The organism is Stenotrophomonas sp. As-7 (genome assembly GCF_030291015.1).
GTDB lineage: Bacteria > Pseudomonadota > Gammaproteobacteria > Xanthomonadales > Xanthomonadaceae > Stenotrophomonas > Stenotrophomonas lactitubi.
Map to the genome: position 1 here is coordinate 284071 of NZ_CP127405.1, position 113043 is coordinate 397113.

111 protein-coding genes, 1 tRNA gene and 1 riboswitch (2 of these 113 cut by a window edge) are annotated in these 113043 nt (G+C 66.3%); of the genes, 69 read left to right on the forward strand and 43 right to left on the reverse strand.

Annotation, left to right across the window (positions count from 1 at the left end; all coding sequences use genetic code 11):
- The 3 genes from zapE to QP457_RS01270 form a co-directional block, all read left to right on the forward strand.
- Positions 1-961, forward strand: partial view of a cell division protein ZapE gene (zapE, locus tag QP457_RS01260; protein WP_205405718.1) — the 3' portion only. Its footprint begins 140 nt before the window's first position; 961 of the gene's 1101 nt are visible here — the last part of the coding sequence; its start codon lies off the left edge, out of view; it ends in the stop codon at positions 959-961.
- Between the two features lie 586 nt (positions 962-1547).
- Positions 1548-3959, forward strand: a complete 2412-nt coding sequence (locus tag QP457_RS01265; protein WP_100461879.1) for a ribonucleoside-diphosphate reductase subunit alpha — start codon at positions 1548-1550, stop codon at positions 3957-3959.
- A 128-nt stretch (positions 3960-4087) separates the two neighbouring features.
- A complete protein-coding gene (locus QP457_RS01270) occupies positions 4088-5107 on the forward strand; it encodes a ribonucleotide-diphosphate reductase subunit beta (RefSeq protein ID WP_025875781.1) in 1020 nt (339 codons plus the stop codon).
- Positions 5108-5251: 144 nt separating this feature from the next.
- Here the strand turns inward: QP457_RS01270 and QP457_RS01275 are convergent, their stop codons facing one another.
- Positions 5252-5887 (reverse strand): LysE family translocator, encoded by a 636-nt coding sequence (locus QP457_RS01275; protein WP_205405719.1) that lies wholly within the window; start codon positions 5885-5887, stop codon positions 5252-5254.
- Between the two features lie 91 nt (positions 5888-5978).
- Between QP457_RS01275 and QP457_RS01280 the strand changes: the two genes are divergently transcribed.
- From QP457_RS01280 to QP457_RS01290, 3 genes are all read left to right on the forward strand, one after another.
- A complete protein-coding gene (locus QP457_RS01280) occupies positions 5979-6389 on the forward strand; it encodes an acyl-CoA thioesterase (protein ID WP_089241503.1) in 411 nt (136 codons plus the stop codon).
- A 43-nt stretch (positions 6390-6432) separates the two neighbouring features.
- Positions 6433-7236, forward strand: coding sequence for an NAD-dependent protein deacetylase (locus QP457_RS01285; RefSeq protein ID WP_205405720.1), 804 nt, complete (start codon positions 6433-6435; stop codon positions 7234-7236).
- Between the two features lie 105 nt (positions 7237-7341).
- On the forward strand, positions 7342-8445 hold the full coding sequence (locus QP457_RS01290; protein ID WP_205405722.1) for an NADH:flavin oxidoreductase/NADH oxidase: 1104 nt from the start codon (positions 7342-7344) through the stop codon (positions 8443-8445).
- 3 nt (positions 8446-8448) lie between these two features.
- On the opposite strand, the gene QP457_RS01295 is transcribed toward QP457_RS01290, so the two are convergent.
- Positions 8449-9357 carry a LysR family transcriptional regulator gene (locus tag QP457_RS01295; RefSeq protein WP_205405723.1) on the reverse strand — a complete coding sequence of 303 codons (909 nt, stop codon included), beginning with the start codon at positions 9355-9357 and terminating at the stop codon, positions 8449-8451.
- A 113-nt stretch (positions 9358-9470) separates the two neighbouring features.
- On the opposite strand from QP457_RS01295, the gene purU reads away from it, so the two are divergent.
- Entirely contained in the window at positions 9471-10322 is an 852-nt protein-coding gene (purU, locus tag QP457_RS01300) for a formyltetrahydrofolate deformylase (RefSeq protein WP_180164473.1), read from the forward strand.
- A 28-nt stretch (positions 10323-10350) separates the two neighbouring features.
- Here purU and pncA read toward each other — a convergent pair whose 3' ends face one another.
- From pncA to QP457_RS01320, 4 genes are all read right to left on the reverse strand, one after another.
- The gene (gene pncA, locus QP457_RS01305) at positions 10351-10977 is read right to left on the reverse strand and encodes a bifunctional nicotinamidase/pyrazinamidase (RefSeq protein WP_165376007.1); all 627 of its coding nucleotides are present in this window, start codon (positions 10975-10977) and stop codon (positions 10351-10353) included.
- A 57-nt stretch (positions 10978-11034) separates the two neighbouring features.
- Positions 11035-11706 carry an epoxyqueuosine reductase QueH gene (locus QP457_RS01310; protein WP_205405725.1) on the reverse strand — a complete coding sequence of 224 codons (672 nt, stop codon included), beginning with the start codon at positions 11704-11706 and terminating at the stop codon, positions 11035-11037.
- Positions 11707-11846: 140 nt separating this feature from the next.
- A riboswitch (cobalamin riboswitch) is annotated at positions 11847-12062 on the reverse strand.
- Between the two features lie 114 nt (positions 12063-12176).
- Positions 12177-13586 carry a nicotinate phosphoribosyltransferase gene (locus tag QP457_RS01315; RefSeq protein ID WP_205405726.1) on the reverse strand — a complete coding sequence of 470 codons (1410 nt, stop codon included), beginning with the start codon at positions 13584-13586 and terminating at the stop codon, positions 12177-12179.
- An 80-nt stretch (positions 13587-13666) separates the two neighbouring features.
- Positions 13667-14722, reverse strand: coding sequence for a bifunctional nicotinamide-nucleotide adenylyltransferase/Nudix hydroxylase (locus QP457_RS01320; protein ID WP_180164849.1), 1056 nt, complete (start codon positions 14720-14722; stop codon positions 13667-13669).
- Positions 14723-15052: 330 nt separating this feature from the next.
- Between QP457_RS01320 and QP457_RS01325 the strand changes: the two genes are divergently transcribed.
- Positions 15053-16930, forward strand: coding sequence for a patatin-like phospholipase family protein (locus QP457_RS01325; protein WP_286041077.1), 1878 nt, complete (start codon positions 15053-15055; stop codon positions 16928-16930).
- A gap of 79 nt (positions 16931-17009) precedes the next feature.
- On the opposite strand, the gene QP457_RS01330 is transcribed toward QP457_RS01325, so the two are convergent.
- Both QP457_RS01330 and QP457_RS01335 read right to left on the reverse strand, forming a co-directional pair.
- Entirely contained in the window at positions 17010-17963 is a 954-nt protein-coding gene (locus QP457_RS01330) for a DUF1028 domain-containing protein (protein WP_205407015.1), read from the reverse strand.
- A 254-nt stretch (positions 17964-18217) separates the two neighbouring features.
- Positions 18218-19585, reverse strand: coding sequence for a short-chain fatty acyl-CoA regulator family protein (locus QP457_RS01335; protein WP_286041078.1), 1368 nt, complete (start codon positions 19583-19585; stop codon positions 18218-18220).
- A 114-nt stretch (positions 19586-19699) separates the two neighbouring features.
- Here QP457_RS01335 and QP457_RS01340 point away from each other — a divergent pair, with 114 nt between their 5' ends.
- Genes QP457_RS01340 through mmsB form a run of 5 tightly spaced genes read left to right on the forward strand, consistent with a single transcriptional unit; the run spans position 19700 to position 25243 of the window.
- A complete protein-coding gene (locus QP457_RS01340) occupies positions 19700-21205 on the forward strand; it encodes a CoA-acylating methylmalonate-semialdehyde dehydrogenase (protein ID WP_205405730.1) in 1506 nt (501 codons plus the stop codon).
- A 15-nt stretch (positions 21206-21220) separates the two neighbouring features.
- Positions 21221-22387: an acyl-CoA dehydrogenase family protein gene (locus QP457_RS01345; RefSeq protein ID WP_205405732.1), complete on the forward strand. Its 1167-nt coding sequence runs from the start codon at positions 21221-21223 to the stop codon at positions 22385-22387.
- Positions 22384-23181, forward strand: a complete 798-nt coding sequence (locus QP457_RS01350) for an enoyl-CoA hydratase (RefSeq protein WP_205405734.1) — start codon at positions 22384-22386, stop codon at positions 23179-23181. The genes QP457_RS01345 and QP457_RS01350 overlap by 4 nt, the downstream gene beginning before the upstream one ends.
- Positions 23178-24356: an enoyl-CoA hydratase/isomerase family protein gene (locus tag QP457_RS01355; RefSeq protein WP_100554434.1), complete on the forward strand. Its 1179-nt coding sequence runs from the start codon at positions 23178-23180 to the stop codon at positions 24354-24356. The genes QP457_RS01350 and QP457_RS01355 overlap by 4 nt, the downstream gene beginning before the upstream one ends.
- Complete coding sequence (gene mmsB / locus QP457_RS01360) at positions 24353-25243, forward strand: 3-hydroxyisobutyrate dehydrogenase (RefSeq protein ID WP_089241468.1); 891 nt, start codon at positions 24353-24355, stop codon at positions 25241-25243. The genes QP457_RS01355 and mmsB overlap by 4 nt, the downstream gene beginning before the upstream one ends.
- 148 nt (positions 25244-25391) lie before the next feature.
- Here the strand turns inward: mmsB and QP457_RS01365 are convergent, their stop codons facing one another.
- Positions 25392-25817 carry an organic hydroperoxide resistance protein gene (locus QP457_RS01365; RefSeq protein WP_004153735.1) on the reverse strand — a complete coding sequence of 142 codons (426 nt, stop codon included), beginning with the start codon at positions 25815-25817 and terminating at the stop codon, positions 25392-25394.
- A 111-nt stretch (positions 25818-25928) separates the two neighbouring features.
- The gene (locus QP457_RS01370) at positions 25929-26885 is read right to left on the reverse strand and encodes a cation transporter (RefSeq protein ID WP_205405735.1); all 957 of its coding nucleotides are present in this window, start codon (positions 26883-26885) and stop codon (positions 25929-25931) included.
- Positions 26886-27267: 382 nt separating this feature from the next.
- Between QP457_RS01370 and QP457_RS01375 the strand changes: the two genes are divergently transcribed.
- From QP457_RS01375 to QP457_RS01505, 27 genes are all read left to right on the forward strand, one after another.
- Positions 27268-27780, forward strand: a complete 513-nt coding sequence (locus tag QP457_RS01375; RefSeq protein ID WP_205405737.1) for a head-tail connector protein — start codon at positions 27268-27270, stop codon at positions 27778-27780.
- Positions 27777-28127, forward strand: coding sequence for a head-tail adaptor protein (locus tag QP457_RS01380; protein WP_205405739.1), 351 nt, complete (start codon positions 27777-27779; stop codon positions 28125-28127). Before QP457_RS01375 ends, QP457_RS01380 begins: the two co-directional genes overlap by 4 nt.
- A 23-nt stretch (positions 28128-28150) precedes the next feature.
- Positions 28151-28507 (forward strand): DUF3168 domain-containing protein, encoded by a 357-nt coding sequence (locus QP457_RS01385; protein ID WP_205405740.1) that lies wholly within the window; start codon positions 28151-28153, stop codon positions 28505-28507.
- Positions 28508-28577: 70 nt separating this feature from the next.
- Entirely contained in the window at positions 28578-29237 is a 660-nt protein-coding gene (locus tag QP457_RS01390) for a phage tail protein (protein WP_100554439.1), read from the forward strand.
- Complete coding sequence (locus QP457_RS01395) at positions 29237-29545, forward strand: phage tail assembly chaperone (protein ID WP_100554440.1); 309 nt, start codon at positions 29237-29239, stop codon at positions 29543-29545. Before QP457_RS01390 ends, QP457_RS01395 begins: the two co-directional genes overlap by 1 nt.
- 8 nt (positions 29546-29553) lie before the next feature.
- Positions 29554-29853, forward strand: coding sequence for a DUF1799 domain-containing protein (locus QP457_RS01400; protein WP_286041085.1), 300 nt, complete (start codon positions 29554-29556; stop codon positions 29851-29853).
- A 20-nt stretch (positions 29854-29873) separates the two neighbouring features.
- A complete protein-coding gene (locus QP457_RS01405; protein ID WP_286041086.1) occupies positions 29874-31076 on the forward strand; it encodes a phage tail tape measure protein in 1203 nt (400 codons plus the stop codon).
- Positions 31073-31402, forward strand: coding sequence for a phage tail protein (locus QP457_RS01410; RefSeq protein ID WP_100554442.1), 330 nt, complete (start codon positions 31073-31075; stop codon positions 31400-31402). Before QP457_RS01405 ends, QP457_RS01410 begins: the two co-directional genes overlap by 4 nt.
- 9 nt (positions 31403-31411) lie before the next feature.
- Positions 31412-32566 (forward strand): hypothetical protein, encoded by a 1155-nt coding sequence (locus QP457_RS01415; RefSeq protein WP_205405743.1) that lies wholly within the window; start codon positions 31412-31414, stop codon positions 32564-32566.
- 71 nt (positions 32567-32637) lie between these two features.
- Positions 32638-33768, forward strand: coding sequence for a hypothetical protein (locus QP457_RS01420; protein ID WP_205405745.1), 1131 nt, complete (start codon positions 32638-32640; stop codon positions 33766-33768).
- A gap of 1 nt (position 33769) precedes the next feature.
- A complete protein-coding gene (locus QP457_RS01425) occupies positions 33770-34210 on the forward strand; it encodes a hypothetical protein (protein WP_205405746.1) in 441 nt (146 codons plus the stop codon).
- A 61-nt stretch (positions 34211-34271) separates the two neighbouring features.
- Positions 34272-35510 carry a hypothetical protein gene (locus tag QP457_RS01430; protein WP_180164446.1) on the forward strand — a complete coding sequence of 413 codons (1239 nt, stop codon included), beginning with the start codon at positions 34272-34274 and terminating at the stop codon, positions 35508-35510.
- 78 nt (positions 35511-35588) lie between these two features.
- Positions 35589-36725: a hypothetical protein gene (locus QP457_RS01435; RefSeq protein ID WP_205405747.1), complete on the forward strand. Its 1137-nt coding sequence runs from the start codon at positions 35589-35591 to the stop codon at positions 36723-36725.
- A gap of 149 nt (positions 36726-36874) precedes the next feature.
- Positions 36875-37570, forward strand: a complete 696-nt coding sequence (locus tag QP457_RS01440; RefSeq protein WP_205405749.1) for a phage minor tail protein L — start codon at positions 36875-36877, stop codon at positions 37568-37570.
- A 62-nt stretch (positions 37571-37632) separates the two neighbouring features.
- Complete coding sequence (locus QP457_RS01445) at positions 37633-38373, forward strand: C40 family peptidase (RefSeq protein WP_205405750.1); 741 nt, start codon at positions 37633-37635, stop codon at positions 38371-38373.
- Positions 38366-38968 carry a tail assembly protein gene (locus tag QP457_RS01450; RefSeq protein ID WP_205405751.1) on the forward strand — a complete coding sequence of 201 codons (603 nt, stop codon included), beginning with the start codon at positions 38366-38368 and terminating at the stop codon, positions 38966-38968. The genes QP457_RS01445 and QP457_RS01450 overlap by 8 nt, the downstream gene beginning before the upstream one ends.
- Positions 38965-42453, forward strand: a complete 3489-nt coding sequence (locus QP457_RS01455; RefSeq protein ID WP_205405752.1) for a host specificity protein J — start codon at positions 38965-38967, stop codon at positions 42451-42453. Before QP457_RS01450 ends, QP457_RS01455 begins: the two co-directional genes overlap by 4 nt.
- The gene (locus QP457_RS01460) at positions 42453-42770 is read left to right on the forward strand and encodes a hypothetical protein (protein ID WP_032978211.1); all 318 of its coding nucleotides are present in this window, start codon (positions 42453-42455) and stop codon (positions 42768-42770) included. Before QP457_RS01455 ends, QP457_RS01460 begins: the two co-directional genes overlap by 1 nt.
- Positions 42770-43480, forward strand: coding sequence for a hypothetical protein (locus QP457_RS01465; protein WP_205405754.1), 711 nt, complete (start codon positions 42770-42772; stop codon positions 43478-43480). The genes QP457_RS01460 and QP457_RS01465 overlap by 1 nt, the downstream gene beginning before the upstream one ends.
- A 208-nt stretch (positions 43481-43688) precedes the next feature.
- A complete protein-coding gene (locus QP457_RS01470; protein ID WP_205405755.1) occupies positions 43689-45143 on the forward strand; it encodes a SulP family inorganic anion transporter in 1455 nt (484 codons plus the stop codon).
- Between the two features lie 205 nt (positions 45144-45348).
- Complete coding sequence (locus QP457_RS01475; RefSeq protein ID WP_205405758.1) at positions 45349-46218, forward strand: hypothetical protein; 870 nt, start codon at positions 45349-45351, stop codon at positions 46216-46218.
- Positions 46219-46272: 54 nt separating this feature from the next.
- Positions 46273-46677 (forward strand): lysozyme inhibitor LprI family protein, encoded by a 405-nt coding sequence (locus tag QP457_RS01480; protein ID WP_205405760.1) that lies wholly within the window; start codon positions 46273-46275, stop codon positions 46675-46677.
- 41 nt (positions 46678-46718) lie between these two features.
- Positions 46719-49475, forward strand: a complete 2757-nt coding sequence (locus QP457_RS01485) for a peptidoglycan-binding protein (protein ID WP_205405767.1) — start codon at positions 46719-46721, stop codon at positions 49473-49475.
- Positions 49476-49583: 108 nt separating this feature from the next.
- A complete protein-coding gene (gene dusA, locus QP457_RS01490; protein WP_205405769.1) occupies positions 49584-50615 on the forward strand; it encodes a tRNA dihydrouridine(20/20a) synthase DusA in 1032 nt (343 codons plus the stop codon).
- A 212-nt stretch (positions 50616-50827) separates the two neighbouring features.
- On the forward strand, positions 50828-51196 hold the full coding sequence (locus QP457_RS01495; protein WP_089241452.1) for a hypothetical protein: 369 nt from the start codon (positions 50828-50830) through the stop codon (positions 51194-51196).
- A gap of 72 nt (positions 51197-51268) precedes the next feature.
- Positions 51269-51952 (forward strand): response regulator transcription factor, encoded by a 684-nt coding sequence (locus QP457_RS01500; RefSeq protein ID WP_004136763.1) that lies wholly within the window; start codon positions 51269-51271, stop codon positions 51950-51952.
- A 22-nt stretch (positions 51953-51974) separates the two neighbouring features.
- On the forward strand, positions 51975-53399 hold the full coding sequence (locus QP457_RS01505; RefSeq protein ID WP_089241450.1) for a sensor histidine kinase: 1425 nt from the start codon (positions 51975-51977) through the stop codon (positions 53397-53399).
- A gap of 37 nt (positions 53400-53436) precedes the next feature.
- Here QP457_RS01505 and QP457_RS01510 read toward each other — a convergent pair whose 3' ends face one another.
- Positions 53437-54228, reverse strand: coding sequence for a M90 family metallopeptidase (locus tag QP457_RS01510; protein WP_205405771.1), 792 nt, complete (start codon positions 54226-54228; stop codon positions 53437-53439).
- On the reverse strand, positions 54195-54470 hold the full coding sequence (locus QP457_RS01515) for a hypothetical protein (RefSeq protein ID WP_205405773.1): 276 nt from the start codon (positions 54468-54470) through the stop codon (positions 54195-54197). The genes QP457_RS01510 and QP457_RS01515 overlap by 34 nt, the downstream gene beginning before the upstream one ends.
- Before the next feature lie 143 nt (positions 54471-54613).
- On the opposite strand from QP457_RS01515, the gene birA reads away from it, so the two are divergent.
- The 4 genes from birA (at position 54614) to QP457_RS01535 (ending at position 57267) form a co-directional block, all read left to right on the forward strand.
- Positions 54614-55579, forward strand: coding sequence for a bifunctional biotin--[acetyl-CoA-carboxylase] ligase/biotin operon repressor BirA (gene birA / locus QP457_RS01520; RefSeq protein WP_089242004.1), 966 nt, complete (start codon positions 54614-54616; stop codon positions 55577-55579).
- Complete coding sequence (locus QP457_RS01525; RefSeq protein WP_089241444.1) at positions 55576-56307, forward strand: type III pantothenate kinase; 732 nt, start codon at positions 55576-55578, stop codon at positions 56305-56307. The genes birA and QP457_RS01525 overlap by 4 nt, the downstream gene beginning before the upstream one ends.
- Before the next feature lie 9 nt (positions 56308-56316).
- Positions 56317-57150, forward strand: a complete 834-nt coding sequence (locus QP457_RS01530) for an SPOR domain-containing protein (RefSeq protein ID WP_205405775.1) — start codon at positions 56317-56319, stop codon at positions 57148-57150.
- A gap of 41 nt (positions 57151-57191) precedes the next feature.
- Positions 57192-57267, forward strand: a tRNA-Thr gene (locus tag QP457_RS01535).
- A 58-nt stretch (positions 57268-57325) separates the two neighbouring features.
- Here QP457_RS01535 and QP457_RS01540 read toward each other — a convergent pair.
- Both QP457_RS01540 and QP457_RS01545 read right to left on the reverse strand, forming a co-directional pair.
- Positions 57326-57730: a hypothetical protein gene (locus QP457_RS01540; RefSeq protein WP_205405777.1), complete on the reverse strand. Its 405-nt coding sequence runs from the start codon at positions 57728-57730 to the stop codon at positions 57326-57328.
- 499 nt (positions 57731-58229) lie between these two features.
- Positions 58230-59165 (reverse strand): hypothetical protein, encoded by a 936-nt coding sequence (locus QP457_RS01545; RefSeq protein WP_205405779.1) that lies wholly within the window; start codon positions 59163-59165, stop codon positions 58230-58232.
- 160 nt (positions 59166-59325) lie between these two features.
- Between QP457_RS01545 and QP457_RS01550 the strand changes: the two genes are divergently transcribed.
- The gene (locus QP457_RS01550; RefSeq protein ID WP_205405783.1) at positions 59326-60099 is read left to right on the forward strand and encodes a DUF3011 domain-containing protein; all 774 of its coding nucleotides are present in this window, start codon (positions 59326-59328) and stop codon (positions 60097-60099) included.
- A gap of 59 nt (positions 60100-60158) precedes the next feature.
- On the opposite strand, the gene QP457_RS01555 is transcribed toward QP457_RS01550, so the two are convergent.
- The gene (locus QP457_RS01555) at positions 60159-60608 is read right to left on the reverse strand and encodes a hypothetical protein (protein ID WP_205405785.1); all 450 of its coding nucleotides are present in this window, start codon (positions 60606-60608) and stop codon (positions 60159-60161) included.
- Positions 60609-60894: 286 nt separating this feature from the next.
- Here QP457_RS01555 and rocF point away from each other — a divergent pair, with 286 nt between their 5' ends.
- The 3 genes from rocF to QP457_RS01570 all read left to right on the forward strand — a co-directional run bounded on the left by rocF (position 60895) and on the right by QP457_RS01570 (position 62554).
- On the forward strand, positions 60895-61815 hold the full coding sequence (gene rocF / locus QP457_RS01560; protein ID WP_089241432.1) for an arginase: 921 nt from the start codon (positions 60895-60897) through the stop codon (positions 61813-61815).
- Between the two features lie 167 nt (positions 61816-61982).
- A complete protein-coding gene (locus QP457_RS01565) occupies positions 61983-62120 on the forward strand; it encodes an entericidin A/B family lipoprotein (RefSeq protein WP_019661832.1) in 138 nt (45 codons plus the stop codon).
- Between the two features lie 212 nt (positions 62121-62332).
- Entirely contained in the window at positions 62333-62554 is a 222-nt protein-coding gene (locus QP457_RS01570) for a CsbD family protein (protein WP_025878332.1), read from the forward strand.
- Positions 62555-62632: 78 nt separating this feature from the next.
- On the opposite strand, the gene QP457_RS01575 is transcribed toward QP457_RS01570, so the two are convergent.
- On the reverse strand, positions 62633-63439 hold the full coding sequence (locus QP457_RS01575) for a hypothetical protein (protein ID WP_089241426.1): 807 nt from the start codon (positions 63437-63439) through the stop codon (positions 62633-62635).
- 108 nt (positions 63440-63547) lie between these two features.
- Here QP457_RS01575 and QP457_RS01580 point away from each other — a divergent pair, with 108 nt between their 5' ends.
- The 4 genes from QP457_RS01580 to QP457_RS01595 all read left to right on the forward strand — a co-directional run bounded on the left by QP457_RS01580 (position 63548) and on the right by QP457_RS01595 (position 68133).
- On the forward strand, positions 63548-64840 hold the full coding sequence (locus QP457_RS01580) for a tryptophan--tRNA ligase (RefSeq protein ID WP_205405787.1): 1293 nt from the start codon (positions 63548-63550) through the stop codon (positions 64838-64840).
- A gap of 121 nt (positions 64841-64961) precedes the next feature.
- Positions 64962-65258, forward strand: coding sequence for a hypothetical protein (locus tag QP457_RS01585; protein WP_205405789.1), 297 nt, complete (start codon positions 64962-64964; stop codon positions 65256-65258).
- Between the two features lie 183 nt (positions 65259-65441).
- Entirely contained in the window at positions 65442-66374 is a 933-nt protein-coding gene (locus QP457_RS01590) for an MBL fold metallo-hydrolase (protein WP_205405791.1), read from the forward strand.
- Positions 66375-66480: 106 nt separating this feature from the next.
- The gene (locus tag QP457_RS01595; RefSeq protein WP_205405845.1) at positions 66481-68133 is read left to right on the forward strand and encodes a M28 family metallopeptidase; all 1653 of its coding nucleotides are present in this window, start codon (positions 66481-66483) and stop codon (positions 68131-68133) included.
- A 118-nt stretch (positions 68134-68251) separates the two neighbouring features.
- On the opposite strand, the gene QP457_RS01600 is transcribed toward QP457_RS01595, so the two are convergent.
- On the reverse strand, positions 68252-68587 hold the full coding sequence (locus tag QP457_RS01600) for a hypothetical protein (RefSeq protein ID WP_205405846.1): 336 nt from the start codon (positions 68585-68587) through the stop codon (positions 68252-68254).
- Positions 68588-68618: 31 nt separating this feature from the next.
- Complete coding sequence (locus tag QP457_RS01605; RefSeq protein WP_099819627.1) at positions 68619-69953, reverse strand: MFS transporter; 1335 nt, start codon at positions 69951-69953, stop codon at positions 68619-68621.
- 222 nt (positions 69954-70175) lie between these two features.
- Between QP457_RS01605 and yedA the strand changes: the two genes are divergently transcribed.
- A complete protein-coding gene (gene yedA, locus QP457_RS01610; protein ID WP_180164402.1) occupies positions 70176-71081 on the forward strand; it encodes a drug/metabolite exporter YedA in 906 nt (301 codons plus the stop codon).
- Positions 71078-71977, forward strand: a complete 900-nt coding sequence (gene rarD, locus QP457_RS01615; protein WP_205405792.1) for an EamA family transporter RarD — start codon at positions 71078-71080, stop codon at positions 71975-71977. Before yedA ends, rarD begins: the two co-directional genes overlap by 4 nt.
- A 135-nt stretch (positions 71978-72112) precedes the next feature.
- Here rarD and QP457_RS01620 read toward each other — a convergent pair whose 3' ends face one another.
- The 5 genes from QP457_RS01620 to QP457_RS01640 form a co-directional block, all read right to left on the reverse strand.
- Positions 72113-74971 carry a TonB-dependent receptor gene (locus QP457_RS01620; protein ID WP_205405794.1) on the reverse strand — a complete coding sequence of 953 codons (2859 nt, stop codon included), beginning with the start codon at positions 74969-74971 and terminating at the stop codon, positions 72113-72115.
- A 440-nt stretch (positions 74972-75411) separates the two neighbouring features.
- A complete protein-coding gene (locus QP457_RS01625; protein WP_205405797.1) occupies positions 75412-76728 on the reverse strand; it encodes an ABC transporter permease in 1317 nt (438 codons plus the stop codon).
- 13 nt (positions 76729-76741) lie between these two features.
- On the reverse strand, positions 76742-77899 hold the full coding sequence (locus QP457_RS01630) for an FtsX-like permease family protein (protein ID WP_099819632.1): 1158 nt from the start codon (positions 77897-77899) through the stop codon (positions 76742-76744).
- A gap of 14 nt (positions 77900-77913) precedes the next feature.
- On the reverse strand, positions 77914-78603 hold the full coding sequence (locus tag QP457_RS01635) for an ABC transporter ATP-binding protein (protein WP_025878346.1): 690 nt from the start codon (positions 78601-78603) through the stop codon (positions 77914-77916).
- A gap of 102 nt (positions 78604-78705) precedes the next feature.
- Positions 78706-79953 carry an efflux RND transporter periplasmic adaptor subunit gene (locus tag QP457_RS01640; protein WP_205405799.1) on the reverse strand — a complete coding sequence of 416 codons (1248 nt, stop codon included), beginning with the start codon at positions 79951-79953 and terminating at the stop codon, positions 78706-78708.
- 202 nt (positions 79954-80155) lie between these two features.
- Between QP457_RS01640 and QP457_RS01645 the strand changes: the two genes are divergently transcribed.
- The 4 genes from QP457_RS01645 to QP457_RS01660 are packed head-to-tail and all read left to right on the forward strand — an operon-like array spanning position 80156 to position 83648.
- On the forward strand, positions 80156-81052 hold the full coding sequence (locus tag QP457_RS01645; protein WP_205405807.1) for an ABC transporter ATP-binding protein: 897 nt from the start codon (positions 80156-80158) through the stop codon (positions 81050-81052).
- Positions 81049-81828 (forward strand): ABC transporter permease, encoded by a 780-nt coding sequence (locus QP457_RS01650; protein WP_180164393.1) that lies wholly within the window; start codon positions 81049-81051, stop codon positions 81826-81828. The genes QP457_RS01645 and QP457_RS01650 overlap by 4 nt, the downstream gene beginning before the upstream one ends.
- Positions 81829-81834: 6 nt before the next feature.
- Positions 81835-83049: a sensor histidine kinase gene (locus QP457_RS01655; protein ID WP_180164391.1), complete on the forward strand. Its 1215-nt coding sequence runs from the start codon at positions 81835-81837 to the stop codon at positions 83047-83049.
- Positions 83046-83648, forward strand: a complete 603-nt coding sequence (locus QP457_RS01660; protein ID WP_180164389.1) for a response regulator transcription factor — start codon at positions 83046-83048, stop codon at positions 83646-83648. The genes QP457_RS01655 and QP457_RS01660 overlap by 4 nt, the downstream gene beginning before the upstream one ends.
- 492 nt (positions 83649-84140) lie before the next feature.
- Here QP457_RS01660 and QP457_RS01665 read toward each other — a convergent pair whose 3' ends face one another.
- From QP457_RS01665 to QP457_RS01710, 10 genes are all read right to left on the reverse strand, one after another.
- The gene (locus QP457_RS01665; RefSeq protein WP_205405808.1) at positions 84141-84677 is read right to left on the reverse strand and encodes a cytochrome b; all 537 of its coding nucleotides are present in this window, start codon (positions 84675-84677) and stop codon (positions 84141-84143) included.
- Entirely contained in the window at positions 84674-85780 is a 1107-nt protein-coding gene (locus QP457_RS01670; protein WP_205405810.1) for a catalase family peroxidase, read from the reverse strand. The genes QP457_RS01665 and QP457_RS01670 overlap by 4 nt, the downstream gene beginning before the upstream one ends.
- A 185-nt stretch (positions 85781-85965) precedes the next feature.
- The gene (locus tag QP457_RS01675) at positions 85966-87333 is read right to left on the reverse strand and encodes a M17 family metallopeptidase (protein ID WP_180164383.1); all 1368 of its coding nucleotides are present in this window, start codon (positions 87331-87333) and stop codon (positions 85966-85968) included.
- 3 nt (positions 87334-87336) lie between these two features.
- Positions 87337-88065, reverse strand: coding sequence for an HAD-IA family hydrolase (locus QP457_RS01680; protein ID WP_205405812.1), 729 nt, complete (start codon positions 88063-88065; stop codon positions 87337-87339).
- A 68-nt stretch (positions 88066-88133) separates the two neighbouring features.
- Positions 88134-88601: a hypothetical protein gene (locus QP457_RS01685; RefSeq protein WP_205405814.1), complete on the reverse strand. Its 468-nt coding sequence runs from the start codon at positions 88599-88601 to the stop codon at positions 88134-88136.
- A 93-nt stretch (positions 88602-88694) separates the two neighbouring features.
- Positions 88695-89801: an AI-2E family transporter gene (locus tag QP457_RS01690; RefSeq protein ID WP_100554483.1), complete on the reverse strand. Its 1107-nt coding sequence runs from the start codon at positions 89799-89801 to the stop codon at positions 88695-88697.
- 67 nt (positions 89802-89868) lie between these two features.
- Positions 89869-90312: a protein sip-5 gene (locus tag QP457_RS01695; protein WP_205405816.1), complete on the reverse strand. Its 444-nt coding sequence runs from the start codon at positions 90310-90312 to the stop codon at positions 89869-89871.
- Positions 90309-90779, reverse strand: a complete 471-nt coding sequence (locus QP457_RS01700; RefSeq protein ID WP_025878358.1) for a phage holin family protein — start codon at positions 90777-90779, stop codon at positions 90309-90311. Before QP457_RS01700 ends, QP457_RS01695 begins: the two co-directional genes overlap by 4 nt.
- Positions 90780-90787: 8 nt before the next feature.
- Positions 90788-91150, reverse strand: a complete 363-nt coding sequence (locus tag QP457_RS01705; RefSeq protein WP_025878359.1) for a hypothetical protein — start codon at positions 91148-91150, stop codon at positions 90788-90790.
- A gap of 102 nt (positions 91151-91252) precedes the next feature.
- Positions 91253-92686: a Do family serine endopeptidase gene (locus QP457_RS01710; protein WP_099819644.1), complete on the reverse strand. Its 1434-nt coding sequence runs from the start codon at positions 92684-92686 to the stop codon at positions 91253-91255.
- Between the two features lie 489 nt (positions 92687-93175).
- Between QP457_RS01710 and QP457_RS01715 the strand changes: the two genes are divergently transcribed.
- Both QP457_RS01715 and QP457_RS01720 read left to right on the forward strand, forming a co-directional pair.
- Entirely contained in the window at positions 93176-94057 is an 882-nt protein-coding gene (locus QP457_RS01715) for a histone (RefSeq protein ID WP_205405818.1), read from the forward strand.
- 137 nt (positions 94058-94194) lie between these two features.
- The gene (locus QP457_RS01720) at positions 94195-94887 is read left to right on the forward strand and encodes a hypothetical protein (protein ID WP_180164374.1); all 693 of its coding nucleotides are present in this window, start codon (positions 94195-94197) and stop codon (positions 94885-94887) included.
- A gap of 15 nt (positions 94888-94902) precedes the next feature.
- Here the strand turns inward: QP457_RS01720 and QP457_RS01725 are convergent, their stop codons facing one another.
- Positions 94903-95262: a DUF1428 domain-containing protein gene (locus QP457_RS01725; RefSeq protein WP_180164372.1), complete on the reverse strand. Its 360-nt coding sequence runs from the start codon at positions 95260-95262 to the stop codon at positions 94903-94905.
- Positions 95263-95540: 278 nt separating this feature from the next.
- Between QP457_RS01725 and QP457_RS01730 the strand changes: the two genes are divergently transcribed.
- Both QP457_RS01730 and QP457_RS01735 read left to right on the forward strand, forming a co-directional pair.
- Positions 95541-96113 (forward strand): Ax21 family protein, encoded by a 573-nt coding sequence (locus tag QP457_RS01730; RefSeq protein WP_089241369.1) that lies wholly within the window; start codon positions 95541-95543, stop codon positions 96111-96113.
- Between the two features lie 190 nt (positions 96114-96303).
- Positions 96304-96981, forward strand: a complete 678-nt coding sequence (locus tag QP457_RS01735) for a response regulator transcription factor (protein ID WP_180164368.1) — start codon at positions 96304-96306, stop codon at positions 96979-96981.
- A gap of 9 nt (positions 96982-96990) precedes the next feature.
- Here QP457_RS01735 and QP457_RS01740 read toward each other — a convergent pair whose 3' ends face one another.
- On the reverse strand, positions 96991-97380 hold the full coding sequence (locus QP457_RS01740; RefSeq protein WP_205405820.1) for a DUF6165 family protein: 390 nt from the start codon (positions 97378-97380) through the stop codon (positions 96991-96993).
- 166 nt (positions 97381-97546) lie between these two features.
- Between QP457_RS01740 and QP457_RS01745 the strand changes: the two genes are divergently transcribed.
- Positions 97547-98245: a TorF family putative porin gene (locus QP457_RS01745; protein WP_205405822.1), complete on the forward strand. Its 699-nt coding sequence runs from the start codon at positions 97547-97549 to the stop codon at positions 98243-98245.
- Here the strand turns inward: QP457_RS01745 and QP457_RS01750 are convergent.
- Positions 98242-99435, reverse strand: a complete 1194-nt coding sequence (locus QP457_RS01750) for an MFS transporter (RefSeq protein ID WP_205405824.1) — start codon at positions 99433-99435, stop codon at positions 98242-98244. The genes QP457_RS01745 and QP457_RS01750 overlap by 4 nt on opposite strands.
- 100 nt (positions 99436-99535) lie before the next feature.
- Here QP457_RS01750 and QP457_RS01755 point away from each other — a divergent pair, with 100 nt between their 5' ends.
- Positions 99536-100423, forward strand: coding sequence for a LysR family transcriptional regulator (locus QP457_RS01755; RefSeq protein ID WP_205405826.1), 888 nt, complete (start codon positions 99536-99538; stop codon positions 100421-100423).
- Here QP457_RS01755 and QP457_RS01760 read toward each other — a convergent pair.
- Positions 100392-100859 (reverse strand): DUF1456 family protein, encoded by a 468-nt coding sequence (locus QP457_RS01760; RefSeq protein ID WP_100554490.1) that lies wholly within the window; start codon positions 100857-100859, stop codon positions 100392-100394. The two genes, QP457_RS01755 and QP457_RS01760, sit on opposite strands and share 32 nt — an antisense overlap.
- Before the next feature lie 85 nt (positions 100860-100944).
- Between QP457_RS01760 and QP457_RS01765 the strand changes: the two genes are divergently transcribed.
- Both QP457_RS01765 and QP457_RS01770 read left to right on the forward strand, forming a co-directional pair.
- Entirely contained in the window at positions 100945-101439 is a 495-nt protein-coding gene (locus tag QP457_RS01765; protein ID WP_205405827.1) for a hypothetical protein, read from the forward strand.
- Positions 101440-101527: 88 nt separating this feature from the next.
- Positions 101528-102280, forward strand: a complete 753-nt coding sequence (locus tag QP457_RS01770) for an SDR family NAD(P)-dependent oxidoreductase (RefSeq protein WP_100554492.1) — start codon at positions 101528-101530, stop codon at positions 102278-102280.
- 71 nt (positions 102281-102351) lie between these two features.
- Here QP457_RS01770 and QP457_RS01775 read toward each other — a convergent pair whose 3' ends face one another.
- The 4 genes from QP457_RS01775 to QP457_RS01790 form a co-directional block, all read right to left on the reverse strand.
- Positions 102352-103239, reverse strand: coding sequence for an SPOR domain-containing protein (locus QP457_RS01775; protein WP_100554493.1), 888 nt, complete (start codon positions 103237-103239; stop codon positions 102352-102354).
- A 21-nt stretch (positions 103240-103260) separates the two neighbouring features.
- Positions 103261-104949: an arginine--tRNA ligase gene (gene argS / locus QP457_RS01780; protein WP_100554494.1), complete on the reverse strand. Its 1689-nt coding sequence runs from the start codon at positions 104947-104949 to the stop codon at positions 103261-103263.
- A 114-nt stretch (positions 104950-105063) separates the two neighbouring features.
- Entirely contained in the window at positions 105064-105768 is a 705-nt protein-coding gene (gene radC / locus QP457_RS01785) for a DNA repair protein RadC (RefSeq protein WP_100554525.1), read from the reverse strand.
- Positions 105769-105839: 71 nt separating this feature from the next.
- Entirely contained in the window at positions 105840-106466 is a 627-nt protein-coding gene (locus tag QP457_RS01790; protein WP_205405829.1) for a response regulator transcription factor, read from the reverse strand.
- Positions 106467-106690: 224 nt separating this feature from the next.
- Between QP457_RS01790 and coaBC the strand changes: the two genes are divergently transcribed.
- The 3 genes from coaBC to QP457_RS01805 are packed head-to-tail and all read left to right on the forward strand — an operon-like array spanning position 106691 to position 110799.
- The gene (gene coaBC, locus QP457_RS01795; RefSeq protein ID WP_205405831.1) at positions 106691-107953 is read left to right on the forward strand and encodes a bifunctional phosphopantothenoylcysteine decarboxylase/phosphopantothenate--cysteine ligase CoaBC; all 1263 of its coding nucleotides are present in this window, start codon (positions 106691-106693) and stop codon (positions 107951-107953) included.
- Positions 107950-108438 carry a dUTP diphosphatase gene (gene dut, locus QP457_RS01800; protein WP_089241345.1) on the forward strand — a complete coding sequence of 163 codons (489 nt, stop codon included), beginning with the start codon at positions 107950-107952 and terminating at the stop codon, positions 108436-108438. The genes coaBC and dut overlap by 4 nt, the downstream gene beginning before the upstream one ends.
- A gap of 12 nt (positions 108439-108450) precedes the next feature.
- Positions 108451-110799, forward strand: a complete 2349-nt coding sequence (locus QP457_RS01805; RefSeq protein ID WP_205405833.1) for a phosphomannomutase/phosphoglucomutase — start codon at positions 108451-108453, stop codon at positions 110797-110799.
- 322 nt (positions 110800-111121) lie between these two features.
- Here QP457_RS01805 and QP457_RS01810 read toward each other — a convergent pair whose 3' ends face one another.
- Both QP457_RS01810 and QP457_RS01815 read right to left on the reverse strand, forming a co-directional pair.
- Positions 111122-111835 (reverse strand): response regulator transcription factor, encoded by a 714-nt coding sequence (locus QP457_RS01810; protein WP_025879418.1) that lies wholly within the window; start codon positions 111833-111835, stop codon positions 111122-111124.
- Positions 111816-113043, reverse strand: partial view of a sensor histidine kinase KdpD gene (locus tag QP457_RS01815; RefSeq protein ID WP_205405835.1) — the end only. The gene runs 1433 nt beyond the window's last position; only the last 1228 of its 2661 coding nucleotides appear in the window; its start codon lies beyond the right edge, outside the window — the gene reads right to left on this strand; its stop codon occupies positions 111816-111818. Before QP457_RS01815 ends, QP457_RS01810 begins: the two co-directional genes overlap by 20 nt.

The window sequence follows — 113043 nt, forward strand, 5'->3', positions numbered from 1 at the left end:
TGGCTGGCTGGACCGCCTGTCCTCGTTCTGGAAGAAACCCGAGCCGGTCAAGGGTCTGTACTTCTGGGGCGGCGTTGGCCGCGGCAAGACCTTCCTGGTCGACCTGTTCTACGACGGCCTGCCGATCAAGCAGAAGTACCGCACCCACTTCCATCGCTTCATGCGCAGCGTCCACGAGCGCCTGCGCGAGCACCAGGGCCAGAGCGACCCGCTGGCGAAGATCGCCCAGGAATGGCGCAGCAACCTGCGCGTGCTGGTACTGGACGAATTCTTCGTCACCGACATCGGCGATGCCATGCTGCTGGCGCGCCTGCTGGAGCGGATGTTCGCCGAGGGCGTGACCCTGGTCACCACCTCCAACACGGCGGTGGAAAACCTGTACCTCAACGGCCTGCAGCGCGAGAGCTTCATTCCGGCCATCGGCCTGCTGCAGCGCTATTGCGTGGAACTGTACGCCGAGGGCACCGAGGACTACCGCATGCGCGCGCTGACCCGTTCGCCGGTGTACCGCGCGCCGCTGGCCGCTGACAGCGACAGCTGGCTGGCCACGCGCTGGGGCGAACTGAGTGGTGGCCAACCGGCCAAGGCGGGCAACATCGAGATCGAGAGCCGCAAGATCCCGGTGCGCGCGCGTGGCAAGAGCATTGCCTGGTTCGACTTCGCCGCCCTGTGTGAAGGCCCGCGTGGGCCGTCGGATTACATCGAGATCGCGCACGAGTTCAACACCGTGCTGCTGGGTGGCATTCCGGCCTTCGATCGCCTGAACGAGGATGCCGCGCGCCGCTTCGTCAACCTGATCGACGAACTGTACGACCGCCACGTCAACCTGGTCTGTACCGCCAGTACTTCACCGGTCGAGCTTTACACCGGTACCCGCCTGCAGGGCGCGTTCGAGCGTACGGCCTCGCGCCTGATCGAAATGCAGAGCGCCGAGTACCTGGGTACCCCGCACCGCGCGTGAGGGGTAGTGCCGGCCGCTGGCCGGCATCCGCACGATGCATCCGGGCCCATGGGCTGCCGGCCGGCGGCCGGCACTACCCGGTGCCGCCCGTCCACCGGCTGCCCACTGGCTGCCCACCACCTATCCACAGACTTGTCCCTCGCCTGCATGGCCCTGTCATGTGAAGCTGTCATTGTTCCGCTGGTGGGGTGCTGATTACCGCCACCACGACGCTTTTCGGGCTTGACTGCGCAGCCCGATCCAGCAGGTGCAAAGCGTCCAAAGCGGGCGCCGATGGCACGATCCTTGCGGCGCAAGGGATTGCCGAATTTCACTACATTTGGCGTTGACGGACCCAACTACCCCCACTATCTTGTGGCTGTCGGTTGTGGGGACCCCAAGCCGCCGGGTCCATGGAAGGGATCACCGGAGCCTCCGGTGATACGCCCTCCATGCCCGCAGCGGCACCGGTCAGCACTGCCAGCAGCAGCCACAGGCGCAGGTCTCAATTCCTGCGACACCGGTCTGCCACCCTGGGGTGTCACGTCCCGGGCCGCGTCATCCGATGCACCGAGCCACCATCCATCACGCCAAGAGGACACACGCCGTGACCACCGAGACCAGCGCCACCATCGAGAAGGAAAGCGAGTTCCTGTTGACGTCGCCGCCGACGTCCAACGCGATGAGTGTGACCAAGCGCAATGGCACGACCGAACTGGTGGATCTGAACAAGATCGTCCGCGCGGTGCAGCGTTCCTCTGAAGGCCTGCACGCCGTCGATCCGATGCGCGTGGCCACCCGCACCATTTCCGGCCTGTACAACGGCGCCACCACCCAGGAGCTGGACGAACTGTCCATCCGCACCGCGGCGCTGCTGATCGGCGAAGAACCCGAGTACGGCCGCCTGGCCGCGCGCCTGCTGGCCAACTTCATCGCCAAGGAAGTGTCCAACCAGGAAATCCACGCGTTCTCGCAGTCGGTGGGTCGTGGCCACGAAGTGGGCCTGATCAACGACCGCCTGCTGAACTTCGTGCAGACCAACGCACGCAAGCTCAACGATGCCATCGACATCTCGCTGGACCTGAACTTCGATTACTTCGGCCTGCGTACCCTGTACGACCGCTACCTGCTGCGCCATCCGCACACCCGCAAGGTGATCGAGACCCCGCAGCAGTTCTTCCTGCGCATCGCCAGCGCGCTGAGCGAGGACGTGCCGGAAACCCTGGCGCTGTACAAGCGCATGGGCAACCTGGACTACCTGCCGTCCAGCCCGACCCTGTTCAACTCCGGCACCACCCACGAGCAGCTGTCCTCGTGCTTCCTGCTTGACTCGCCGCAGGATTCGCTGGAATCGATCTACTCCAAGTACGGCGACATCGCCCAGCTGTCCAAGTTCTCCGGCGGCATCGGCGTCAGCTACACCCGCGTGCGTTCGCGTGGCTCGCTGATCAAGTCGACCAACGGCCATTCCAACGGCATCGTGCCGTGGCTGAAGACCATGGATTCGTCGGTGGCTGCGGTGAACCAGGGCGGCAAGCGCAAGGGCGCGGCCTGTGTGTACCTGGAGACCTGGCACGCCGACATCGAGGACTTCCTCGAGCTGCGTGACAACACCGGCGACGAATCGCGCCGTGCGCACAACCTGAACCTGGCCAACTGGATCCCGGACCTGTTCATGAAGCGTGTCGAATCGGACCAGGAATGGTCGCTGTTCGATCCGCGCGTGGTGCCCGAATTCACCGACCTGTTCGGCGAAGCCTTCGAGGCCGCCTACCTGCAGGCCGAAGCACAGGGCAAGGCCAACCGCACCATCTCCGCACGCAAGCTGTACTCGCGGATGATGCGCACCCTGGCCGAGACCGGCAACGGCTGGATGACCTTCAAGGACAAGTGCAACCGCGCCAGCAACCAGACCCTGCGCGCCGGCAACGTGATCCACCTGTCCAACCTGTGCACCGAGATCCTGGAAGTCACCTCGGCCGAAGAGACCGCGGTGTGCAACCTGGGTTCGATCAACCTCGGCAACCACTTCGACGGCAACGGCGAGTTCGATTTCGACAAGCTGGCCGACACCGTGCGCCTGGCCGTGCGCCAGCTGGACCGCGTGATCGACCTGAACTTCTACCCGATCGAATCGGCACGCCGCGGTAACCTGCGCTGGCGTCCGGTCGGCCTGGGCTGCATGGGCCTGCAGGACGTGTTCTTCCGCAAGCGCCTGCCGTTCGATGGCGCCGAAGCCCGCGCGCTGTCGAAGAAGATCGCCGAGACCATCTACTTCCACGCGCTGGAAACCTCGGTGGAACTGGCCCAGGAACGTGGCAAGCACCCGTCCTTCGCCGACACCCGTGCGGCCAGCGGCGAGCTGCAGTTCGATGCCTGGAACGTGGTGCCGGAAGATGCCGCTCGCTGGGACGCCCTGCGTGAGCGCATCAAGGAACACGGCCTGCGCAACTCGCTGATGATCGCGATTGCCCCGACCGCCACCATCGCCTCCATCGCCGGCTGCTACGAGTGCGTGGAACCGCAGGTGTCCAACCTGTTCAAGCGCGAGACCCTGTCCGGTGACTTCCTGCAGGTGAACCGTTACCTGGTGAACGAGCTGAAGAAGCTGGGCCACTGGACCCCGGAAATGCGCGATGCGATCAAGCTGGCCGACGGCTCGATCCAGGCCATCACCCAGATCCCGGAAACGCTGCGCCACGTCTATCGCACCGCGTGGGAGCTGCCGATGCGCTCGCTGATCGACATGGCCGCCGATCGTGGTGCCTTCATCGACCAGTCCGCCTCGCTCAACCTGTTCATGGAAAGCCCGAGCATCGGCGCGATGTCGTCCATGTACATGTACGCCTGGAAGCAGGGCATCAAGACCACCTATTACCTGCGTTCGCGTCCGGCCACCAAGATCGCCAAGACCACCGTCAGCCACGTGGCCACCGCCGGCCCGGAGAAGGTGTTCAGCCCGGAAGAGGCCATCGCCTGCTCGCTGGAGAACCCGGAAGCCTGCGAGGCCTGCCAGTAAGACGCGCCGTGCCGGCGATCACCGGCACCTCATACCTGTAGAGCCGAGCCATGCTCGGCTGCAGAGAGACACCCACGGTAGCGCCGGGCCATGCCCGGCCGCTCACCCAGGAATTCAAGGAAACACCCATGGCCGACAAGCCCAAGCAGATGCTGCTCGATCCCGGTTTTGAACTGACCCTGCGCCCGATGCGCTACCCGCAGTTCTATGACATGTACCGGAATGCGATCAAGAACACCTGGACGGTGGAAGAGATCAACTTCCAGATCGACATCAGCGACCTGCACAGCAAGATGTCGCCGGGCGAGCGTCACCTGATCCACCGTCTGGTCGCGTTCTTCGCCACCGGCGATTCGATCGTGTCCAACAACCTGGTGCTGAACCTGTACCAGCACTTGAACGCGCCCGAAGCGCGCATGTACCTGTCGCGCCAGCTGTATGAAGAAGCGCTGCACGTGCAGTTCTACCTGACCCTGCTGGACAACTACCTGCCGGATCCGGACGAGCGCGTCAAAGCCTTCGCCGCGGTGGAAAACATCGACTCGATCAAGAAGAAGGCCGATTTCTGCTTCAAGTGGATCGACTCGATCCAGGACCTGAAGCGCATCGAGACCCGCGAAGAGCGCCGCCAGTTCCTGCTCAACCAGATCTGCTTCGCTGCGTGCATCGAGGGCCTGTTCTTCTTCGCCGCGTTCGCCTACGTGTACTACTTCCGTTCGCGCGGCCTGCTTAACGGCCTGGCCTCGGGCACCAACTGGGTGTTCCGCGACGAAAGCGCGCACATGGAGTTCGCCTTCGAGTGCGTGGACGTGATCCGCGAGGAAGAGCCGGATCTGTTCGACGACAAGATGAAGCAGGATGTCTACGACATGCTGGCCGAAGCCATCGAGTGTGAAGTGCAGTTCGCCGAGGACGTGCTGTCCGGTGGCGTGGCAGGCATTTCCACCCGTGACATGCGCCAGTACCTGCAGCACTGCGCCGACAACCATTTCCATCGCCTGGGCATGGAGCGCAAGTACAACGTGCGCAACCCGCTGAGCTTCATGGAACTGCAGGACGTGCAGGAACTGACCAACTTCTTCGAACGCCGCGCCTCGGCCTACCAGGTGGGCGTGAAGGGCGAAGTCGCCTTCGACATGAACTTCTGATCGAATCGGTCAGGTCTGTCGCAACGAGAAACCCCGGCCAACGCCGGGGTTTTTCGTTTCCACGGTAGCGTCGGGCCACGCCCGGCGAGCGCGCAGCGCGGAAGGTTTTCAGGGTGTCGTGCGCATTCCGCCGGGCATGGCCCCCTACCGCCGCCCATCCACCACCATGCGCACGGCCAACCCGGCCAGCACCGTGCCCATGAACCACCGTTGCACCGCCTGCCAGGTGGGACGGGCCGCCAGGAAGCCGGCGATGCTGCCGGCCATTATCGCGATCACCGCGTTCACGCTCACACTCACCGCGATCTGGGTGGTGCCCAGCACCAGTGACTGCATCAATACGCTGCCTTCGCTGTCCGGGTGCAGGAACTGCGGCAGCAGCGACAGATACATCACCGCGACCTTGGGGTTCAGCACGTTGGTCAGGAAACCCATCGCGAACAGCTTGCGCGGGCCGTCCACCGGCAGGTCACGTACCGCGAACGGCGAGCGGCCGCCCGGCTTCAGCGCCTGCCAGGCCAGGTGCAGCAGGTACAGCGCGCCACCGATGCGCAGCGCGTCGTAGGCGAACGGCACGGTCATCAGCAGCGCGGTGATGCCCAGCGCCGCGCACAGCATGTAGAACACGAAGCCCAGCGCCACCCCGCCCAGCGAGATCAACCCGGCCACGCGGCCCTGGCAGATCGAGCGCGAGATCACGTAGATCATGTTCGGCCCGGGCGTCAGCACCATGGCCAGCGAGACAAGGGCGAAGGCCAGCAGGTCGGAGGTGGCGGGCATGGCGGTTTCACGCAGTGGGGGTGTCGAAGTGTAGCGCCGCCTGCACGCCGCCTGCCTTAAAATCCGTCTTACCCCACACCGAACCGCCCCCATGACCCCCATCCCCGAGACCGTGCCGCCGACCGAAGTGCGCATGGCCGAAATCGTCTTCCCCAACCACACCAATCATATGGGCACCCTGTTCGGTGGCCAGGCGCTGGCATGGATGGACAAGGCCGCCTTCCTCGCCGCCGCCCGCTACTCGCGCCGCACCGTGGTGACCGCGCGCAGCGACCAGGTCGATTTCAAGCTGCCGATCCGCATCGGCCAGATGGTGGAGACCATCGGCCGCATCGTCGAGGTCGGTCGCAGCTCGATGAAGGTCGAGGTGGAGCTGATCGCCGAGGACCTGCACAGCGGCGAGCGCAAGCTGTGCACCCGCGGCCACTTCGTGATGATCGCGCTGGGCGAGGATGGCCACCCGGTGACCGTGCCGCAGCTTCCCGGCGCGCCGGCGGCCTGAGCCCGTGCTTGCGGGGGCGCCCGCGCGCCCCCATCTGGCTGCCATGACCCTGCCGCTCACCGACTTCATCGACCGCGCCCAACGCCTGTTCGTGCTGACCGGCGCCGGCTGCAGCACCGCTTCGGGCATTCCCGATTACCGCGATGCCGATGGCCAGTGGAAGCGCACGCCGCCGGTGACCTACCAGGCGTTCATGGGCGAGGCCGCCACCCGCCAGCGTTACTGGGCGCGCAGTCTGCTGGGCTGGCCGCGCTTCGGCCAGGCCCGGCCCAACGGCACGCATCAGGCGCTGGCCGCACTGGAGGACAGCGGCAAGCTGCAGGTGCTGCTGACCCAGAACGTGGATGGCCTGCACCAGCGTGCCGGCAGCCGCAACGTGATCGACCTGCACGGCCGCCTGGACCTGGTGCGCTGCATGGGCTGCGAACGTCGCAGCGAGCGTGAGGACTTCCAGCAGCAACTGCTGCACGCCAACCCCGGCTGGGAGTCGCTGGAGGCCGGTATCGCGCCCGACGGCGACGCCGACCTGGAAACCGACTTCTCCGCGTTTGCGGTGCCGGACTGTCCGCACTGCGGCGGCCTGCTGAAGCCGGACGTGGTGTTCTTCGGCGAGAACGTGCCGCGTGAGCGTGTGGATGCCGTGCACGAGCACCTGCAGCAGGCGGATGCGGTACTGGTGGTGGGCTCCTCGCTGATGGTCTATTCCGGCTTCCGCTTCGTGCAGGCCGCGGCCAAGGCTGGCCTGCCGGTGGCCGCGCTGAACCGTGGCCGCACCCGTGCCGACGACCTGCTGCAGTTCAAGGACGAGCGCGATTGCGCCGAGGCGCTGGCCGGCTGGGTGCGCTGACACATCGGCTGGGTCTTGCCCACGAAACAGCGATCCACCCACACGGTTGATCTATCGGCCGTACAGCGGTGCAATACGCACCCCCTTTGATACACCCCCACTGCCGTGAGCCAGCTGTTTTCGCCGATCTCCTTCGGCCCCCTGACCCTGTCCAACCGCATCGTCGTCGCGCCGATGTGCCAGTACTCCGCCGAAGACGGCCGCGCCAGCGACTGGCACGCCATGCATCTGGGCAACCTGGCGCAGTCCGGTGCGGGCCTGCTGATCCTGGAGGCCACCGCGGTCGAAGCGCGCGGCCGCATCAGCTGGGCCGATCTGGGCCTGTGGGACGACGGCACCGAAGCGGCACTGGCACAGGTGCTGGCCAGCGTACGCCGCTGGTCGCCGATCCCATTGGGTGTGCAGTTGGCCCATGCCGGCCGCAAGGCCTCTACGGCGCGTCCGTGGGATGGCGGCGGCCAGTTGCCGGCCGACGATGCGCGCGGTTGGACCACGGTCGCGCCGTCGCCGCTGCCCTTCCATGCAACCGATCCGGCGCCGCAGGAACTGGACGAGGCCGGCATCGCCGAGATCGTTGCCGCCTTCGCCGCCAGCGCGGTGCGCGCCGAGCGCCTGGGCTTCGAGCTGATCGAGATCCATGCCGCGCACGGTTACCTGCTGCACCAGTTCCTGTCGCCGCTGAGCAACCGCCGCACCGATGGCTACGGCGGCTCGCTGCCGAACCGGCTGCGGATGCTGGTGGAAGTGTTCGACGCGGTGCGTGCCGCGGTGTCGGACAAGGTCGCCGTGGGCGTGCGCATCTCCGCCAGCGACTGGGTCGAGGGTGGCTGGGACATCGTGCAGAGCGAGGCGCTGGCACAGGTACTGGACGCACGTGGCTGCAACTTCCTGCACGTTTCCAGTGGCGGCCTGCACGAGCGCCAGAAGATCAGCGTCGGCCCCGGCTACCAGGTGCCGTTCGCGGCGGCGATCAAGGCCAAGAAGGTGCGGATGCCGGTGATTGCGGTGGGCATGATCACCGAGCCGGAGCAGGCCGAATCGATCCTGCGCCACAACCAGGCCGATGCCATCGCGCTGGCCCGCGGCATTCTGTACGACCCGCGTTGGCCGTGGCACGCCGCTGCTGCGCTGGGTGACAGCGTGGTGCCGGCGCCGCAGTACCTCCGCTGCGAGCCGCGCGATGCACGCGGCGTGTTCAATCCACGCTGAGACCTACACCCGCCAGGCCGGTGGCAGGCCGGCCTGCAGGTGCTCGAACAGCGCGCGGATCTTGGCGGTGAAATCGCGGCGGTCACTCACGCAGAAATACACCTCCATCGGCTCCGGCTTCCAGTCGGTGGCGGGCCCGAACACCGGTTGCAGGCGCCCGTCGCGCAGGTACGGTTCGGCCACGAACGCTGCCAGCCGGGTGATACCGGCACCGGCAGCGGCCAGTTCGGCCAGCGCATCGATGTCATCGCAGACCATGCTCGGCGGCAGTGCTGCGTCCACGCGTTGACCGTCTTTCAGCAGGCCCCAGCGTAGCGGTCGGCCATCGGTGGGGAAGCGGTGCAGCAGGCCGCGATGGGTTGCCAGCTGCGCCGGCTCCAGCGGCGTGCCGTGTGCCTGCAGGTACGCAGGCGATGCGCAGAACACGAACGGAATGCGTGCCAAGGGCCGCGCCACCAGGCCATCTTCCAGCTGCGCGCCGATGCGGATGCTGGCATCCACCGCCTCGGCGCCGTGCTGCACGGCGCGATCGGTCAGGCGCAGTTCCAGCTGCAGCTGCGGGTAGCGCTGCTGCAGCGACGGCAGCAGCGGTGCCAGCACGTGTCGGCCGAACGCGCTGCTGCTGGCGATGCGCAGGGGGCCGGCCGGTTCCACGTCGCCGGTGATCATCGCCTGCGCGCGCGCCAGGTCGGCTTCGATATGCCGCACCTGTGCCAGATACACCGTGCCGGCCTCGCTCAGCGCCAGCTGGCGCGTGCTGCGGTTCAGCAGACGCACGCCCAGGTGGGCTTCCAGACGGTTGATGTTCTGGCCCACGGCGGTGGCGCTGATGCCAAGGGTGCGTGCCGCAGCGGCAATGCTGCCGGTCTCTGCGGTGCGGGTGAAGCTGCGGATGAGCTGCAACAGGTTCATGACCGACCAGCTTGCCATGCGGAAGGCCAAGTATCGCTTGGGTCTGTACCAAGCAGTCGGTTGCATCGGTGACCATCGTCCACCACGCCGCAGTGCTGCCCTACACTCGGGCAATGCGCCCCGATTCCATCCTCACCCTCTCCTGTCCCGACCGCACCGGCATCGTCTATCGCGTGTCGGGCCTGTTGTTCGACCACGGCTGCAACATCCTCGACGCCCAGCAGTTCGGCGATGAGGAGAGCGGTCGCTTCTTCCTGCGCGTGCACTTCGACCGCGATGCGGGCCTGCCGCTGGAGACCGTGCACACCGCCATGGCCACGCTCGCTGCCGGCTTCGGCATGGACTGGCAGCTGCATGACGGGCGCCGCCGGCCACGCCTGCTGGTACTGGTCAGCAAGCAGGGTCATTGCCTGAACGACCTGCTGTTCCGTGCACATAGCGGCCAGCTGAAGGTGGATATCGCCGCGGTGGCATCCAACCATGCGGACTTCGCAGCGCTGGCGGCGTCCTACCAGGTGCCGTTCCACCACCTGCCGGTGAACGCGGACACGCGCGCGGCGCAGGAACAGCAGATCATCGACCTGGTCGAACGCGAGCGCATCGACCTGGTGGTGCTGGCGCGCTACATGCAGATTCTTTCGCCCACGCTGTGCCGTGCGCTGGCGGGCAGGGCAATCAACATCCACCACAGCTTCCTGCCCAGCTTCAAAGGCGCACAGCCGTACCACCAGGCGCACGCACGCGGGGTCAAGATCATCGGCGCCACCGCGCACTACGTCACCGAGGATCTGGACGAAGGTCCGATCATCGAGCAGGACGTGGCCCGCGTGGACCACGCGATGACCCCGAGGGAGCTGGTGCGGCTGGGCAGCGATACCGAATCGCAGGTGCTGGCGCGGGCGGTACGCCGCCACGTGGAGCACCGCATCCTGCTCAACGGGCACCGCACGGTGGTGTTCAGGTAACGGCCGGGCCATGCCCGGCGGAAGCGGGTCAGAGGATCGCAATCCTCGCCTTCGCCAGGGCCTCGCGCACCATGCCGTCGTTGGCATCGGTCACCGGGCGGGTCAGCTCCCACAGGAACTTCACCCGGAAGCCGGACTTCACCGCGTCCTGCGCGCTCCACAGCACGCAGTAATCGCGTGCCAACCCGCACACGTGCACCTCGCGGATTCCACGTTCGTGCAGCCAGCCGGCCAGTCCGGTCGCCGGGCGCGTGCCGTCGGGGCCGTGGTTCTCGCGGAAGGCGCTGTACGAATCCACCTGCTGGCGGGTGCCCTTGCGCAGGATCAGGTCGGCCACGGTCCAGTCCACTCCCGGGTGCAGTGCGGCGCCCGCGCTGCCCTGCACGCAGTGGTCCGGCCACAGGGTCTGCGGCTGTGCGTGCAGCAGGATCGCTTCAAAAGGCAGATGCCCCGGATGCTGGCTGGCAAACGAGGCATGGTCGGCTGGGTGCCAGTCCTGGGTTGCGACCACGGTGCGGTAGCGGCGCTCGGCCAGCAGTGCCGTGATCGGCGCCACCAGCGCATCGCCCTGTTCGCAGGCGAGGGCGCCACCGGGCATGAAGTCCGGCTGCAGGTCGATCACCAGCAGGGCGACGTCAGCGGGCAGGGCGGTCATGGCAGGTCCGGCACAACGGAAGAGGGGCGACCAGCGTGGCCGCCCCTCGCGCGCACGTCAATCGCCGCTGGCGGCGTCGTTGTCCTGTCCGTAATACAGCAGGCCGATCTTGATGCGCTCGCGGCCGTTCTCGCGGCGGTGGCGGTTGGCATCGCGCAGCGAATACACGCAGCCACAGTATTCCTGCTGGTAGAACTGCTCGCGTTTGCTGATCTCGACCATGCGGCTGGCACCACCACCCTTGCGCCAGTTGTAGTCCCAGTACTGCAGGCCTTCGTAGTGCGAGGCGGCGCGCACGCCGCAGTCGTTGATCTGCGCCATGTTCTTCCAGCGCGAGATGCCCAGCGACGAACTGATGGTGTCGTAGCCGTGTTCGTGCGCGTACAGCGCGGTGCGCTCGAAACGCATGTCGAAGCACATCGTGCAGCGGATGCCGCGCTCGGGTTCATTCTCCATGCCACGCGCACGGCTGAACCAGTTGTCGGTGTCGTAGTCGCAGTCGATGAAGGGAATGTTGTGCTGCTCGGCGAAGCGGATGTTCTCCTGCTTGCGCAGCTCGTATTCCTTCACCGGGTGGATGTTGGGGTTGTAGAAGAAGATCGCGTAGTCGATCCCGGAGGCGGTGATCGCCTCCATCACTTCGCCCGAGCACGGCGCGCAGCACGAATGCAGCAGCAGGCGCTGGCCGTTGTCGGGAAGAGTCAGGGTGGGGCGTTGGAGCTCGGTCATCGTCGGGTGCGTCTGGGCGTGGGCAACGGGTCTGGCCGGAAACCGTGAACAGGACGCGCGCGGCCACGCAGCCTGCACGCGCAGGACGACGATGGCCCCGGCAACCTCCCCGCGGAGATTCCAGGTCGAGTCAGGGGACGGTCGAGTCCCCCGGCCGGGGCCGGTATTCGGGCTGATGGACACGGGCCGCAGCCCACCTACTACCTGCCGCTTCCCAGGCGCGAGCCCAGTGCTGTTGGCAGGATTCGTTTCCATTCACCGCTGCGGGGCAGCTCCGGAATGGGCGCGCGAGGCGCCTTCACCGGATTCCCGTTTAAATCCCTGTCGTCATCCAGACCACGGCAGGGATACCTTCGGCGCGCCCACGGTGGACGCGTTGGCGGCGCCGGTCAAGGCCCAGGGGCCGGATCCCGTTGCCCCGCAACAGGCTCTGACACCCAGCTGGATCCACGCCATGCGTGGATGGGTCCTCAACGCTGGGCAGCGGCCCGCGCGCGGATGTCATCCAGGCGCTGGTCGTGCAGCAGTCGGCCGTTCTCCCACACGGTCACCATCGCATCCTCCAAGCCGGCCGGAAGGGTGTCATCGCCACCGGCCGGCAGCGGCACCGTATGCAGGCTGCCGTCGTCCAGACGGCGCAGCAGGCGCATACGGCCGCGCTTGCTGGCCTTGCCGGCATCGGTGACCGGATCCTTGTAGACATCGATCCAGTCACCGTCCACCCGCGCGGCCGAGCACTTCAGTGCGAACTTCTGGGTATCACGGTCCAGCCGCTGCAGCAGCGCGCCGCCCATGCCGAAGGCCACGTTGTCGGCCGAGTAGCCATCATCGGTGGTGCGCTGCAGGATCGCGCGGATCGTATCCGGGTTGATGCCATCGCCCTGGATGACGCGGACATGGTTGAGCACCTTGTAGCCCTTGCCGTTGATCGTGTGACCGAACGCGGCATCCAACCGCAGCAGGCTCTCGGCGACCACCTCGACCGGGTCGCCAGAATCCGGGCGGATGACCAGAGTGGCACCGGAAGCGATCACTTCCTCGCGCAGGGTGGTACCCCAGTGTTCGCTGATGGCACGGTAGATGTCATAGCTGTCCGACACCACGGCCACGATCGCACCGGGCGTGCCGAACTGGCGCAGCATGTTGCGGTACGCATCCACTTCGCGCTCGCGGCCCCAGCTGGTGATGGTGCTGTGCTCGGCGGCCGGAATCGAATAGCCCGCCATCGGCGCGTGGTAGTGCGCGCGTGCAAGGCACAGCGCCGACACCGTATCGGTGCCGAGGAAGTTGACCAGGTGCGCAGCACCACCCAGTGCGGCAGATTCCAGGCTGGAGACGCCGCGTGCGCCGAAGTCGTGCAGCTTGAACGGCAGCTGCCCCTGCGGGTCATCGCTGGTCTGCTGCAGGAAGCCGGCGATGGTCTGCCGCACATGCCAGCTGATGGTCGCCACGGTGACCGGGTACCACACGCGCAGCAGCAGGGTTTCCAGGTAGGACGGCACCCAGAAGGCGGCGGGGTCGGTCGACTCGATGGTCATCAGTGCCTGGTGCGTGGGCACCACGCTGCCTTCGGGTACGGCGCGGATGCGTACCGGCAGATGGCCGCCGAGACGGTCAACGATATCGCGCCAGCCGGCTTCGTTGAACGGTTCGCCATGCGCGGCGAACAGCGCTGCGGCGTCGTCGATGTCGGCGTGGGTGACCGGCCGTGCCAGGGCATCCTTGAGGATCGCCTGCAGGCCGAAGAACACCGTGCGATCGTGCAGGCCGCCGCGCGACTCCACGTAGAAGAACGTGGCGTCGGTACCCGGCGGATACTGCAGCCAGTGGCTGGCCTTGTAGCTGTCGGTGTTGAGGAGAAGGTTATCGAGGTAATGCATGACGGAAGCTCCTTCGCGTCGAGTGGCACCGGCGGTCTGTCCGCCGGTGGGGAAAACGGGTTCTGCAGGGCCCGGTGGTATCAGCCGCGGCCCAGGAAGTACTCCAGGATGTGCAGGTGGTCTTCAAACAGCTGCGGGCCCATGTCCAGCGCCTCGCTGACCGGAATCCAGCGCGCCTTGTCGGCGTCGTCGCCACCGCGCACCGCCGGCAGTTCGCCAGCGGGGAATTCGAAGTGGAAGGCATGGGTGATGGTGCGACCGCGCTGGCTGCGCTCGGGGTGGTCGAACACCTGCTGGCCCTTCAGCGAGCCTTTCAGCACCGGCAGTGGAATCTTCAGCCGGGTTTCCTCGCGCAGTTCGCGCAGGCAGCTGTCGAGCAGGCTCTGCTCCTGGCCGACGAAGCCGCCGGGCAGCGCCCACAGGCCCTTGCCCGGTGCCGAACGACGGCGGACCAGCAGTACGTGGCCCGAGTGCACGACCACCGCATCGGTGGTGACGAAGGTCGGTGCGTATGGCGCATCCTTCCAGGCGGCCTTGTACTGCTCGATGAAACGGTACTCGGCCACCAGCTGCGCGTAGGCCGGCGAGCTTCTGCGGAACGCCTCGAGCATGTCGTACACCGGTGCCGGTACATTGCCGCGCAGCATCAGCAGTGCACCGTGGAAATCCACGTCGCCGGCTTCGAACAGGTAACGGCGCAGCTCGGTGGCCGACAAGGTAGCAGTGTGCTGCACGTCGACCAGCGGCCATTGCGGGAACTCCCGCAGGTAGTAGCTGGAAGCATCCTTGTCCATGCCGATCAGGCCGACCTTCGCATCGGATGCGGCGCCATCGTTGCGCAGGGCTTCGGCCACATGACGCTGCACGCTGGCGATCCACTGGGCTTCGTTGTACAGGTGGTCACGCAGTGGCTGGATCAGCAGGCGATCGGCGTTGCCATCGAGGGCGGCCTGGATCATCACGGCGCGTTCGGCCACGGTCCAGGGATTGCGCAGGCTGCGGGGGGTATCGGCAGAGCCGACCAGGAAGATCAGCTTGCGGGCCCTGCTCAGGGCAAGGCGGGCAACGGCGGCATGGCCGTTGTGGAAGGGCTCGAAACGCCCGATGAAGACGAGATAGTCGAATTCCATGAGAATCCCTCATGTCGTTGTGGCAGCGAAGGGTCTGTCCCTTGGCTTGCTGCAGATGCTACGCCTTCGGTGCCGCCGGTCAAGTCTCCGCCAGTGGTGCCAGACAGCTGCCAGCACGGTATGGCGGCTGCCTGCCGGCCACGTGCCTGCACAACTGCGGCGGTGGTCTCAGGCAGTGAGAGGGCTCCACGTCATACTGCATTCCTGGCGTTGGATGGAGCCTTTCACACGTTCCGTGCCCCGTGCCCAAGCGCTATGGCAATGACAGGCAGGTCTCACCGGTCCAGGGATGGCAATACGCGCTGCGGCGCGCCGTTGGCAAGCGGAGGAAGGGTAGTGGCAGACAAGTACTGCGATCTGGTCATGAAAGGCGGCATCACCAGCGGCATCGTGTATCCCAACGCGGTGCTCGCGCTGGCCCGCGAATACCGCTTCAAAAGCATCGGTGGCACTTCGGCCGGTGCGATCGCCGCTGCCGTGGCGGCCGCTGCGGCATACGGCGACCGCCGCCAGCAACTGGGCGAACACCTGCCGGGCGATGCGGGATATGGCGGCCTGTCGGCGGTGTCGGCACAGCTGTCGCGGCGTGGATTCATCTACAGCCTGTTCCAACCCGCTGCTGGCGCGCGCGCAGCGTATCGGCTGCTGGTGGTGCTGACCGGCAACGCCGGTTGGCCGCGCAAGCTGCTGTGCCTGGCCATCGCGGTGTTCCAGATCGCGCCGCTGGAAGTGCTGGTGTCCCTTGCACTGCTGCTCGGCCTGGGCTGGTGGGGCGGTGGCTGGAGCGGCGTGGCGGCGACCCTGCTGCCGTCGCTGTTGTGTGCCTATGGTGCAGGTGTAGCCGGTGCGGCGCTGCGCGTTGCACGGGTGGCGCGGCGCAACCTGCTGGGGCTGTGCAGTGGACTGAGCCGGGACGCAGGCACGCCGGCGCTGACCGAGTGGCTGCATGAAAGCCTGCAGCAGTTGTCAGGCAAACCGATGGATGCACCGCTGACCTTCGCCGATCTGCACGACGCGCCGCGTTATGCGGGCGAGCCGGACAGCCCGCATGCGATCACGCTGCAGATGATCACCACCTGCGTGTCGCACAATGAACCGCGTACCTTGCCGCTGGGCGGCGCGCAGTTCTGGTTCCTGCGCGAGGAATTCGAGCAGCTGTTCCCGGCCAGCGTGGTGCAGTGGATGGTCGACCGCGCCGGCCCACCGCGTGAAGTTGAAGGCCGCAACTACTACCATCTGCCGCAGGGCGCGTCGCTGCCGGTACTGGTGGCCACGCGCATGAGCCTCAGCTTCCCGCTGCTGATCAGCGCGGTGCCGCTGCATGAGCCCTCGCGTCGCGAGCGTCGCTGCGAGCCGACATCGACGGCTGGAGGCGAGGCCGGACACAACGTGGCCGACAGCATGGAAGGCCTGACCAGCGCAGGCCAGGCCTGTGGTCCGGTGATCACCGCGTTCCGGGTGTGCTGGTTCTCCGATGGCGGCATCAGCAGCAACTTCCCGATCCACCTGTTCGATGCCGCGCTGCCGCGCTGGCCGACCTTCGCCATCAACCTGGTCTATCCGCAACGGCCCGAGCCGGTGCAGCGCGAGGGTGACAGCCGCCAGGCGCTGGAACGCTCGGTGTTCCTGCCCACCGAGAACCGCCATGGATGGCAGCGGCACTACCAGTCCATTGCCACGCCGTTGGCGGCCGGCGAACTGGGCCGCTTCCTGTTTGCGGTGGTGGCCACCATGCAGAACTGGCGCGACCTGCTGCAGGCGCGCGCGCCCGGCTATCGCGACCGCATCGTGCATGTGAGCCTGCAGGGCGACGAGGGCGGCATGAACCTGGACATGCCACAGGAGGTGCTGACCCGCATCGCCGACAAGGGCAGCCTGGCCGGTGCACGCTTCTGTTCGTTCTCGTTCGAGAACCATTACTGGATCCGGTGGCGCAACCTGGCGTCGGCCTACCAGCGCTACACGCTGGAGATTTCGCGCACCGACGATCCGGCGCAGCAGGTGTTGGCCTATCGCGCGGCCTATGCGATGGTGGCCACGGGCACGCCGCCGCCGCCGTCGTACAAGCTGGGTTCGGAAGACAAGCGGTTGGCGTCGCAGCAGCTGTGGGGGCTGATGGTGGAGCAGGGGCGCAGTTGGGATGACCTCGGTCCCGACCTCACCGACGGCTCGCCACGGCCGTTGCCGCAGATGAAGGTGACGCCGATCTATTGATCGCTGTCCGGTAGCGCCGGGCCATGCCCGGCGGCCTTTCGTACCGCTGCGCTCGCCGGGCATGGCCCGGCGCTACCGCCTATCGCCACGCCTCGACCACCGCATCGCCCCGCAATGGTGCATACAACGGCAATGCCAGCTCCAGCTTCACCCATCCCGGGTTGAGCGCGCGCAATCCCGCCAGGTACTCGCGGGCCAATGCGGCTTCACCGTGCGACATTGCCAATCGCGCGGCACGCGCCCACGTGCGGTCCCAGCCATGCGCGAGCGCAAGCGATGTGGCCAGCGATGCGCGAGCAGTCGCAACATCGCCGCGTTCCCACTGTTGTTCGGCGCGGATGATCGCTTCGTTTGAAAGCCGCATGTCGTACAGCTCGCGCAATCGCGCTACGGCGCGCGGGTCGGCATCCACGCGCAGGTCGGTGTCCTGCCAGTCGCCGCCGGGTGTGCGCACCAGCAGCGCCGCCGACCATTGCCCGCTGCGTTGCCCGCCTGCCGCTTGTCCTGCTTGCAGCGCGGCCAACAGCCGCGCGGCAAGCTCACCGTGGGTGGCCGCAAACGCGCGTTGCATCGCCGCCAGCACCTCCGGCCCGGCCAGTCCGTTGCCTTGCACGCTCACCTTGCCCTCGCCAACGGCACCCGCCCAATCGGCCTGCTGTGCGGTGGCGCCGGTGTACTGCGCGTTGCCGCCACGCGCACTGACCAGCCCGACCTGGCGCTCGGCGATGGTGGTGCCATCGAAGTCACCATCCTCGTCCAGCAGCTGCTTGAGCACCTGCCCCGGCGCACGGCCTTTGGCCAACAGCGCAAGCCCCTTCGAGCCGTAGGTCGGGTTGGTTTCGAACTGGCTGGCGACCGCGCCGACCTTCGCCTGCGCCCACGGCACGCCGACACCGCCAACGGCGAGGTTGTGGGTGGCGACGGCCACCCCACAGTCGCCGGCGTCGTTGCAGGCGGCAATGGAGAACGTGGCCCATGCCGGCGCAGCGACGGCAGCGAGCAGAAAAGCCAGGCAGGAACGCAACAGGCACATGGGGCATCTCCAGGGCAGGCATTGCAATGGGATGCAGCCTACGCGCGGAAGGTTTAGTAGATCCACGCCATGCGTGGATGGGATCTCCATCGAAATCGAATAGTCGACAATTCATCGAAGAACATCCACGCATGGCGTGGATCTACTGTGTCGACCAAGGTCGACACCCACCAATCCCACGGAATGCCCGCTGTTGCTGTTGCTGTTGCCTTGGATTGAAGCAGGTGCAGGGCGCAGCCCTGCCGAACCAACCCCTACCTTCCCGGCAGCTGGGTAAACGCGCGCTGCATGCAGTCCTCGCGCGGGCACACCCGGCAGCCCGGTCCGATCGACACCGAATTGCCCGGGCTCTGCACGTCCAGCCCCAGCGAATACACCAGCCTGTCGGCATGCTGCAGGTCACAGCCCAGTGCCACCGCGAAGGTCTTGCGTGGCTGGCCGTGGCCCACCGGGCCGCTGCTGACCTGCCGTGCCAGCCAGAAATGACGGCGGCCATCAGGCATGCGCGCGGTCTGGGTGAGGATGCGTCCGGGCTGGTTGAACGCCTCGTAGACGATCCACAACGGGCACGAACCACCCACCTGCGAGAAGTGGAAATCGGTGGCCGAGTGGCGCTTGGAGACATTGCCGGCGCGGTCCACGCGGATGAAGAAGAATGGCAGGCCGGGTGCGCTGCGGCGTGCCAGCGTACTCAAGCGATGGCAGACCGCCTCGAATCCCACGCCGAACTGGTGCGCCAGCAGCTCGATGTCATAGCTGCTGGCTTCGGCCGCGCGCAGGAAGCGCATGTACGGCATCACCAGCGCCCCGGCGAAATAGTTGGACAGGCCGATGCGCGCCTGCGCGATGCGCGCATCGTCAGTGAAGCCGGTGCGCGCGATCACCGCATCGATCTGCGGCAGGTAGCCGCGCAGCGCCAGCTCGACCGCCATCTGGAACGCCTGCTGGCCCGGCTCCAGGTAATCGGGCAGCCACAACGTGCGGCTGCCGGCATCGTACTGGCGCTTCTCGCGCCCGGCCTGCAGCGCGGCCACTTCCACCAGCACACCGTGGCGATCGGCCAGCAACTGGCGCAGCCGGGGTGCCACGTGTCCCGGCGCCAGCCCCCATTCGGCGAACAGCTGCTCGGCCAGTTCATCCAGTTCGGGGATGTGGTTGTGCATCCGGTTGAAGAACTCGCGCACCTGGTCACCGGCCGGCAGCGTGCTGCCCGCGCCTGGCTCGCCCAACTGGAATTCCAGCGCGGCGGCATGCTCGCGCAATGCGAGGTGGCGGCGGTGCAGGTCCAGCAGCGCGCGGCTGACCTGCGGCAGGTTGCCGGCCAGCGCGCGCAGCTCGGTGGCGCTGACATCGGCCAGGCCCAGGTCGCGCAGGGTCTCGCCCAGCGACTCCTGCAGCGCGGCGGGCTCATTGTCGTCGAACAGGGCGGAAACATCGCCCAATACCTCGCCCAGCTTCTTTTGCACGGCAGGCGTCAGCGGGCGCTTGTTGCGCTCGATCTGGTTCAGGTAGCTGGCCGACAGCCCCAGTGCGCGGGCAAGGTCGGCCTGGCTGTAGCCGCGCTGCTCGCGCAGGCGCAGCAGACGCAGACCGAGTTGGCGCTGGGGGGCTGAATAATTCACAGAATTAACAGGAATCGTGGCGGGCATTGGCCAGATTAAGCGGATTCAGGCCGGAAATCGAGGTGCGTGCTGTGAATAATGCCAAGCATCTTTCGCACCCCGTGGATTGTCGTCATGACTGTTGCAGCGCCCCGTATCCGCATGCTGATCGATGGCCAGTTCGTTGAATCGGCCACCTCCCACTGGCAGGACGTGATCAATCCGGCCACCCAGGACGTGCTGGCCCAGGTGCCGTTCGCCACCACGGGTGAAGTCGACGCGGCCGTGGCCGCCGCCAAGGAAGCCTTCAAGACCTGGCGCAAGACCCCGATCGGTACCCGCGCGCGCATCTTCCTGAAGTACCAGCAGCTGATCCGCGAAAACATGAGCGAGCTGGCGCACATCCTCACCGCCGAACAGGGCAAGACGCTGCCGGACGCCGAAGGCGATGTGTTCCGCGGCCTGGAAGTGGTCGAGCATGCGGCCGCCATCGGCAACCTGCAGCTGGGCGAGCTGGCCAACAACGTGGCCAATGGCGTGGACACCTACTCGATCATGCAGCCGCTGGGCGTGTGCGCAGGCATCACCCCGTTCAACTTCCCGGCGATGATCCCGCTGTGGATGTTCCCGATGGCCATTGCCACCGGCAACACCTTCATCCTCAAGCCGTCCGAGCAGGACCCGATGGTCACCATGCGCCTGGTCGAGCTTGCCCTGGAAGCGGGCATCCCGAAGGGCGTGCTGAACGTCGTCCACGGTGGCGAGGAAGTGGTCAACGCCATCTGCGACCACCCGGACATCAAGGCCGTTTCGTTCGTCGGTTCCACCCGCGTCGGCACCCACGTGTACAACCGCGCCTCGCTGGCCGGCAAGCGCGTGCAGTGCATGATGGGCGCCAAGAACCACGCCGTGGTGCTGCCGGACGCCAACAAGGAGCAGACCCTCAACGCGATGGTCGGTGCTGCGTTCGGTGCGGCCGGCCAGCGCTGCATGGCCGCCTCGACCCTGGTGCTGGTCGGTGAAGCGCGCGGTTGGGTACAGGACCTGGTCGAGAAGGCCAAGACCCTGAAGGTCAGCGGTGGCACGGTTGCCGGTACTGACGTCGGTCCGGTCATTTCCTGCAGCGCCCGTGAGCGTGTCGAAGGCCTGATCGCGTCGGGTGTGGAGCAGGGCGCCAAGCTGGTGCTCGATGGCCGCAAGCCGCAGGTCGATGGGTTCGAGAAGGGCAACTTCGTCGGCCCGACCATCTTTGCCGGTGTCACCACCGACATGCGCATCTACCAGGAAGAAATCTTCGGGCCGGTGCTGGTCATCCTCGAAGCGGAAACGCTGGATGAGGCCATCGCCATGGTCAACAGCAATCCGAACGGCAACGGCACCGCGCTGTTCACCCAGAGCGGCGCCGCTGCACGTCGCTTCCAGGAAGACATCGACGTCGGCCAGGTCGGCATCAACGTGCCGATCCCGGTGCCGGTGCCGCTGTTCTCGTTCACCGGTTCGCGCGCTTCCAAGCTCGGCGACCTGGGCCCGTACGGCAAGCAGGTGGTGCTGTTCTACACGCAGACCAAGACCGTCACCGCGCGCTGGTTCGACGACGAGACGCTGAGCCACGGCGTCAACACCACGATCAGCCTGAAGTAACAGCAGGGAGCAGCCATGAGCCACTCGATGACGACGGAACAGGAAGAAGCGCAGCAGGCGTACCGCGAAGCGGCGCGCGACTTCGCACAGGCCGAACTGGCGCCGCACGCCGCGCGATGGGATGCGGAGGGCATCTTTCCGCGCGAGGCGATCGCCAAGGCCGGTGAACTGGGCTTCTGCGGTCTGTACATGGACCCGGAAGTGGGCGGCAGCGGCCTGAGCCGACTGGACGCCGCCGTCGTCATCGAGGAGCTCGCCAACGTCGACCCGTCGACCGCGGCCTACATCAGCATCCACAACATGGCGTCGTGGATGGTGTCCACGTGGGGCCAGCCGGCCCTGCGCGATGCCTGGGGCAATGACCTGTCATCGGGCAGCAAGCTGGCCTCGTACTGCCTGACCGAACCGGGTGCCGGTTCCGATGCGGCCTCGCTGAAGACCAGCGCTGTGCGCGATGGCGATTTCTATGTGTTGAATGGCTCCAAGGCCTTCATTTCCGGCGCCGGTGCCACCGAACTGCTGGTGGTGATGGCACGCACCGGCGGTGCTGGTGCAGGCGGGGTCAGCGCGATCGCCGTGCCAGCCGACCTGCAGGGCATCAGCTACGGCCGCAAGGAAGAGAAGATGGGCTGGAACAGTCAGCCCACCCGCGGCATCACCTTCGAAAACGTCCGCGTGCCGGTCAACCATCTTCTGGGAGAGGAAGGCGGCGGCTTCAAGCTGGCGATGAAGGGGCTCGACGGCGGCCGCATCAACATCGCCGCGTGCTCGCTGGGTGCTGCGCAGGGCGCGCTGGATGCCGCGCGCCGCTACATGGGCGAGCGCCGCCAGTTCGGCAAGGCGTTGTCCGAATTCCAGGCACTGCAGTTCAAGCTGGCCGACATGGCCATCGAACTGGTCGCGGCGCGGCAGATGGTGCATACCGCCGCGCGCAAGCTCGATGCCGGTGCCAGCGATGCCAACGTGTGGTGCGCGATGGCCAAGCGTTTTGCCACCGATGCCGGCTTCAACATCTGCAACGAAGCCCTGCAGATTCACGGTGGCTACGGCTACATCCGCGAATATCCGATCGAGCGCCTGCTGCGAGACAGCCGCGTGCACCAGATCCTGGAAGGCACCAACGAGATCATGCGGGTGATCGTTGCCCGTCACCTGCTCAACACCGAAGAGGAACTGCGATGAAGGATTGGCGTACCCAGGAGCACGTGGGCCTGAAGGTCGAGGCCGATGGCCACACCGCCGTGGTCACCCTGAACAACCCGCCGGCGCATACCTGGACCGTGCACAGCCTGTCGGCGCTGCGCGACCTGGTGGGCGCGCTGAACGCAGACCGTGAGATCTACGCGCTGGTGATCACCGGTGACGGCGAGAAGTTCTTCTCCGCCGGTGCCGACCTCAACCAGTTTGCCTCCGGCGACAAGGCGGCCGCACGCGAAGCGGCGCGCCGTTTCGGTGAAGCCTTCGAGGCGCTGTCCGCGTTCCGTGGCGTATCGATTGCCGCGATCAACGGCTACGCCATGGGCGGCGGCCTGGAATGCGCGCTGGCCTGCGATCTGCGCATCATCGAAGACCACGCCCAGGTCGCGCTGCCGGAGGCCACCGTTGGCCTGCTGCCGTGCGCCGGTGGCACCCAGAACCTGCCGCGCCTGGTCGGCGAGGGCTGGGCCAAGCGCATGATCCTTCTCGGCGAGCGCATCAACGCCGAGACCGCGGTGCGGATTGGCCTGGCCGAAGAAAAGGTCGGCAAGGGCGAATCCAAGGCGCTGGCACTGGAATGGGCGAAGAAGGCTGGCAAGCAGAGCCCGACCAGCATCGCCGCCTGCAAGACCCTGGTGCAGTCCACCCGCACCGGCACCCATGCGTCGGCACTGGTGGCCGAGCGCGAGGCCTTCGTCGATCTGTTCGACACCGCCGATCAGGTCGAGGGCGTGAGTGCCTTCCTTGAAAAGCGCGCCGCGCAGTGGAAGAACGCATGACTGCGGTCGACACGAACGTTGCCGAAGCACCGGTACTGTTCGAAGAACGCGCCGCTGGCAACGGCACGCGCATCGGCATCGCCACGCTCAACGCTCCACGCACGCTCAATGGATTCTCGCTGCCTATGGCGCACCTGCTGCTGAAGCAGCTCAACGCCTGGGCCGACGACGACGGCATCGCGCTGGTGGTGCTGCAGGGCGCGGGCGAAAAGGCATTCTGTGCCGGCGGTGATCTGCACAGCCTGTACCAGAGCATGCTCGCCTACCGCGAGGCCGGCCACACGGATATCCGCGAGAACGACTACGCCGCCGAGTTCTTCGACGTCGAGTACCGCGTCGACTACCTGATCCATACCTACGCCAAGCCGATCCTGTGCTGGGGCCATGGCATCGTGATGGGCGGCGGCATCGGTCTGATGTCCGGCGCCAGCCATCGCGTGGTCAGCGAGCGTTCCAAGCTGGCCTTCCCGGAAATCACGGTCGGCCTGTTCCCGGACGTGGGTGGCAGCTGGCTGCTGCCGCGTGTGCCGGGCAACGGCGGCCTGTTCCTGGCCCTGACCGGTGCGCTGCTCAACCCCGGCGATGCGATCTATGCCGGCCTGGCCGACGTGCACGTGGCCGAGGAACGCCGCAGCGCGGTGTTCGATGCGCTTCTGCAGGTCGCGTGGTCGGCCGATGCCGCACGCAACCACGAACGCTTGTCACAGCTGCTGCTGTCGTTCGCCAGCGACGCGGCTACCGGCCCGCTGCTGGCCAATGCCGCGCAGGTCGATGCGCTGTGCGAAGGCGATGATCTCGCCGCCATCGTCGAACGCATCAGCACCCTGCAGACCGATGATGCCTGGTTGCAGGCCGCACAGAAGACGCTGGCTGCCGGTGCGCCGGGTTCGGCACGGCTGGCCTTCGAACTGCAGCGCCGCAGTGCTGGTCAGGACCTGGCGAGCGTGTACCGGCTGGAATACATCACGGCCCTGCATTGTGCTGCGCATGGCAATTTTGCCGAAGGCATCCGCGCGCTGCTGATCGACAAGGACCGCACTCCATCGTGGAACCCGGCCACGTTGGTCGATGCCAGCCGCGCATGGGCCGATACGTTCTTCGCTTCTCCCTGGGCCGATGCCGCGCATCCGCTGGCCGACCTGGGTACCCCTGTCGCTGAAAGGAGCCTGGCATGAGCCGCATTGCATTCATTGGGTTGGGCAACATGGGTGGCCCGATGGCCGCCAATCTGGTCAAGAACGGCCACACCGTGCGCGTGTTTGATCTGGTGCCGGCTGCTGTACAGGCCGCAGTCGACGCGGGCGCCAGTGCTTCTGCATCGGCACGCGAAACCCTAGCTGACGCCGAGGTGGTGATCTCGATGCTGCCGGCCAGTCGCCACGTCGAAGGCGTGTACCTGGGCGACGACGGCATCCTTGCCGCGATTCCCGCCGGTGCGCTGGTCATCGACTGCAGCACGATCGCCCCGGCCAGCGCGCGCAAGGTTTCCGAAGCGGCCGCCGCACGAGGCCTGCAGATGATCGACGCGCCGGTGTCCGGCGGCACTGCTGGCGCGCAGGCTGGCACGCTGACCTTCATCGTCGGTGGTGAGGAGGACGCGCTGGAACGCGCCCGCCCGGTGCTGCAGGCAATGGGCAAGAACATCTTCCATGTGGGCGCCAGTGGCGCCGGCCAGGTTGCCAAGCTGTGCAACAACATGGCGTTGGGTGTGATCATGGCCGTCACCGGCGAAGCCATCGCGCTTGGCGTGGCGCACGGGCTGGACCCCAAGGTGCTGTCGCAGATGATGGCGGTCAGCACTGGCCGCAGCTGGGCTACCGAAGTGTGCAACCCCTGGCCGGGCGTGCTGGAAAACGCACCGGCGTCGCGCGGCTACAGCGGCGGCTTCGGCAGCGACCTGATGCTGAAGGACATGGGCCTGGCGGTGGAAGCGGCGATGAGCGTCGGCGCCTCGATCCCGCTGGGCGAAGTGGCCCGCAATCTGTATTCGATGAATCACCAGGCCGGCCGCGGCAAGCTGGATTTCTCCAGCGTCGTGCAGCTCATTACGAGCGAGAAGTGACCTGGTAGTGCCGGCCGCTGGCCGGCAACCTCATGCCCCCTTGCGGGACAGCGAAGGTGGGATGGGCGGATGCACGGTTTCGACCGGCATCCGCCCATTTTTTTGCCCAGTCGTTTGGTAGTGCCGGCCGCTGGCCGGCATCACCGCATCAGGCAACGATCAGCGTCACGTCGATGTTGCCGCGGGTAGCGTTGGAGTACGGGCAGACGATGTGCGCCTTCTGCACCAGCTCTTCCACCTGCTCGCGCGGCACGCCCGGCACGTTGATGGTCAGCTCGGCTTCGATGCCGAAACCGGTCGGGATCTGGCCGATGCCGACCTTGCCGGTCACGGTGGTGTCGGCCGGCAGTGCGACCTTGGCCTGGCCGGCGACGAACTTCAGTGCGCCGAGGAAGCAGGCCGAATAGCCCGCAGCGAACAGCTGTTCCGGATTGGTGCCCGGGCCGCCAGCGCCGCCCAGCTCGCGCGGGGTCGACAGCTGGATGTCCAGCACGTTGTCGGAGGACACGGAACGGCCTTCGCGGCCGCCGGTGGAGGTGGCCTGGGCGGTGTACAGAACCTTTTCGATGGACATCGGGATGCTCCTGGTCAGTGGGTGGGTGGTGCGTTGGAGCCTACTTTGCCCGGATTCTGCACACGTTGGGTTACAACAAGTCCGAAAAATTTGATTGAACGTCCTGTCAGCCTAGATCGTCCATTCCCGGTCAGTGGTGAACATGATGGTCAGCCAGCGGTCCGGCGATGATTCGCCCAGCGCATCACCGATTTCGTCGCGCAGGTGATCCCACTCCAGCAGGGGCCGCGGCGGGTCGTCCTCGCGCACCACGAAGAACAGCTCGATCTGTTCACCACGGCCGACCTGGGCCACGTAGCTGCGGTGTTCAACGAAGCCGTGCTTTGCAACGATCGCCCGCCCGACCGCATCCACGTGCGCCTGCAGTTCCGGCGGCGTGACCAGCAGGATGCCGGCCAGCGCGCGCCGCACCGTGCCCAGCGGCGCGATCATCACCAGCACGCAGACGAACGCCAGAATGGCCGGATCGATGTACGGTCCGACCCATGCCCACGACGTGCCGTGCACCAGCACACCGCCGAGGAAGGCCGCCAGGTAGCAGGCCGACATGCTCGCGGCGATTACCCAGTTCTTCGCATCCAGCGCGATGAACTCCGAGCCGATGCGCCGGTTCGCACGCAGCACGAACCAGGCCAGTGCGCTCTCGGCCACGATCGACAGCGCCGCGAAAATGATCGCGGGGCCAAGCGCGATCTGCCGCCCACCCGACATCAACGCATCGACCGCATTGACCAGCGCATACAACGCCGCGCCGATCATCAACGTACCGCTCACTCCCAGCACGATCGGTTCCAGGTGCCAGAACCCCATGGTGAAGCGCTGGTTGAGGCGCGACTGCAGGGCGTCGGTCTGGGTGGACAGCGCGATCAGCCGCGCGACCAGCAGCGACAACCAGGTCATCACCACGTCGATCAGGCCGTAGATGCCATCGAAGATGATCAGCGAAGAATTGGCCAGCAGGCCGAACACCACCGCCGCTGCAGCCAACAGCAGCGAGCCGACGATGGACAGGCGCAGCACGCCCTGTTCGGTGCGTGTATCGAAGTAGCGTTCGGTGGTGGAAGGCATGCGGGAATCCAGCGGTGAACGCGCTGCGGAAGCGGCGCTACACCATTCTATCCAGACCACCGCACGCCTCTGTGACCGCACTGACGCAGGCCCCGGAAAAGTCACCAGACTGGTGACGGTTTACGGATTGACGGGTGCACACCTGCAGCGTATCTTTTCAACCACGATGACATACAAGCCTCTGGCGACCGCCGGGGGCTTTTTGCGTTTATGCCGCCCGCGGCGCCTTGTCATCGTGCTTGCGGCCCTGCCATTCATGGTGGGGCCGTTTCTGTTTCCGCCCCGACCCTGCCCCTTTTCGCGCCGTCCTAGATGACAGCGTGCGGCGTAGCCGCGTGCGCAGGGTCGGGGCATCCAACATCCATCAACGAAGGAGGATTCGATGCCCCTGCTGACACTTGAGCAGTGCCGCACGCACTGCCGTATCGACGGCGACTACGACGACGCCATCCTGGGCGACCTGCTGGCGGCCGCAACCGACGCGGCGTCGGCCTACCTGGGACGGACGCTGTTTGCCGACCAGGCGGCACTGGACCTGGCGCTTGACCAATTGCCGCAGGACATGGCGGCGGCGGTGACCGGGCATGAAGCCGCGGTTGCCGCCGCCAATGCCGAGACCAACGCGGCCAAGGCCAAGGCCATGCGCGACGTTGCTGATCGCCGCTTGGCCGTGGCCACCGAGCGCAGCGCGCAGCTGCTGCAGGGCCTGCCGGCCAACGACAGCATCCGCGCTGCGGTGCGCCTGCTGCTGGGCCATCTGTATGCGCATCGGGAAGCGGTGGTGGTTTCCACGTCCGCCTTCGACGTGCCGATTGGCAGTGCCGCCATCGCGATGGCGCTGCCGTTTGGCGTCGCCGCGCTGCTCGATCCCTATCGACTGGCGGCGACCCCATGAACGCCGGACACTTCAACCGTCGCATCCGGATCGAACGGCAGGACGGTCGAATCGATGCGTGGGGACAGCCGCTGGATGCCTGGCAACCGGTGGCGGAACTATGGACCGCGATCACCGCCGATGCCACCGACAGCGTGCAGCGGCTGACGCTTGACAGCCGACTGCCGGCAACGATCCGCCGCCAGCGGTTCCATGTCCGCCTTGCGGCCGCGCGGCAGGCCGGCATCCAGGCCGGCATGCGCATCGTGCACGACGGCAGGGTCTTCGACATTACCGGTGTTGCCCCGGACTTCAGTCGGCGCCAGACCACGGTGCTGTTCACCGAACAGTCTTCAGGCACGGCCTGAGTGACGCCAACCAGGACACTGCGATGAGTTACGAAGCACAGCTGCATGCGTTGCTGGGCCCCCTGCTGCAGGGCCGGCTGCATCCCGATGTTCCGCCGGAACCAGTCATCTACCCGTGTGCTGTCTACCAGCAGGTGGGTGGACAGTCCGTGTGGTTCAACGAAGGTTCCATTCCCGGACAGAAGCACGCTCGCGTGCAGCTGACCGTCTGGGCCGATACCCGTGCCCAGGCCAACACCCTGATCCGCGACATCGAAGACAAGGTCTGCGCGGGACTGCCGACGGCCGAGTCATTCGGCGCTGCAATCGCCGTGCATGAACCCGTGCTGCGCAAGTACGGCGCGCGGCTCGATTTCGGCCTGTGGTACGCCGACCTGTAAACCGCTTCATCCGTGCAACACCCCAACCCGGCAACCGCCGGGTTTTTCTTATCCAACGAGGAAATACACCATGGCACTCAAGCTCCCCAAGGGCACCCAGTTCGGCTTCGCACCGGTCATCTCCACCGCCATCGCTACCACCGCCATCTCCAAGGCCGCGCCGGCACTGGCCAGCGTCGCTGCCAACAGCGTCGACACCGGTGATGTGGTGGTCATTGAACTGCCGGGCTGGCCGGCACTGAACAACCGCGCGACCCGTGCCGGTGCTGAAGCCACCGGCAGCGTTGAACTGCTGGGCATCGACACCACCGACAACGTGCTGTTCCCCGCCACCAGCGGTGCGGGCGTGCTGCGCAAGGCCGGTGTCTTCGTCGACCTGGACCAGCAGGGCGACCCGACCACCGCCGGTGGCGAGCAGCAGTACTGGAGCGGCACGCTGCTGGAGGACCCGACCGGTCGCCAGGTGCAGATGCCGACCTTCAAGAACGCCAAGACCATCACCCTGCCGCTGTTCTACGATCCGAAGAAGCCGTGGTACTCGGCCCTGAAGAACGTCGACGCCAAGGGCGAACCGGTGATCCTGCGTGCCAAGCTGGTCGGCGGCGACGTGCTGTACTGGTACGGCTACCTGAGCTACAACGGCGACCCGACCATGGCCGCCAACACCCCGATGGGTACCACCGCGACCTTCACCGCGCTGGCCGACTCCATCCTGGTCGAGGGCGCCTGATGTTCCAGGTAAAGGCGCCGGAGAGCTTCAGGAGCACCCTGACCATCATCGGTCACGGTCGCGAGCAGAAGCTCAACCTGACCTACCGTCATCTGCCGGTGGCTGACTACGCCAGTCTGCTGGAGCGGTTGGCCGAGGACGAGCTGAGCGTGGCACAGGCGATCCTGGACATCGTGGTGGATTGGGATGCCGATGTGGCGCTGGACACCGCCGGCGTCGAGCTGGCGCTGCAGCAGCAGGCCGGCCTTGATGGCGCGATCATCGGTGGCTACACCCAGGCCCTGCAGGTCGCACGCAAGGGAAACTGATCGAGGCGGTGGGGGCCCTGTACTGGCGGGCCCCCACCGAGGCCGAGCTGCTGCAGCTCGGTCTGAAGGCACGTCATTTCCCGCCACCGCAAGTCACGCTGTGGCCGGAGTGCGTACTTCCCATCGAGGTTTTCTCACGGGTTTCCACCCAGTGGCGCGTCGGCGCAGGTGGCCCGATCGGGCTGGACTACAACGTGGTCTATCAGGAGCTGCAGCGCGAGGCACTCGCGCCGGACAAGCGCGATGAAGTGATGGCGGGAATCCGCATCATCGAACGCGCGGCTCTGGAGCACATGCAACAGCATTAAGCCGCCATCGGCACCTGCCGATGGCTCTATCATGGCCCCGCCACCGCGCGGGGCCTCCTTCATGCCAGGAGAATTTCATGAGCGATACAACGCTCAGTGACTCGGCTGCCGCTGTCAAAGTCAGCGCGATCGTCGCCTCCGCCGCACAAGCGGCAACGCAGAGCGTGAGCCAGCTCGCCACCGCTGCACAGCAGCTTCCGGTCCAGCTCACCCAGGCCACGGTGCTGCACCAGGCACTGAATACTGTCATGAGCAGCAGTGTTTCCATGATGAGCACACTGGTGCAGCAACTGACCGCGACGGCAATGAAAGCGGCTGCCACGCAGGCAGCTATCGAGAGCCGACAGGCCAACCCTCTGAGCACGGGTGCGCTGGGCGTCGCGCCGTTTGCTTCGATCAACGTACCCGACTTCGTTGAAAAACAGCGGAAGTACGGCAGTGGAATGCTCAACGGCGTGCCCCTGCTTCCGCCGGAGAAGAAGGAAGCGACTGAAGAAGCAGACAAGAAGACGGGCTTTGCCGGTGCAGGAAAAGGCGTGGAGGCTGCATTTGACAGCTATCTGAGCAAGGCTGAAGACACTGCGACAACGACGAAGGCGGCCTTCGACAAGGCCTTCGCCGGCGCCGAGACGGCGCTCTACAAGTTCGTGACCACGGGCAAGTCCGGCTTCCGCGACCTCACCAAGGCCATCATTGCCGATCTCGAACGCATCGCCCTGCAGCAGGCGATCGTATGGGGGGTGAAGACCATCGCCAGCTTCTTTGGCGGAGCCAGCGCAGCACCCAGTTCCAGCTTTGCGAGCGGGTTCGGCAACAACACGGGCTGGTTGAGCGGCGGCAACATGACACCCAATGCACTCGGCGGCGTCTATGCATCGCCCAGCCTGTCGGCCTACTCCGGTGGCATCTACAACACCCCGCAGTTGTTCGCCTTCGCCAAAGGCGCCGGCGTATTCGGTGAAGCGGGACCGGAAGCGATCATGCCGCTGCAGCGCGGGCCGGACGGTCGTCTCGGAGTGGCCGCGCACGGCGGTGGCGGTAGCGGTGGCGTGGGTGTAAGCATCCGCATCGACAACAACGGCGGCAAGGAAGTCACCAGCAACGAAAGCATGCTGCAGCAGTTCGGCAACGAGATCGGCCAGTTCGTGGAACGCAAGTACCGCGACCTGCAGATGCGTGACATGAAGGCTGGCGGCGTCCTCAGCAGGAGTGCAGCACGATGACCGACACCTTTACCTGGGCAGCAACCAGCCAGAGCACTGGCACCACCACCGCCACCGTCAAGCGTGCGCGCTTCGGCGATGGATACGCACAGGCCGCGCCGGATGGGCTCAATGCCCGCCTGCGCAGCTACCAGCTGCAGTTCGTCGGCAATCGCAGGACGATCAGCGAGATCGTGGCCTTCCTGGATGGCCATGTGGGCCAGAGCTTCTTCTGGCGAGGCCCGCTGGGAACCGGTCTGTACGGCTGCGACACCTATACCGACAGCCATCTGGGTGGATCGGTGTTCAGCATCACCGCGACGTTCGAACAGACGTACCAGCCGTAGGAGATGGCAATGGCAAGGAAAATCATCGACCTCGATTCCGTTCAGCCGAACGGAAAGCGGGGTGAAACACAGCGCCCGGCATTCACCAAGATCAATGAGAACTTCGCGGAGGTCTACGATGCCTTGGTCGACGTGGCGAAGATCCCGGAGACCGTGGACGATGCCATTACCGAGCGCGTCCCGGGAAGAAATCTCCTCATCAACGGTGGCCTGCAGTTCTGGCAACGCCGGAACTCTGGCCGGGTCGGCAGCGGGGCAGGAACGCTCGGGGCGGAAACATTCTTTGCCGATCGCTTCTCCAACTCTGCGTTGAACTGCAGCCAGGACATCCAGCGCGTGGTGTATGACGGCCAGCAGATCGGCTATCCGGACGACACCCGCTCCATCCTTGTCTGCACGGTCTCCGGGGCCGTCGCCAGCAGTGGTGCCTGGATGGGGCAGAGGATCGAAGGTGTGCGCAGTGCCGGCGGCGCAATCACGATTTCGGTCTGGGCGAACGGCGACGTGGCCGGCCGCAAGGTGGGGGTGCGGGTCATCCAGGACTTCGGAACCGGTGGGTCGCCTGCGGCACAGACGTCCACCGAGGCGGGTGTGCTGACGTTGACCACCGGGGCAACGCGGCAGTCGCTTACCGTTACGTTGCCGAGCACCAAGGGCAAGCAGCTGGGTAGCAACGGTAACGACCACATCTACGTGGTCTTCGATCTCTGCGCCGGTGGCTACGGAGGTGCACTGGCAGGCCAGAACGGCTCATTCGGTTTCACCCAGTTCCAGGTCGAATCCGGGCGTGCCGCGACGCGATTCGATTGGCGACCACCCGGCGTGGAACTGGCCCTGTGTCAGCGCTATTACGAGAAGAGCTACAACCTGGAGATCCAGCCCAATACGCCGCACAACGAGGGCCGTGAGGCATTCTCGCTGAACACCCAGGGGGTGGCCCACTACCAGAGCGTGCGATTCCAGGTCAGCAAGCGCGCCCATCCGTACGTGATGATCATTTCCGCTGATACCACCCAGCAGGATGGACACATCGCCGAAGACAACGTGTCCCGCGTTCCCTGCCTGGTCAACTACGCATCTCCATCCGGCTACGAAGTGAGCTGGACCAACAACCCAGGCCGATGGGGTGGGTGGTGGCACTGGTGGGCCGACGCTGAGCTCTGATCAGGAAAGGCCAGCCCATCAACGGCCACGACGTTGTACCTCGCGGCCATCCAGACTTCAGGAAACCAGCAATGGCAAGAAAGACGATCGACCTTGATTCCATTCAGCCGAATGGAAAGCGAGGTGAAACACAGCGCCCGGCGTTCACCAAGATCAACGAGAACTTTGCGGAGGTTTACGACGGTCTGGATGATGTGCAGAACGCAATCCGAGAGACGTTGGATGGGACCACCGGCCTGCGGATCTCAGCGGGGAACCGCCTGATCAATGGTGCCTTCCGCTTCTGGCAGCGAGGGTTGAGCAGGACGGTTGTTTCCCCTCTTGCGGTGTATGTTCCGGACAGGTTCCAGATCGTGTGCACCGGTGCCGGGCAGATAGCGGCAAGCCGGCAGGAATTTGCAACGCCGGAGTTCGGTGTAGCCAGCTACATGAACTGCGATCTCTCCGGATCGACGGCCTCCACCGAGGCGTTCTTCACCCAGCCGGTAGAAGGTGTACAGACACTGGCAGGTTCGAAGGTGACGTTGAGCATGCAGACCTGGGCGAGCACGCCCGGGAAGAAGATCGGTGTGCGCTTCATCCAGAATTTCGGGACGAATGGATCGACCGACGTCATCGTTCACGCCCAGGCACAGGAGATCGGAACGGCAGCATCCCTGCGCTCCTTCACTGTTGATCTGCCGAGCATCACAGGCAAGAAAGTGGGGCCGAACAGCAAGCTCCATGTGATCGTGGACCTGGCCGCACCGGCGGCCTACGCAGGTGCGCTCACGGCTCAGTCTGGCTCCTTCTCGTTCACCTGCATGCAGCTGCAGAAGGGCGCCGTGGCAACCGAGTACGAGCATCGCAACGATTCGGAGGAGCTGCTTCTGTGCCAGCGTTACTACGAGAAGAGCTACAACGTCGACGTTGCTCCGGGAACTGCCGATGGTGCCGGTCGAGACAACCAGTTCTATGACCGGTCGGTCGGTGCAGGCAGTACATCGCATATCCGATGCCGGGTGCTGAAGCGGGCGACGCCGGCCTACACCGTCTACAGCGATGTCACCGGCGCGGCCGGCAGAATAGCGGGTGCAGATGGTGGCGTTGGCACAGTTACCGCGATCGTCAATCCAGGCCAGTCCGGCGCGCAGGTCAATTACGTTTCGGCTGCGGGAACCTGGGGTTCCTCCTTCCATTGGACGGCGGACGCGGAGATCTGACATGTATCAACTTACCGACCAAGCCGACATCATCAAGTGCACGGAGACCGGCACCTTCATTCCTCGCGGACATTGGATGTGGGGGGGCTACCAGGAGTGGCTGATGGCCGGAAATGTAGCGCAGCCGGCTCCGCCTCCCTACGCAGTCAATTCGCCCGAACATCAGCGGGTGCTGCGTGGGCACGCGTGGGAATGGATGCTGACGCACATTCAAGCGCGCGGCTACGACTCCATCGAGAGTTGCTGCAGCTACATCAACAGCTCCGTTCAGCGCTTTGCCCAGGAGGCTGTCGCCATGGTCGCCTGGCGTGATGCGGTGAGCATTGCCCTGCAACGAATGGCGATCGAGTGCACGGACGGACTGCAGACCTGGGAGCAGCTGAAGGTGTTGTTACCACAGCCCGAGGCATTCGAATGGCCAGCGGCGGACGCTGCCTCGTGACCCACAAACGCCATTGTTGCCATCGTGCCTGAGGCATGTCGTAGGCAACGAGGACCAGAACATGACAAGAAAGATAATCGACCTCGATACCATTCAGGCGAATGGTAAACGGGGTGAAACACAGCGCCCGGCCTTTACCAAGATCAACGAGAATTTCGCCGAGGTGTATGGCGCCTTGGGCAGTGTTGCGACCATCGTGGAAGACGTCGAGCAACTGAAGACGGAGATCCAGGCTGAAGCAGACCAGGCAAAGGCGGAGGTTCAAGCGGCCATAGGAACGCTTCCTGCTGCTGTTGACAATGCCATTCATGGGCGCATTCCCGGCAAGAACCGGCTTATCAATGGCAATTTCGACTTCTGGACAAGAGGAACGCCGGTGACGCAGACCGGCTATGGTCCGGATCGGTGGTTCGTTCAGATTGGATCGATGGTCGACGCTGGGCTTTTTGCAAACAACAATGTGCCAGGGGACGGTGTATTCGGTGATGCGCGTCTCTCGATGGGTGCCAATTCGAACGACAACACCGATGCCTTCGGGCATTACTTTGTGTTCGAACAACGGGTTGAGAATGTCCGCACGTTTGCTGGCGTGCTCAGTACTGTGTCCTTCACCGTCTACAACTCGGGGGCACCTGGGCGAAAGATCGCGGTTGAGTTCCTGCAGAATTTCGGTACCGGTGGCTCAGAGACGATACTCGGGTTGAACGCAGAGGTCTTCAGCCTGGATGTGGGTATCAACCACATCAGCAAGACGACCACGCTGCCGTCGGTCTCCGGCAAGACAGTGGCGAGCACGAATCACTACGTGGCAGTGGCCATATGGCTGTCATCCGGTAGCGGATTCGACGTGCGGAACGCAGGTCTCGGGGCGCAGTCGGGGCAGCTGTTCTTCGGGCAGTTGCAGTGGGAGGAGGGAGGCACGGCGACCGGCTATGACACCCGGCTTCTGTCCCATGAAGCAGCGCTGTGTGGCTGGTATGCGCAGCGCATCGACATCAATGCAGGAGACGCATTTTCAGTGTGTACGGCCCTGGGGCAGTTCGACTGCGTAGGCCAGTTGGCATTCCAGCCGATGCGCAGCAAACCGTCTGCGCGGACCCTTGGCAGCGGTGTGAACATGACCGGATTTGGCATCAACGGGGGTAATGCTCCTGGCTCGTCCTTCAACGTCATCCCGGTTTCGGTATCGGGCGCGGCGATCACAGCTGGCGTTGCAACAGGTGGCATGTCACCAGGTGCCTCGGGCTATGTCGCGCCGAAATCCGGTGGCATCAGCATCATCTTCGAGGCCGAGATCTGAGGCACTCAGCGCTGGTCATAGTGGCCAGAGCACCAGGGCCCGCCGCAGTGCGGATCGCCGAGAATCGGGAACACAGTAATGGCTAGAAAGACAATCGACCTCGATACCATTCAAGCGAATGGTAAGCGAGGGGAAACACAGCGCCCGGCGTTCACCAAGGTCAATGAGAATTTCGCCGACGTCTACGCGGGCCTGGACGAGGTCCAGGCAGCGGTCGACAGCCTGGACAGCCGCATGGCAGGCCGCAACCGCCTGATCAATGGCGACTTCCGGGTATGGCAACGTGGAAGCACCTTCGCGGCTGCGACAGGGGCGCGCTACACCGCAGACCGATGGCGGGTGAATGCGCAGGGCAGCACCATCTCAGCGTCACGCGACGATATCGCCGCAGGTGGCGGTGCGGGTGGAAGGTTGCTTGCGGGCTCCAGGCACATGCTGAAGCTCGCCGTTGAAAGCGCTGCAGGTGCGGACAACATGGCACTGGTCCAGCAGCGCATCGAGGATGTGCGGACGTTCGCCGGGAAACGGGTCACGATCAGCTTCAAGGCGCGGGCCACGGTCGACAATTTCAAGGTCGGTCTTGAGTTCCAGCAATCCTTCGGCACCAATGGATCGACGGCCGCTGACAGTATTGGCGGTGCGATCACGCTCGATACGATGTGGCGTTGGCATCAGTTGACGGTGGACGTCCCTGGCATCGCCGGCAGAACCCTTGGAACCGACGACTACCTGCAGCTCAGCCTGTGGCTTGACGCCGGCGCCACCTTTGCCGGCCGCGCCTTCGGGGCGGGGCAGAAGAGTGGCGTGGTCTATCTGGCTGAAGTACAGATCGAGGAGGGCGATACCGCGACCGACTTCGATCGCCGGCCGGAGGCACTGGAACTGCTGTTGTGCCAACGCTACTACGAAACGGTCGAGGTGAACCGGATCCTGGGCATCACCTACACGGCAAACGGCGATTCACGCGCCTGCATCCCGTTCAAGGTGCGCAAGCGGGTGCCGCCCATTATCGCCTCACCACCTACGGCGCTCAATCTGGTGGGTTTCGGCTCCGAGGGCAGCCTCATCAACTTCAACGGCGGGAATCCCGGCTGGCAGTCCACCGTGGACGCGGCCGTACTGTCGTCGATGTCCAACAACATGCAGCAGTGGGGCGCTGTGGTGGTGTGGTCAACCACATCGCAGATCCTTGTGTACGCCGATGCGGAGCTCTGAACCATGAGCGAGTCCACCACCGAAGCCGGTCGCATCGCCTGCTTCACCACCAATGCCTCACTGCGCCCCGGGCACCACCTCATCGTGCCATGCGGCCCGTCCGCCCAACCCTTACCACCTCTTCCCGTCGCGACACAGGAGACCCACTCATGATCACCGCCGATGCCCAGCAACTTGAGCCGGGTGGCCGCATTACCGTCTTCGAACTGGACGCCAGCAGTTTCGGTGCCGACCAGCTGTTCTTCCACGCACACCTGCAGAGCGGTGTGATCACCTGGCAGGGTCAGGAATACGGCCCATGGCCGATCGAAGCCAGTGGTTTTGAACGAACCAGCGACCAGCCGCCGAACCCGAAGCTTCGGGTCAGCAACATCGATGGCCGCATCACTGCGATGTGCCTGCTGTTCGATGATCTGGTCGGCGCCCGCGTCATACGCCGGCAGACGCTGGCCAAGTACCTGGATGCCGCCAACTTCGAAGAGGGCAATCCGACTGCCGACCACGCCGAGCACTTCCCCGACGAGGTCTGGTTCATCGAGCGCAAGATTGGTGAAGACAAGCAGACGGTTGAGTTCGAGCTGACCACAGCCATCGATCTCAACGGCGAACAGCTGCCCGGCCGGCAGATCATCGCCGGCATGTGTGGTTGGCTGGTACGCGGTGGCTACCGCGGCCCTTACTGCGGCTACAACGGTCCCGCAGTTGCCGATGGCGATGACGTTGCCACCGACGATCCCGCCCGCGACCAGTGCGGCGGCCGTGTGCGCAGCTGCAAGATGCGCTTCGGCCAGGACAAGCCTTTGCCCTATGGCGGCTTCCCGGCGGCCGGTCTGCTTCGCTCCTGATCCAGCGCTTCCGACTCTCCACTTCCAAGCCCGCTCTCGCGGGCTTTTTTCATGGGTGAAACATGCAACCTACAACCCTGCAGGCCATCCAGGCACACGCCGTGGCCGAGTACCCGCGCGAATGCTGCGGGCTGATCGTGGCCATCGAAGGCCACGAGCACTATCTGCCGTGCCGCAACCTTGCGGGTACGCCCAGTGAACACTTCCGCCTGCCGGCCGAGGACTATGCCGTCGCCGAGGACAAGGGCGAGGTGCTGGCCCTGGTGCACAGCCATCCGGACGCGGCGGCCACACCGTCGGATGCGGATCGGGTGATGTGCGAGCACAGTGGCCTGACCTGGCACATTGTCAGCGTTGGTCAGGTGGACGGCGAGGCGCCGGAATGCGGTGATCTGCAGACCATCCACCCGACTGGCTATGTCGCGCCGCTGGTCGGCCGCCAGTTCGCCCACGGTGTGCTGGACTGCTACAGCCTGGTGCGTGACTTCCACGAGCGTGAACTGGGCATTTCGTTGTCCGACTACACCCGCGACGACGACTGGTGGGACAAGGGCCAGGACCTGTACAGCCTTGAGCGACTGCATGCGGAAGGCTTCGACCTGATCGAAGGCGAGCCGCGGCGGGGCGACATGATCCTGATGCAGATCCGCTCGCCAGTGACCAATCACGCCGGCGTCTACCTGGGCGACGGGCAGATGCTGCATCACCTGCATGGCCGCCTGTCCGAAACCGTGCCCTACGGCGGAATGTGGGCCGAGCGCACCCGTTGCATCGTCCGCCATCGCGAGGTGCGCCATGACTGACCGTCTTCGTACCATCCGCCTGTACGGCAAGCTGGGTGCGCGCTTCGGGCGCAAGTTCCGGCTGGCGGTGAACAGCCCAGCCGAGGCCATCCACGCGTTGTGCGTGCTGGTGCCCGGCTTCCAGCAGTACCTGATGGGCGCCAAGTCCAAGGGCATGGAGTTTGCCGTGTTCAACGGCAAGCAGAACCTGTCGCGCGATCAGCTGCATGACCCACCGGGGCAGGATGATATCCGTATTGCGCCTGTCATGGTGGGCAGCAAGCGAGGGGGAATTCTGCAGACCATCCTCGGTGTCGTCCTGATCGTCATTGGCGTTTACATGAACATCGCTGCTGGCGGATCAGGTATGGGATTCGTCCAGATGGGTGTTGGCATGGTTATCGGCGGCGTCACCCAGATGCTCGCGCCGCAGCCAAAAGGCCTGGGTGCAAAAGACAGCCCCGACAACGCCCCCAGCTACAGCATGAACGGCACCGTCAACACACAGGCACAAGGCAATCCCGTACCGGTCGCCTATGGCGGCCATGACAGCAAGGGCATGTTCATCGGCTCGGCCGTAATCAGCGGCGGCATCCTGGCGGAGGACCAGTTTTGAACCAGATCACTCAAATCAAACCGCGCGAGAACGGTGCACCCCTGCCTGTACTGGCCGGTGCCAAGAAAGGTGCCAGCAATGCCCGCACTCCGGTGGAAACACCCGACAGCCTGCACTCGATGGCGGTTGCCCGCATCATCGACCTGGCCAGCGAAGGCGAGATCCGTGGCCTGGTTGCCGGCAAGCAATCGATCTACCTGGACCAGGTGCCGATCGAGAATCCGGACGGCACGCTGAACTTCTCCGGCGTGGACGTGCAGACGCGTTCGGGTACCCAGGACCAGGAGCACATCAGCGGCTTCCCCTCGATCGAGAACGAAGTCGGCGTCAACGTCGAACTGCGCAGCGATGCGCCCGTGGTACGCACCGTGTCCGGTGCCGACCTGTCAGCGGTCCGTATCCGTTTTGCGGTGCCCGCGCTGCAGAAGACCAACACCGAAAACGGTGATACCGAGGGCTACCGCATCATGTATGCGGTGGACCTGTCCACCGATGGTGGCCCGTTCAGCACCGTGCTGAACGATGCCTTCAGTGGCAAGACCACCAGCCAGTACGAGCGCAGCCGCCGCATCGATCTTCCGGCGGGCAGCCAGTGGCAGGTGCGCATCCGCCGGCTGACCGCGAACGCCAACAGCAGCACCATCGCCGACACCGTCAATGTGCTGTCGATGACCGAGATCATCGATGCCAAGCTGCGCTATCCCAACTGCGCGTTGGCGGCGGTGCAGGTCGATGCCAGCCAGTTCCAGAACATTCCAACCCGCTCCTATCAGTTGTGGGGGCGCATCGTGCGCATCCCGTCCAACTACGATCCGCTCAGCCGCATCTACAGTGGCGTGTGGGACGGCACCTTCAAGAGTGGCTGGACCAACAACCCGGCGTGGGTGTTCTTCGACATCGTCACCAACGACCGCTTCGGCCTGGGACATCGCATCCCGCTGGACTGGGTGGACAAGTGGCGCCTGTACCAGATCGCCCGCTACTGCGACGAGCTGGTCAGCAACGGCCAAGGCGGCAAGGAACCGCGCTTCACCTGCAGCCTGTACCTGCAGACCCGCGCTGAGGCATACAGGGTGCTGCAGGACATCGCCACCATGTTCCGTGGCATCAGCTTTTATGCGGCCGGGCAGGTCATGGCTTCGGCCGATATGCCCAAGGACCCGCTGCTCACCTACAGCCAGGCCAACGTCATCGAAGGCCGCTTCCACTATGCGGGCAGCAGCCGTACGGCGCGGCATACCGTCGCTCTGGTGTCCTGGATCGATCCGGATGACTTCGGCCGGCAGAAGGTGGAAGTGGTGCAGCATCTGCCTGGTGTTGCCCGCTATGGCATCAACCAGACTGAAGTAACGGCGGTGGGTTGCCATTCCCGCTCGCAGGCGCAGCGCGTGGGCAACCATATCCTGCATACCGAGATGCTGGAGACCGAGACGATCAGCTTCTCCGTGGGGCTCGATGCACTGGGCTGCACGCCGGGTGACGTGATCCAGGTGGCCGACCCGAACCGCGCCGGTCGCCGCAACGCAGGTCGTATCCGCAGCGCGGGTGCCCGTAGCTTGGTGCTGGACCAGTTGCCAGAGAAGATTGAAGCAGGTGACATCCTGCGCGCCACGCTCCCCAACGGCCATTCCGAAGCGCGCACGGTGCAGTCGGTTGACGGCGATACGGTCATGGTCACTGCACCATGGTCGGCAGTGCCGGTCGCGCAGTCGGTCTGGGCATTGGAGTCGCCGGAGCTGGCACTGCAGCAGTACCGCGTGCTGTCGATCAGTGAAGGCGAAGAGCTGACCTACCAGATCACCGCGCTCAAGCATGTGCCGGGCAAGTACGCTGCCATCGACGATGGTACGCGCCTGGAGCAACTGCCGATCAGCATCGTGCCACCCAGCGTGCAGCCGCCGCCGAACAACGTGCGGATGGCCTCGCATGTCGTGGTCGATCAGGGTATCGCCACGTCGATGCTTACCATCGAATGGGATGCGGCAGAAAAAGCGATCGCCTATGACGTGGAATGGCGTCGTGGCGATCTCAACTGGGTACGCGCCGGTCGCGTGGGTACGCAGAGCCTGGAAGTGCGCGGCGTGTATGCCGGCCAGTACCTGGCCCGGGTGCGTGCGGTCAATGCGCTGGGTGCGGTGTCGCAGCCGATGGTCAGCGCACTGACGACGATTGAGGGCAAGACCACGCCACCGCCAGCGCTGACATCGCTGACCACGCAAAGTCGTGTGTTCAGCATCGAACTGGCCTGGCAGTTCCCTGTTGGCGCTACCGATACCGAGCGTACCGAGCTCTGGTACAGCACCAGTCCTGACCGTGCAGCGGCCATCAAGCTCGGCGACTTTGCCTATCCGCAGGCGCGGCACCAGATGAATGGCCTGGCAGCAGGCGCGCGCTTCTGGTTCTGGGGCCGCCTGGCTGATCGCAGCGGCAACATTGGTCCATGGCATCCCGTGGGCGCTGGCGTGCTGGGAGAGTCCAGCAGCAACCAGGCGGACTATGACGCGTACTTCGCCGGTCGCATCAACGAAAGCGCCTTGGGTCAGCAGTTGCAGCACAAGATCGAGCGTGTCACCGAGGTATTGCCGCTGGTCTGGGACGCGGCTGCTTCGTACAGTCTGGGCCAGACCGTCATCCACGACGGCCGGATCTGGAGCTGGCAGGGAACCGCAGCGGGCAACGAAACGCCACCCGGTACCCACTGGAAGGACGTGGGTGATGCCATCGCTGACGCTGGCGCCGTTGTTGGTCGTGTCGACCAGCTTGAGATGGACGTCACCGAGGTCGATGGCAAGGTGGCCGCACAGGGTCAGAAGGTCGACGGATTGTTCGCCCAGGTGAGTGACCACAGCGCGGGCGAGGAGGACTACAACGTCGGCGAGAACGACGTTACTGCCGGTGCCATCACCGTCTACAGCGTAATGGCGGAGAAGGACGCGGCGCTGGCCAAGCGGGTGGATACGGTCGAGGCATCCATCGATGGTGTGCCTGGCAAGATTGAAGGTGTCAGCGCGGCCGTGCAGCAGGTCTCACAGGCCGTGGTCAACCTGGATGGCAAGGTCAGCGCGACCTATACGGTCAAAGCACAGATCACCAGCGCGGGGCAGATCTACATGGCCGGTATGGGCCTGGGCGTGGAGCAGCAGCCTGATGGCAGCTACCAGAGCCAGATCTTGATGCAGGCCGACCGCTTCGCGTTGTTCAACACCAACAGCGGCCAGGTCAGCGCGCCATTCGTAGTGCAGGGCGGGCAGACCTTCATCAGCCAGGCACTGATCGGCAATGGCTGGATCCAGAACGCGATGATCGGCGATGTAATCCAGTCCAACGCCGTGGGGGCCGATGGCCAGCCCCGATGGAGACTCGACAAGAACGGCACGTTGACGATGAGCGGCCCCGAGAACGGTGGCCGCCTGACCATCAATGACAGTGTCATCCACGTTTACGACAGCAGCGGTCGCGTGCGCGTCCGCATGGGGATCTGGTAATGGCAACAGGTATGCAGATTTTTGGCCCGGATGGGCAGATGTGGTTCGACACCAATGATCGGGCCGGAAAGGTGATGGGTGGCATGACGATCACCGGCAATTCCCAGAGTCCGGTCGGCCTGGCGGGGCTGGGGCAGCCATTTGCCATTCTGCCCAGTCCGACCTCCGACAGCTGGCAGGACCAGAACGGAAATCAGTTCTCCGCCCCGAACATGGGCGTCATGTCGTTCATTGATGGGGGCAACACGCTGATGATGCGGTTCACGTTCTCACCGATCGCCAATCCCTCCACTTACATTTTCTATGGAACCTTCTGATGTCCGTCGGTCTTGAAGTCACCAACGATAGTGGCGTCCCCGTGCTGGTGAACGCGCACTCTTTCGTCTTTTTCGCTATCGCCAAGGGGACGCAGGCGATTGCAAGCAATCCATCTGTTTATGGCGTGGGCGGATACGTCAGCCTTCCGCCTCAGAGCGTTCCGTATCTTGTGTTCATCCGCTGCAATGGCGGATCCGCGCAGGTGGCATCTTCCACGAATGGTTTTTCCTGGAACATGGCACAAGGCACCACCAGCTTTGACTGGTGGGCCTCGGGGCGTGCAACGGTCAGTGGGAGCACCGGTATGCAAGTGTTCAATCCAGATGGCTCCATTCAATGGGACATGTCCAATCGCCCTTTGCGCATAGCCGGCCTGGTCGACAAGTCCGGCGCCAGCGTGCCGAGCTTCACCGAGATGTCAACCGACAATTTGCGTCAGGGGCCACTGTTCAACGGCCCTGGGGAAAACCTTGCCTACCTCATGTCCGACATTGGCCTTTGCCACGACATCTATGCCTTCCATGGCAGTGGTCCAACCCTGCGCGGCAACATGCGCTACCAGCCTTTCATCAATACCCCGAATAGCTCGCAGCTACGCTTGAACTACTGTCGCCGCCGGGAAAATCGACCACGATCGTTGAATGGAGCGTCCTATCAGAGCTTTGCCGGGCAGCTACCTAATTTCCTGATCGCGGCCCACACCTACTGACGCGGCCGCGCAGCCGGGGGGAGCCATTTGAGCCCCCCGGCCCCTTCCCGTAGACTGCGCCCCTCCCACGCTCCCAGACGACGCACTGCAGTGATCACGCCACCCTGAACCTTGCCGCCCTTCGGCAGCCGGCCCATCCGGCTCAGGAACCCGTGTCTTTCCACTGCAGCGCCACGTGGCCCCGCCCGCGTGTGCGCGGAGCTTTTCCATGCAAACGTCCTATCCCCTGCGCCAGCAATGGCTCGGCAATCTCCGTGGTGATCTGCTGTCCGGCGCCGTTGTTGCCCTGGCGCTGATTCCCGAAGCCATCGCGTTCTCGCTGATCGCTGGCGTCGACCCCAAGGTCGGCCTGTATGCCGCGTTCTCCATCGCCGTGATCACCGCCATCGCCGGTGGCCGGCCGGGCATGATTTCCGCTGCCACCGGTGCGATGGCATTGGTGATGGTCGACCTCGTTCGTGATCACGGCCTGCAGTATCTGTTCGCCGCCAGCATCCTGGCCGGCCTGCTGCAGGTAGTGGCCGGCGTGTTCAAACTCGGTTCGTTGATGCGCTTCGTCTCGCGCTCGGTCATCACCGGCTTCGTCAACGCACTGGCCATACTGATCTTCCTGGCGCAGATGCCGGAACTGATCGGCCGCGGCCCCACCGTCTACGTCCTGTGCGCTGCCGCGCTGGCGATCATTTACCTGCTGCCACGGGTCACCCGAGCCGTACCTTCGCCGCTGGTGGCTATTGCCGTGTTGACAGCGGTGGTGATGGGGTTCGGCATCGACGTGCGCAGCGTCGGCGACATGGGCCGGCTGCCCGACAGCCTGCCGCACTTCTTCATCCCCGACGTGCCGATGACGTGGGACACCCTGCGCATCCTGCTGCCGGTGTCGGCGACGCTGGCGGTGGTCGGGCTGCTCGAATCGATGATGACCCTGCAGATTGTCGAGGACATCACCGAGACGCCCAGCGAGCGCAACCGCGAATGCGTCGGCCAGGGCCTGGCCAACACGGTCACCGGTTTCCTCGGTGGCATGGCCGGCTGCGCGATGATCGGCCAGTCGGTCATCAACGTGACCTCCGGCGGTCGAGGCCGGCTGTCCTGCCTGGTGGCCGGTGTACTGCTGCTGGTGCTGGTGGTGTACGGCAGCGATCTGGTGCAGCAGATTCCGATGGCGGCGTTGGTGGCGGTGATGATCATGGTCAGCATCGGTACCTTCAGCTGGCGCTCGCTGCGTGACCTGCGCACGCATCCGCGCAGTTCGTCGGCGGTGATGCTGCTGACCGTGGTGGTCACCGTGGCCACTCACGACCTGGCCAAGGGTGTGCTCAGCGGCGTGTTGTTGTCCGCCCTGTTCTTCGCCCGCAAGGTGGGCCGCATGCTGGACGTGCAACTCGAAGACGTCGCGGACATGCAGGTCTACCGTGTACGCGGCCAGGTGTTCTTCGCCTCGGCCGGACAGCTCGGGGCGGCGTTTGATTACCAGCATGTGGCAGCGAAGGTCGAGATCGACCTGCGCGAGGCCCACCTGTGGGATCTGACTGCAGTCGCAGCGCTGCAACGCGCGCAGGAAAAGCTCGCTACGCACGGCGCCGAGGTCAGCGTTGTCGGCCTCAACGCCGCCAGCCAGACGCTGATCGAACGGGTGGGAGGGCGCGGCGGCGCACATTGACCGCGCGCCCGGTCCAAACCTGTGCCGGGATCCATGCATCGGTCTGGCAAGCCGGATTTCTGCGATGCCGTCCGCGCAAGCTGAATCCAGTCAGCCATCTGAAACCGCCGCTGTCGTAGGATTGCCACCGTGATGGGGCCGATGGACGGCCCTCCCGGCCGGCGACCGCTGGCGACACGCAAGGGAGATACAAGCAATGCAGGCAATGGATGCCCGTCGGGGCAATGAACAGATCGCCTCCGGCCGTCGGTACTGGAAGGTGCTGGCCCTGTGCCTGGCGCTCACCGCGTGCCAGGCACCTTCTTCCCCTGCGTCGGCCGAAGCGGCGCCCACCCCGGCACCGCTCGCCGCGGCATCGCCGGCAGCGACCCCCAACCCAGCGTCTGGTGATTCCTCCGGGTACCCCGATGCGTCCTACACGGACGGTCGTCTGCGCCCGGCTTATGGCTGGTGCGTGGATGGCGTGGAGGATGCGGGCAAGCTGCAGGCCTGCGGCAAGGACGAACTGGCCTATCAGGAAGGGCGCCTGCAGGAGGGTGCCAGCAAAGCCGTGACCGGGCTCGACGCTGCTGCGAAGAATGCGTTCCTGGCCACCCAGGCGACCTGGCGCAGCGATACTGACCGTCATTGCGCCGCTCCGGCCAATGCCGGGGTGGATGACCTGCAGAAGGCACAGGAGTGCCGCCTGTTCCGCGTGGCCAACCGCGCTGACGCATTGCTGGCGCAGAGTGCTCCGCCCGATACCTCCTATACCCAGGCAACGCTGCGGCCCGAATACACCCGTTGCGTGCAGGATGCCCGGGGCATGGACGACCAGCTGGAAGTCTGCGATACGACCGAGCTCGCCCACCACAAAGCGCTGCTGGAAGCACAGGTTGCGCGGCTGATGGACAGCCCTGACGGCCCGGCCAAGGACCGCTGGATGGACGAGCAGGCCAACTGGGCCGAGGACACCGACAAGCGCTGCAGTGCGGCCACGGAGAGCGTGGGTCAGGCGCTGGACGCGCAGTCGTGCCGCATCAACCGCTACGCCAACCGCGCAGTGGAACTGCAGAAGCGCAAGCTGGCCCCCTGACGGGGCCTCCGGCGTGTGCAGCGCATCGAAGCATTGACCGGTAGGAAGCAGACCATGGCGAGCAGGACCTTGAGCATTGTGGTGGCGGCGATGGCGGTGTTGTGCACCGGCCAGGTGCATGCCGCATCCGCGCTGAGCGCGGCCTACCAGGCGTGCTCAGGCCGCGCGCAGGGCACCATCGAAGAAGCTGCATGCCTGTCCAGCGAATCGGACCGGCAGGACCGCCGGTTGAACCAGGCGTACCAGCAGTTGCAGGGACGCCTCGACGCCACGGCCAAGACCCACCTGCTGGCCGCGCAACGGGCGTGGCTGCAGTCGCGCCAGCGTGATGGCGAACTGGAAACCGCTCTGTACGACGATTCGCAGCCGGGCAACCTGCAACAGAAATTGAATGACACCGAGCGCCTGCGCGCGCGCGCCGATCAGCTGGAAACCTACCTGCGCCTGATCGGTCCGTAATCCGCAACACGGTCATCCCTCCACGGATCAGGAAGTGAGCCATGCCAAACAACATCGATACCCGTAACCTGGACGCAACCGCCGGCGCGGTGTTTTTCGCCGTCGGACGCGGCACCGAAGGTGGCGGATCGTCGTACCACCTCAGCATCGCCGGCATCACCAAGGGACTGGATGAGCCGAAGTGGGGCACGGTCAGCGCGGTGGCCGCCAACAGTGGCTATTCGCTGGGGACCATCCAGGTCGACTTCGGCCAGCGTGGCAAATGGCCGCTGGGTGCCACCGAAGAGCGTGCGCTGAAGCCCGGCGAGACGACCTACGTGGACGCGGTCATCCAGCAGGCCAGCAGCTACGCCAAGGCGCACCATCTGCCCTTCACCAACGACCATGCCGACCTGCGCGCCGACCTGCTCAGCCACGGCGACGGCCAGGGCAAGCGTTCCTCGATCCGCTTCATCGATGTCCCGACCCGCGACAGCATCAACGCCTGGGCCGGGTCGCCCGAAGGCAAGCAGTGGATCCACACCCACGTGGACTACCCGCAGGTGCGCAACGCCACCCGCATCGCCATGACCATGCTGGACAAGCACGGTAGTGGCATTGCAGAAGACAAGCGTTTCGAAGCGATCGCGCTGATCGCAAAGTCCGCCAACCAGTTGCCGGGGACACTGCCGCAGCTGGAAGCGGTACTGAAGCGGGGCGGCGACTACCAGGACCTGCGCGACAAGGCGGCCGAGATCCGCCAGGACAAGAAATACTATGCCGGCCTGGCGGCCGCTGACGTCGCCGCTGGCTATGAAGAGGCCTATCCCCGCCACTCGGCGGAGATGGATCGCGCGCACCTGAAAGTGGGTCGCCGCGACTTCGCGCCGGCCAACGAAGGCAACGATCCCGACATCCGCGTAGCGCTGGAACAGGCGCGCTCGCACAAGCACGGTGGCGGTGGCCCGCAGGTGCTGAAAGAGGGCTCTACCGGCCGTGCGGTGGAGAAGCTGGAGCACAACCTGCACGCGCTGGGCTATGGCGGCGTGGGAGCCCAGGCCATCCACCCCGATCGCCAGTTCGATGCCGCAACCCGGCAGGCCGTCGAAGCTTTCCAGCGCGACCACCATCTGAATCCGGTCGATGGCAAGGTGGGGCCTGCGACGCTGGGTGCGATCGACCGCGAGGCGCGTGCGCTGCAGCGTGACATGGCCGCGCTGGGCCTGACCGATGCGCATGGCAAAGCGATCACTGCCGATGGCTACCTGGGGGCTGGCAGCCAGCACGCCATCAACGTGTTCCAGCAGCAGCACCATCTGCCGGCCACCGGCATGGCCGACGCACAGACGCGCCGGGCCATCGATGCCGAGGCCGCACAGCATCGCCCTGCCGCGCCTTCGCCTGCTGCCCCGACCGCGCCGGCAGCCCCGACGAGGGCTGCGCCACCCGCCGCGCAGCAGCACACCGGTCCTGCCGGCGCCGCAGCGCCCGGTGGCGGGCGCATTTCCGTGGTGGAACCCTTCGGCAACGGCAAGAGCAACCGCGTCCTTCACCACGGCATCAGCGGCGAGGAAGCGTTCCGCGAGCTGAAGATCCACCATCCCAACACCAATGCCGCCGCCGTGCGCGCCGGCGATGCCAGCAAGGTTGACCGCACCGCGGGCATGGTCGACGGTGAACTGGAGGCCGTGCGCAAGCGCGAGGACATCAACGGCATTCCGCTGGTGCAGAAGGATCTGATCCTGACCGACCGTGCCGGCGGGCGCAGCCTGATGATTCCCAGTCCGGTGGCCGGCTACGTCAAGCTCAACAACGACGGCACCAATTCCATCAGCATCTACAGCCATCCGGTCGGCGACGCCCGCCGCGAGCTGGTGGGCCAGGTGTTGCACGGCGCCGTCGGCTCCATCCCGTACAAGACCGGCGATTTCGTCGAGTACGGTGCGCCGCTGGTACGCCAGTCCGATGTGGGCTCGCCCGGCGCGGTGCACGCGCATATTGAAGTGGAGCCGGCGCAGTTCCGGCGCTACCTCGGCGACATGCTCAACGACCGCATCACCCTCGGTGGCAAGGTGCACGCGCAGGGGCCCGAAGCCGCGCAGGCCGCACGCGCCACGCAGCAGGCGCCGATGGCCGATGGCATGCTGGTGAAGGGCGAACGCGGTGACGAGGTCAAGGCGCTGCAGGGCAAGCTGGCAGCCCTGGGCCACGTGGGCGCCGACGGCAAGCCGCTGGCGACCGATGGCATCTACGGCAAGGACACCTTTGCGGCGGTCAAGCAGTTCCAGGCCAACAACGGCCTGGAGCAGGATGGCAAGGCCGGCCGCCAGACCCTCGGCCGATTGGATGACCCGGCCGCAGTGAAGGCCGCAGGCCAGCCTGCTGCGCCGGCAAAGGCGGAGCCGACCGCACCGGCAGCTCCCAGCATGCGCGACCCTTCGCACGCCGAGAATCCGCGCTTCAACCAGGCGCTGGAGAAACTGCAGGCGCTGCAACAGCAGCGCGTGCAGGCCGGGCTCTGCCCGCTGTTCGCCAACGCGCAGGAGACCGAACGTGCTGCTGGCCAGCTGGCCTACGAGAGCAAGGTCGCCGGCATGCGCCAGATCGACCACGTGGTCGCGCGCCCGGATGGCAGCGGTCTGTTTGCCGTGCAGGGCAACGTCGGTGACCCGGCCGCGCAGCGCACCTTCGTCGACAGCCGACAGGCCGTGTCGCAGTCGGTCGAGGCCAGCACCCGCCAGACCGAGGAACTGGATATCCAGTTCAACCAGCGTGTGCAGGAACAGCAGCAGGAGCAGGTGAAGGGGCGCGCGCAGTAAGGTCGCCGCGTGGGTTCCCGGGGCCGGTCGTACGCCGGCTCCGGGGAGTACCCCGGGCCCCGCCGTCGCCGTTCAGCCCGGCGGTGTAAACTATTGATCTCACTGGCAATGCCAGTCTCCACGATCAACCGCCCGATGACGTCCGCCACCGCCCGTTACGCTGATTCCCTGCGCCTGTCCGTCGCCCCCATGATGGACTGGACCGACCGCCATTGCCGGGTGTTCCATCGCCTGCTGGCGCCGGGCGCGCGGCTGTACACCGAAATGGTGCACGCCAACGCGGTGATCCACGGTGATCGCCAGCGCCTGCTTGGTTTCGATGCCAGCGAACAACCGCTGGCGCTGCAGCTCGGCGGCAGCGATCCGGCCCTGTTGGCACAGGCCGCGCGCATCGCCGCCGAGTGGGGCTATGACGAGGTCAACCTCAACTGCGGCTGCCCGTCCGACCGCGTGCAGGCCGGCCGTTTCGGTGCCTGCCTGATGCGCGAGCCGGTGCTGGTGGCCGAGTGCGTATCGGCCATGGTCGAGGCGGTGGACATCCCGGTGACGGTGAAGTGCCGCCTGGGCGTGGACGAGGACGACAACTACGACGTATTCGCCAGCTTCGTCGACCGCCAGGTCGATGCCGGTGCCGCGATGGTGGTGGTGCACGCCCGCAATGCCTGGTTGAAGGGCCTGTCGCCGAAGGAGAACCGGGAGGTTCCGCCGCTGAAGTACGACTGGGCCTATCGCCTGAAGCAGGAGCGCCCGGCGCTGCCGGTGGTGCTCAATGGCGGCCTGGCCAGCATCGAGGCGGTGCAGGCGCAGGCCGTGCACGTCGATGGCGTGATGCTCGGCCGCGCGGCCTACCACGACCCCTACCTGCTGCATCAGCTGGAGGCCCTGCACACCGGCGCGCCGCTGCGACCGCGCGGAGAACTGCTGCGCGCCCTGCGTCCTTACATCGAAGCCCGCCTGGGCGAGGGCCTGGCCCTGAAGCACATCACCCGCCACATCCTTGGCCTGTTCCACGGCCAACCCGGTGGCCGCGCATTCCGCCAGGTACTGAGCGAGGGCGCACACCGCCCGGGCGCCGGCTGGGCCCTGATCGAGCAGGCGCTGGAAGTGACCGATCGTGGCGCTGATCGCGCTGCAGCGTGACCGTCGTCACATTCCTGACTTGACAAGCGGAGCGGATTCGTTCCGAATGTTCACTTAGCTGAACGACACGACGGAGCATCCCGAAAAGTTCAGACCGGATTCACCGCCCGAAACCAAGAATTTGCAAAAGATTTGTAAAACGCCGGGTTCCATTCCGGTGCCCGGATTTACGACTTTTGAACGAATCGCCGTGCTCGGCTAGGATCGCATCGATGTCTTCCGCTCCCTTCCACCGCTGTTTTGCCTTGGCCACCTGTGTGGTCCTGGCGGCTGCCCCGCTGTCTTCGGCGCTGGCGCAGGACCCGCAGCGGGAGCAGGGGCGCGCTGAAATGATGGAGCGCGGTGGCCGGGCGGCCAACAACGAGCGCTCGCTGTCCGATGCCGTGCGCCGCGTGCAGCGGACCACCGGCGGCCACATCCTGGGCGCCGAGCGGGTGCCGTTCGATGGTCGTGACATCAACCGGGTCAAATACATGGACGACCGCGGTCGGGTCCGCTACATGGACGACCCCGCCCCGGCACGTTCACAGCCGCGCACGCCGCGGTCGGATATGTCATCACTACGCGGCGATAACCCCTGAACAGGGATAGTTGTCGCTATCAACCCGTACCCACAGGCCTCCGGGCCGCACCCAGCACACTAGGGAGAGTTCATGCGTATCCTTCTGGTCGAAGACGAAGCCCCGCTGCGTGAGACCCTGGCAGCCCGGCTCAAGCGCGAAGGTTTTGCCGTCGATGCAGCGCAGGACGGCGAAGAAGGCCTGTACATGGGCCGCGAAGTACCGTTCGACGTCGGCATCATCGACCTTGGCCTGCCCAAGATGTCGGGCATGGAGCTGATCAAGGCCCTGCGCGACGAAGGCAAGAAGTTCCCGGTGCTGATCCTGACTGCGCGTTCGAGCTGGCAGGACAAGGTCGAGGGCCTGAAGCAGGGCGCCGACGATTATCTGGTCAAGCCGTTCCATGTGGAAGAGCTGCTGGCCCGCGTCAACGCGCTGCTGCGCCGCGCCGCAGGCTGGAGCAAGCCGACCCTGGAATGCGGTCCGGTTGCCCTGGATCTGGCAGCGCAGACCGTCAGCGTGGCTGGCAGCAATGTCGACCTCACCAGCTACGAGTACAAGGTGCTGGAGTACCTGATGATGCATGCCGGTGAACTGGTCTCCAAGGCCGACCTCACCGAGCACATCTACCAGCAGGACTTCGATCGTGACTCGAACGTGCTGGAAGTGTTCATCGGCCGCCTGCGCAAGAAGCTGGACCCGGATGGCGAACTGAAGCCGATCGAGACCGTGCGCGGTCGTGGTTACCGTTTCGCGATTCCACGCAACGAGGGCTGAGGCCTTCAGCAGGCGATAAACGATGTCCGGCCGTCTGTGGTTCTTCCGACGCTGGCGGCCGCGCTCTCTGCAGGCGCGCCAGATGTTCGCCGCCTCCGTGGGTCTGGTCGCGTTCCTGGCCTTGGCCGGTTACGCGCTCGATGCCGCCTTCGCCGACACGGCGAAGGCGAACCTGCGTGAGCGCCTGAAGAACTACGCCACCTCCTACGCGGCCGGCATCGACTTCACCCGCGACCGCTCGCTGTACATCCGTGAGCAGCCGCCGGATCCGCGTTTCGACGTGCCCGGCAGCGGCCTGTACCTGCAGGTGGTGATGCCCGACGGCAAGGGCAATTCAATGTCCGCCGAAGGCCCGATGCTGCCCACCGTCGGCGGCGGCCTGCTGGCCCCGCGCCAGGAAGTGTTCGAAGGCCCGCTGCCGATGATCCAGATCGACGGCAGCCAGGGCTCGGTGTACCGCTATGGCCTGGGCCTGGTGTGGGATGCCGACGCCGACCCCGCCACCGAATTCCCGTACACCATCTACGTGATGGAAGACTCGCGCGCGCTGGGTGCACAGCTGCGCGTGTTCCGCAGCCGGGTCTGGTTCTACCTGGGCGGCATCGGCCTGATCCTGCTGCTGCTGCAGACGGTCATCCTGCAGTGGAGCCTGCGTCCGTTGCGGCGCGTGATCACCGAGCTGACCAAGGTCCAGCGCGGCGAGACCGAGCGCATGAGCGAGCGCCACCCGCGCGAGCTGGAGCCGTTGACCGACAGCATCAATGCCTTCATCGAGGGCGAGCGTGAGAATCTCGAGCGCCAGCGCAATACCCTGGCCGACCTGGCGCACAGCCTGAAGACACCGATCGCGGTGCTGCGCACGCAGATGGACAGCGGTGCTGGTGATGGCGCACTGCGCGAAGAACTAGACGTGCAGCTGCAGCGCATGAACAACCTGGTGTCCTACCAGCTGGCACGCGCGGCCTCGTCGGGCCACAAGCTGTTCTCGGCACCGCTGCCGATCGAATCCAATGCCGAGGAAATCGTGCGCGGCCTGGAGAAGGTCTATGCGTCGAAGGGCGTGCTGTGCGAATTCGACATCGACCCGGCCGCACGCTTCCACGGCGAACCGGGTGACCTGCAGGAACTGCTGGGCAACCTGCTGGAGAACGCATTCAAGTGGGCCAAGCGCCGCGTGCTGCTGACCGCGCAGCCGCTGCCGGCGCCGAACGCGCGTCGCGCCGGTCTGCTGCTGGCGGTGGATGACGATGGCCCGGGCATCGCCCCGGAAGACATCGGCAAGGTGCTGCAGCGTGGCGTGCGCGGCGACGAGCGCGTGCAGGGCCACGGCATCGGTCTGTCGATCGTGCAGGACCTGATCAAGGATTACCGCGGCGAGCTGCAGGTGTCCCGTTCCAGCGAACTGGGTGGCGCCCGTTTCGAAGTGCAGCTGCCGCCGGGGCCGTAAGCCTCCGCAATGCCAGGCTGCCGGCCAGCGGCCGGCACTACCGTATTTCGATCTTCGGCGGCTCGCCATAGAACCGCTTGAGATGCGCAGCTACCTCCGGCAACGCTTCGGCCAGCAGATCCGGCGCAGAGAAGTGGTACTCGCTGGCCACCGCGAAGAACTCTTCCGGTGCTTCCGCCGCATACGGATCGATCAGCGTTTCCACGCCCGCATCCACCTGCGCACAGAACGCGTCGTACGATTTCTGGAAGTCCGCAGCCCACTCGCGTTGCCATGCACGCGGCAACGGCGGCGTGCCGTCCATCGCACCGTCCAGCCCATCCAGCTTGTGCACCATCTCATGCACGGCCACACAGTAGCCCTCATGCGGTGCCGCCAGGTCGGCCTGCACATCGGCCCACGACAGAATCAACGGGCCGCTGTCCCACGACTCGCCGATCAACTCGTCATCCCACTCGTGCAGTACCCCGGCGGCATCCATGTGGCTGCGATGCACGCGGAACGCATCGGGGTAGACGATCAGCTGCGACCAGCCTTCCAGTCCGACTTCGCCGAACTCCAGCAGCGGCAGGCAGCACAGTGCGGCCAGCAGCACGCCATCGGCCGGCTGCAGTTGCAGGTCGCCGATCGGGGAGATGGTCTTCTCATGCAGGAAGCGCGTGGTCAGCGCGCGCAGGCGTGTACGCCGTTCGTCGTCCAGGCCGCGTAACCATGCTGCGCGGTGGCAGGCATCGTTCCAGTGTGCGTCTTCGATCGGCCGCGGCGCGGGCCGCAGCCACTGCAGCAACGACTTGATCAGCGGAACATACCCGGCAGGTAGCTGTGCCACTTCGGCGCGCGGATGCGCTGCAGTACATCGTCGTCACCGCCACCGCCGCTGCTGGTGGTAGCTGCAGGGCGTACCGGTGCCGGCTTGGCGGCGGCTGCGGCCGGCGCGCTGGTCGGTGTGCGCTGCGAGGCCGCATCGCCTGCCGAATAGACGCAGGCGCCACGGCTGTCATCAAGCGCTGCTGTGGCAGACGCCGCGAAGGGCATCGTCAGCAGGATCAGGCAATGGGCATAACGGCGCATTGACGACATCCACGTTAAGGGAGGGTGAGCTCTCGATTCTAGCCCGAACCCGGCGCCAGATTGGAAGCCCGCCGGAACCGGGCCTGGCGGGCGTCGCTGGCGGCTTTCCCGCATAATTCCGTTCTGACCTTGTGGAAGCTGCCGTGGACGATCGCCAACTGCTGGCCAAACTCGCTGCCGGTCGCCTGTCCGGCGACGCCCTGGCCCGTGAGCTGGGCCAGACCCGGGCCGCCATTTGGAAGCGTATTCAAGGGCTTAGGGCCGCCGGTGTCGAGGTGGAAGGGCGCGCGGGCGAGGGCTACGGGCTGACCCGGCCGGTAGACCTGCTGGAGGCCAAGACCATCCGCGCCGGCCTGCCCAAGGACGCCGCCGCGCTGCTGCACGACCTGCAGGTGGCCTGGACGGTGGACTCCACCAACGCCGAATTGCTGCGCTGCAGCGCGCCCCAGCGCGGTGTCAGCGTCCTGCTGGCCGAGCGCCAGACCGGTGGCCGTGGCCGTCGTGGCCGCACCTGGGCCTCGCCTTTGGCCGCGCATGTGTATCTGTCGGTGCTGCGTCTGTTCGAGGGTGGGCTGGGCCGACTGGCCGGCTTGAGCCTGGTCGCTGGTGTCGCCGTGGCCGAAGCGCTGCACGACCTGGGCTACGCGCAGGCACAGCTGAAATGGCCAAACGACGTGCTGGTGGATGGCCGCAAGCTGGTCGGCCTGCTGGCCGAGGGCGGTGGCGAGTACGCCGGGCCGGCGCGCGCCGTGATCGGTATCGGCATCAACGTGCACATGCCGCCGGCCTTCGCCGAGCAGATCACCCAGCCCTGGGTGGACCTGGACACGCTGGCCGGTGCATCGGTGGATCGCAACACGGTGGTGGCCGCGGTGCTGGCACGCCTGCTGCCGGCGCTGGAAGAATTCGACCGCGAAGGGCTGGCGCCGTTCCTGCCGCGCTACGCCGCGTTCGACATGTTGGCCGGTCGCGAAGTGCGCGTGCAGCTGGATGGACAGTGGCAGCACGGTACCGCGCTCGGCCTGGCCGACGATGGCGCGTTGCGCGTTGACATCGATGGCCGCGAGCGACTGCTGCATGCCGGCGAAGTAAGTGTGAGAAAAGCATGAGCGACTGGTTGTTCGACCTGGGCAATTCGCGTTTCAAGTTTGCCCCCTTGCATGGCGACCGCGCCGGCGACGTCCAGGCCTGGGCGCATGGCGCCGAAGGCATGGCCGGGCAACCGCCGCACAGCCTGCCCAGTGGTGAAACCGCGTTTGTCGCCAGCGTCGCCGCGCCGTCGCTGACCAGCGCCATGCTGGATCAGCTGCAGCGCCGCTTCGAGCACGTGCATGTGGTGCGCACCAGCGCCCAGTGTGCAGGCGTACGCATTGCCTACGCCAAGCCGGAAAAATTCGGTGTCGACCGTTTCCTGGCCCTGCTTGCCGCCGCCAAGGCGCAACGGCCGGTGCTGGTGGTCGGTGTCGGCACCGCCCTGACCATCGACCTGCTTGATGCCGATGGCCAGCATCACGGTGGACGTATTTCCGCCTCGCCGACCACCATGCGCGAGGCATTGCACGCGCGCGCGGTGCAGCTGCCGGCCAGCGGTGGTGACTACAGCGAATTCGCCAACGACACTGCCGACGCGTTGGCGTCGGGCTGCGATGGTGCTGCCGTTGCATTGGTCGAACGCAGTGCCCGCCAAGCGCAGGCACTGCTGGGCGTGATGCCGTCGCTGCTGGTGCATGGCGGTGGCGCGCCGGCATTGATGCCGCTGCTGGACGGGGCCGACTACCACCCGTCGCTGGTGCTGGATGGCCTCGCCCGCTGGGCGGTGCACCAGCCCGCAGGCTAGTATCGGCGCATGCTGACCCGTGCCCTGATCGTCGTGCTGGCGATCCTCAATCTTGGTGTCGCCACCTGGTGGCTGCTGCGCGATGAGCCGGCGCGTGAGCCGTTGCCGCCGCACCCGACCGGCGTGGCCGAACTGCGCTGGCTGCCCGGCGGGACCGATGCGGCCGTGGCCGCGCAGGCCTCAGCAGCGGCACCCACAGAAGCATTGGTGGAGCGTGAGGCCGCGCCGGCTACCGCAGTGGCCGCTGCGCCTGCGCCGGCAGCGGCCACTCCCCCAGCTTCCAGCAAACCCGCCGAACCGGTGAAGTCGCCCGAGCCGGTCGCCGCCATCGCCAAGCCAGCGCCCGAACCGGTGGCCGAGAAGCCCGCAGCCCCGGCCGTACCGCCGCGCTGCCTGGCGCTGGGCCCGTTCGCCGACCGCGCCGCTGCCACCGCCGCACAGGGCCGTGCGGGCAACCTGCTGGGCCAGGTACGCCTGCGCGAGCAGCCCGCCGCCAGCGGCAGTGCCCGTTACCGCGTACTGCTGCCCGCCGCCGCGAACCGCGATGACGCGCAGGCCACGGTCAAGCGCATCGTCGCCGCGGGGCTGAGCGACTACTACATCATCAGCCAGGGCGAAGAGACCAACGCCATTGCGCTGGGTCAGTACCGCAACCGCGAGGGCGCCGAACGGCGCATGGCTGCGGTGCAGGCCGCTGGCTTCCAGCCGCGTCTGGTCGCCAGTGGTGATGCCGGCCAATGGTGGCTGGAAGGGCAGCTGGCGGCTGCCGCCGAACCGGCCCAGGCACAGCAGCGCAGCGGCGCCGCGCAGCAACGGTCGCTGGAATGCACGCGACTGCGCTAGAATTCCCAAACCACGGCGCTGCCGTCGGCGTTTCACCCCGTGCCGCTTTAGCTCAGTTGGTAGAGCAACTGTCTTGTAAACAGTAGGTCATCCGTTCGATTCGGATAAGCGGCACCATCTTCCGGCTAACTCCAATTGCCCCTTTGTTGCCTGGGGCAGTCTCGTGCCTGTGTGCCTACGCCGCATGCAGCTGCAGCTCCACGTATTCCGCCAATCCCCGACACGCCAGCAGTAGCCCTTCGCGCGTTCCGTCGCCGATCTGCTGCCCTTCGTCTCCATCCACCCGCACGCGTTCGGCGGCGTGGAACATTTCCAGCAAGGTGGTCAGTCCGGCAGCTGCACGGTCTGCGCGTGCCATGGCCATGCCCTGGCCGGGTGTCAGCGTTGATCCGCGCCACGGCTGACCGTCGGCACCATCGCAGCTGCGGATGCGCTGCAGGCAGCCTTGCAACGTGATCGGGTCCGGCACATCGACGGCGGCGGCGAACGCAGCTTCCAACGGCTGCGCAAGCTCGGGGGGCAAGCGTTCGGCGGCGTCGCCCAGCGTGGCGGTCAGGTAGGGATAGTCAGGAGCGGACATGTGGGCATCCTCGGGTGCAGCAGAGGCGCCACCGGCAGAGGGTGGCGGACGATGCGTGGCTTCCAAGACCGGGAATCGATGAGCCGGTGGGCGCAAGGCCCCCACGCACCGCCCGCCATAAGGCAGCAGACGGATTGCCAGCCGGCGCCACCCGCAAGAGGCGACGCCGGCTGACAAGCGTAAACAGCTTCGATTGCACGGGCTTGGAAGTCCCGGCCACTGGTTTTCGGTGGCAGTTCATCATGCGCAGGCAGAATCACGGGCTGCCAGTCGATTGTTCCGATGGCATCGCGCTGTTTGAAAGAAAAAATGAATTATCGCAATTGGCTTGTCGCGGCCAATCCCGAGGCACAAACGACATTCTGCGCGGCGTACTGTTGGAGCCTGAAACAGGCCGTAGTGCCGCAATCGTGCGGCGTAACGCCGGCGCGGCGTGTCAAGCCAACTTAACCACGTCCCCAAGCAATCGACTCAACCATCATACGCACCAGCTGGGCGATCAACGCTGCCCCGGATCACCCGGCACCAGGTGCCGCCACGGGAACACATCCTTGGCGAAATGGCTGACATAGCCCCCCGTCGCTGCCTGGATGACCATGAACGACAACCGTGGGCGCATGGCCTGCAGTGACTGCAGCTGTTCCAGCGTCAGCGCGCTGTTCCGCAGCCGAAAGGTGTGCACGGCGGCGAAGGCGTCGCTGGCGAACAAGCGCTCATAGGCCGCGAAAGGCGTGACCGCATCAATCTCGCGCGCGTCGGCCCAGACGAACTGCAGTTCCGTCGATTCACTGAAATCCAGCAGGCCCAACGTAGGCAGGTTGCGTGATGCGGCGAGGTTGTCGATGAAGCGCTGGGTGTCCGAGCCACCGCCGATATGCAGGCTGTGCAGGTGTGGCAGCGGCACCTCGAAGAACGCGGCGTCCGGTGCATCCGGCACCACCAGTTCGCTGAGGTGCGGCGCCCTGGAAACGAAGCGGGCGATCTCGCCGTCTTCTTCCATGATGGTGCCCGCGCGCTGCACCAGCGACATGTTGTGGTCGGCCGGTTCGGTGGGGGAGATCGACAACGAGCGCAGGCGTGGGAGACGCACATCGCTGTCCAGCAGGGCAGTGAACTCCCACTCACGCGTGCCATTGGCCCCTTCGTCCGGGCCAGTGAACGACAGCGACATGATCGCATCGGCCACGCGCTGATCGGACAGGCAGGCCAGCGTCCACGCGAACGGCTCCTCCCATGGGTTGCCGAAAAACTCCACGTGCAGGCCGCCGTACAATGGCGCCACGGTCACCCGTTCCTGCAGCGCCGCCCACAGCGGGCCTGCCGGGTCCTGGATGTCCAGTTCATGCTCGGCCGCGCTGTCCAGATTGAACGCATGGATGCGTTGCTGCAGCGCCAGCAGCTGCTGCTGCGCGTGGTCGAAGGGCAGGGCGGTCATGTGTGTGTACCTGACGTCCGTGTGATGCCCCGATGATAGCGCTGGCCCGCTTGCGGTAGTCTGCGGCCGGTGATCGGTGGCTTGATGTTCCTCACGACAGAGCAACTCCGGCAGCCCCCATACTGGTGACCACCGCACACCTCTTGCCAGGAAGCTGACCATGCGCCACCACCGCCTGTCGTTGACCGTCGCGCTGCTTGCCAGCGCCTTCGCAGCACCGGCGATGGCGGCCGTGCCGTTCTTCAACGCCAGTTGCCCGGGTGGCATCGACGTGCACGCTGACGAAGGCGGGCCGGTATACGTGCAGGGCCGCGAGGCCACACTCAAGCGTTTCAACGATCGCTACGTCGAGGCGCGCGATGCCAACAGCGGCACCACGCTTTCGATCAGCACCGGCGACGACGGTGCACCGCAGGTCAGCTACACCGGGCGCGGCGGCGCCAACGGCATCTGCCAGGTCAGCAGCGGCGGTTCCACTGCGGCCGCAGAAGGCGGCAGGCACCACCGGGATCAGGACCGTGATGACGATGCGGCACTGCCACGGGAAGTGACCTGCGAATCCACAGACCAGCGCCAGGTGTCCTGTGACATGGACACGCGTGGCACTGTGGAGATCGTGCGCCAGCTCAGCCGTACCCGTTGCGAGCAGGGCAGCAACTGGGGCCTGTCGCGGCATTCGGTGTGGGTCAACGGTGGCTGCCGTGCGACGTTCCGCAACGTGTCAAAGGCCGCAGCCAACGCGCCAGCCGGCGATACCGCGCTCGGTTCGTGCAACGCAAGCAAAGGCGCACAGGGCACGCTGGTGACCCAGGTGCCGGTCGGAACCGACTACCAGGAACTGATCATCGATTATCCCGACGGCCGTTTCCTGTGCATGATGAATAACAACGGCCGGGTGCAGAGCGTGACGCCAATGCGACGTCGCGGCGGGTGAGTCACAGGTGCCAGCGCAGGACCTGCCATGCGATGGCAGGTCCTGTCCCTGCAGCGGCGCTACTGGATTTCGACGGGGTCATTGCCTCGCTTGAACTGGTAGCCGGTCATCTCCCAGCCGCCGCCATGGCCGCTGGAGGGTTCCACCCAGCGGAATTCCCACGACTGGTACGTGCCATCCGGCAGGGTGTTCTCGACCTTGTACTGTTCGCCTGGGTAGCCGCTGTCAGGCAGCTTTCCCGGAGGAGAAGGATCGGACATTCGGGCGACTGCCCCTGAAGAAAAGGCACTACGCTCGACATGGACCGTGCCAGCACCCAGAGGTGCGAATGACGGGCGGACGTGCCTGCCCACCCACGTCAGAACATCGCGGGCTTCAGGTTGGTGCCGTGCAAGTTCATCATTGGTTACCGCGTATGTCACGCGCTGAGGTGCGGCCCAAGCACTGGTGGATGCCAAGCATGCAACGCCAACGGACAACAACAGAGCGCGGTGGATCAGGTGTTTCATGGAAAGTTCCTTCGAAGACCGAGGGTGATGGGACTGGCACCTCGCCGTTGGCGCGTGCGGGACCACTGTTCTGTCTTCACCGGACCATGGATAGAGCCGATACCGACCTGCGTGTGAAGCCTGTCCCGGGAAAGGGAATTCCTGACGCTACGCTTGGCTGAAAGGCGACCTCCGTCATCGGGGCCGCCTGGATGGGTGATCGACGGGCCGCCCTGCTGCACCGCCGCGAGTGGTGTCACATGCGTCTGGCTAGACTGTGCTTCTTTTTCGTTCGCAGGAGGCACCCATGGCCCATCATCCCGCCGTTACCCTGATCGGCGTCCCCACCGACATCGGGGCGGGCCATCGCGGCGCGCGGCTGGGGCCGGAAGCCCTGCGCGTGGCTGGCCTGCCTGAAGCACTGGAGGCACGTGGCGTGGACGTGCGCGACCTCGGCAACCTGGACGGCCCGCGCAACCCGTGGACCGCCCCGGTGCAGGGCTATCGTCACCTGGACGAAGTGGTGGCGTGGAACCATGCGCTGATGGAAGCCAGCTACGCCGAGCTGCAGGCCGGGCGAATGCCGATCATGCTCGGTGGCGACCACTGCCTGGGCATCGGTTCGATCACCGCCGTGGCACGCTGGTGCCGCGAGCAGGGCAAGGACCTGCGCGTGCTGTGGCTGGATGCGCATTCGGATTTCAACACCAGCGATGTGACCCCGTCGGGCAACATCCACGGCATGCCGGTGGCCTGCCTGTGCGGCCTCGGCCCGGATGCGCTGACCAAGCTGGGTGGCACCTCGCCGGCCATCAAGCCTTCGCAGATGCACCAGATCGGCATCCGTTCGGTGGATCCGGAAGAAAAGCGCCTGATCAAGACCCACAAGGTCGATGTCTACGACATGCGCTACATCGACGAGAACGGCATGAAGCGCACCGTGGAAGCGGCGCTGGCCGGCATCGACGAGAACACCCACCTGCACGTCAGCTTCGATGTCGATTTCCTTGACCCGAGCATCGCCCCGGGCGTGGGCACCACCGTGCCGGGCGGGGTGAACTACCGCGAAGCGCAGCTGGTGATGGAGATGATCGCCGACAGCGGGCGCATGGGTTCGCTGGATATCGTCGAACTCAATCCGCTGCTGGACAACCACAACAGCACCGCCGAACTGGCCGTGGATCTGGTGGAAAGCCTGTTCGGAAAGTCGACCCTGATGCGCGACTGAGAGGGTCCAGCCTGAACGGTTGGACGAACCGTTCACACGCGCTCCACGCCCCTGCCGCCAGATTGCACCTCACGCGGCAGTGTTGGCTTCGAACCAGCCTGCCGCCCCGATCAATACAACCGAACCCCGTGATTGAGCGGTGTAGCGGCAAACCCAAGGAGAAGCCCATGAAGCGCGTAGTTGCCCTGATGCTGTTGTCGATGTTCTCGGTGGCCCTGCTGGCCGGTTGCAACACCGTTGCCGGTGCCGGCAAGGACGTGCAGAAGGCTGGTGAGAAGGTTGAGGATGCTGCCAAGGGCAACTGAGCCTGAGGTGGTGCGCAGTACGGAAAAGGCCGGGATCTTCCCGGCCTTTTTTTATGGGCGATTGTTGGGAGTGGACGCCGCGTGTCGATGGGTAGTGAACCATTCAAGCAGGTGAGCAGCGTTTTCATGGTCGGTTGACCGTGCTTCAACAGCCATTGCGGGAAGCTGCATGCACGGTAACAACGCCGTTGCATTCCAAGGAAGCCTCAGCAATGAACAAAGACATCATTTCCGGCAAGTGGTCCCAGCTCAAGGGCAAGGCCCAGGCGAAGTGGGGCGATCTGACCAATGACGATTTCGATGTGGCCGAGGGCAATGCCGAGTATCTCGCCGGCCGCCTGCAGGAGCGCTATGGCTGGGCCAAGGATCGCGCAGAAACCGAAGTGCGCGATTTCGAGAAGGCGATGCACAAGGATTATCCGGACTACAAGTAACCGGGCGCCGCACGCCCGCGTTCTGCCCCCACAGACAACGCCCGCGCCGGAAGGTGCGGGCGTTGCGCTGTGTGGCGATCAACGTGCCGGCGGGTCGGGCACGTAGCGGTTGGGGAACGCCTGCGGCTGGCGGTCCAGGCGCGACGGCGAATCGAGCAGGATGCCGCGCGCGCGCAGGTTGCGGGCGCTGTCGTAGCGCAGCTGCAGTACCTGTGCCGGGCTGCGGGTGGCGCGTTCGAAATCGGTATCGCGCACCGAGGAACTCTCACGTGCACCATGGCCGGTGCCCAGCGCAGGTGCCTGCGATTTGGCCGAGTAACCTTCGATGCGGCTGGCACTGGCATCGGCGGCCGCCGAGGCTTCGGCTGCCTCTGGTGCCGGCCCGGCGCGATCACGCAGGATCGGCTGCGGACGCGGGTACCAGCGGCGCGCCTCTTCGAACACCGCTACGCCGACCACGCCGACGTTGTCGGGGCGGCCGGTGCGGCTGGCGTAGCTGCCGCTGGGGCTGCTGAAGACGAACTGGGCCACTTCGTCCTGGGTCTTGCGCCAGCCGGTGATGTCCGCGCGCTGTCCGGGGTTGAGCACGTAGCCGGTCTGCGAGGGATCGGCATCTTCGCCGGAAATGGCGTTGACGCCGTCCACCGACAGCACCACCAGCACCCGGCGCGGGCTGTCGTTGTACAGGCGCACCGCATAGCGATGGCCGCGCTCACCGGCCACCCAGCGCTGGCCGTCGGCCGGGTAGCTGCGCAACTCGGTGCCGCGGTCGCGGTCAACCAGGGCCACGCGCACCGGGCCGTCCTGCGGCATCGGCGGGGGCAGCGGGGCCGGGCGGAAGCCGGCCAGGGGCAGGATCAGCAGCAGGGGCAGCAGGCGTTTCATCGGGCGTCTCCAGCGGGGTTGGGTGAATGAACGTGCCGGGGGCCCTGACGGGGTTGACCGTGCGCACGGTAAACTGGCTCCGTTCATAGAAGGTTTCCGCACGCAGTCATGACGACCCGAGTCCTTACCGGCATCACCCCCTCCGGCACGCCCCACCTGGGCAACTACGTTGGCGCCATCCGCCCGGCCATTGCGGCCAGCCGCGTGCCGGACATCGAGAGCTTCTTCTTCCTGGCCGATCTGCACAGCCTGATCAAGTCGCAGGACCCGCAGCGCACCCAGCGCGCGACCCTGGAGATCGCTGCCAGCTGGCTGGCCTGTGGCCTGGACCCGGAACACGTGTGGTTCTACCGCCAGAGCGACATCCGCGAGACCACCGAGCTGATGTGGTTCCTGACCGCCATCGCCAGCAAGGGCATCCTCAACCGCGCCCATGCCTACAAGGCGGCGGTGGACAAGAACCGTGAGGAAGGCCAGGACGAGGACGCAGGTGTCAGCGCCGGCCTGTTCATGTACCCGGTGCTGATGGCGGCCGACATCCTGATCTTCAAGGCCAACCAGGTACCGGTGGGCCGTGACCAGATCCAGCACATCGAGATGGCGCGCGACTTCGCCCAGCGTTTCAACCACGTGTACGGCAAGGAGTATTTCCCGCTGCCGGACGTGGTGATCGACGAGCAGGTGGCAACGCTGGCGGGCTTGGATGGCCGCAAGATGAGCAAGAGTTACCACAACACCATTCCGCTGTTCGTGCCGCGCGACGAGCTGAAGAAGCTGGTGTTCTCGATCCTGACCGACTCGCGTGCACCGGGCGAGCCGAAGGACACCGAAGGTTCGGCGCTGTTCCAGATGTACCAGGCGTTCGCCACCCCTGAACAGACCGCCGCATTCGCCAAGGCTTTCGCCGACGGCATCAGCTGGGGCGATGCCAAGCAGCAGCTGTTCGAGCGCATCGACAGCGAACTGTCGCCGCTGCGCGAGCGCTACAACGCGCTGATGGCCGAACCGGAGAAGATCGAGGCACTGCTCAAGCGCCGTGGCCAGCAGCTGCGTGAGCAGCTGGCGGCACCGCTGCTGGAAGAGCTGCGCCATGCGGTGGGCCTGCGTGATCTGTCCGATGCAGGCGACATCGCCAGCGAAGATGCCGGTGAAGCCCGCGCCGCGCCGCCGCTGTTCAAGCAGTACCGCGAGAAGGATGGCCGTTTCTACTTCAAGCTGACCGCAGGCGACGGCACGCTGCTGATCCAGAGCGAAGGCTTCGACTCGCCGCGCGATGCCGGCCAGCTGATCGCCGTGCTGAAGCAGGCCGAGCAGGGCGACCAGCTGCAGAGCGATCTGTTCAAGCTGGAAGCCGAGGTCGATGCGGTGCTGGCGGCGTTGGCCGTGCTGCGCGCCGACTGATCGGTAGATGCCGACCTTGGTCGGCGCAGGGGTGGATGCCGGCCAGCGGCCGGCACTACCCGGGAACAGCGGCCATGGCATGATGTCCGCGCGCCTCAGGCGCGATGACATGGAGTCTGCGATGGCCTGGTTGTCGCTGCTGCTGTTCCTGCCCTGGTTCATCCTGCTGGGCAGCCTGTACTGGCTGTTCCCGCGCCAGCCGCGTACCGCGCGGCGGCGCCTGTTCGATGGTGCCACCCTGGTGCTGGCGCTCGCCCTGAGCATCTTGGCCATGCTGTGGGGCCACCACATCGGTCTGGTACAGCCGGGCGCCGGACCGATCTGGCCGCAGGTGCTGGCGGTGCTGTATGCCTATGGTGCGTTCCTGGCGGTGCTGGTGATGGCCCTGTTGCTGCGCCCGCGCTGGTTGCGCCTCTGATGCAGCGCCCCGCTTGTGCCCTCTGTAGAGCCGAGCCCATGCTCGGCTGATGTCTGGCAGAAGGGCAGCCGAGCGTGGGCTCGGCTCTACGGAATTGCCCCCTCCGACCAAAGCCGCATCGATCACGCCATGCCGGCGCGCCTACCATGGGCCTCTGTTCCCGATCCTGCCAGGTGCGCGTCGATGACCGCCGATCCCAGCATCCACACCATCGATACCGGTTTCCAACGGCCCAATTTCGATGCCGCCTACCTGATCATCGAAAACGGCCGTGCCGCGTTCGTCGACTGCGGTACCGGCCTGTCGGTGCCGGCGATGCTGCAGGCCTTGACCGACAACGGGCTGGGCGTGGAGGCGGTGGACTGGCTGCTGCTGACCCACGTGCATCTGGATCATGCCGGCGGCGCTGGCCTGCTGATGCAGCAGCTGCCGAATGCGCGTGCGGTGCTGCATCCGCGCGGCGCGCCGCACATGATCGATCCGACCCGGCTGATCGCCGGTGCCACCGCCGTCTATGGCGCCGAGGAAATCGCGCGCAGCTATGGCCGCATCGAGGCGATTCCCGAGCAGCGCGTGGTGGTGGCTGAAGACGGCCAGCGCATCGACCTGGCAGGCCGCGAGCTGGTGCTGCTGCATACCCCGGGCCATGCGCTGCACCACTACTGCGTGTGGGATGCGCACAGCCGCAGCTGGTTCACCGGCGATACCTTCGGTATCTCCTATCGCGAGCTGGACAGTGCGCAGGGCGCTTTCATCTTCCCCACCTCATCGCCGGTGCAGTTCGATCCGGACGCGATGAAGGCGTCGATCCAACGCATGCTCGGCTACGCACCGCAGGCGATGTACCTGACCCACTACGGTCGTGTCGAACAGGTCGAAAAGCTGGCGGAGGATCTGTTCGAACAGATCGATGCGATGGCGGCAATCGGCCGACAGTGCGACGGCCGTCCCGACCGTCATCGCTGCCTGCTGGCCGCGCTGCAGGCGTTGTACCTGGAGCGTGCACAGCAGCATGGCTGCGCACTGGACCAGGCTGCGGTAACCGAGGTGCTGGCGATGGATATCGAACTCAACGCGCAGGGCCTGGCCTGCTGGCTGGACCGCGCGTCGCGGTAGATCCACGCCACGCGTGAATGACGCCGTGCGCAACCCGCACCGTCATTGCACTGTCACGTTACACTCTGGCTATTCCCAAGCCTGCCGTGGTACTGCCGTGAACCCGATGCGCGTGTTGCTGCTGTCGTCCTGCCTGTTCGTCGGTGGCCTGGCCCACGCGGCCAATGACCTGCCCGGCGGCGGCATCGATCCGCAGGCGCTGTCGCGTCATGTGCGCGTGCTGGCATCGGACGAATTCGAGGGCCGTGCGCCGGCCACCGAAGGCGAAGAGCGCACCGTGCAGTACCTGATCGAGCAGTTCCGCAGCTACGGCCTGCAGCCGGGCGGTGTGGACGGCAGCTGGGTGCAGCCGGTGCCGCTGGTGCGCGCGCAGCTGGATGGCCCGGCCAAGGCCAGTCTTGCCCTGAAGGGCGGCAAGCGGGCGCTGGCCAATGGCGTGGACGTGACCCTGCAGAGCCTGCAGCCGCGCAAGCGTGTGCAGATCAAGGATGCGCCGCTGGTGTTCGTCGGCTACGGCATCGACGCGCCCGAGCGCCATTGGAACGACTACAAGGACGTGGACCTGCACGGCAAGATCGCCGTGATGCTGATCAACGACGCCGATTTCGAGGCCGATGCGCCGGGTGCGTTCGATGGCAAGGCGGTGACCTACTACGGCCGCTGGACCTACAAGTTCGAAGAAGCCGCGCGCCGTGGTGCCGAAGGCGTGCTGATCGTGCATGAGACCGCACCGGCCGCCTATGGCTGGGCTACGGTGAAGAGTTCGGGCACCTCGCCGCTGTTCGATATCGAGCGCGGCCAGGCCGAAGCGATGGCCCAGCACACGCCGCTGCGTGGCTGGATGCAGCGCGAGCTGGCCGAGGCGATCTTCGCCGACGCCGGTCTGGATTTTGATGCCGAGAAGCGCAAGGCGATGAGCGCGGACTTCCGTCCGGTTGCGCTGGACAACGCCAAGTTGAGCGTCGATTTCGCGCTCAAGCGCGAGCAGGTGGTGACCCGCAACGTAGTGGCCAAACTGCCCGGCGGCGAGCACGCCGATGAGGCGGTGATCTTCTCCGCGCACTGGGATGCCTTCGGCATCGGCCAGGCCGACGCCAAGGGCGACCGCATCCGCCGCGGTGCGATCGACAACGCCACCGGCGTGGCCACCGTGCTGGAACTGGGCCGGGTGTTCGCCGCCGGCCCGCAGCCGCAGCGCACCCTGTACTTCGTCGCGCTGACCGCCGAAGAGAAGGGCCTGCTGGGCGCCAGCTATTACGCCGCACACCCGCTGGCGCCGCTGGACAAGACCGCTGCGGTACTGAACATCGAGATGTTCAGCCCGGATGGGGCCACCCGTGACATCGCGTCGTGGGGCAAGGGCCGGGTGTCGCTGGAAGGCGACCTGGAACGCGTGGCCAAGGCCCGTGGCCGCAGCTACAGCCCGGACCCGAATCTGGAAGCCGGCTTCTTCTACCGTGCCGACCACTTCGCCTTCGCCCGCCTGGGCGTGCCGGCGATCACCATCGGCCCGGGCCTGGACAAGCTGGACGGCGGTGTCGAGGCTGGCCGCGCGCTGCGCGAGAAGTACTTTGCTGACTGCTATCACCAGGCCTGCGATGCGTGGACGCCGAGCTGGGATCCGGCCGGTCACGCAGCCGATACCCTGCTGGTCTACGACCTGGGCGCGGAGCTGGCCAACAGCCGTCGCTGGCCGCAGTGGGAGAAGGAATCGGAATTCCACGGCGCCCGTGAGAAGAGCGAAGCCGCCCGCCGGTAAGCGCACGGCAATGCCGGCCGCCGGCCGGCAACCTCTGAGCGCACGGTAGTGCCGGCCGCTGGCCGGCAACCTCAAGAACCTTCCGAAGGAATGTGCAGTTGCCGGCCAGCGGCCGGCATTACCACTTCTTCCGCAGCAGCTTCCAGGCGCCCCAGCCGGCAACCACAAGCGCGGCCAGATAGCAGGCCACCATCGTGCGCAGGCCGGCCACCGGAGCCGGGTTGCTACCCCGGCTCAGACGCAGATGCAGTGAGCTGGTATCGCTGCCCAGATCCGCTGCCAGCTGCAGCACCAGCGCAGCGCAGAACGCCAGCAGGGCAATGCCGAAGCCGATACGTGGCCAACTCGCCTGGGCGCCGGGCCGGCGGATCAGCCATGCCAGCAGGGTTGCTGCGCCCAGACCCAGTGCAAGCCACACCAGCGGCGTGGCAGGAGAAGCGGCGGCCACCGGCATTGCACCGGTGGCCGCGATCACTACGGCGCGCTTACTTGCGGGTGCCGTCGAGCCAGTTGGGGCCCTTGTTGGTGAGGAAGAACACATAGACCACCAACGATACCGCGATCGTTGCGGTGACGTAGATGGCGAACCAGTCCACGTGGCCGGTCTTCAATGCGCCCTGATACAGCAGCGGCGCGGTACCGCCGAACAGCGAGTTGGCCAATGCATAGCCGAAGCCCACGCCCAGTGCACGGATGTGGGTGGGGAACAGCTCTGCCTTCACCACGGCATTGATGGAGGTGTAGCCGGTGAGGATGACAAAGCCGAGTGCCAGGGTGAGGAAGGCGAGGGTGGCATCGTGCTGGTGCGGCAGCTGGGTGATCAGGTACCAGCTGTACAGCACGCCGCCCACGCCGAAGAACACCAGCAGGCTCTTGCGGCCGATGATGTCAGACAGCCAACCGCCCACCGGCTGCAACACCATCAGGAAGGCCAGCACACCCAGGTTGATCAGCGTGCCGGTCATCGGATCGTTGCCGGCGAACGCACTCTGGATCATCTTCGGGCCGTTCACCGAGTAGGTGTAGAACGCGATGGTGCCACCGGCGGTGATCAGGAAGCACAGCAGCAGCGGACGCCACTGGTGCACGAACAGTTCGTACATTGAGCCGGACTTCTTGTCCTTGCCCTCGCGCGCGGCTTCGATGGAGGATTCCGACAGCGACTCGTCCATGCCACGGCGCAGCCAGAACACCACCACGGCGGCGATGCCACCGATGCCGAAGGCAATGCGCCAGCCCCACTCGGAGATTTCCGGCTTGGCCCAGAACGTCAGCATCACGAACAGGGTCAGCTGGGCCAGCACATGGCCGCCCACCAGGGTGACGTAGTGGAACGAGGACAGGAAGCCGCGGCGGCCGGGGATGGCGGCCTCGGACATGTACGTGGCGCTGGCACCGTACTCGCCACCGGTGGCGAAGCCCTGCAGCAGGCGCGCGAACAGCAGGATGATCGCCGCCCAGATGCCGATGCTGGCAGCGGTGGGGGTGATGGCGATGATGAACGAGCAGAAGGCCATCAGCGTGACCGACACGGTCAACGCCAGGCGACGGCCATGACGGTCGGCGAAACGGCCGAAGAACCATGCGCCGATCGGGCGCATCAGGAAGGTCGCGGCGAAGATCGCCCACACGTACATGGTGGAGTTCTTGTCTTCAGGCGAGAAGAACTGCGACTCGAAGTACACGGCGAATACCGAGTACACGTAGACGTCGTACCACTCCACCAGGTTGCCGGCGGAGCCTTTGAGGGTGTTGGAGATGGAACGCCGCAGGGCGGCGCCATCGCTGGCGGGTACGGCGGGTTGGGACGTGGTGCTCATCTGGGTGGAAATCCTCGATGCGGTGCGTCCATGCGGGAAAGATCGGTGCCAGGGGCGCGCAGTGCGCTGCCGGCCAGCCTCCTGAGTACTGCATCCCACGTCAACGCCGGGTGCCGGAAGGGCGGGCGGGACATGGATGGATGACAGCGTGCCACTACACGGGCTGCCGGACCATAACCAAAACGTCCTAAAATCCGGGTTCCCCCAGCTCCCTGGTGTGTCATGTCGGCTCCCCCCGTTCCGTCTGCGGCTGCCCCACGGGGCGGCCTTGTCGTGCTGGCATTGCTGCTGGTCTACGTGGTCTGGGGCTCGACCTACCTGGGTATCGCCAAGGCCCTGCATGGCGGCGCGCTGCCGCTGACGATGGTTTCCGGCAGCCGGTTCATCATTGCCGGCGGCGTGATGTACCTGGCACTGCGCCTGTTCTGGAAGATGCCGAAGCCGAGCCTGCGGCAGTGGCGCAACCTGGCCGTCATGGGCGTGACCATGCTGGTGCTGGGCAACGGCATGGTCGTGCTGGCCGAGCGCGAGGTGTCATCCGGCCTGGCCGCCACGGCGGTGGCCTCGGTGCCGCTGTGGATGGCGTTGTTCTCGGCCCTGCGCGGCCAGCACGCCAGCAAGGGTGAATGGCTGGGCATCGCCGTTGGCTTCGTCGGCGTGGTCTGGCTCAACGCCGGCAGCAGCCTGACTGCCTCGCCGACCGGGCTGGTGCTGCTGCTGATCGCGCCGGTCGGCTGGGCGTTCGGCTCGGTGTGGGCACGCGGGCAGGACCTGCCGGGCCCGTTCATGACGGCCGCCGGGCAGATGATCTGCGGTGGTGTGCTGCTGGTGCTGATCGGCCTGGTCGTCGGCGAGCGCCCCACCACCCTGCCCGATACCGGTGGCCTGCTGGCGATGGCCTACCTGTGCGTGTTCGGTTCGATCGTGGCGTTCACCGCCTACGTCTGGCTGCTGCAGAACGTGCGCCCGGCGCTGGCCGGCAGCTATGCCTACGTCAATCCGGTGATCGCGGTGCTGCTGGGTGCGGCGTTGAACGGCGAACGTTTCGGCTGGCGCGACTTCCTGGCCATGGCAGTGATACTTCTGGGTGTGGTGGTACTGACAATGGCAAGGACACGCAAGCGATGAGCATGGACGAGAAAGAACAACGCCGCGGCCTGCTGGTTACCGCGTCCACCTTCGTGCTGTGGGGGCTGGTGCCGGTCTACTGGCACCTGCTGAACGAGGTGCCGTCGTTCCAGATCATCGCCCACCGCATCATCTGGAGCACCGTGCTGGTGGTGGCCTGGCTGCTGATCGCCTCGCGGCTGGGCTGGTGGAAGAAGATCGCCGCGCAACCGCGCGCGCTGCCGATCCTGGCGGTATCGAGCCTGACCATCGCCTTCAACTGGGGCCTGTACATCTGGGCGGTCAACGCCGGTCACGTGATCGAGACCAGCCTGGGTTACTTCATCAACCCGCTGGTGAACGTGCTGCTGGGCGTGCTGGTGCTGAAAGAGCGCCTGCGCCGCGTGCAATGGGTGGCCGTGGCCATCGCTGCGGTGGGCGTGGCCTGGTTGACCATCGATGCGGGTACGCCGCCGTGGATCGCGCTGGGCCTGGCCTGCTCGTTCGGCCTGTACGGCCTGCTGCGCAAGCTGGTGTCAGTCGATCCGGTGGCCGGGCTGGGGGTGGAAAGCCTGTATCTGTTCCTGCCGGCGCTGGGCTTCGCACTGTGGGCCGAGAACGGCCATGGCGGCGGCTTCTTCAGTGGCTGGGGCTGGGGCAACGATCTGTTGTTGATCTTCGGTGGCGTGGTCACGGCGGTGCCGCTGATCGGTTTCGCCTACGGAGTGAAGCGCATTCCGCTGTCGCTGGTCGGCATCCTGCAGTACATCGCTCCGAGCCTGCAGCTGCTGCTGGGCGTGTTCTTCTTCCACGAGGCCTTCGACACCGGCAAGGCGATTGGTTTTGCGGCGATCTGGGCCGGGTTGATCCTGTTCGTCGCAGACAACGTGCGTGCGATGCGCAAGGCCAAGCGGTAGCACTGCGGGGTCAGAGCCCTTCGCGATGCGCAGGGATCCGACCCTGCAAAAAAAGAACGGCGCCCCGAGGGGCGCCGTTCTGCTTCCATCCACGGCCAGGAGAGAGTTGGCCGGGGCGGGAACGCGGTTGCAGGCTTAGAAGCGCTGCTGGTACTTCATGTACATGAAACGACCGATGTCGAAGCCACCGTAGTAGGTGAAGCTGCTGTTCGGCTGGCTGTACATGATCGGACCCTGGTGGTCGAACACGTTGTTCAGGCCCAGCGACACGGTGCCATCCCACGGCAGGCTGTAACGCACCTGCAGGTCGTGGAAGGTGTTGGAACCCACCTTGCGGCTCGGCTGTGCATCGGTATACGGCGAAACGAAGTCGGCCATGTTGCAGTCCGGGCCACCGCCCAGATCGTACGAGCAGGCTTCCTTCATGCCCGAGTAGTAACGGGCGGTCCAGCCGATGCCCAGGTTGCCGTACTGCCAATCCAGGTTGACGGTCGAACGCACGCGGAAGTCACCCGCCCAGCCCACGCGCTGCTCCACCGGGGTGGTGGCGGCGCTGTCGTTGCGCTTCTCCAGGTAGTCGGTGTAGGTGGTGTTCCAGTTGATGGCGAACTTGCCGTACGCGGTTTCCGGCAGGCGGTAACGCACACCGATGTCATAGCCGGCGGTTTCGCGGTAGCCGGCGTTGACCAGCGAGCGATCCAGCGCCGAGACCTGGCCACGGGTGGCCGCAGCGGTGGAACGGGTGAAGCGACCACATGCCGAATCCACACCCTGCACGTAGCACTGGTTGAGGATGTCGGTGGCCGACTCGCCAACGATGGCGTTGTCGATGCGGATCTTCCACCAGTCCAGGCTGACATCCAGGCCCTGCACGAATTCCGGGCTGTAGACCAGGCCGACGGTCCAGGTCTTGGCGGTTTCCGGCTTCAGTTCCGCGTTGGAACCAGAGTTGAAATCGGAGGTGGCCTGCTGGCCCGGGCGGTTGGCAAGGTTGCCGTCCGAACCGGTCTGCTGACGGAAGTTGGCCGGCACGTTCAGCGCCTGGCAGCGTGCTGCCACGGTCGGGCTGCTGGCGGCGATGCCGAACTTCGTATCGCACGGATCGGTGAACGAATCGCGGCTGGACACTGCGCCGCCGTAGAGATCGTCCACGGTGGGGGCACGGAAGCCGGTGCCGTAGGTCGCACGCACCAGCAGGCTGTCGATCGGCTTCCACTTCAGGCCGAACTTGCTGTTGGTGGTCGAACCGAAGGTGTTGTAGTCGGTGTAGCGACCGGCCAGGTCCAGCGACAGCTCACGGGCGAAGGTCATGTCGGCCAGCAGCGGCACCTGCATTTCCAGGTAGACCTCGTTGAGCGAGTAGTCGCCACGCGTCGGCTGGCCGGTGGTACCGGCGATCTGGCCCTTCTGCACCATCAGGTCCGGGGTGTAGCTGGCTTCTTCGCTGCGGTGCTCGAAGCCCATCGCGCCCATGATGTCACCGGCCGGCAGGGTGAACAGCGAGCCGGAGATGTTGGCGCTGGCGACCTTGGTGGTGCTGCGCATCTTGTCGACGAAGCGGGTGAACAGGTAGTCCTGCACGTCCTGGTTGCTCAGCGAGCCCGGGCCGGTGTAGCCCATCGGCGCAGCCGGATTCCACGGCACGCAGCCGGCGATCACCGCACCCGGCGTACCGCAGCGGGCAACGTCGCCGTCCATGAAGGACGGGCCGACGGCCAGGTTGACGTGCGGCTGGTACATGCTGCCGGTGCCGACGCGCTCGCCTTCATTGCGGTTGTACATGTAGCTGACGTTCCAGTCCCAGTAACGCGAACCGGTTTCGAAGCTGCCTTCCAGGCCGAGGCTGGCACGCTTGGTTTCCAGCGTGTTCTCGGTACCGCGCGGCAGCTCTTCGGTGCGGTGCGAGAACAGCACGTCCTGGCCCCACTTGTTGAAGGTGCTGTCCTTGGACAGCGCAGCGCGGGTGCCGTTGCGCGACTGCGCAGCCGAGACCGAGTACGGATAGCCGGCCAGGTGCTTGGTCGACTCGCGCTTGCTGTACAGCGCGTCGGCGACGATGCGCAGATTGTCGGTGATCGAGAAGCCGCCGTTGGCGAACACCGAGGTGCGCTCCAGGCCGCTCAGCAGGCTCATGTTGGTCTTGGCGTTGGCGCCATCTGCCGGGTTCGGCGTGTGGAAGTTGCCAGCGCTGCTCGGGTCGCCACCCGGGCCGACGGTCAGCGGCTTGCCACCGACGGTGACGGTGCCCCACTGGGTGGTCGGGCTCAGCGCATCGACGTCGTTGGCGTGGCGCGGACCGCCCGGGTAGCGGCTGAACTCGCGCGCATCGCCGAGGATCTCGTCTTCCTTGGTGCGCTCGGCGCCGACGCTGAACCAGCCGCGGTCGAAGGTCTTGCCGAAGGTGGCGCTGTAAGAGCGCTTCTGGCCGTCGCCTTCACCGTACTGGCCGACATAGACGCTGGCTTCGCCACCGTCGAGGTTCTTGCGGGTGATGATGTTGACCACGCCGGCGATGGCGTCCGAGCCGTACAGTGCCGAAGCGCCGTCGGTCAGCACTTCCACGCGCTCGACGATGGCGGACGGAATCGAGGCCAGGTCGGAGTAACCGCCGGCGCTGACGCCCATGCGGCGGCCATCGATCAGCACCAGGCTGCGTTCCGGACCGAGGTTGCGCAGGCTGACATACATGCCGCCGAAATCGCGCGAGGAGCTCAGCGAGGACGAACGGCTCAGGCTCGGTGCGCCGGCTGCAGTGACGTCCTGCAGGATGTCGGCAACGTTGACGTAGCCCTTCTTCTCGATGTCGGCGCGGTTGAGTGCCACCACCGGCTGCGCGGTCTCGACACTGGCCTGGCGGATGCGCGAGCCGGTGATTTCGATGCGGTCGAGGTTGGTGGGGGTATCGCCGGCTTCCTGTGCGAAGGCGGGCGTGGTGCAGCTGGCGGCCAGCGCGATGACGATCGCGTTGCGCAGCGGGGTGGTCTTCAGGGACATCCGTGAAATCTCGTGTTTCAGAAAAAACATGCGTCCGTTCTATGGACGCGTGGGGTGCTGCAAACCAACGTGGGGGCCGGATTCTAGAGTGTTTTCATTGGTAACTGTTTGTCCGCGCGCGCTGTAACGCCGCGAAAATGAATCGCAACCAACAATCCACAGGTGCACTGTGCGCAACGTCACGCGCGTTGTGTCTGCGATGGGCAGAGGCATCGATAGCGGCGGTGTTTGCGCAATCTGTAGCGATGCGAGTGCGCATGCATCCATCCACGCATGGCGTGGATCTACTGGATCCCGCACGCGCCACATCGGTAGATCCACGCCATGCGTGGATGGCGCGCAGTAGATCCACGCCACGCGTGGATGGCGCGCAACCAAAAAAAGGGACGGAGCCTTTGCTCCGTCCCCTTCGCAATGCTCATTCAATCAATGCGTGCTGCTCAGGTCTCGCGCAACGCCGTGGTGATCGGCAGCCGTGCCGCGCGCAGCGCCGGGAACAATCCACCCACCAGGCCGATGCCCAGCGCCCACTTCAGCCCGCTCCACAGCAGTTCCGGCGATACATGGAACTTGAACACCACCGCGCTGAAGTTGCTGCCGATGGTGGACACGCTGTAGCCGTTGAACAGCAGCCACGCTACCGCGCAGCCGAGCAGGCCACCGAGCAGGGCCAGCAGCATGGTTTCCAGCATCACCGCAGTCACCACCGGCAGGCCGCGGAAGCCGATCGCACGCATGGTGGCGATCTCGCGTGCACGCGTGGCCACGGCGGCATACATGGTGTTGAGCGCGCCGAACACCGCGCCCACCGCCATGATGGTGCCGATCACCTTGCCGAGAATATCGATCAGCTTGGTCAATCCGCCACCCTGCTTGCTGTAGTAGACGCGGGTGGTTTCCACGTCCAGCTTCAGGCGCGGGTCGGCGGCGACAGCGGCCTTGAACTGCTCGAAACCGGCCTTGCCGTCGGTGCGCACGCTGATCGACTGCCAGGCACTGCGCTGATAGGTCGTAGCCAGCGTGTCGGCGTCGGTCCACAGCTCCGAATCATGCGCATCGCCGGTAGCGAACACACCTACGACCGTCCAGGTCTGATTGCCCAGGGTGAGCGTCTTGCCAACGTCCATGTCGCGGAACTGGCTTCTGGCGCCTTGGCCGACCACGATTTCGCGCAGCCCGGCGGCGAACCGGCGGCCTTCGACGATCTTGACCTTGTCATGCACGGCCCACGCCTGCGGGCCGACACCGCGGAACTGCGCGTTGACGTCGGTGCCATCGGCCTTGGACACAAGGTTGACCACCTGCGAGAGCTCCGGCGACAGCAGCGGCCGCCCCTGTGCATCGCGGGTGATACCGGGCAGGGTGGACAGCGTAGGGACCTGTTCGCGGGTGATGACCGAGTTGGTCTCGGCCTGCGAACCGCCGCGCAGCACGATCGCGGTGGTGTCATCGCCGGTGTTGTTGAGCGTGGCCTGGAAGCCTTCGCCCATCGCCAGCATCGCCACCAGCACGCCGACGACGCCGGCGATGCCGACCACGATCACCGAGGACGCACCCCAGCGCTGCGGCAGGCTGGCAATGCCGATGCGGGTGGCGGCCAGCGCCAGCCGTCCACTGCGGGTGAGCGCCAGCCACAACCCCACCAGCACCGCGATCACCAGCACGCCGATCCACGGCAGGCCGATCCACACGGCCAGGCCGACGGCCAGCAACAGCACGGTCACCGCGTTTCCCAGCCACTTCTTGAGCTTGTTCATGTCGGTGTCCTCTTCAGCGGCCGGCGAGCGCGTCGACGATCTTCAGGCGCTTGGCACGCAGTGCGGGCAGCAGCCCGACCACGATGCCGATCACCACGATCAGGACGATGCCCACCAGCCAGGTCGGCGTCGGTACGTGCGGCGGCAGCATACCCATGCTCTTCGGGCTGATGGCCGGCAGGATCAATGCCGCCAGGCCCATGCCGAGCAGTCCACCGAGGCCGATCAGCAGCACCGATTCGACCATCACCAGGGTCAGCACGGTGCTGTCCTTGAAGCCCAGCGTCTTCAGCGTGGCCAGTTCCGGAATACGCTCGCGCACCGCCTGGGCCATGGTGTTGCCGGTCAACAGCAGCAGGGTGAAGAACACCGCGCCCATGATCGAGGTGACGATCATGCCGATGTCGGCGAACTGCTTGACGAACGCCTGCTGGAACGCCGACTCGGTCTGGGTCTTGGTTTCGTGGTCGGAGTTGGCCGAGATCGCATCGATGGCCTGTGCCACCCGCGAAGACTGATCCGGGTTGTCCAGCGTCACCGTGTACCAGCTCACCTGGTTCTTGATGTAGTCGTTGGATTCATCGAAGTACTTCCAGTTCATCATCAACTGGCGTTCTTCGTTGGCCGCCAGCGCGCGATCCTTCGAGCGGTAGATGCCCTTCAGTTCCAGCGGCCAGTCGTTGCTGCCGCCGCGCGGGAAGATGGTGGCCTGCAGCGGGATGGTGTCGCCGACCTTCCAGCCGAACTGCTTGGCCAGGGTCTCGCCGACGATCGCGCCGGTGCGGGTCTGCTGCCAGTCCTGCAGCTGCGCTGGGTCGATCTGCAGCTCGCGGTAGACATCGAAGTAGTTCGGCGCCACCGAGAAGTTGGGGAAGAAGTTCTTCGGGTCCTGGTAGATGCCGCCGAACCACATGCCGTAGGTGACATCGCGCACGCCGCTGACCTGGCGGATCTGCGCTTCCAGGCGGATCGGCAGCGACTGGGTGATCGACAGGCGCGAGGCTGTCACCAGCCGGTTGGCGCCTTCCACACTGCCACCGGAAGAGAACGCCACGCGTACCGAATCGAGCATGCCGAACAGCAGGAACGCGGCCACCACCGACAGCAGGGTCAACAGGGTGCGGGTGCGGCTGCGGAACAGCTGCGCCCACACCAACGAGAAGTATTTCATCGCTGTGGCCTCCGTCAGTGGGCCAGCGGGGCGTCGGCCAGCTCGCCCTTGTCCAGGTGCACCGTGTGGGTAGCGTACTCGGCGGCCTTCGGGTCATGGGTGACCATGATGATGGTCTTGCCGTGTTCGCGGTTGAGCTGCTGCAGCAGGCCCAGGATCTCTTCGGCGGACTGGCGGTCGAGATCGCCGGTCGGTTCGTCGCAGATCAGGAAGGTCGGGTCGGAGACGATCGCGCGGGCAATCGCCACGCGCTGCTGCTGGCCGCCGGACAGTTCGTTGGGACGATGGCTGCGGCGGTCGGCCAGGCCGACCAGGGTTAGCGCGATCTCGGCATTGCGCTTGCGCTGCGCCGCGCTGAGATGGGTCAGCAGCAATGGCAGTTCCACGTTCTTCTGCGCGGTCAGCATCGGCATCAGGTTGTAGAACTGGAACACGAAGCCGACGTGATGGCTGCGCCACGTCGACAGCTGCCCGCCGCTCATCTGGTCGATGCGCTCGCCTTCGATGCTGATCTCGCCGCCCGTGGGGTTGTCCAGGCCGCCGATCAGGTTGAGCAGGGTGGTCTTGCCGGAACCGGACGGGCCCATCAGCGCGACGAAATCGCCGCTGGCGATATCCAGGTCGATGCCGTGCAGCACCTGCACTTTCTCGGGGCCACGCTGGTAGGTCTTGGTGATGTTGCGCAGTGAAACCAGGGTCGACATGGGTGGTTCTCCACGGAAGGCGGGAAACGGGGGAGCGCACCGGCGGAGGCCGCGGGCGTGCGTCGAGCGGTGCTGCCGGCGGCGCCCGTGGGCGCCAGGCCGTTACTGCGCTTGTTTCTGTTGCACCTTGGCGCCATCGCGCAGGGTGTCCGGCGGGTTGACCACCACCGACTCTCCCGCGCTCACGCCCTTGAGGATCTGGCGGTCCTTGCCCATCGCCTGGCCTGCCTCGACCGTGCGTTGCTGCACGCGGTTCTGGTCACCCAGCACGAAAGCCACCGAGGCGCCCTCGCGCTGGACCACGGCACCGCCCGGCACGCGAACGCCCTGCGGCTTGCTGGCCGCCTGCGGCTGCGCCTGTTCCAGGAAGCTGACCCGCACGCCCATCTCCGGCACGATGCGCGGGTCTTTCACTTTCAGTGCCACCCGGACCTTCACCGTGGCCTTGCCGCGGTCAGCGGTGGGAATGATGGCGATCACCTCGGCCGGGATCTTCCAGTCCGGATAGGCGTTGAGCGTGGCTTCCACCGGCATCTTCGGCTGCACGCGGCCGATGAAGGCTTCGCCGACCTCGACTTCGATCTCAAGCGATTCCATGTCGACGATGGTGCCGATGCCGGTACGGGTGAAACCGCCACCGGCCGACAGCGGCGAGACGATCTCGCCGGGCTGCGCGGCCTTGGCGGTGACCACCCCGGAGAACGGCGCGCGCACGATGTTGTTGTCCACGCCGAGATCGGCGATGGACAGCTGGTCGTTGGCCACCTTGACGTTGCGCCGTGCGGTTTCCAGCTGCGCACGCAGGCTGTCACGCTGGGCCACGGCCTGGTCGTACTGCGAACGCGAGACCAGCTGCTGGCCGACCAGCGCCTGCAGGCGGCTGGCCTCGGCGGCGGCCTGCTTCTGCTGGGCTTCCAGACCGACCACTTGGCTGCGCGCGGCCTGCAGCTGCGAGGCATACAGGCTGCGCTGCGCGTCGGCATCGATCGGGTCCAGGGTGGCCATGACCTGCCCCTGTTCCACCCGCATGCCTTCTTCGATCATCACCTCGCGCACCTTGCCGGTGATCTTGGCCGACACCGTGGCCATGCGCCGTGCGACCACGTAGCCGCTGGCATCGAGCACCGAACTGCTGGCGCTGCCCTGCTGGATGGCCACGGCCGGCGCGGTGTCCACTTCCACGGTGGGCGTGCGGCCGAACAGCGCGAATGCACCGCCGGCCAGCAACACGATGATCACGACCACGGCGACCCACAGCCAGCGGCGGCCACCACTGCCACCACTGGAGGCAGGCGGCGGCGACTTGCGGTCGATACGGAGTTCCTTCAACAGCTCGGCAGAAGCGTTCATTCGTTCCATCACAGGCGTTCGGGCGGGTGTGACCGGAAGGGCAGGCAGCGGCGGTTCCGGCGGTGGAGCGTGCGGCACAGCATGAAGGCAGGTGCATCGGTGATGGCAGTGACAGCTGTCATCCGATGTCATTGACGGCGGCAACTGCGAAATGTGACCACGGCGGCACAGGATGGCAACGTCCCCGCTACCGGTACTGCCCATGGATCCGATCGCTCCGTCGCTGGCCCGCCTGCAGCACGTGCAGGTGCGTTACCGCGACCATACCGCCCTGCACGGCATCGACCTGCAGGTCCGCGCTGGCCAGGTACTGGCCCTGCTGGGCCGCAACGGTGCCGGCAAGAGTACCGCGATCAGCGTGCTGTTGGGCCTGCGCCGCGCCGACGCCGGCCAGGTCCAGCTGCTGGGCGGTGATCCGCAGCAACGCGATCATCGGCTCGGCCTCGGCGTGATGCTGCAGAGCACCAGCCTGCCGCCGATGCTGCAGGTGGATGAACTGGTGGCGCAGGCCAGCGCCTGCTATCCCGATCCATTGCCGCTGGGCGACGTACTGCAGCGTGTGGGCCTGCAGGACCTTGCCCGGCGTCGCTATGGCCAGCTGTCCGGCGGTCAGCAGCGCTGCGTGCAGTTCGCCATCGCCATCTGCGGCCGCCCGCGCGTGCTGTTCCTCGATGAGCCCACCACCGGCCTGGACATCCAGGCGCGGCAGGCGATGTGGCAGGCGATCCGGCAACTGGTGGCCGAAGGCTGCGGCGTGCTGCTGACCACCCACTACCTGGAAGAAGCCGAGGCGCTGGCGCAACGGGTGGTGGTGCTGGAGCAGGGCAGGATACTGGCCGATGCGCCGCTGTCCGAACTGCGCCTGGCCGACCGCCCGCGACGCATCCGCTGCCGCAGCACGCTGGCCGCCGATGAAGTGCAGCACTGGCCCGGCGTCCAGCAGGTGCAGCGGGACGGAGAACATCTGCAGGTGCTGGCCAGCCCGGCCGAGCCGGTGGTAGCCCGGCTGCTGGCCACCGATGCGCAGCTGCGAGAACTGGAAGTACAGGGCGCGGCACTGGCCGACGCCTTCCTCGACCTGACCCGGGAGGCTGCATGAACACCTTGACCCGTCCCACCGCCGCCGGTGCCGCGCCCTCGGTCTGGCGTGCCCTGCGTCCGTATCGCGCCGAACTGCTGGCCGAGCTGCGTCGCGCCTGGCGCTCGCCGTCGTTCGTGCTGCCCTCGTTGTTGTTCCCGGTGCTGTTCTACCTGTTGTTCGGCGTACTGCTGGGCCGTGGCCACGCGCCGGTCTATCTGCTGGCGACTTATTGCGTGTTCGGCGCGATGGCGCCCTCGCTGTTTGGCTTCGGCGTGCAGCTGGCGCTGGACCGCGAAGGCGGCCTGCTGACCCTCAAGCGCGCGCTGCCGCTGCCTGCCGCAGCGCCGCTGCTGGCGCGGCTGGCAATGGCCCTGCTGTTCGCGGTGCTGATCGCCGCGATGCTGATGGCGGTGGCGTGCCTCTTCGGCGGCGTGCAGCTGCAGGCGGTGCAGGTACTGCAGCTGCTGGTCGTGGCGGCGTTTGCGGCATTGCCGCTGGGGTCGATCGGCCTGCTGATCGGCAGCCATGTCGGCGCCAGCGCGGCACCGGCCATCGTCAACCTGGTCTACCTGCCGCTGGCACTGTTGTCGGGGCTGTGGCTGCCGTTGTCGGCATTGCCGACGGTGTTTTCGACGATGGCGCCGCTGTGGCCGACCTGGCACCTGGCGCAGCTGGCCCTGCCCATTCTTGGCCAGCCGGCACGTGGCGGCACCGTTGGCCATCTGCTGGTGTTGCTGGGTGTGAGTGCGGTCGCACTGCTGCTGGCGCGCCGCCGCCTGCGCCGGGTCGGCTGAACTGGCATGATCGGCAGCGATCGTCCCCGCCTGGAATCTTCCGTGCCACCGAGCTGGCTTGCGTCCCTGCTGCGCCCCGCACCGGATTCGGCGGTGGCCGAACTGCTGCGGCGGGGCAAGTCGCCCTGGAGTGGTGCGATCCATCTGCTGTGGTCGGTCTGGATCTTCCTCACCCCGGTGCTCGGCAATGGCTTCACGCTGCGCTGGTTGTTGCTGACGCTGGCCAGCTATCCGTTGTTCCTGCTGTTCTATGCCAAGGTGATGCTGGCGCCACGGCACCACGCCTGGCGCTACGCGCTGGCCATGATTGCGATGGCCCTTGTACTGCTGCCGTGGTATCCGTCGGGACTGAGCTACTTCGTGTTCGGCTGCGTGATGATCCGCATGAGCAGCCGCGGCGGTTGGTGGGTGTACCTGTTGCAGCTCACTGGCCTGAATCTGCTGTTCTGCAGCACCGCGCTCTACTTCGGTTATCCGTGGCAGGCCATGGTGTGGATGCCGGCGGTATCGTTCATTGTCGGGCTGGTGGTGAACGTGGAGGCCTTGAGCCATCAGCGCGACGTCGCCCTGCAGCTGTCCCAGGATGAGGTGCGGCGCCTGGCGACCACCGCCGAGCGCGAGCGCATCGGCCGTGATCTGCATGACCTGCTGGGGCATACGCTGTCATTGATCACGCTGAAGCTGGAACTGGCGCGCAAGCTGTACGACCGCGATGACGCGCGTGCCCGGCAGGAAATCGGCGAGGCCGAGGACATCGCGCGCGAGGCGCTGGCACAGGTACGCAGTGCGGTCACCGGCATCCGCGCCAGCGACCTGGCCGGCGAACTGGCCTCGGCTCGCTTGCTGCTGGAATGCCAACAGGTACACCTGCAGTACATGCCGCCGCCGCCGATGCCAGTGGAGGTAGAGCGTGGGCTGGCACTGGTGCTGCGCGAGGCGGCGACCAACATCGTGCGCCACGCGCAGGCGACCCGGGTGCAGGTGGATTTCATGCTTGAGGACCGACAGTTGGCAATGCAGATACGCGATGACGGCCGTGGTGGCGTGCAGGCCGAGGGCAACGGATTGTGTGGCATGCGTGAGCGGGCAGCGGCGCTGGGTGGCCATTTGACGCTGCAGTCGCCGCGCGGGGAAGGCACGCTGCTGACCGTGCGCGTACCCTTGGTGGCCGCGACTATGCCGCTGTCGCCGGCATCGCTGGCACAGGGGGGCGCGGCATGATCCGCATCCTGCTGGCCGAGGACCAGGCGATGGTGCGTGGTGCATTGTCGGCGCTGCTGAGCCTGGAACCGGATATCGAGGTACTGGGCAGTGCCGCCGACGGCGAAGCCGCCTGGCGCATGCTGCAGCAGCTGCAGCCGGACATCCTGGTCACCGACATTGAAATGCCCGGGCTGAGCGGGCTGGAGCTGGCCCAGCGCATCGCCCGCCATGAACTGCCGATCAAGGTGGTGATCGTGACCACCTTCGCCCGCGCCGGTTTCCTGCGCCGTGCGCTGGAAGCAGGCGTGCTGGGCTATCTGTTGAAGGATGCACCGGCCGAGAACCTGGCCGAGGCACTGCGCAAGGTGAAGCAGGGCATCCGCGCGATCGATCCGCAACTGGCGCTGGATGCCTGGTCGCAGGCCGATCCGCTGACCGACCGCGAGCGCCGCGTGCTGCGCCTGGCGGGCGAGGGCCGCACCGCCAGCGAGATCGCCGAGCAGCTGGGGTTGTCGCACGGCACAGTGCGCAATTACCTGTCCGAATGCATCGGCAAGCTGGGCGTGGCCAACAGGATCGAGGCGTATCGGCTGGCGCGGCAGAAGGGGTGGTTGTAGTAGCGTGCGCCGACGCACCGGTAGCGCCGGGCCATGCCCGGCGGATCATTTCCGCGACCGCGGATGGGTGTCACTTTCTTTGCTCGTGCAAAGAAAGTAACCAAAGAAACACGCCGCCGAACACGAGCGGGTGCTGCGCACCGGTGCCCTGTGCTCCTCGGTCCGTCGAGGGACGGCGCGGGAACTCGCTGCGCTCAGACACCCGCGCCTCTTCGCCCTCGCCGGACCTGCGGTGCTCGGCTCGTTCAAGGCGGACCCAACTTCAAGAGCAACAGCTGCACCCAGTAGATCCACGCCATGCGTGGATGCTTTTGCCTTTGATCTTGACGTTCCAGCCCGCCTTTCAGCGAGCCGAGAAGCGCAGGGCACCGGTGCGCAGCACCGGCTCGCGACCTGGCGGCGTGTTCTTTGGTTACTTTCTTGCACGAGCAAGAAAGTGACACCCCTGCGCGATCGCGGAAATGACACGCCGGAAACAACTGGCGAACCCCGTCAATCCTTCCCGCGTGCCATCGCCTGGAACACGCCATCGCGGCGCACCCACAGGTGGAACAGCGCCGCACCCACGTGCATCAGCACCGTGGCGAACAGCACATAGGCCAGCAGACTGTGCGCATTGCGCAACGCGGCGTACAGCGCCGGGGTGTGCGGCACGATCGGTGGCAGGTGCAGGCCACCGCCCAGCACGATCGGGTAGCCGCCGGCCGACAGCATCGCCCAGCCGATCAGCGGCATCGCCAGCATCAACGCGTACAGCATCCAGTGCGAAGCCTTCGCCGCCAGCACCTGCCATGCGGGAAGATCCGCCGGCAGCGGTGGTGGACGGTGGCGCAGGCGGTTGTACAGCCGCAGCACCGCCAGCAGCAGGATGGCGATGCCCAGCGGACGGTGCAGGTCGATCAGCATCGGCCGCAGGTGCAGCGAGGCGACCATGGTCACGCCGACGAACAGCATCGCGATGATCATCAGCGCCATGGACCAGTGCAGCACCCGGGCGAGCAGGTTGAAGTGGCCGTTGCCGGTGTTCATTGCGCAGCCTCCTTCGGTTGCTCGACGTTGCCGCTGGCGCGCTCGCGTTCGCGGCGGTTGAACGACTGCGAATACACCGCCGAGCGCGCCGCCAGGATCGGGTCATCGCTGCCGCGCACACCGCTGGGCACGATCAGCGGATCGAAGTTGAGCTGGCCGCAGGCGCCTTCTTCCTGCGACTGCATGCGGTCGAGGCTGAGCACACCGGCCACCACCTGATCGCGCGATTCCGGCCACGGCACCGAGGGGTCATCGATGGCATCGCCGGGCGCAGCCTGGCTGACCACCAGGTTCCAGCGCACCGGGCCGCTGGTCAGGCGTTGCTGCAGTTCCTGGCTGAGAAAATCGACATCGGCCTGCTTGCGTGCGTCCGCATCCATCTCCACCACCGGTGCCTGCGGCTGCCAGCGCCAGCGCACCGCGCGCTTCTGCCCCTGTGCGTTGGTGAACCAGAAGCTGTTGACGCTGTTGAAGGTGGTGTTGGCCCAGCTGCTGGTCCATGGTGCGCTCTTGGCCCACTGCTGGAACGCCTGCGCGCTGGGGTATTTCGCCAGTACGGCGGCCATCTTCTGCGGGTCGGGCTTGCCGGTGGCCGGGTCCGGAATCTGCGCGCGGGTCTGCTCGTAGAAGGCTTCGGCGGTGGGCACGGCGAAGAACGGGAAGCTGTTCATCGCCATCCGCCATTCCTGGCCATCATCGCTGACCATCTGCACCGCGATGCTGCGCACCCGTGCGGTGTTGTCGGCGCCGTAGGGGTCACCGCCGCCGATCGACAGGCGGCCCATCACCGGCACGCGCGCCTGCGAGAACACCCTCGCACTGGAAAGCGTTGGTGCCTGCGCGCTGGGTTCGAACCAACCACTCACGCACACGCCCTTGCTGTGCGCGCGGCGGAAGCCGGGATGCGCAGGGCCGGTGGCCTCGATGGTGTCGGTGAAGCGCTGCGCGGTCAGCCGGTCGCGGCCGATCCAACCGGCCAACCAGGCAAAAGCGAGGGCGACGACGCCCAGGATCAGCGCGATCAGGGCGATCCAGGGCAGCGGTGAATGCGTGCGCGGTGACTGCGGCCCTTGGCCGGCACGGGTGTAGCGGAAGAGCGACATGGTCGGAGTCCTGCCTTCACGGACGTGTGGGTGGGCGACCACCACATCCTCGCAGAACCCGGCCGGAGCCGAAATTCAATTTTTCGTCAGATTTGCCGGGTACCGACCAAGGCCGGCACCTACTGGAATTGCGGATCAGCACCCGCACCGGCATCGGTAGCGCCGGGCCATGCCCGGCGGCTGCATCAGGCGTAACGCGCTTTCAGCATCGCCCAGGCCGAACGCAGGGCCAGGGCTTCGCCACCGGCCGGGCGGCCCGGGCGCTCGCCATCGTTCCAGGCATACACGTCCAGATGTGCCCAGCGCTGGCCATCTTCCAGGAAGCGTTCCAGGTACAGCGCGGCGGTCACCGAGCCGGCCATGCGCGAACCGGCGTTGGCCAGGTCGGCGATGCCGCTGCTCAGGTAACGCAGGTACGGGCGCCACAGCGGCATGCGCCACACCGGGTCGCGGGTGGCGTCGCCAGCCTGCAGCCACTGCTGGGCGAGCGTGTCATCGTTGCTGAACAGCGCCGGCAGATCCGGGCCCAGCGCGATGCGCGCCGCGCCGGTCAGGGTGGCGAAGTCCAGCACCAGGTCCGGCTTCTGCTCACCGGCGAAGGTCAGCGCGTCGCACAGGATCACCCGGCCTTCGGCGTCGGTATTGTCGATCTCCACGCTCAGGCCCTTGCGGGTGGCGATCACTTCGCCCGGACGGAAGGCATCCGGGCCGATCGCGTTTTCCACCGCTGGCACCAGCAGGGTCAGGCGCACCGGCAACTGCTGGGCCATCACCAGCCCGGCCAGTGCCAGCGCGTGGGCGGCGCCGCCCATATCCTTTTTCATGTTGCGCATGCCATCGGCCGGCTTGATGTCCAGGCCGCCGGTATCGAAGCACACGCCCTTGCCGACCAGCGCCAGTGCCGGGTCCGTCTCCTTGCCCCAGCGCAGCACGATCAGCCGCGGCGCGCGGTGCGAGGCACGGCCCACGGCATGGATGGCCGGGAAGTTCTGCGCCAGCAGTTCGTCGCCGGTGATGGCTTCAACCTGCGCACCATGCGCTTCAGCCAGCGCACGCGCGGCGTCTTCCAGCTGCTGCGGGCCCATGTCTTCGGTCGGCGTGTTGACCCAGTCACGCACGCGCAGGCTGGCGGCGATCAGGTCGGCCACCTCGCCGGTCGGTGTGGCAACCAGCTGGGCCGGCGTGCGGTTGCGCTTGCGGTAGCGGTCGAAGCGGTAGCTGCCCAGGCCCCAGCCCAGCTGCAGCAGCGCCTGTTCGGCGGCCGGCAGTTCGCTGGCCAGCTGCCACACGCTGCCTTCCGGCAGGGCGTGCGGTGCGTGGGCGTAGCTGTAGGCATCGGCACGATCGCCGACACCGATCACCGCGCCCGCCAGGCCATCGGCGCCGGGCAGCAGCGCAACCGAATGCGCGCCCGCAGTGAAGCCCTGCGACTTCAACCACGCCTGGGTCGCAGCGGACTGGCTGTTCTTCCACGCCTCGAACTGGCTGCGGTCCAGCACGTGCAACGGCAGCGCGGCGGTGGTGTCGGCGGTGAAACCAGTGATCTCGCTCATGCGTCAGGTACTCCGGGATTCGTCAGCGTCGGCGGCGTCGAGGTTGGCGTCGAGCCAATCGGCCAGGCCGGTGAGGGTGTCGAACTGCAGGTCAGGCTGCAGCTGCGGATGGTTCCAGGTGGCCGCTTCGCGGTTGATCCAGCAGCCGCGCAGGCCGGCAGCCATCGCGCCGGCCACGTCCATCTCGACGTGGTCGCCCACGTGCAGCACCTGCGCCGGGGCGACGTCCAGGCGGTCGCAGGCGGCGTGGAAAATGCTCGCTTCGGGCTTGGCCGCGCCATGCTCGCGCGCGCCCAGCTGGAAGCTGAAGTGATGGGCCAGGCCGATCCGTTCCAGGTCGGCGTTGCCGTTGCTCAACGCGGCCACCGGCACCCGCGCGGCGATCCGCGCCAGGGCGTCGAGCGCATCGGGGTAGCACTCCACCTGGTTGCGCGCGGCATAGAACACTTCATACGCCGGTTCCAGAAGGTCCAGGCTGGCGCCACTGTTTTCCAGCGCCTCCTGGATCGTCAGCCGGCGCAGCGCGCTCAGGTCGAAATGCAGGTGGGGGTTGTCGCGGAACGAGCGCTCGCGCAGTTCTCGCATGGCCGCCACCGGATACATCGCGGCGGTGGCGGGGCTGTGTTCACGCATCCAGTCGAACAGGACCTGGTCGATGCGGGCGCCGATCGGAGCGAACGGCCACAGCGTATCGTCGAGGTCGAGGGTGATGGCAAGGACAGGGAATTTCACCCCGCCATTCTACGCCTGCCCGCGCGCGCTTTCATGCGCGCGACGGGCAGGGGGCGCTGCAGGGTGCGTCAGCGCAGGTCGTAGGAGCAGCTGATGGTGGTCTGGCCGTCGAATCGCCGCACATCCAGGTTGTGCCGGCCCACTTCCCGCGTGTAGCTGCCTGCCACCGGGTCGGACAGCTTCGCCAGTGCCGCGATCTGTTCGACGCTGGCGGTGCTGAAGTACGCGGTGAAACTGTCGACGCCATCCTCGCCGCTGTCGCCGTCGTACGCCTGCAGGCGGTTCACTGGCTGGCCAAGCACCATCAGCGGCGTGGTCAACAGGAACTCACCGCTGGACTCCCCGTTTTCCGCCTGCAGCGGCGGCGGCGCCAGCAACTGGGCGATCGTTTCGAACTGCTTGGGGCTGAGGTGGCGCTGGCAGGTGACCGCTTCGACCAGCTGGGCACGCGCCTGCTCGATTGCCGGCGGCGTCGCGGCGAAAGCAGGGGTGGCAAGGCAGGCGAGGGCGAGGCAGCGTGTGGCGAACGAGGTCATCCGAACGGATCCATCCGAAAAAAGGGGGACTATTCTGCCAGTTCTGCCCTTGTTTCCGGCCCTGCCATCGGCGCGATCATTGTCCTGGCCGGCTCACTCCAGCAAGCGCGCCCAGCCCTGCATGCCCTCCAGTCGTGCCAGCACCAGCTTGATGCAGACCAGCAGCGGCACCGCCAGCAGCAGGCCGATCATGCCCCAGGCCCAGCCGAAGACCATCAGCGCCAGGATCAGCACCAGCGGTGACAGTTTCATCTGCCGGCCAAGCACGATCGGCGTCACCATCTGCCCTTCCAGGGTATGCAGGGTCAGGTAGGCGGCCGCAGGCAGCAGCGCCTGCAGCGGGTCGCGGAACTCGACGAAGCCCATCAGCAGCATCAATGCCACGCCGAGCAGCGGGCCGACATAGGGCGCGAAGTTCAACAGCGCTGCCACGGTGCCCCACAGCAGTGCCTCCTGCAGGCCGATGCCCAGCAGCATCAGCACGCCGGCCAACAGCAGGCCGACCACGGTGTTGATCACGCTGATGGTCAACACGTAGCGCGATACCTCATGCTCGATCGAGCGCAGGATGTCGCTGGTGAAGCGCTGCTGCTGCCGGTTCGGGAACAGGGCGATCGCCGCGCGCTGCAGACTCTGGCCGTAGATCATGAAGAACAATGTCAGCAGCACCACGGCCAGCACCGAGGCGGCCAGCCGCGGCGCGCGCGTCAGCATGCGGTACGGATCGTCCAGCTGGGTGCGGATCACCTGCACCTTGCGGTTGCCGTCGCCACCGGCCACACGCGCGAAATTCTCCGCCGCCTGGTTGGCCTGCTGCACCGGCTTGGTCAGGTCCTGCACCTGGCGCGCGACCTTGCGCAGCTGCTGCGGTGCTTCCTGTGCCCAGTCCATCGCCGGGCCGATCAGCTGCACCGCCAATGCACCGGTCACGCCCAGTCCGGCGCCCAGCACCAGCAGGGCGCCGAGCGCGCGCGGAATCCACAGCTTCTGCAGCAGCCGCAGGATCGGGTTGCCGACCAGGGCGAAGAACATCGCCAGCAGGACCGGCAGGATGATGTCCTGCGCCGCCCACAGGGTGAACGCCACGGCCAGGGTCGCCAGTATCACCAGCGACATCGGGCCACGTGGGCGCGGGGCGGGGGGCAGCGGTGCGGGGGCGTCCGGCGCAGGCGACGACGGGGACAACAGGGACTCGCTCATCGACGTACCGACCGGGAAAAGAAGCCCATTATCGACCCGCCGCGATCAACGCGGCGGGTAAGGATCATCAACGTTCGGACATCTCGGTGGCCGCTTCGGCCGGACGCGGCCCACGCAGCTCGGTGTCCACCGTGGGCGCCGGCTGCGCTGCCGGCCGTGCAGCTGCGGGCGCCGGCTGCTCGGTGGCCTCATCCGCCTGGTCGGCGGCATCGTCTGCGGTTTCCGCCGCCTGCGCCGCCACCACGGTGGCAAACGCGGCCTGTGCGCTGGCGAACAGGCTGGACACCGAACCCACCATCTGCAGCCAACGCGCACCGTTGACCTTGCCTGGAACCTCCAGCTTGCCGGCGATGAAACCGCCGGCCAGGCCGACCAGCACGATGCGCAGTGGTGACCAGCCCTGTCGCCAGACCTGGCTGAGTACGCCCCAGTTGTCCTGGGTCTCGCCGATGCGCACGGCCATCACCTGTTCGCAGCGCTTTACCCGCCGCTGCAGTGCACCGAACTTCATGGCTTGCCCTCCGGAATCTGCACGCCGGCATCGGGATCATCATCGGTGGGCTCATCGAACAGGCCCAACCGGGACAACTGGCGCCGGGTGGCGTGCATGCCGGTGTGGTGGAAGAAGTACGAAACGCGCCAGATCGCATAGCCGGTGACGGCCAGGCTCAGCAACGAGGTGATCAGCAGTGCCTGCAGCCAGCTCAGGCCGAAGCTCTGCAGCAGGGCGATCAGGGTGGCGGCCAGCAACAACCAGGCCGAGGCGCCGAATACGATGGCGACGCCGGCCCAGGCCAACGCACGCCCAAACGCACTGCGTGCAAGCGCGAAGTCCGCCGACGCCAACCGGCGCAGCGAACGCAGCGAGTGCTTGGCCGAATCGGCGGTCGCCCGGCCGGCAGCGCCGACCTGGCGGATGCTCTCGTCCAACGGCGGCGTGGCCGCCGGATCGGGACGTTGCGTGGTGTCTTCGCTCACGCCGCAGCTTACTTGTCGCTGCCGCGGGCCAGCTTGGCGATGATCCAGCCGGTAGCGAAGGCCACACCGAACGAGGCCAACGGACGTTCGCGGATCAGTTCAGCGGCGCTGTCGATCAGGTCCTTGCCCTTGTCCATCAGTGCGTCGACCTGTTCCTTGGCGGCGGCACCACCGAACTCGGCGGCAGCCAGGCCCGACAGCGCGCTGTCGGACAGTTCAGCCTTGACGTTGGCCTTGCCGATGCGCAGTTCGTCAGTCGCGGCACCGGTAGCGCCCTTGATCGCACCGCCGGCAGCGCTGGCGGCCTGCTTCAGGTGGGAACCGGCTTCACCCAGGTGGTCCTTCAGGTTTTCGGTATTGGTGGGGCTCATCGAATCACTCCTGTTGCGATGGGGGAACGGGTGATCGGCTCAGCCGACCTGGGCATACAGAGATAGCATCACGCGGGTATAGGGGGCGTTACGGCCAGGCGATCACCGCATCACCAACTGGCCCTGCTGCTGGCCATTGTTGCGCAGGACACGCAGCACCAGGGTCGGCGGGCGCTGCTGGAAATTGGCGCGCCAGCTGGCCAGGTCGGCGAATTCGCCAACCGTGGCATCGGTGATGATGTCGCCCTGCTGCAGGCCATTGGTCGCCGCGCGGCTGCCGCGCTTGACCTCGCTGACCAGCACGCCGCCCACGCCGGACTGGCGCAGCGATTCGGGCAGGTCGACGAAGCTGGCACCGGTCAGGCGCGGGTCCAGGCTCTCGCCGCTGACCACGCGCGCCTGTTCCTTCAGTGTTGCCTTGATCTGCAGCGGCTTGCCCTCGCGGCGAACGTCCAGGGTCAGCACGCTGCCCACCGCCGCCAGGCCTTCCACGTTGTGCAGTGCTTCGGCACTGTCCACCCGCTGGCCGTTGGCCGAGACCACCACGTCGCCCGGCTTGAGCCCTGCGGCGGCACCGGCCGAACCGGCCAGCACGCGGGTCACCAGTGCGCCACGGGTTTCGCCCAGTCCCAGGCCTTGCGCGATCTGCGCGCTCAGGTTCTGGCTTTCGATGCCCAGCGTGCCGCGCACCACCACGCCATGCTTGACCAGCTGGTCGACCACGCTGCGGGCCAGGTTCGACGGAATCGCCAGGCCCAGGCCGATGTTGCCGGCCATGCTGCCCTGCGGGTTGAAGCTGGCGGTGTTGATGCCCACCAGCTGGCCCTGCAGGTTGACCAGTGCGCCACCGGAATTGCCCGGGTTGATCGATGCATCGGTCTGGATGAAGTTCTGGTAGCCCAGCCCGCGGATGCCACTGCGGCCCACCGCCGAGACGATGCCCGAGGTGACCGTCTGGCTGAAACCGAACGGATTGCCGATGGCGACCACGAAGTCGCCCACCCGCAACTGGTCGCTGTTGCCCAGCTTGATGTCGGTCAGGTTCTGCGCCGGAATGCGGATCAGCGCGATGTCGGTGTCGCGGTCCGAGCCGAGGAATTCGGCCTTGACCGTGCGCCCGTCGGCCAGTGTCACCTGCACGTCATCGGCGTTGTCGATGACATGGTGGTTGGTCAGCACCAGGCCTTCGGTGGCATCGATGATGACACCCGAACCGAGCGATTCGTTGATCCGCTCCTGCGGAATATCCGGGAACAGGCGGCGGAAGAACGGGTCGTTGAAGAACGGGTTGCGTACCCGCACCACCTGCTTGGTGTTGACGCTGACCACCGCCGGCATCGCTTTTTCCAGCATCGGTGCAAGCGATGGCACCGCCTGCCCGGCGACCGATGCCGGCAGCGCTGCGGTGGTGGGCAGTACCGCCGGCAGCGGAGCGGCATCGGCACGGTTGTCCAGGTGCGCGTTGAGGCCAGTGGCAACGAAGCCGCCGAAGGCAGCAGCGATTGCGAGCGTAAGCAGGGTGGGAAGCGGTCGCATGGGAGTCGGTTCGCAGGCTGGGATGGGGGCCGTTGACGCATACGGTAGAACAAGCTGAATGAGTGTGTCGCGATCTGGATAAATGCCCCATGAAAATCCGACCCGTGCCGAGGGTGCCGGAGAGGTTCCGAACGCGTCATACCGCTGTTCGCGACAGCCGCGTGCGAGCGCCGCAAGGCAGGCCGACAGCGCCGTGATACACCGCGACACTTGCGCAGTTCCGCGCATCCTGACCTTGCGATGACGCTCATTGCTGCGCGGATGCGTTGCTGCTGCCAGTGCCTGCACCGGCATGCCGGCAGCAGGCGGGCGGCGCAGCACACTGCTTAAAAAAAGGGATTTCCTGACTGCGCGGCGCGTCAGCCGCCGCCATCGCTTACACCAGATGCGTCGCACCGGATGCGATTGACCGGCCGTGCCCGTTCCACGATAGCCATTGTCGGTATAGCATCGCCCCGTTTTGACAATCCAGGCCCCTAGGAGGGCAACATGAGCAACGGTAATGGTGTGTCGGTCGTGACCGACGCCGTCGAGAACGTGAAAGAAACCGCCACCAACGTCGGCGAGACCATCGCCCACGCCGCCGAAGACGCAGTGAAGTCGGTCAAGAAGACCGTCAAGCGCGCCAGCAAGGCTGCCACCACCCGCGTCGCCAAGGCCAAGAAGGTCGTGGCCAAGGTCGAGAAGACCGTTGCCAAGAAGGCCGAGAAGGCCGCCAAGTCGGTCGGCAAGACCGTAGCCAACGCCAAGAAGAAGCTGGAAGCGGCCAAGAAGAACGCCAAGGCCGAAGCGGCTGCCCTGAAGAAGGAAGTGGCCAAGAAGAAGGCGGCTGCCGGCAAGACCGTGACCAAGAAGGCTGCTGCTGCCAAGAAGACCACCAAGGCTGCCGGCAAGAAGGTCGCCACCGTGAAGAAGGCCGCCACCAAGAAGGTTGCGACCGCCAAGAAGGCTGTTGCCAAGAAGACCGCTGCTGCCAAGAAGGTTGTCGGCAAGAAGGTCGCTACCGCCAAGAAGGCTGTAGCCAAGAAGACCGTGGCCGCCAAGAAGGTTGTCGGCAAGAAGGTCGCTACCGCCAAGAAGGCTGTGGCCAAGAAGACTGTCGCTGCCAAGAAGGTCGCCGGCAAGAAGACCGTCGCCGCCAGGAAGGTCGCCGGCAAGAAGACTGTCGCTGCCAAGAAGGTTGCCGGCAAGAAGACCGCCGCTGCCAAGAAGGTCGTCGGCAAGAAGACCGCCGTCGCCAAGAAGGTTGTCGGCAAGAAGGTCGCCGCTACCCGCAAGACCGTGGCCAAGAAGGCTGCACCGCTGAAGAAGGCTGTGGCCAAGAAGGCTCCGGCCAAGAAGGCCGTGCGCAAGGCTGCCAAGCGCAAGTAATCGCGCTTCGTTCGAAGGCCCTTCCGCTCATCGGGCGGGAGGGCCTTCTGCGTTTTCGGGGGCGCTCATCCGCGCCTGGCGTGGATCTGCGGCAGCAGGCTGGGGCAAGATGAAGGTCTTCCGCAGGAGTCCTGGCCATGCGCGGTATCGATTTCAGTTCCTGGCAGGGCGTGCTGTCGACCCTGGCCGGGTTGGTCCTGATCACCCTGCTCGGCGTGGGTATCCGCCTGCTGGTGATGCAGACCCTGCAGCAGCGTCGCGAACGCGAGAACCGCCAGATCAACGAGCGGCTGCGTACCTTGATGGCGGCCTACAAGACGCTGGGTGGTTCCTTCACCGGTGAGCTGGGGGTCGACCCGGCCCATCTGCGCGACCTGCGCCAGCGCGCCCACGAAGAAGGCATCGCCGAGCCGGGCTCGGATCGGGCCAGGCGCATCCGCGATGCGGTCGAAGCGGCCCTGTCGGACATTCTGCTGCTGGGCACCGACGAGCAGGTACGACTGGCTGCCCGCGCTGCCAGTGAACTGGCGCAGGGGCGCCCGGTGCACACACACGAACTGGTGATCTCGCTGCGCGACTTCGTCCGCGAAGCGCTGGACCTTGCGCCGGTGCCGGCCGACCTGGAGATCCCGCCGCAGGGGCCTACCCGACCCGCAGGTAGCGGTGGCGGAAGTGGCAAGGGCCGCAGCGAGGGCGAAGGCAAGGGCGGTCGCACCGGTGGTGGCGGCGGCGGTGGCATGGGCGCCGGAATGGGCGGGCTGGGTGTTGGCGCGGGTGCTGCGCTGGGGGCCGGCCATGCGGCCGGCGAGGATGAAGCGGGCGCCCGCTGAGGACGCCCGCCGGGGTCAGCGCTTGAGTTCGAAGATCGGCTCGAATCCGCCGTAGATCATCCGCGCACCGTCGAACGGCATGGGATTCTTCGTCGGGTCCAACCGCGGGTCTTCCATCATCTTCTGCATGCCTGCATCGCGGGTGGCCTTGTCCGGCCACTCGATCCAGGAAAACACCACCGTTTCCTCCGCCGTGGCTTTCACCGCGCCGAAGAAGTCGGTGGTCTTGCCGTGCGGCACGTCATCGCCCCAGCACTCGACCACGCGCAGCGCGCCGTATTCGATGAAAACGGGATCACCTGTGCGTGCATGGGCGAGGAACTTCTCCTTGTTGGCGGTCGGCACTGCCAGTACGAAACCATCGATGTAGCTCATCGCTTGCCTCCGGAATGGACCATGCCAGGTGCACGGCCTTCAATGAGTCGACGCTTCAGGGCGCGGAAAATCGACATCGATTGCTGCACCGTTGAATCGAAACGCGTGCGCGTACCGCGCGCGTATGCCTGAGCCTTGCTGAATCAATGCAAAAAATTCAGCAATGCGAAGACCGCTGTTTTCAGGGAGCGTTGTGGCGAATAACGGAGAATTTACATTCCCGATGCGATGGCGCCCTGGCGCTGCTGCACACCATAAGAAAGTAAAGGTGTACCCCCATGAAGAATTCGCTGATTGCTCTGGCTCTGGCCGCTGCCCTGCCGTTCACCGCTTCGGCCGCCGAGAACCTGTCCTACAACTACGCCGAGGCTGATTACGCCAAGACCGACGTTGACGGCATCAAGGCTGATGGCTGGGGCGTGAAGGGTTCCTACGGCTTCCTGCCGAACTTCCACGCGTTCGGCGAATACAGCCGCCAGGAAGTCGACCACACCAACATCAAGGTTGACCAGTGGAAGGTCGGTGCCGGCTACAACGTCGAAATCGCTCCGTCGACCGACTTCGTTGCCCGCGTTGCCTACCAGAAGTTCGACCGCAAGCACGGCCTGGATTTCAACGGCTACAGCGCTGAAGCCGGTATCCGTACCGCGTTCGGTGCCCACGCTGAGGTCTACGGCCTGGTCGGTTACGAAGACTATTCGAAGAAGCACGGCGTCGACATCGACAGCCAGTGGTACGGCCGTCTGGGTGGTCAGGTCAAGCTGAACCAGAACTGGGGCCTGAACGGCGAGCTGAAGATGAACCGTCACGGCGACAAGGAATACACCGTCGGCCCGCGCTTCAGCTGGTAATTGCATCTACGGCGCGCCCGCGCGCTGTTCGTGCTGCAACAGGCCCGGTATTGCCGGGCCTGTTGCGTTGTGGGGAATCAGAACAGAGCCTGACTGCGATGCGGGCGTCATGTTGCATTGCAATGAATTGGATTCCGCCACCGCCGGTGGCCGCCTACGGTGGATATCCCGTGCTGCCGGATACACCGCGATGCCGCCCGTCCTCCCACCGCTGCTCCCCGATCGGCCGCGCCGCCTGGCACTGCTGGATCCGCATCCGGTGCTGCGGCTGGGGGTGGAGGTGTTGCTGCGCCAGCACAGCGGCGTCCACGTGCGCGGCAGCTACGCCAACGAACGTGACCTGTTGGAACTGCTGGAGAGCGAACCGGGCAGCGTTGACCTGCTGCTGATCGATGCGCTGCCGCTGGGCGATCTTGGCGACGGCCTGCAGCTGCTGCGCGGGTTGTCCCGGCGCTGGCCCTGCGTGCCGATACTGGTGCTGTCGGCACACTGCAATGCCAGCACCGTGGCCACGACGATGCAGGCCGGTGCACGCGGCTTCCTGTCCAAGGCGACCACGCCGGAAATGCTGCTGCGCGCGGTGGACGTGGTTGCCCGCGGTGGGCGTTTCGTGCCCCCGGATCTGCGCACGCAGCTGAATCGATCACGCTCGCGGCGCATGTCGGCGCCCACCCTGGCGCCCTTGAGCAGGCGTGAGCGCGAAGTGCTGCGGCTGCTGCTGCAGGGCTGCAGCACCGGCGAAGTGGCGCGGCGCTTCCAGCGCTCGGCCAGCACCATCAGCACACAGAAGAAAGCCGCCTACCAGAAGCTGGGCATCCGCAGCGATGTCGAACTGTTCCGCATCCGCCACCTGCTGGAGTGCGGCTGACGGGCGTGCTTACTCGCCCTGGTACTGCTTTTCCTCGACCAGCGCCGAACCGGCGACACGGTTGATCTCGTTCTTCACCTGCACGCGTTCGCCATTGGTGCCGTACACGCCGCGCGCCAGCTGGATGAACGCCGCGTCGAACACCTGCGCCGCTTCCTTGTCGCGCAGCTGGTCCTGGATCTCCCACATGCGCTCGTTGATGGCCTTCAGCTGCGTCTTCAGCGCGGCCAGTGCCGGCTGTGCCTCAAGCTGCTGCTGCAGCAGGGGCAGCAGGCCGTCAAGTTCGGTGCGCACGTTGGCCAGCTTGGTCGCATCGTCGATGCGCTCGGCCTTGATCTCGAGAATGGTGATCTTGTCGATCAGCTCGCCGATCGATACCGGGGTCAGGATGGCGTCCACGTGGTTGGTTCCTGGAAATAGGCCTGCATGATACCGCGCTCGTTGCGGCGCGGATTTACGCTGAATTTGCGCTGGCGCGGCGGCATCGCCATCGAACCGTTACGGCCATGCCGTCGACACTGCCGTCCCGGGCGGACAGACCGCCTTCGACGAGGAAGTGAGTGCAGTGAAGAGCAAGGGGACGATCGTGGCCAGCGCGGCCGCACTGGCGGGGCTGCTGTGCGCCGGCAGCGTGCAGGCGCAGGTACAGGTGAGTGGCACGGCGGCAGTGACCAGCGACTATGTGTGGCGCGGCAGCTCGCAGAGCGACGGCGATCCGGCCGCGCAGGCAGGGGCAAAGGTGACGGTGGGGTCGGGCTGGTATGCCAGCGCATGGGGCTCGAATGTCTCGTTCACGCCGGACAATGGTGCACGCAGCGAGTTCGATCTCGTTGCCGGCTGGTCGGGCGCACTGTCGCCGGACTGGAGTCTGGATGCGAACCTCACCCGGTACGTCTATCCGGGCACCGGCCGCGCCCTGGACTGGACCGAACTCAATGTCACCACCAACTGGAAGCAACGCGCCTGGCTGCAGGTTGCCCACTCCAACGATGCCCTGGCCGGTGGCTATCGCGGCACCTACGCGCAGCTGGGCGTGCGGGTGCCGTTGAACGAGCGCGTGCGCCTGGAAGCAGCGGTGGGGCAGTACTGGCTGGCCACCGCGCAGGGGCCGGACTACCTGCATGGCCAGCTCAGTGCCATTGCCACGTTGACGCCGGCCTGGGAAGTGCGCGCCACCGTACATGACACCGACAGCGCCGCCAAGCGGCTGTTCCCGGGCAACGCCGGTGGACGTTGGGAGCTGGCGCTGCAGGGCAGCTTCTAGTCGGCCGATGCTGCCTGGCGGGTGCGCCAGGCAGAGGGCAGCCACACCAGCAGGGCCAGTACCGCCACCGCGGTACCGGCCACGCACACACCGGTCCAGCCGAAGCGCTGGTAGACCTGCGCCGACAGCAGCGAGCCCAGCGAGCCGCCGATGAAGTAGCCGGTCATGTAACCGGCATTGAGGCGGTTGCGGGCCTCCGGCTGCAGCGCGTAGATCAGGTTCTGGTTGCTGACATGCAGCAGCTGCGCGGCCAGGTCCAGCACCACCACGCCGACCAGCAGTGCCAGCAGCGAGTGCGCCGACAGCCCCAGCGGCAGCCAGGACAGCAACAACAGCACCAGCGCAATGGCCGTGGCCCGGCCGGTCTGGCCACGATCCGACATGCGCCCGGCAAGGCCGGCAGCCAGCGTACCGGCGGCCCCGACCAGCCCGAACAGGCCGATGGTGGCGTCGCTGTAGGCATAGGGCGGCTGCGCCAGCAGGAAGGCCAACGGCGTCCAGAAGATCGCGAACATCGCAAAGCTGCATGCGCCGAGCAGTGTGCGCTGGCGCAGCACCGGTTCCTGCACGAACAGCGTGCCGATCGAGCGCAGCAACGCGAAATAGCCCAGCCCGGCGGTGTGGTGGAAGCGCGGCAATCCACGCTGCAGGGCCAGTGCGGTCAGCACCAGCGTACCAGCGGCGATCGCATAGACCAGGCGCCAGTCGCCCAGGCTCGACAGCAGCCCGGCCACGGTGCGTGCCAGCAGGATGCCCAGCAGCAGTCCGCTCATCAGGGTGCCGACCACGCGGCCGCGATGCTCCGGTGCGGCCAGGGTGGCGGCGAACGGCACCAGTACCTGCGCCACCACCGAGAACAACCCGGTGATCGCGGTCCCGGCCAGCAGCCACGGCAACGACGGCGCGCACGCGCTGATCACCAGTCCGCTGGCCGACAACAACGTCATCACCACGATCAGCCGGCGGCGCTCGAACAGATCACCCAACGGCACCAGCAGGATGAGGCCGGCGGCGTAGCTCAACTGGGCAGCGGTGACCACCATGCCGACCTGGCCGAACGGCACGCCGAAGGCATCGGCGATGGTATGCAGCAATGGCTGCGCGTAGTAGTTGCTGGCTACCGCGACGCCGGTGGCGACCGCCATCAGCAGGATCTGCCAGCGCTGCAGGGGAGGAAGGGAAGGGGACACGCGATGTTCCGTTGAAGCAGGGCAGCACAGTGTCCGCCTGCTGCAGGCATGATGGAAATGAATCATCATCATCCCTGTCATCTGGAATTGAGATACAGGCGTGAACCTCAAGCAGCTCGAATTCGCCGTGGCCCTGGCTGAAGAGGGCAACTTCACCCGTGCGGCCGCGCGCTGCCACGTGGTGCAGTCCGCCTTGAGCCACCAGATCGCCCATCTGGAGCAGGAGCTGGACACCGTGTTGTTCGAGCGACTGCCGCGCCAGGTGCGCGCTACGGCCGCGGGCGAAGCGTTGCTGGTGCACGCGCGGCAGGTGCTGGCCAGCCTGCGCCACCTGCGTGCCGACGTCGCTGCCGTCAGTGGTGAGGTGCGCGGGCTGCTGGCGATCGGGCAGATATCGTCGCTGACCGGCATCGACGTGGTGGCGTTGCTGGCGGCCTTCCAGCAGCAGCACCCGCAGGTCGAATTCCAGTTGCGGGTGGACAAGAGCGAGACCCTGCTGGAGCAGGTGCAGTCACGTGCATTGGACGTGGCGCTGGTGGGGCTGGCACCGTCGGCCGATCTTGAAGGCGTCTGCCACCACATGCTGCAGGAAGAGGATCTGGTGGCCGTGCTGGCGCCGAAGCATCGGCTGGCCACGCGCCAGCGATTGCCGTTGGCGGCGCTGCAGGATGAAGCCCTGGTCGATTTTCCGCGGGGTACCGGCGCGCGCCGGCAGACCGATGATGCGTTCGCCGCAGCGGGCCTGCCGCATCAGGTGCGTTTCGAGGTCAACCTGATGGAACTGGTCGAGCGCTTCGTCCGCCACGGCCTGGCGGTGGGGATCGTGCCGGTGCTGATCGCCGACGATTTCGAAGGGGTGGTGCAGGTGCCTCTGCAACCGACCCCGACCCGGCGCGTACATCTGGTCTGGCAGCGCCTGCCGACGCCAGCCGCACGCGCCTTCGTCGATGCCGTGCTCAGCCGCGCAGGCGCAGGCTCAGGCCCTTGAGGAAGTTGCGCAGCATCTGGTCCAGGCAGCGCCGATAGTTCTTGTGGCCGGGCTGGCGGAACAGCGCGCCGAGTTCGGATTTGGAGACAGTGAAGCCGATGCTGGTGAAGATCTCCATCATGTCGACGTCGCGCAGCTGGAAGGCCACGCGCAGCTTCTTCAGCACCAGGTTGTTGTCGATGCGGGTTTCCACCGTGCGCGGCGCCTGGCCCTCATCCTGGCCGCGCAGGTGCAGGATCAGGCCATCGAGGAAGTGCGCCAGCGCACTGTCGCTCATCGGCTGGAAGCCCGGCTCGTCTTCACGCAGCAGCCAGGCCTTGGCCTGCTCGACATCCACCTCGAACGCCGGATCGGCCATCTGGCACAGGGTCACCACGTGGTGGTCGCCGAGGTCCAGGGAGTAGCGCACGCTGCGCAGCACATCGTTATTGATCATGGCCCATTGTACCGGCCCGGCGGCTGTAACCGGACTGTCACCGGATTGCAGCATCGTGAGCGCTGTTCTGCAGGGATTCCCTTCGATGCGCCGGTACCTCCTCTCCCTTCTGCTGGTCGCCAGCAGCTTTGCCGCCACCGCCCAGGACCGCTACGTACCCGTGGAGCAGCGTCTCAGCGCGGCCCAGCTGGCCGAAGTGGGCCTGGACGCGACCCAGCTGCAGACCCTGAACCGCTTGCTGCGCGAGGCAGAGGCATCTGCGCCTGTCCCCATGCGCGCACCGGTTGCCGCCAGCCCCGGCGCACCGTTGCCGGCCAACGTTCCCGCCCCGGCGGCGATGCACCTGGGCCTGGAAGAGGGCCCGGTCAGTGCCCGCGTGGTCGGCGACGTTGCGGGCTGGGAGCCGGGCACGGTGTTCACCCTCGACAACGGCCAGCAGTGGCAGGTGATGAAGGGCCAGATGAAGCTGCGCAAGACCCTGCAGGCACCGCAGATCGAGGTGATCCCGGGTATCGCCGGGCGCTGGTTCCTGCAGGTTGACGAAGACCTGCCGAAGGCACGCGTGTTCCGCCTGCGCTGACCGCGCGCACCGCAGCGGGCCGATCAGGCAACGCAGCCGTGGACCGACGGTGCCAGAATGGCGGTCTGGTTTCCCACGGAGTTGTCTGATGACCCGAACCGTCCTGATTACCGGCGCCACGTCCGGCTTCGGCGCCGCTGCCGTCCACCGCTTCGCCCAGGCGGGCTGGAAAGTGATCGCCACCGGCCGTCGCAGCGAACGCCTGCAGCCGCTGGTCGAGCGTTACGGCAAGGAGGTGGTGCACGCGGCCGTGTTCGACGTGCGTGATCCGGTCGCGATGGAAGCGGCGCTGCTGGCCCTGCCGCCGGCCTTCGGCGACATCGACCTGCTGGTCAACAATGCCGGTCTCGCCCAGGGCACCGCGCCGGCGCAGAGCGCCAGCCTGAAGGACTGGACGACGATGATCGACACCAACATCACCGCGCTGGTCACCCTGACCCATCGCCTGTTGCCGCAGCTGGTGGAGCGCAAGGGCGCCATCATCAACATTTCGTCGGTGGCCGGTGTCTATCCGTATCCGGGCGGCAATGCCTATGGCGGCACCAAGGCCTTCGTCAGCCAGTTCTCGCTGGGCCTGCGTTCGGACCTGCACGGTACCGGCGTGCGGGTGACCACCATCGAGCCGGGCATGGCCGAAACCGAGTTCACCGTGGTCCGCACCCATGGCGACCAGGTCGCGTCGGACAAGCTGTATACCGGCGCCAACCCGATGACCGCCGAGGACATCGCCGAGCAGATCTTCTGGGTAGCGAGCCTGCCGCCGCACCTGAACATCAATCGCCTGGAGCTGATGCCGGTCAGCCAGTCGTTCGCCGGCTTCCAGGTTGCCCGCGAGGGCTGATCTGCGCCCTGGATGCGTACAGGCAAAAAAAAGCCGGGCAACGCCCGGCTTTTTCATTCATGCCTGCAGACTTACTGCGCCTTGATCGCCATCGCCTGCAGGCCGGTGCCATCCAGCTTCTGCTTGGCTTCGGAAAGCTCACCGGCGCTGCCATAGGGCCCCATGCGTACGCGGTACACGGTCTTGCCGTTGATCTGCGCCGATTCCACGCGTGCAGCCAGGCCCATCATCGCCAGCTTGGCTTTGGTCGCTTCAGCATCACCGGAAGCGCCGAATGCACCTGCCTGCAGGATGTAGCGGGCATTGTCGGCCGGTGCCGGGGCTGCCGCAGCGCTGGCGGCGGCCGGCGCGGCTTCGCTGCGTGCCGCAGGAGCGGCGGCAACGGTGCTGGCCGGCGCGGTGGTGCCGGCTGCCGGCGTCGCTGCTGTCGGGCGTTCACTTACCGGGGTCGGCAGCGGACGGCTGGTGGCGGTCACCGGTGCGGTGCTGGCAACGCTCGCCGTCGCCGCAGGTGCGGCGGCCGCAACCGCCGGCACCGGCTTGCCTTCCAGTGCGGCCTGCGCGCGCTGCGCTTCGGCCTTGGCCCGGCGCTGGTCTTCGGCACGCGCGCTGGCGGCCAGTTCGGCGTCGGACATTTCAACTTCCTTGCCCGGCAGCAGGGTGTAGAAGTCGTACTGGGTGGCGGCCGGCTTTTCCGGTTCGGCCGGTTTCGGCGTGGCCGGCTGTGCGGCCGGCTGGGTGCCGACATCGCTTTCGCCATCGGCCACCGGCGCCGGCTGCGCGTTCGGGTTCGGCTGCGGACCGGCGCGCAGGAAGCCATCGCCCTCGCCCTTGAACAGGTTCGGCGCCGCCAGGAACACCACGGCGGCGATCGCCACGCCGGCAACCAGCCACACCCATCCGGGCGTGCCTTGGCTGCTGTTGCGCCGAGCCTGTGTCTTGCCGCGTCGTGCTGCCATGTCTACTGCGTCTCCTGAGACTTACATTTTTTCCGGGGCGGAAACGCCCAGGAGGTCGAGGCCGTTGGCCAGTACCTGGCGCGCTGCGCAGGCCAGGGTCAACTTGGCATTGCGATCGGTCGCGTCGTCCACCAGCACCGGCGTCCCGTGATACCACGTGTGGAAGGCGTGTGCCAATTCGCGCAGGTACTGCGCGACCAGGTGCGGCTCCAGCGCCACGCCGGCCGCTTCCACCACTTCCGGATAACGCGAGATCTCGTTCATCAGGGCCAGCGATGCGTCATCGTCCAGACGGCCCAGGTTGGACAGGCCAGTACCCTGTTCGTAGACCAGACCCTTCTCCTGCGCCTGGCGCAGCAGGCTGCACACGCGGGCATGGGCGTACTGCACGTAGAACACCGGGTTGTCGTTGCTCTGCTGGCGGGCCAGGTCGATGTCGAAGGTCAGCTGCGAATCGGGCTTGCGCGCGATCAGGAACCAGCGGGTCGCGTCGCGGCCGGCTTCTTCGATCAGGTCGCGCAGGGTGAAGTAGCTGCCGGCACGCTTGGACAGCTTCACTTCCTCGCCGCCGCGCATGACGGTCACCATCTGGTGCAGCACGTATTCCGGCCAGCCCTGCGGGATGCCCACTTCCATCGCCTGCAGGCCGGCACGCACGCGCGCCAGCGAACCGTGGTGGTCAGCGCCCAGCTCGGTGATCGCGCGCTCGTAGCCGCGCTGCCACTTCGACAGGTGGTAGGCCACGTCCGGCACGAAGTACGTGAAGGTGCCGTCGGACTTGCGCATGACGCGGTCCTTGTCGTCACCGAAGTCGGTGCTGCGCAGCCACAGCGCGCCGCCTTCTTCATAGGTATGGCCCGACGCCTGCAGCTTGGCTACCGCCTCGGCAACCTTGCCATCGGCGTACAGCGAGCTTTCCAGGAAGTAGATGTCGAAATCCACGCCGAACGCGGCCAGGTCCAGGTTCTGCTCGTTGCGCAGGTAGGCCACGGCAAAGCGACGGATCGCCTGCATGTCGTCCGGGTCCTTGGCGCCAACCACGAGGGTGCCTTCCAGGTCGACGCTGGCGCCGGACATGTAGGCGCGCGCCACGTCGGCGATGTAGTCGCCGCGATAGCCGCCTTCCGGCCAGCCTTCCTGGTCCGGAACGATGCCCTTCACCCGGGCCTGGGTCGACAGCGCCAGGTTCTCGATCTGCACGCCGGCATCGTTGTAGTAGAACTCGCGCTTGGCGTTCCAGCCGTTGGCATCGAGCACGCGTGCCACGCAGTCGCCGATGGCCGCAGCGCGGCCGTGGCCGACATGCAGGGGACCGGTCGGGTTGGCCGACACATACTCCACGCCCACCGTGCGGCCATTGCCGGACAGGTTGCGGCCGTAATCGGCGCCTTCCTTGATCACGGTGACGGCTTCACGCTGGTACGCGGCCGGTGCCAGGTGGAAATTGATGAAACCGGGGCCGGCGATCTCGACCTTGCTGACGTCTTCGCTGCGCGGCAGCGCCTCGACCAGCGCCTGCGCCACTGCGCGCGGATTGCTGCGCGCGGCTTTGGCCAGCAGCATCGCGGCGTTGGTGGCGAAGTCGCCATGGTCGCGGGTCTTCGGGCGCTCGACCACGAAGTCCGGCGGCAGGGAGTCGACGGGCAGGGTGCCATTGGCGCGCAAGGCTTCGATGCCTTGGCTGATCAGGGCGCGGAGGAGATTTTTCACGAGGCCTGCTGTGAGAATGAGCGGCGGAATCGCCCATTTTAGCGCAGATGCCGGCCCCAACGCTGACCGGGGCCTGCCTGCCAAGGCAGGCGTGGCCGCCTGCTGCCGCGGGGATCATCCGACCAGACGGGCCTGAAGCGGCGGTAGGAGACCCCGTTCAGCAAACGAAACGGGACGCCCCTCGCCCACCACGAAGTGGTCCAGCAGGCGGATGTCGACCAGGGCGAGGGCCCGATGCAGCTCTTCGGTGATCTGTGCGTCGGCGGCCGAGGGTTCCGGGTCGCCGGAGGGGTGGTTATGGCTGAGGATGACCGCGGCGGCGTTGTGCAGCAGGGCTCTGCGGACCACTTCGCGGGGGTAGACCGGGGCTGCGTTGATGGTGCCGGCGAACAGTTCCTCGCAGGCGATCAGGCGGTGGCGGTTGTCCAGGAACAGGACCACGAACAGCTCCCGGGCCTGCCCGCGCAGACGGTGCTGCAGGTAGCGGCCGACGGTCACGGGATTGTTGCCGACCGCTTCGCCCTGCTGCAGTTCAGCGGCCAGGTAGCGGTGGGCCAGTTCCAGCCCTGCGGCCAGCGTGCAGCTGCGCGCCGGCCCCAACCCAGGCAGTTTCGACAGTTCGCGGGCGGGGCGGTCCAGCAGCACCCGCAATGGACCGTGGGCGAGCAACAGGTCGCGCGCGGTCTGTACGGCGTCCCGGCCGCCAATGCCGGAACCCAGGAACAGGGCCAGCAGTTCGGCGTCGGACAGTGACGTGGGCCCCCGGGCCAGCAGCTTCTCGCGGGGGCGCTCTTCTTCGGGCCATTCATGGATGGGCATGGTGCCCATCATGGCGATCATCGCCGACCGCTCCCATAAGCGCTTGCCGTACCCGTGGGTCGGCCAAGTCCTCAGTCGCGCCGGGTCTGCAGGTAGTCGTACAGCTCCTGGTTGCTCTGCAGGCCAAGCTTGCGCATGGCTTCGGCCTTCTGCCGGCTGATCGTCTTCGGGCTGCGACCGCTGCGGTCGGCGATGGCATTGATGTTCAGGCCGTCGGTCAGCAGTTGCAGCACTTCCAGTTCGCGTGTCGATAACGCGGCCGGTGGATGCGGGAACAGCAGATCGCGGGCCTGCAGGTGGCGCCGCAGCTGATCGGAAACGAATATCTGCCCTGCCATGGCGGCATGCAGGGCCTGCGGCAACTCGGCGAAGTCGGCGCTCTTGTCGACCAGGCCGTGTACGCCATCGCGTAGCAGGCCATCGAGCAACCCCGGGTGCCGGGCCCCGGTCAGCACCACCACGGGAAGGTCGGGATGGCGTTGCCGCAGCACGGCCAGCAGTGCGGGACCGTCCGGGCCCGGGCCGGGCATGGACAGGTCGGTGAGTACGGCATGGCAGGGCTGCTGCACCAGCAGCTGCAGCAGTCCAGCACCGTCGGCAGCGGCACCGGCCACGTCCATCTGGTGACGCTCGAGCACGATTCGGATGCCGTGCAGGACGACCGGATGGTCGTCGGCAATGATGATGCGCGGTTGCACGGGAAACTCCTGGGAAATCGAACGGCGCACCAAGGTGGCCTGCGACGATTCTGCAAAGAGGGGACGCGAAGAGGTATAGGAAAGTTCCGAAACGGAGCGCCGCAAACCCGGAAAGCTCCGTGGGGGCTGTCCATGTGCTGATAGCCGCCCGCTATGTGCTGCGTGCACCGGGACGTTGCTGGCCTTCGGGTAAGCTAACGCCCTCGTTTGCACAGGAATTCCAGGTGGCTGATTCTCCCAACGCTTCCCCGACGCGGATCCGCGCGCTGGAAGGCCAGAAACTGCTCTTGTGTGTCGGCGGCGGGATCGCGGCCTACAAGGCCCTGGAACTGGTTCGACGCCTGCGTGATGCCGGTGCGCTGGTGCAGGTGGCGATGACGGCCGGCGCCCAGCAGTTCGTTACACCACTCAGCTTCCAGGCCCTTTCCGGCCAGCCGACCCGCACCACGTTGTGGGACAGCGCGGCCGAACAGGCCATGGGCCACATTGAACTGGCACGCTGGGCCGATCGCATCGTGATTGCGCCGGGCACCGCCGACCTGCTGGCACGCCTTGCCCAGGGCCACGCCGACGACCTGGTCAGCACCCTGTGCCTGGCCAGCACCGCGCCGCTGACCGTGTGCCCGGCGATGAACCATCGGATGTGGCTGCATCCGGCCACCCAGGCCAATATCGCCCTGCTGCGCCAGCGTGGCGCGCAGGTGATCGGTCCGGTCGATGGGCCGCTGGCCGAAGGCGAGTCCGGCCCTGGCCGTCTGGCCGAGCCGGGCGACATCGTCGCCGCCCTGGCCGCCAACGGCACTGCTGCCGCCGTCGCTGCAGCGCCGGAGACGCATGCGCTGCAGGGTCTGCGCCTGCTGATCAGCGCCGGCCCGACCTATGAAGACATCGATCCGGTGCGTTACGTGGGCAACCGCAGCAGCGGCAAGATGGGGTACGCGCTGGCCGCCGCTGCCGCCGGGCTCGGTGCCCAGGTGGTGCTGGTCAGTGGCCCGGTGCAGCTGCCGACGCCGTCCGGCGTGCAGCGCATCGATGTGCGCTCTGCCGCGCAGATGCGCGAGGCGGTACTGAATGCGCTGCCGGCCGACATCTACATCGGTGCTGCCGCCGTTTCCGATTACACCCCGCGCCAGGTGGCCGCGCAGAAGCTGAAGAAGACCGCCGACAGCCAGTCGCTGGTGATCGAGCTGGTGCGCACCCCGGACATCCTGGCCGAGGTTGCCGCGCAGACGCAGTCGTTGAAGCTGGTGGTCGGCTTTGCCGCCGAGACCCACGATGTGGAGAAATATGCGCGCGGCAAGCTGGTCGACAAGCGCCTGGACCTGGTGATCGCCAACCAGGTGGGCATCAGCGGCGGTGGTTTCGAAAGCGACAACAATGCCGCCACGGCCTTCTGGCAGGATGGCGAACAGGTATTCCCGGCTACTTCCAAGCGTGAGCTGGCCGAACAACTGCTGGCGCTGATCGCGCGGAGACTCCAGGCATGACCCAGGCAAGCAACACCCACGGATTCACCCCCCAACCGTTGCAGGTCAAGCTGCTCGACCCGCGCTTCGGTGACAGCTGGCCGCTGCCGGCCTATGCCACCGAAGCCAGCGCCGGCATGGATCTGCGCGCGGCGCTGGAAACCGCGCTGACCCTGCAGCCGGGCGATACCGCACTGGTCCCCAGCGGGCTGGCCATCCATATCGCCGACCCGCATCTGTGTGCGGTGATCCTGCCGCGTTCGGGCCTGGGCCACCGCCATGGCATCGTGCTCGGCAACGGCACCGGCCTGATCGACGCCGACTACCAGGGGCCGCTGCTGATCAGTGTCTGGAACCGTGGCCGCGAGGCCTTCACCATCGAGCCGGGCGATCGCATCGCGCAGCTGGTGGTCGTGCCGATTGCCCGCGTCAGCCTGCAGGTGGTGGATACTTTCACCGACAGCGTGCGGGGAACGGGTGGATTCGGCCATACCGGGGTGCGTTGACAGGGGACATCGATGAGCGGCATCGGGGAAGCACAGCGGGGAAAGTCGTTGGGACGGAGCGCGCCATTGCTGGGTGTGCTGCTGGTACTGCTGGCCGCTTGGTTCGGCTGGAGCGCGGTACAGCAGTGGCGGCAGGCAGCCAGCGGGGACGCGCTGGAACAGGCGCGCGACCAGGCCGTGCAAGGGCTGCAGCAGGCCGCCTCCGGCCAGTTGCAACAGCTGCAGCAGCAGTTGAAGGGCGACCGCGTCCAGCAGGCGCTGCAGGCGGGTGATGCCGCCGGCGCCGCGCTGGCGCTGCGGGAAAGCTGGACCGGCGTCGAGCAGGTGGAGGTGCTGGGCGCTGACCTGGCCGCGGGCTACGTCGATGCGGCCACCTTTGGATATGCACGTCTGGCCCTGCTGGAATCGGCGCTGGCCGATGGCAAGGCAACCCTGCGCGTGGTCCGCGATGGCGGCGGCAACCGTCTGGGTCTGGCCGCGCCGGTACAGCTGGCCGGTGTCGGACCGGCGGTGGTGTATGTGCGCCAGCCGCTGCTGCGGTTGACCGCACCGCTGGACCAGGTGCGCGCCCCCGGCAACGGTTTCCTGGCGCTGCGCCAAGGAACGCACAACATCGTGGTGCAGGGCGATACCGGCCTGTCCGAGAGCGCCGAGGCAATGGCGCGCCCGGTGGCCGGAACCCCGCTGCGACTGGCCGCCGGGGTGCCCAATGTGGAACCCGGCCCACTGGGACTGGGAGCCCTGGCCAGCGCGATTGTCGCCCTGCTGCTGGCCTTCATCGCGGTACTGCTGGTGGTAGGCCGTGGCCGACTGCCGAAGTCACTGCCGCTGCCCAGCCGGCGCAGCGCGGTGGCCGACGCCGATCACGGCCCGACCCTGCGTGAAAGCCTGCAGATGGCGCCGCCGACGGTACCCGGCGAGGCAGTGGCCGAGGCTGCGCCGCCTCCGCCGCCGCCGGTTCCCGCTGAGGAACTGGCTGCGGGCATCTTCCGCGCCTACGACATCCGCGGCGTGGTCGGCAGCGAACTGACGGCGCGCACCGCCGCGCTGATCGGCCAGGCCATTGGCACCGTCGCCCTCGAGCAGGGCCTGCGCGAGGTGGTGATCGGCCGCGACGGGCGCCTGTCCGGTCCGGAACTGTCGGCGGGGCTGGCCGAAGGCCTGCGGCGTGCCGGCTGTGCGGTCATCGATATCGGCCTGGCGCCGACCCCGGTGGTGTATTTCGCCGCCTTCCACCTGCGCACCGGTACCTGTGTAGCGGTCACCGGCAGCCACAATCCGCCGGACTACAACGGTTTCAAGATCGTCATCGGTGGTGAGACCCTGTCCGGCGATGCGATCACCGACCTTTACCAGCGCATTGTCGAAGGCCGTCTGGTCCAGGCTGCGGAGCCGGGTGATTACCAGCAGCGCGAGGTCGCCGCCGATTACATCCAGCGTATTGCCGATGACGTGCAGCTGGACCGCCCGCTGAAGGTGGTCGCCGACGCGGGCAACGGCGTGGCCGGTGCCCTCGCGCCGCAGCTGCTGGAAGCGATCGGCGCCGAAGTCATTCCGTTGTACTGCGATGTCGACGGCACCTTCCCCAACCACCACCCCGATCCCAGCGAACCGGCCAACCTGGAAGACCTGGTGCAGACGGTCAAGCGCTTCGGCGCCGACCTCGGCGTGGCGTTCGATGGGGATGGCGATCGCCTCGGCGTGGTCACCGCTGAAGGCAAGATCATCTACGCCGACCGTCTGCTGATGCTGTTCGCCGCCGATGTGCTGATGCGCAACCCGGGCGCGATGGTGATCTACGACGTGAAGTGCACGGGTAAGTTGTCCGATCACGTGCTGCGCAATGGCGGCAGCCCGTTGATGTGGAAGACCGGGCACTCGCTGATGAAGGCGAAGATGCGCGAGACCGACGCCGAACTGGCGGGCGAGATGAGCGGCCACTTCTTCTTCAAGGAGCGCTGGTTCGGCTTCGACGATGGCCTGTACGCCGCTGCACGCCTGCTGGAGATCCTGGCCCAGCGCGAAGAAGCGCCGGACGAAGTGCTGGCCGAACTACCGGAAATGGTGGCGACGCCGGAGCTGAAGGTGCCGGTGGCCGAGGGAACCCCGCATGCGTTGGTGGCGATGCTGGTGGCTGCTGCGCAGTCGCCGGACAACCCGTATGTCGGCGGTCGCCTGTCGACCATCGACGGCCTGCGGGTGGACTTCGCCGACGGCTGGGGCTTGGTGCGCGCGTCCAACACCACGCCGGTGCTGGTGCTGCGCTTCGAAGGCAACGACGAAGCGGCACTGGAGCGCATCCAGGCGCTGTTCCGCAGCCAGCTGCAGCCGGTGCTGGGCGACACCCCGCTGGGATTCTGAGGTGCCGCCGGGCTGCGCCCGGCACCCGCCGAATCCACGTCAACGTCTTGAACCGCTGGCTTCCTGCGGGATGGCGGGGTGGGTCCGGTCGCGGGGGCGCTGCAAGTACGTCCATGTAAGCTCGGTCGCCGCATCCATGCGGCTCACGCCCCCGCAACCGGACCCACCCCGCCTTCGACAGATTTCCGGCTGCTCTTGGTAGGTGTCGACCTTGGTCGACACGGTAGATCCACGCCATGCGTGGATGCGCTTCGATGGATGTCCATCCACGCATGGCGTGGATCTACTTGTCTGGTGGGTGCCGACCGTTGGTCGGCACACCTCACCCCTTGAACCGCAACCCCACACCGGGCTCGGTGAACAGGTAGCGTGAATCCAGCGCCGAGTCGCCCAGCTTGTGCCGCAGCTTGCCGACCAGGATGCGCAGGTAGTGGGTGTCGTGCTGGTGGGTGGGTCCCCAGATTTCCTGCAGGATCTGCGGTTGGGTCACCACGCGCCCGGCATTGCGCAGCAGCAGCGACAGCAACGCGTACTCCTTGCGGGTCAACGCCACCAGTTCGCCATCGATCGCCACTTCGCGGCGCACCAGGTCCACATGCAGGTGGCCGTCGTCGAACACCGGCGGCGTGCCATCGGTCGGCACGCTGCGTGTGCGCAGCAGCGCCCGCACCCGTGCCATCAGCTCCTGGGTACCGAAGGGTTTGGTCACGTAGTCGTTGGCGCCGTTGTCCAGTGCACGCACCTTCTCGGTTTCGCCGGCACGCACGGTCAGCATGATCACCGGCACCTGGCTCCACTGCCGCAGCTGTTCCAGCACCTCGTGGCCTTCCATGTCCGGTAGGCCGATGTCCAGGATCACCAGGTCCATGTCCTCGCTGGCGGCCATCTGCAGGCCTTCCTGGCCGGTCGCAGCCTGGCGCACCTGGTAGCCCTGCGCGCGCAGGCTGATGTCCAGGAACCGGCGGATCTGGGTTTCATCGTCGATCACCAGCACGCGTGGGGCCGGCGCGCTGGCGTCAGTCGGGGTCGGACTCATCGTGGGAGGCTGGCTTGAGCAGGGGCAGGGTGATGCGGATCAGGGTACCGCGACCGTCGCGCCCGGGCAGCGCCTGCACGCTGCCGCCATGCGCGCCGATCATGCCCTGGCAGATGGTCAGGCCGAGGCCGGTGCCGTGGCGGCCGCGGTCGCCGCGTTCGACGCTGTAGAACATATCGAAGATCCGCGCGCGCTCGTCGTCGGGAATGCCGGGGCCGGCATCGATCACGTCGATACGCAGCTGACCATCCAGTTCGCGCGCCAGCACCTGCACGGCGGCATCGGCCGGCGAGAACTTGCCAGCGTTCTCCATCACATTGAACACTGCCTGCTCGACCAGTGCCGGATGCACCCAGATCGGTGCCAGCGTCGCCGGAATATCCAGCTCCAGCCGCACCTTCGGCTGGTAACGCTGCAGGCGGCGGGCGGCCGAACCAATCAGCTCATCCACGCCTATCCAGTCGCGGTTGATCTTCAGGCCCTCGTGGCCCAACCGGGTCATGTCCAGCAGGTTCTGGATGTAGCGGTCCAAGCGCTCGCCTTCTACCAGGATGGTGTCCAGCAAGGCGCGGCGGTCGGCCAGATCCATCGCCGCGCCGTAGCTGGCCAGGCTGTCGGCCGAGCCGATCATCGCCGCCAGTGGCGAGCGCAGGTCGTGCGACACCGAGGAGAGCAGGGCAGAGCGCAGCCGTTCGGTCTCGTTGCTGACGTGCGCCTGTTCCAGCTCGGCCACCAGGCGCGTGCGCAAGGCGGCCTGGGCGATGTCATCAACCATCGCTTCGGCCAGTTGGCGCTGTTCGGGCAGCAGCCGCGCCTGCGCACCCGGCAGGTACAGGCCGGCCACGCCGATCGCACGGTCCTCGCCGTCCAACAGCGGCAGGAACCACCATTGCGCGCCAGCGAGGGTATCGGTGAAGCGGCCACTGGGCTGGCCATGGCGCAGGGCCCAGTCGGCCGCTGCCAGGTCGGTATCACCGGGCAGGTGACGGCCACCGGCGGCGATATCGGCGCCGATCCGCAGCCATGCCGGAACATCCATGGCCTGTTCCAGCGCATGCCGGCCGGCCTGTGCCACTTCACCGTTGCCGGCTGCGCTGGCCAGCTGCCGGCCCAGTTGCTGGCGCGCACGCGCATGGCGGTTGGCCGCGCGCAGGGCGATCACCTGCATGCGCAGGCGCGACGCCAGGCGTCCGGCAACCAATGCCGCC

Bases quoted from the DNA above. Each gene is read 5' to 3' on its own strand.
- QP457_RS01460 (WP_032978211.1), top strand. From the start codon at position 42,453: ATGGCAACAGGTATGCAGATTTTTGGCCCGGATGGGCAGATGTGGTTC.
- QP457_RS01330 (WP_205407015.1), bottom strand. From the start codon at position 17,963: ATGTGCCTGTTGCGTTCCTGCCTGGCTTTTCTGCTCGCTGCCGTCGCT.
- QP457_RS01365 (WP_004153735.1), bottom strand. From the start codon at position 25,817: ATGTCCATCGAAAAGGTTCTGTACACCGCCCAGGCCACCTCCACCGGC.
- QP457_RS01620 (WP_205405794.1), bottom strand. From the start codon at position 74,971: ATGTCCCTGAAGACCACCCCGCTGCGCAACGCGATCGTCATCGCGCTG.
- QP457_RS01730 (WP_089241369.1), top strand. From the start codon at position 95,541: ATGAAGAATTCGCTGATTGCTCTGGCTCTGGCCGCTGCCCTGCCGTTC.
- QP457_RS01390 (WP_100554439.1), top strand. From the start codon at position 28,578: ATGGCACTCAAGCTCCCCAAGGGCACCCAGTTCGGCTTCGCACCGGTC.
- QP457_RS01605 (WP_099819627.1), bottom strand. From the start codon at position 69,953: ATGAGCACCACGTCCCAACCCGCCGTACCCGCCAGCGATGGCGCCGCC.
- QP457_RS01450 (WP_205405751.1), top strand. From the start codon at position 38,366: ATGACTGACCGTCTTCGTACCATCCGCCTGTACGGCAAGCTGGGTGCG.
- radC (WP_100554525.1), bottom strand. From the start codon at position 105,768: ATGCCCATCCATGAATGGCCCGAAGAAGAGCGCCCCCGCGAGAAGCTG.
- QP457_RS01530 (WP_205405775.1), top strand. From the start codon at position 56,317: ATGCTGACCCGTGCCCTGATCGTCGTGCTGGCGATCCTCAATCTTGGT.
- QP457_RS01770 (WP_100554492.1), top strand. From the start codon at position 101,528: ATGACCCGAACCGTCCTGATTACCGGCGCCACGTCCGGCTTCGGCGCC.
- QP457_RS01550 (WP_205405783.1), top strand. From the start codon at position 59,326: ATGCGCCACCACCGCCTGTCGTTGACCGTCGCGCTGCTTGCCAGCGCC.
- QP457_RS01435 (WP_205405747.1), top strand. From the start codon at position 35,589: ATGGCTAGAAAGACAATCGACCTCGATACCATTCAAGCGAATGGTAAG.
- QP457_RS01665 (WP_205405808.1), bottom strand. From the start codon at position 84,677: ATGAACACCGGCAACGGCCACTTCAACCTGCTCGCCCGGGTGCTGCAC.
- QP457_RS01495 (WP_089241452.1), top strand. From the start codon at position 50,828: ATGTCTTCCGCTCCCTTCCACCGCTGTTTTGCCTTGGCCACCTGTGTG.
- QP457_RS01775 (WP_100554493.1), bottom strand. From the start codon at position 103,239: ATGGCAGCACGACGCGGCAAGACACAGGCTCGGCGCAACAGCAGCCAA.
- QP457_RS01410 (WP_100554442.1), top strand. From the start codon at position 31,073: ATGACCGACACCTTTACCTGGGCAGCAACCAGCCAGAGCACTGGCACC.
- QP457_RS01705 (WP_025878359.1), bottom strand. From the start codon at position 91,150: ATGAGCCCCACCAATACCGAAAACCTGAAGGACCACCTGGGTGAAGCC.
- QP457_RS01735 (WP_180164368.1), top strand. From the start codon at position 96,304: ATGCCGCCCGTCCTCCCACCGCTGCTCCCCGATCGGCCGCGCCGCCTG.
- dusA (WP_205405769.1), top strand. From the start codon at position 49,584: ATGCCAGTCTCCACGATCAACCGCCCGATGACGTCCGCCACCGCCCGT.
- QP457_RS01570 (WP_025878332.1), top strand. From the start codon at position 62,333: ATGAACAAAGACATCATTTCCGGCAAGTGGTCCCAGCTCAAGGGCAAG.
- QP457_RS01710 (WP_099819644.1), bottom strand. From the start codon at position 92,686: ATGCGACCGCTTCCCACCCTGCTTACGCTCGCAATCGCTGCTGCCTTC.
- QP457_RS01720 (WP_180164374.1), top strand. From the start codon at position 94,195: ATGCGCGGTATCGATTTCAGTTCCTGGCAGGGCGTGCTGTCGACCCTG.
- dut (WP_089241345.1), top strand. From the start codon at position 107,950: ATGACCCAGGCAAGCAACACCCACGGATTCACCCCCCAACCGTTGCAG.
- QP457_RS01275 (WP_205405719.1), bottom strand. From the start codon at position 5,887: ATGCCCGCCACCTCCGACCTGCTGGCCTTCGCCCTTGTCTCGCTGGCC.
- QP457_RS01425 (WP_205405746.1), top strand. From the start codon at position 33,770: ATGTATCAACTTACCGACCAAGCCGACATCATCAAGTGCACGGAGACC.
- QP457_RS01595 (WP_205405845.1), top strand. From the start codon at position 66,481: ATGCGCGTGTTGCTGCTGTCGTCCTGCCTGTTCGTCGGTGGCCTGGCC.
- QP457_RS01645 (WP_205405807.1), top strand. From the start codon at position 80,156: ATGGATCCGATCGCTCCGTCGCTGGCCCGCCTGCAGCACGTGCAGGTG.
- QP457_RS01370 (WP_205405735.1), bottom strand. From the start codon at position 26,885: ATGCCTTCCACCACCGAACGCTACTTCGATACACGCACCGAACAGGGC.
- QP457_RS01590 (WP_205405791.1), top strand. From the start codon at position 65,442: ATGACCGCCGATCCCAGCATCCACACCATCGATACCGGTTTCCAACGG.
- QP457_RS01465 (WP_205405754.1), top strand. From the start codon at position 42,770: ATGTCCGTCGGTCTTGAAGTCACCAACGATAGTGGCGTCCCCGTGCTG.
- QP457_RS01660 (WP_180164389.1), top strand. From the start codon at position 83,046: ATGATCCGCATCCTGCTGGCCGAGGACCAGGCGATGGTGCGTGGTGCA.
- QP457_RS01480 (WP_205405760.1), top strand. From the start codon at position 46,273: ATGGCGAGCAGGACCTTGAGCATTGTGGTGGCGGCGATGGCGGTGTTG.
- QP457_RS01340 (WP_205405730.1), top strand. From the start codon at position 19,700: ATGACTGTTGCAGCGCCCCGTATCCGCATGCTGATCGATGGCCAGTTC.
- QP457_RS01625 (WP_205405797.1), bottom strand. From the start codon at position 76,728: ATGAACAAGCTCAAGAAGTGGCTGGGAAACGCGGTGACCGTGCTGTTG.
- QP457_RS01315 (WP_205405726.1), bottom strand. From the start codon at position 13,586: ATGCATTACCTCGATAACCTTCTCCTCAACACCGACAGCTACAAGGCC.
- QP457_RS01685 (WP_205405814.1), bottom strand. From the start codon at position 88,601: ATGACCTCGTTCGCCACACGCTGCCTCGCCCTCGCCTGCCTTGCCACC.
- QP457_RS01545 (WP_205405779.1), bottom strand. From the start codon at position 59,165: ATGACCGCCCTGCCCTTCGACCACGCGCAGCAGCAGCTGCTGGCGCTG.
- QP457_RS01765 (WP_205405827.1), top strand. From the start codon at position 100,945: ATGCGCCGGTACCTCCTCTCCCTTCTGCTGGTCGCCAGCAGCTTTGCC.
- QP457_RS01505 (WP_089241450.1), top strand. From the start codon at position 51,975: ATGTCCGGCCGTCTGTGGTTCTTCCGACGCTGGCGGCCGCGCTCTCTG.
- QP457_RS01715 (WP_205405818.1), top strand. From the start codon at position 93,176: ATGAGCAACGGTAATGGTGTGTCGGTCGTGACCGACGCCGTCGAGAAC.
- QP457_RS01810 (WP_025879418.1), bottom strand. From the start codon at position 111,835: ATGAGTCCGACCCCGACTGACGCCAGCGCGCCGGCCCCACGCGTGCTG.
- QP457_RS01405 (WP_286041086.1), top strand. From the start codon at position 29,874: ATGGCTCTATCATGGCCCCGCCACCGCGCGGGGCCTCCTTCATGCCAG.
- QP457_RS01515 (WP_205405773.1), bottom strand. From the start codon at position 54,470: ATGCGCCGTTATGCCCATTGCCTGATCCTGCTGACGATGCCCTTCGCG.
- purU (WP_180164473.1), top strand. From the start codon at position 9,471: ATGCGCCCCGATTCCATCCTCACCCTCTCCTGTCCCGACCGCACCGGC.
- yedA (WP_180164402.1), top strand. From the start codon at position 70,176: ATGTCGGCTCCCCCCGTTCCGTCTGCGGCTGCCCCACGGGGCGGCCTT.
- QP457_RS01805 (WP_205405833.1), top strand. From the start codon at position 108,451: ATGAGCGGCATCGGGGAAGCACAGCGGGGAAAGTCGTTGGGACGGAGC.
- QP457_RS01440 (WP_205405749.1), top strand. From the start codon at position 36,875: ATGATCACCGCCGATGCCCAGCAACTTGAGCCGGGTGGCCGCATTACC.
- QP457_RS01295 (WP_205405723.1), bottom strand. From the start codon at position 9,357: ATGAACCTGTTGCAGCTCATCCGCAGCTTCACCCGCACCGCAGAGACC.
- QP457_RS01285 (WP_205405720.1), top strand. From the start codon at position 6,433: ATGACCCTGCCGCTCACCGACTTCATCGACCGCGCCCAACGCCTGTTC.
- QP457_RS01670 (WP_205405810.1), bottom strand. From the start codon at position 85,780: ATGTCGCTCTTCCGCTACACCCGTGCCGGCCAAGGGCCGCAGTCACCG.
- QP457_RS01385 (WP_205405740.1), top strand. From the start codon at position 28,151: ATGAGTTACGAAGCACAGCTGCATGCGTTGCTGGGCCCCCTGCTGCAG.
- QP457_RS01760 (WP_100554490.1), bottom strand. From the start codon at position 100,859: ATGATCAATAACGATGTGCTGCGCAGCGTGCGCTACTCCCTGGACCTC.
- QP457_RS01280 (WP_089241503.1), top strand. From the start codon at position 5,979: ATGACCCCCATCCCCGAGACCGTGCCGCCGACCGAAGTGCGCATGGCC.
- QP457_RS01485 (WP_205405767.1), top strand. From the start codon at position 46,719: ATGCCAAACAACATCGATACCCGTAACCTGGACGCAACCGCCGGCGCG.
- QP457_RS01655 (WP_180164391.1), top strand. From the start codon at position 81,835: ATGATCGGCAGCGATCGTCCCCGCCTGGAATCTTCCGTGCCACCGAGC.
- QP457_RS01650 (WP_180164393.1), top strand. From the start codon at position 81,049: ATGAACACCTTGACCCGTCCCACCGCCGCCGGTGCCGCGCCCTCGGTC.
- QP457_RS01500 (WP_004136763.1), top strand. From the start codon at position 51,269: ATGCGTATCCTTCTGGTCGAAGACGAAGCCCCGCTGCGTGAGACCCTG.
- pncA (WP_165376007.1), bottom strand. From the start codon at position 10,977: ATGACCGCCCTGCCCGCTGACGTCGCCCTGCTGGTGATCGACCTGCAG.
- QP457_RS01350 (WP_205405734.1), top strand. From the start codon at position 22,384: ATGAAGGATTGGCGTACCCAGGAGCACGTGGGCCTGAAGGTCGAGGCC.
- QP457_RS01630 (WP_099819632.1), bottom strand. From the start codon at position 77,899: ATGAAATACTTCTCGTTGGTGTGGGCGCAGCTGTTCCGCAGCCGCACC.
- QP457_RS01415 (WP_205405743.1), top strand. From the start codon at position 31,412: ATGGCAAGGAAAATCATCGACCTCGATTCCGTTCAGCCGAACGGAAAG.
- QP457_RS01540 (WP_205405777.1), bottom strand. From the start codon at position 57,730: ATGTCCGCTCCTGACTATCCCTACCTGACCGCCACGCTGGGCGACGCC.
- QP457_RS01555 (WP_205405785.1), bottom strand. From the start codon at position 60,608: ATGAAACACCTGATCCACCGCGCTCTGTTGTTGTCCGTTGGCGTTGCA.
- QP457_RS01395 (WP_100554440.1), top strand. From the start codon at position 29,237: ATGTTCCAGGTAAAGGCGCCGGAGAGCTTCAGGAGCACCCTGACCATC.
- QP457_RS01640 (WP_205405799.1), bottom strand. From the start codon at position 79,953: ATGAACGCTTCTGCCGAGCTGTTGAAGGAACTCCGTATCGACCGCAAG.
- QP457_RS01420 (WP_205405745.1), top strand. From the start codon at position 32,638: ATGGCAAGAAAGACGATCGACCTTGATTCCATTCAGCCGAATGGAAAG.
- QP457_RS01430 (WP_180164446.1), top strand. From the start codon at position 34,272: ATGACAAGAAAGATAATCGACCTCGATACCATTCAGGCGAATGGTAAA.
- QP457_RS01525 (WP_089241444.1), top strand. From the start codon at position 55,576: ATGAGCGACTGGTTGTTCGACCTGGGCAATTCGCGTTTCAAGTTTGCC.
- QP457_RS01585 (WP_205405789.1), top strand. From the start codon at position 64,962: ATGGCCTGGTTGTCGCTGCTGCTGTTCCTGCCCTGGTTCATCCTGCTG.
- QP457_RS01310 (WP_205405725.1), bottom strand. From the start codon at position 11,706: ATGACCGAGCTCCAACGCCCCACCCTGACTCTTCCCGACAACGGCCAG.
- QP457_RS01580 (WP_205405787.1), top strand. From the start codon at position 63,548: ATGACGACCCGAGTCCTTACCGGCATCACCCCCTCCGGCACGCCCCAC.
- QP457_RS01445 (WP_205405750.1), top strand. From the start codon at position 37,633: ATGCAACCTACAACCCTGCAGGCCATCCAGGCACACGCCGTGGCCGAG.
- QP457_RS01380 (WP_205405739.1), top strand. From the start codon at position 27,777: ATGAACGCCGGACACTTCAACCGTCGCATCCGGATCGAACGGCAGGAC.
- QP457_RS01575 (WP_089241426.1), bottom strand. From the start codon at position 63,439: ATGAAACGCCTGCTGCCCCTGCTGCTGATCCTGCCCCTGGCCGGCTTC.
- QP457_RS01345 (WP_205405732.1), top strand. From the start codon at position 21,221: ATGAGCCACTCGATGACGACGGAACAGGAAGAAGCGCAGCAGGCGTAC.
- QP457_RS01475 (WP_205405758.1), top strand. From the start codon at position 45,349: ATGGATGCCCGTCGGGGCAATGAACAGATCGCCTCCGGCCGTCGGTAC.
- QP457_RS01375 (WP_205405737.1), top strand. From the start codon at position 27,268: ATGCCCCTGCTGACACTTGAGCAGTGCCGCACGCACTGCCGTATCGAC.
- rarD (WP_205405792.1), top strand. From the start codon at position 71,078: ATGAGCATGGACGAGAAAGAACAACGCCGCGGCCTGCTGGTTACCGCG.
- QP457_RS01600 (WP_205405846.1), bottom strand. From the start codon at position 68,587: ATGCCGGTGGCCGCCGCTTCTCCTGCCACGCCGCTGGTGTGGCTTGCA.
- QP457_RS01725 (WP_180164372.1), bottom strand. From the start codon at position 95,262: ATGAGCTACATCGATGGTTTCGTACTGGCAGTGCCGACCGCCAACAAG.
- QP457_RS01270 (WP_025875781.1), top strand. From the start codon at position 4,088: ATGGCCGACAAGCCCAAGCAGATGCTGCTCGATCCCGGTTTTGAACTG.
- QP457_RS01695 (WP_205405816.1), bottom strand. From the start codon at position 90,312: ATGAAGTTCGGTGCACTGCAGCGGCGGGTAAAGCGCTGCGAACAGGTG.
- QP457_RS01565 (WP_019661832.1), top strand. From the start codon at position 61,983: ATGAAGCGCGTAGTTGCCCTGATGCTGTTGTCGATGTTCTCGGTGGCC.
- mmsB (WP_089241468.1), top strand. From the start codon at position 24,353: ATGAGCCGCATTGCATTCATTGGGTTGGGCAACATGGGTGGCCCGATG.
- rocF (WP_089241432.1), top strand. From the start codon at position 60,895: ATGGCCCATCATCCCGCCGTTACCCTGATCGGCGTCCCCACCGACATC.
- QP457_RS01635 (WP_025878346.1), bottom strand. From the start codon at position 78,603: ATGTCGACCCTGGTTTCACTGCGCAACATCACCAAGACCTACCAGCGT.
- QP457_RS01675 (WP_180164383.1), bottom strand. From the start codon at position 87,333: ATGAGCGAGATCACTGGTTTCACCGCCGACACCACCGCCGCGCTGCCG.
- QP457_RS01470 (WP_205405755.1), top strand. From the start codon at position 43,689: ATGCAAACGTCCTATCCCCTGCGCCAGCAATGGCTCGGCAATCTCCGT.
- QP457_RS01355 (WP_100554434.1), top strand. From the start codon at position 23,178: ATGACTGCGGTCGACACGAACGTTGCCGAAGCACCGGTACTGTTCGAA.
- QP457_RS01690 (WP_100554483.1), bottom strand. From the start codon at position 89,801: ATGAGCGAGTCCCTGTTGTCCCCGTCGTCGCCTGCGCCGGACGCCCCC.